110 protein-coding genes, 2 tRNA genes, 1 pseudogene and 1 riboswitch (2 of these 114 cut by a window edge) are annotated in these 112,691 nt (G+C 74.9%); of the genes and pseudogenes, 36 read left to right on the top strand and 77 right to left on the bottom strand.

Translation table 11 applies throughout. The features are described 5' to 3' along the window. Nucleotides 1–126, bottom strand: the start of a protein-coding gene (locus ACI799_RS05855; RefSeq protein WP_456588055.1) for a MarR family winged helix-turn-helix transcriptional regulator. 324 nt of this gene lie to the left of the window's left edge; 126 of the gene's 450 nt are visible here — the first part of the coding sequence; it begins with the start codon at nt 124–126; its stop codon lies off the left edge, out of view. A 28-nt stretch (nt 127–154) separates the two neighbouring features. Then, on the bottom strand, nt 155–1,714 hold the full coding sequence (locus tag ACI799_RS05850) for an NCS2 family permease (protein ID WP_456588056.1): 1,560 nt from the start codon (nt 1,712–1,714) through the stop codon (nt 155–157). 106 nt (nt 1,715–1,820) lie between these two features. Here ACI799_RS05850 and ACI799_RS05845 point away from each other — a divergent pair, with 106 nt between their 5' ends. Then, complete coding sequence (locus ACI799_RS05845; protein WP_456588057.1) at nt 1,821–2,048, top strand: DUF2530 domain-containing protein; 228 nt, start codon at nt 1,821–1,823, stop codon at nt 2,046–2,048. 7 nt (nt 2,049–2,055) lie between these two features. Here ACI799_RS05845 and ACI799_RS05840 read toward each other — a convergent pair whose 3' ends face one another. Continuing rightward, entirely contained in the window at nt 2,056–2,865 is an 810-nt protein-coding gene (locus ACI799_RS05840; RefSeq protein ID WP_456599099.1) for a DUF3027 domain-containing protein, read from the bottom strand. Nucleotides 2,866–2,930: 65 nt separating this feature from the next. Here ACI799_RS05840 and ACI799_RS05835 point away from each other — a divergent pair, with 65 nt between their 5' ends. After that, nucleotides 2,931–4,427: an MFS transporter gene (locus ACI799_RS05835; protein ID WP_456612608.1), complete on the top strand. Its 1,497-nt coding sequence runs from the start codon at nt 2,931–2,933 to the stop codon at nt 4,425–4,427. Beyond that, entirely contained in the window at nt 4,424–4,888 is a 465-nt protein-coding gene (locus tag ACI799_RS05830) for a DUF2771 family protein (RefSeq protein WP_456612607.1), read from the top strand. The genes ACI799_RS05835 and ACI799_RS05830 overlap by 4 nt, the downstream gene beginning before the upstream one ends. 10 nt (nt 4,889–4,898) lie before the next feature. Here the strand turns inward: ACI799_RS05830 and ACI799_RS05825 are convergent, their stop codons facing one another. Next, nucleotides 4,899–5,291, bottom strand: coding sequence for a cold-shock protein (locus ACI799_RS05825; protein WP_456588061.1), 393 nt, complete (start codon nt 5,289–5,291; stop codon nt 4,899–4,901). A gap of 140 nt (nt 5,292–5,431) precedes the next feature. Between ACI799_RS05825 and ACI799_RS05820 the strand changes: the two genes are divergently transcribed. After that, nucleotides 5,432–5,773, top strand: coding sequence for a YidH family protein (locus tag ACI799_RS05820; RefSeq protein ID WP_456612606.1), 342 nt, complete (start codon nt 5,432–5,434; stop codon nt 5,771–5,773). Further along, entirely contained in the window at nt 5,770–6,090 is a 321-nt protein-coding gene (locus ACI799_RS05815) for a DUF202 domain-containing protein (RefSeq protein ID WP_456612605.1), read from the top strand. The genes ACI799_RS05820 and ACI799_RS05815 overlap by 4 nt, the downstream gene beginning before the upstream one ends. On the opposite strand, the gene ACI799_RS05810 is transcribed toward ACI799_RS05815, so the two are convergent. Beyond that, a complete protein-coding gene (locus ACI799_RS05810; protein ID WP_456612604.1) occupies nt 6,077–6,643 on the bottom strand; it encodes a nucleotidyltransferase family protein in 567 nt (188 codons plus the stop codon). The two genes, ACI799_RS05815 and ACI799_RS05810, sit on opposite strands and share 14 nt — an antisense overlap. 74 nt (nt 6,644–6,717) lie before the next feature. Between ACI799_RS05810 and ACI799_RS05805 the strand changes: the two genes are divergently transcribed. Further along, a complete protein-coding gene (locus tag ACI799_RS05805; protein WP_456588065.1) occupies nt 6,718–7,485 on the top strand; it encodes an endonuclease/exonuclease/phosphatase family protein in 768 nt (255 codons plus the stop codon). A gap of 72 nt (nt 7,486–7,557) precedes the next feature. Here ACI799_RS05805 and ACI799_RS05800 read toward each other — a convergent pair whose 3' ends face one another. From ACI799_RS05800 to ACI799_RS05790, 3 genes are all read right to left on the bottom strand, one after another. Beyond that, complete coding sequence (locus ACI799_RS05800; protein WP_456588066.1) at nt 7,558–9,213, bottom strand: AMP-binding protein; 1,656 nt, start codon at nt 9,211–9,213, stop codon at nt 7,558–7,560. After that, entirely contained in the window at nt 9,210–9,437 is a 228-nt protein-coding gene (locus tag ACI799_RS05795; RefSeq protein WP_456588067.1) for a hypothetical protein, read from the bottom strand. The genes ACI799_RS05800 and ACI799_RS05795 overlap by 4 nt, the downstream gene beginning before the upstream one ends. Before the next feature lie 113 nt (nt 9,438–9,550). Next, a complete protein-coding gene (locus ACI799_RS05790; RefSeq protein WP_456595884.1) occupies nt 9,551–10,063 on the bottom strand; it encodes a hypothetical protein in 513 nt (170 codons plus the stop codon). Nucleotides 10,064–10,115: 52 nt separating this feature from the next. Between ACI799_RS05790 and ACI799_RS05785 the strand changes: the two genes are divergently transcribed. Then, the gene (locus ACI799_RS05785) at nt 10,116–12,362 is read left to right on the top strand and encodes a helicase-associated domain-containing protein (RefSeq protein ID WP_456612603.1); all 2,247 of its coding nucleotides are present in this window, start codon (nt 10,116–10,118) and stop codon (nt 12,360–12,362) included. Nucleotides 12,363–12,416: 54 nt separating this feature from the next. Further along, a complete protein-coding gene (locus ACI799_RS05780) occupies nt 12,417–12,734 on the top strand; it encodes a DUF1905 domain-containing protein (RefSeq protein WP_456599097.1) in 318 nt (105 codons plus the stop codon). On the opposite strand, the gene ACI799_RS05775 is transcribed toward ACI799_RS05780, so the two are convergent. Then, nucleotides 12,700–13,197: a DUF1648 domain-containing protein gene (locus ACI799_RS05775; protein ID WP_456612602.1), complete on the bottom strand. Its 498-nt coding sequence runs from the start codon at nt 13,195–13,197 to the stop codon at nt 12,700–12,702. The genes ACI799_RS05780 and ACI799_RS05775 overlap by 35 nt on opposite strands. Nucleotides 13,198–13,333: 136 nt before the next feature. Here ACI799_RS05775 and ACI799_RS05770 point away from each other — a divergent pair, with 136 nt between their 5' ends. Then, nucleotides 13,334–15,019, top strand: a complete 1,686-nt coding sequence (locus tag ACI799_RS05770) for a DNA repair helicase XPB (RefSeq protein WP_456612601.1) — start codon at nt 13,334–13,336, stop codon at nt 15,017–15,019. Nucleotides 15,020–15,028: 9 nt separating this feature from the next. Here the strand turns inward: ACI799_RS05770 and ACI799_RS05765 are convergent, their stop codons facing one another. Both ACI799_RS05765 and ACI799_RS05760 read right to left on the bottom strand, forming a co-directional pair. Further along, complete coding sequence (locus ACI799_RS05765; RefSeq protein WP_456612600.1) at nt 15,029–17,062, bottom strand: DUF222 domain-containing protein; 2,034 nt, start codon at nt 17,060–17,062, stop codon at nt 15,029–15,031. Between the two features lie 50 nt (nt 17,063–17,112). Beyond that, nucleotides 17,113–17,667 carry an N-acetyltransferase family protein gene (locus ACI799_RS05760; RefSeq protein ID WP_456612599.1) on the bottom strand — a complete coding sequence of 185 codons (555 nt, stop codon included), beginning with the start codon at nt 17,665–17,667 and terminating at the stop codon, nt 17,113–17,115. Between the two features lie 78 nt (nt 17,668–17,745). Between ACI799_RS05760 and ACI799_RS05755 the strand changes: the two genes are divergently transcribed. From ACI799_RS05755 to ACI799_RS05740, 4 genes are all read left to right on the top strand, one after another. Then, nucleotides 17,746–18,252, top strand: a complete 507-nt coding sequence (locus ACI799_RS05755) for a 2Fe-2S iron-sulfur cluster-binding protein (protein WP_456588076.1) — start codon at nt 17,746–17,748, stop codon at nt 18,250–18,252. Next, entirely contained in the window at nt 18,249–19,262 is a 1,014-nt protein-coding gene (locus ACI799_RS05750; protein WP_456612598.1) for an FAD binding domain-containing protein, read from the top strand. Before ACI799_RS05755 ends, ACI799_RS05750 begins: the two co-directional genes overlap by 4 nt. Further along, on the top strand, nt 19,259–21,346 hold the full coding sequence (locus ACI799_RS05745) for a xanthine dehydrogenase family protein molybdopterin-binding subunit (protein ID WP_456612597.1): 2,088 nt from the start codon (nt 19,259–19,261) through the stop codon (nt 21,344–21,346). Before ACI799_RS05750 ends, ACI799_RS05745 begins: the two co-directional genes overlap by 4 nt. A 199-nt stretch (nt 21,347–21,545) precedes the next feature. After that, the gene (locus ACI799_RS05740) at nt 21,546–23,321 is read left to right on the top strand and encodes a DEAD/DEAH box helicase (protein ID WP_456588079.1); all 1,776 of its coding nucleotides are present in this window, start codon (nt 21,546–21,548) and stop codon (nt 23,319–23,321) included. 10 nt (nt 23,322–23,331) lie between these two features. Here the strand turns inward: ACI799_RS05740 and ACI799_RS05735 are convergent, their stop codons facing one another. The 4 genes from ACI799_RS05735 to ACI799_RS05720 form a co-directional block, all read right to left on the bottom strand. Then, nucleotides 23,332–23,655 (bottom strand): hypothetical protein, encoded by a 324-nt coding sequence (locus ACI799_RS05735; RefSeq protein WP_456588080.1) that lies wholly within the window; start codon nt 23,653–23,655, stop codon nt 23,332–23,334. Then, on the bottom strand, nt 23,652–26,651 hold the full coding sequence (locus ACI799_RS05730; protein WP_456612596.1) for a helix-turn-helix transcriptional regulator: 3,000 nt from the start codon (nt 26,649–26,651) through the stop codon (nt 23,652–23,654). Before ACI799_RS05730 ends, ACI799_RS05735 begins: the two co-directional genes overlap by 4 nt. Before the next feature lie 53 nt (nt 26,652–26,704). Further along, the gene (locus tag ACI799_RS05725; protein ID WP_456588082.1) at nt 26,705–26,836 is read right to left on the bottom strand and encodes a hypothetical protein; all 132 of its coding nucleotides are present in this window, start codon (nt 26,834–26,836) and stop codon (nt 26,705–26,707) included. A 340-nt stretch (nt 26,837–27,176) separates the two neighbouring features. Continuing rightward, complete coding sequence (locus ACI799_RS05720; protein ID WP_456599088.1) at nt 27,177–27,917, bottom strand: phospholipid scramblase-related protein; 741 nt, start codon at nt 27,915–27,917, stop codon at nt 27,177–27,179. Between the two features lie 60 nt (nt 27,918–27,977). Between ACI799_RS05720 and ACI799_RS05715 the strand changes: the two genes are divergently transcribed. Both ACI799_RS05715 and ACI799_RS05710 read left to right on the top strand, forming a co-directional pair. Then, complete coding sequence (locus tag ACI799_RS05715; protein WP_456588084.1) at nt 27,978–29,243, top strand: ArgE/DapE family deacylase; 1,266 nt, start codon at nt 27,978–27,980, stop codon at nt 29,241–29,243. Then, nucleotides 29,240–29,896 (top strand): HD domain-containing protein, encoded by a 657-nt coding sequence (locus ACI799_RS05710; RefSeq protein ID WP_456588085.1) that lies wholly within the window; start codon nt 29,240–29,242, stop codon nt 29,894–29,896. The genes ACI799_RS05715 and ACI799_RS05710 overlap by 4 nt, the downstream gene beginning before the upstream one ends. Here the strand turns inward: ACI799_RS05710 and ACI799_RS05705 are convergent. Beyond that, nucleotides 29,838–30,113 carry a DUF4031 domain-containing protein gene (locus ACI799_RS05705; RefSeq protein WP_456588086.1) on the bottom strand — a complete coding sequence of 92 codons (276 nt, stop codon included), beginning with the start codon at nt 30,111–30,113 and terminating at the stop codon, nt 29,838–29,840. The genes ACI799_RS05710 and ACI799_RS05705 overlap by 59 nt on opposite strands. 38 nt (nt 30,114–30,151) lie before the next feature. On the opposite strand from ACI799_RS05705, the gene ACI799_RS05700 reads away from it, so the two are divergent. The 3 genes from ACI799_RS05700 to ACI799_RS05690 all read left to right on the top strand — a co-directional run bounded on the left by ACI799_RS05700 (nt 30,152) and on the right by ACI799_RS05690 (nt 32,762). Beyond that, nucleotides 30,152–31,147 (top strand): Gfo/Idh/MocA family protein, encoded by a 996-nt coding sequence (locus ACI799_RS05700; RefSeq protein WP_456595871.1) that lies wholly within the window; start codon nt 30,152–30,154, stop codon nt 31,145–31,147. Continuing rightward, the gene (locus tag ACI799_RS05695) at nt 31,144–31,974 is read left to right on the top strand and encodes an SDR family oxidoreductase (protein ID WP_456612595.1); all 831 of its coding nucleotides are present in this window, start codon (nt 31,144–31,146) and stop codon (nt 31,972–31,974) included. Before ACI799_RS05700 ends, ACI799_RS05695 begins: the two co-directional genes overlap by 4 nt. 107 nt (nt 31,975–32,081) lie before the next feature. Continuing rightward, nucleotides 32,082–32,762 carry a hypothetical protein gene (locus tag ACI799_RS05690; RefSeq protein ID WP_456599087.1) on the top strand — a complete coding sequence of 227 codons (681 nt, stop codon included), beginning with the start codon at nt 32,082–32,084 and terminating at the stop codon, nt 32,760–32,762. A gap of 9 nt (nt 32,763–32,771) precedes the next feature. Here the strand turns inward: ACI799_RS05690 and ACI799_RS05685 are convergent, their stop codons facing one another. Continuing rightward, on the bottom strand, nt 32,772–33,596 hold the full coding sequence (locus tag ACI799_RS05685) for a DUF72 domain-containing protein (RefSeq protein ID WP_456588090.1): 825 nt from the start codon (nt 33,594–33,596) through the stop codon (nt 32,772–32,774). Here ACI799_RS05685 and ACI799_RS05680 point away from each other — a divergent pair. Next, nucleotides 33,595–33,978 carry a VOC family protein gene (locus ACI799_RS05680; protein ID WP_456588091.1) on the top strand — a complete coding sequence of 128 codons (384 nt, stop codon included), beginning with the start codon at nt 33,595–33,597 and terminating at the stop codon, nt 33,976–33,978. The genes ACI799_RS05685 and ACI799_RS05680 overlap by 2 nt on opposite strands. A gap of 118 nt (nt 33,979–34,096) precedes the next feature. Here the strand turns inward: ACI799_RS05680 and groL are convergent, their stop codons facing one another. The 3 genes from groL to thrC all read right to left on the bottom strand — a co-directional run bounded on the left by groL (nt 34,097) and on the right by thrC (nt 37,757). After that, on the bottom strand, nt 34,097–35,728 hold the full coding sequence (groL, locus tag ACI799_RS05675; protein WP_456588092.1) for a chaperonin GroEL: 1,632 nt from the start codon (nt 35,726–35,728) through the stop codon (nt 34,097–34,099). Nucleotides 35,729–36,028: 300 nt separating this feature from the next. Then, nucleotides 36,029–36,229, bottom strand: coding sequence for a cold-shock protein (locus ACI799_RS05670; protein WP_456588093.1), 201 nt, complete (start codon nt 36,227–36,229; stop codon nt 36,029–36,031). Between the two features lie 226 nt (nt 36,230–36,455). Next, nucleotides 36,456–37,757, bottom strand: a complete 1,302-nt coding sequence (gene thrC / locus ACI799_RS05665) for a threonine synthase (protein WP_456595866.1) — start codon at nt 37,755–37,757, stop codon at nt 36,456–36,458. Nucleotides 37,758–37,769: 12 nt separating this feature from the next. Next, nucleotides 37,770–37,898, bottom strand: a riboswitch (SAM riboswitch). Nucleotides 37,899–37,956: 58 nt separating this feature from the next. Here thrC and ACI799_RS05660 point away from each other — a divergent pair. After that, on the top strand, nt 37,957–38,778 hold the full coding sequence (locus ACI799_RS05660; protein ID WP_456612594.1) for an HAD family hydrolase: 822 nt from the start codon (nt 37,957–37,959) through the stop codon (nt 38,776–38,778). 4 nt (nt 38,779–38,782) lie between these two features. Here the strand turns inward: ACI799_RS05660 and ACI799_RS05655 are convergent, their stop codons facing one another. From ACI799_RS05655 to rarD, 6 genes are all read right to left on the bottom strand, one after another. After that, a complete protein-coding gene (locus ACI799_RS05655; protein ID WP_456612593.1) occupies nt 38,783–38,959 on the bottom strand; it encodes a hypothetical protein in 177 nt (58 codons plus the stop codon). A 41-nt stretch (nt 38,960–39,000) separates the two neighbouring features. Continuing rightward, nucleotides 39,001–39,891, bottom strand: coding sequence for an ABC transporter permease (locus tag ACI799_RS05650; RefSeq protein WP_456612592.1), 891 nt, complete (start codon nt 39,889–39,891; stop codon nt 39,001–39,003). Then, nucleotides 39,888–42,830: an alpha/beta fold hydrolase gene (locus tag ACI799_RS05645; protein WP_456612591.1), complete on the bottom strand. Its 2,943-nt coding sequence runs from the start codon at nt 42,828–42,830 to the stop codon at nt 39,888–39,890. Before ACI799_RS05645 ends, ACI799_RS05650 begins: the two co-directional genes overlap by 4 nt. A gap of 56 nt (nt 42,831–42,886) precedes the next feature. Beyond that, on the bottom strand, nt 42,887–43,918 hold the full coding sequence (locus ACI799_RS05640; protein ID WP_456612590.1) for a LytR C-terminal domain-containing protein: 1,032 nt from the start codon (nt 43,916–43,918) through the stop codon (nt 42,887–42,889). A gap of 440 nt (nt 43,919–44,358) precedes the next feature. Further along, complete coding sequence (locus ACI799_RS05635) at nt 44,359–44,697, bottom strand: DUF3263 domain-containing protein (protein ID WP_456588100.1); 339 nt, start codon at nt 44,695–44,697, stop codon at nt 44,359–44,361. A gap of 117 nt (nt 44,698–44,814) precedes the next feature. Beyond that, a complete protein-coding gene (gene rarD / locus ACI799_RS05630; protein ID WP_456588101.1) occupies nt 44,815–45,732 on the bottom strand; it encodes an EamA family transporter RarD in 918 nt (305 codons plus the stop codon). A 65-nt stretch (nt 45,733–45,797) separates the two neighbouring features. On the opposite strand from rarD, the gene ACI799_RS05625 reads away from it, so the two are divergent. Further along, nucleotides 45,798–46,196, top strand: coding sequence for a DUF5313 family protein (locus ACI799_RS05625; RefSeq protein ID WP_456588102.1), 399 nt, complete (start codon nt 45,798–45,800; stop codon nt 46,194–46,196). A gap of 16 nt (nt 46,197–46,212) precedes the next feature. On the opposite strand, the gene ACI799_RS05620 is transcribed toward ACI799_RS05625, so the two are convergent. From ACI799_RS05620 to ACI799_RS05570, 11 genes are all read right to left on the bottom strand, one after another. Then, on the bottom strand, nt 46,213–47,313 hold the full coding sequence (locus ACI799_RS05620; protein WP_456612589.1) for a CaiB/BaiF CoA transferase family protein: 1,101 nt from the start codon (nt 47,311–47,313) through the stop codon (nt 46,213–46,215). Continuing rightward, complete coding sequence (locus tag ACI799_RS05615; RefSeq protein ID WP_456588103.1) at nt 47,310–47,993, bottom strand: TetR/AcrR family transcriptional regulator; 684 nt, start codon at nt 47,991–47,993, stop codon at nt 47,310–47,312. Before ACI799_RS05615 ends, ACI799_RS05620 begins: the two co-directional genes overlap by 4 nt. A gap of 123 nt (nt 47,994–48,116) precedes the next feature. Continuing rightward, entirely contained in the window at nt 48,117–49,136 is a 1,020-nt protein-coding gene (locus ACI799_RS05610) for a phosphotransferase family protein (RefSeq protein ID WP_456612588.1), read from the bottom strand. Nucleotides 49,137–49,170: 34 nt separating this feature from the next. Next, complete coding sequence (locus ACI799_RS05605) at nt 49,171–49,986, bottom strand: crotonase/enoyl-CoA hydratase family protein (protein WP_456588105.1); 816 nt, start codon at nt 49,984–49,986, stop codon at nt 49,171–49,173. Continuing rightward, nucleotides 49,983–50,105, bottom strand: coding sequence for a hypothetical protein (locus ACI799_RS05600; RefSeq protein WP_456588106.1), 123 nt, complete (start codon nt 50,103–50,105; stop codon nt 49,983–49,985). The genes ACI799_RS05605 and ACI799_RS05600 overlap by 4 nt, the downstream gene beginning before the upstream one ends. Before the next feature lie 23 nt (nt 50,106–50,128). Further along, nucleotides 50,129–51,322, bottom strand: coding sequence for a thiolase family protein (locus ACI799_RS05595; RefSeq protein WP_456612587.1), 1,194 nt, complete (start codon nt 51,320–51,322; stop codon nt 50,129–50,131). Next, nucleotides 51,319–51,570, bottom strand: coding sequence for a hypothetical protein (locus tag ACI799_RS05590; protein WP_456588108.1), 252 nt, complete (start codon nt 51,568–51,570; stop codon nt 51,319–51,321). Before ACI799_RS05590 ends, ACI799_RS05595 begins: the two co-directional genes overlap by 4 nt. Before the next feature lie 97 nt (nt 51,571–51,667). Further along, complete coding sequence (locus ACI799_RS05585; RefSeq protein WP_456612586.1) at nt 51,668–52,672, bottom strand: NAD(P)H-dependent flavin oxidoreductase; 1,005 nt, start codon at nt 52,670–52,672, stop codon at nt 51,668–51,670. Further along, nucleotides 52,669–53,427: an SDR family NAD(P)-dependent oxidoreductase gene (locus ACI799_RS05580; RefSeq protein WP_456588110.1), complete on the bottom strand. Its 759-nt coding sequence runs from the start codon at nt 53,425–53,427 to the stop codon at nt 52,669–52,671. Before ACI799_RS05580 ends, ACI799_RS05585 begins: the two co-directional genes overlap by 4 nt. Nucleotides 53,428–53,663: 236 nt before the next feature. Further along, nucleotides 53,664–53,739 (bottom strand) — tRNA-Thr (locus ACI799_RS05575). A 151-nt stretch (nt 53,740–53,890) separates the two neighbouring features. Beyond that, a complete protein-coding gene (locus ACI799_RS05570; RefSeq protein WP_456588111.1) occupies nt 53,891–54,535 on the bottom strand; it encodes a hypothetical protein in 645 nt (214 codons plus the stop codon). A 190-nt stretch (nt 54,536–54,725) separates the two neighbouring features. On the opposite strand from ACI799_RS05570, the gene ACI799_RS05565 reads away from it, so the two are divergent. The 3 genes from ACI799_RS05565 (at nt 54,726) to ACI799_RS05555 (ending at nt 58,195) form a co-directional block, all read left to right on the top strand. Beyond that, entirely contained in the window at nt 54,726–55,499 is a 774-nt protein-coding gene (locus tag ACI799_RS05565) for an ABC transporter permease (RefSeq protein WP_456588112.1), read from the top strand. Between the two features lie 109 nt (nt 55,500–55,608). Further along, nucleotides 55,609–56,871 carry a S1C family serine protease gene (locus ACI799_RS05560; RefSeq protein ID WP_456612585.1) on the top strand — a complete coding sequence of 421 codons (1,263 nt, stop codon included), beginning with the start codon at nt 55,609–55,611 and terminating at the stop codon, nt 56,869–56,871. A gap of 43 nt (nt 56,872–56,914) precedes the next feature. Next, entirely contained in the window at nt 56,915–58,195 is a 1,281-nt protein-coding gene (locus ACI799_RS05555; protein ID WP_456599074.1) for a DUF445 domain-containing protein, read from the top strand. A 110-nt stretch (nt 58,196–58,305) separates the two neighbouring features. Here the strand turns inward: ACI799_RS05555 and rlmB are convergent, their stop codons facing one another. From rlmB to ACI799_RS05530, 5 genes are read right to left on the bottom strand one after another with little or no spacing between them, the layout of a single operon-like run. Beyond that, entirely contained in the window at nt 58,306–59,286 is a 981-nt protein-coding gene (rlmB, locus tag ACI799_RS05550; protein ID WP_456588115.1) for a 23S rRNA (guanosine(2251)-2'-O)-methyltransferase RlmB, read from the bottom strand. Continuing rightward, entirely contained in the window at nt 59,268–60,671 is a 1,404-nt protein-coding gene (gene cysS, locus ACI799_RS05545) for a cysteine--tRNA ligase (protein WP_456612584.1), read from the bottom strand. The genes rlmB and cysS overlap by 19 nt, the downstream gene beginning before the upstream one ends. 10 nt (nt 60,672–60,681) lie before the next feature. Then, nucleotides 60,682–61,203, bottom strand: a complete 522-nt coding sequence (ispF, locus tag ACI799_RS05540) for a 2-C-methyl-D-erythritol 2,4-cyclodiphosphate synthase (protein WP_456588117.1) — start codon at nt 61,201–61,203, stop codon at nt 60,682–60,684. After that, nucleotides 61,200–61,883: a 2-C-methyl-D-erythritol 4-phosphate cytidylyltransferase gene (ispD, locus tag ACI799_RS05535; RefSeq protein WP_456599072.1), complete on the bottom strand. Its 684-nt coding sequence runs from the start codon at nt 61,881–61,883 to the stop codon at nt 61,200–61,202. Before ispD ends, ispF begins: the two co-directional genes overlap by 4 nt. Before the next feature lie 29 nt (nt 61,884–61,912). Then, complete coding sequence (locus ACI799_RS05530; RefSeq protein ID WP_091929357.1) at nt 61,913–62,395, bottom strand: CarD family transcriptional regulator; 483 nt, start codon at nt 62,393–62,395, stop codon at nt 61,913–61,915. Between the two features lie 121 nt (nt 62,396–62,516). On the opposite strand from ACI799_RS05530, the gene ACI799_RS05525 reads away from it, so the two are divergent. From ACI799_RS05525 to disA, 4 genes are all read left to right on the top strand, one after another. Next, nucleotides 62,517–63,374: a UbiA family prenyltransferase gene (locus ACI799_RS05525; protein WP_456612583.1), complete on the top strand. Its 858-nt coding sequence runs from the start codon at nt 62,517–62,519 to the stop codon at nt 63,372–63,374. Between the two features lie 135 nt (nt 63,375–63,509). After that, on the top strand, nt 63,510–64,181 hold the full coding sequence (locus ACI799_RS05520) for a hypothetical protein (protein ID WP_456588120.1): 672 nt from the start codon (nt 63,510–63,512) through the stop codon (nt 64,179–64,181). 58 nt (nt 64,182–64,239) lie between these two features. Beyond that, nucleotides 64,240–65,607: a DNA repair protein RadA gene (gene radA, locus ACI799_RS05515; RefSeq protein WP_456612582.1), complete on the top strand. Its 1,368-nt coding sequence runs from the start codon at nt 64,240–64,242 to the stop codon at nt 65,605–65,607. 116 nt (nt 65,608–65,723) lie between these two features. After that, on the top strand, nt 65,724–66,809 hold the full coding sequence (disA, locus tag ACI799_RS05510; protein ID WP_456588122.1) for a DNA integrity scanning diadenylate cyclase DisA: 1,086 nt from the start codon (nt 65,724–65,726) through the stop codon (nt 66,807–66,809). Nucleotides 66,810–66,843: 34 nt separating this feature from the next. Here the strand turns inward: disA and ACI799_RS05505 are convergent, their stop codons facing one another. Continuing rightward, entirely contained in the window at nt 66,844–67,512 is a 669-nt protein-coding gene (locus tag ACI799_RS05505) for a MucR family transcriptional regulator (RefSeq protein ID WP_456588123.1), read from the bottom strand. 77 nt (nt 67,513–67,589) lie between these two features. Between ACI799_RS05505 and ACI799_RS05500 the strand changes: the two genes are divergently transcribed. Beyond that, nucleotides 67,590–68,480 (top strand): A/G-specific adenine glycosylase, encoded by an 891-nt coding sequence (locus ACI799_RS05500; RefSeq protein ID WP_456612581.1) that lies wholly within the window; start codon nt 67,590–67,592, stop codon nt 68,478–68,480. A 185-nt stretch (nt 68,481–68,665) separates the two neighbouring features. On the opposite strand, the gene ACI799_RS05495 is transcribed toward ACI799_RS05500, so the two are convergent. From ACI799_RS05495 to ACI799_RS05465, 7 genes are all read right to left on the bottom strand, one after another. Next, on the bottom strand, nt 68,666–71,197 hold the full coding sequence (locus tag ACI799_RS05495; protein WP_456588125.1) for an ATP-dependent Clp protease ATP-binding subunit: 2,532 nt from the start codon (nt 71,195–71,197) through the stop codon (nt 68,666–68,668). A 364-nt stretch (nt 71,198–71,561) separates the two neighbouring features. Beyond that, the gene (locus ACI799_RS05490; RefSeq protein ID WP_456588126.1) at nt 71,562–71,912 is read right to left on the bottom strand and encodes a histone-like nucleoid-structuring protein Lsr2; all 351 of its coding nucleotides are present in this window, start codon (nt 71,910–71,912) and stop codon (nt 71,562–71,564) included. 149 nt (nt 71,913–72,061) lie between these two features. Continuing rightward, a complete protein-coding gene (gene lysS, locus ACI799_RS05485) occupies nt 72,062–73,582 on the bottom strand; it encodes a lysine--tRNA ligase (RefSeq protein ID WP_456588127.1) in 1,521 nt (506 codons plus the stop codon). Between the two features lie 11 nt (nt 73,583–73,593). Continuing rightward, on the bottom strand, nt 73,594–74,400 hold the full coding sequence (locus ACI799_RS05480; RefSeq protein ID WP_456588128.1) for a type III pantothenate kinase: 807 nt from the start codon (nt 74,398–74,400) through the stop codon (nt 73,594–73,596). A 4-nt stretch (nt 74,401–74,404) separates the two neighbouring features. Continuing rightward, entirely contained in the window at nt 74,405–74,830 is a 426-nt protein-coding gene (gene panD / locus ACI799_RS05475; protein ID WP_456588129.1) for an aspartate 1-decarboxylase, read from the bottom strand. After that, a complete protein-coding gene (gene panC, locus ACI799_RS05470; RefSeq protein ID WP_456612580.1) occupies nt 74,827–75,681 on the bottom strand; it encodes a pantoate--beta-alanine ligase in 855 nt (284 codons plus the stop codon). The genes panD and panC overlap by 4 nt, the downstream gene beginning before the upstream one ends. Next, nucleotides 75,678–76,643 (bottom strand): Rossmann-like and DUF2520 domain-containing protein, encoded by a 966-nt coding sequence (locus ACI799_RS05465; RefSeq protein WP_456588131.1) that lies wholly within the window; start codon nt 76,641–76,643, stop codon nt 75,678–75,680. The genes panC and ACI799_RS05465 overlap by 4 nt, the downstream gene beginning before the upstream one ends. 274 nt (nt 76,644–76,917) lie before the next feature. Here ACI799_RS05465 and ACI799_RS05460 point away from each other — a divergent pair, with 274 nt between their 5' ends. Beyond that, nucleotides 76,918–77,670, top strand: a complete 753-nt coding sequence (locus tag ACI799_RS05460) for an SDR family oxidoreductase (RefSeq protein WP_456612579.1) — start codon at nt 76,918–76,920, stop codon at nt 77,668–77,670. Nucleotides 77,671–77,673: 3 nt separating this feature from the next. On the opposite strand, the gene ACI799_RS05455 is transcribed toward ACI799_RS05460, so the two are convergent. Further along, complete coding sequence (locus ACI799_RS05455; protein ID WP_456612578.1) at nt 77,674–79,074, bottom strand: DUF6779 domain-containing protein; 1,401 nt, start codon at nt 79,072–79,074, stop codon at nt 77,674–77,676. Nucleotides 79,075–79,156: 82 nt separating this feature from the next. On the opposite strand from ACI799_RS05455, the gene ACI799_RS05450 reads away from it, so the two are divergent. Continuing rightward, the gene (locus ACI799_RS05450; RefSeq protein ID WP_456612577.1) at nt 79,157–79,762 is read left to right on the top strand and encodes a DUF1684 domain-containing protein; all 606 of its coding nucleotides are present in this window, start codon (nt 79,157–79,159) and stop codon (nt 79,760–79,762) included. Between the two features lie 211 nt (nt 79,763–79,973). On the opposite strand, the gene ACI799_RS05445 is transcribed toward ACI799_RS05450, so the two are convergent. The 3 genes from ACI799_RS05445 to ACI799_RS05435 form a co-directional block, all read right to left on the bottom strand. Beyond that, the gene (locus ACI799_RS05445) at nt 79,974–80,972 is read right to left on the bottom strand and encodes a glycine betaine ABC transporter substrate-binding protein (protein WP_456588135.1); all 999 of its coding nucleotides are present in this window, start codon (nt 80,970–80,972) and stop codon (nt 79,974–79,976) included. Between the two features lie 140 nt (nt 80,973–81,112). Further along, nucleotides 81,113–81,847, bottom strand: a complete 735-nt coding sequence (locus ACI799_RS05440) for an ABC transporter permease (RefSeq protein ID WP_456612576.1) — start codon at nt 81,845–81,847, stop codon at nt 81,113–81,115. Next, on the bottom strand, nt 81,844–82,563 hold the full coding sequence (locus ACI799_RS05435) for an ABC transporter permease (RefSeq protein ID WP_456595840.1): 720 nt from the start codon (nt 82,561–82,563) through the stop codon (nt 81,844–81,846). Before ACI799_RS05435 ends, ACI799_RS05440 begins: the two co-directional genes overlap by 4 nt. A 17-nt stretch (nt 82,564–82,580) precedes the next feature. Between ACI799_RS05435 and ACI799_RS05430 the strand changes: the two genes are divergently transcribed. Next, on the top strand, nt 82,581–83,771 hold the full coding sequence (locus tag ACI799_RS05430; protein ID WP_456612575.1) for an ABC transporter ATP-binding protein: 1,191 nt from the start codon (nt 82,581–82,583) through the stop codon (nt 83,769–83,771). Here the strand turns inward: ACI799_RS05430 and ACI799_RS05425 are convergent. From ACI799_RS05425 to dacB, 12 genes are all read right to left on the bottom strand, one after another. Then, on the bottom strand, nt 83,768–84,313 hold the full coding sequence (locus ACI799_RS05425) for a dihydrofolate reductase family protein (RefSeq protein ID WP_456588139.1): 546 nt from the start codon (nt 84,311–84,313) through the stop codon (nt 83,768–83,770). The genes ACI799_RS05430 and ACI799_RS05425 overlap by 4 nt on opposite strands. Further along, nucleotides 84,307–85,233: a helix-turn-helix domain-containing protein gene (locus tag ACI799_RS05420; RefSeq protein WP_456612574.1), complete on the bottom strand. Its 927-nt coding sequence runs from the start codon at nt 85,231–85,233 to the stop codon at nt 84,307–84,309. The genes ACI799_RS05425 and ACI799_RS05420 overlap by 7 nt, the downstream gene beginning before the upstream one ends. 70 nt (nt 85,234–85,303) lie before the next feature. Beyond that, nucleotides 85,304–85,819 (bottom strand): DUF3180 domain-containing protein, encoded by a 516-nt coding sequence (locus ACI799_RS05415; RefSeq protein ID WP_456588141.1) that lies wholly within the window; start codon nt 85,817–85,819, stop codon nt 85,304–85,306. Between the two features lie 7 nt (nt 85,820–85,826). After that, nucleotides 85,827–86,333, bottom strand: coding sequence for a 2-amino-4-hydroxy-6-hydroxymethyldihydropteridine diphosphokinase (gene folK / locus ACI799_RS05410; RefSeq protein ID WP_456588142.1), 507 nt, complete (start codon nt 86,331–86,333; stop codon nt 85,827–85,829). Then, entirely contained in the window at nt 86,330–86,701 is a 372-nt protein-coding gene (gene folB / locus ACI799_RS05405; RefSeq protein ID WP_456588143.1) for a dihydroneopterin aldolase, read from the bottom strand. Before folB ends, folK begins: the two co-directional genes overlap by 4 nt. Continuing rightward, complete coding sequence (gene folP / locus ACI799_RS05400; RefSeq protein ID WP_456588144.1) at nt 86,685–87,548, bottom strand: dihydropteroate synthase; 864 nt, start codon at nt 87,546–87,548, stop codon at nt 86,685–86,687. Before folP ends, folB begins: the two co-directional genes overlap by 17 nt. Nucleotides 87,549–87,561: 13 nt before the next feature. After that, a complete protein-coding gene (gene folE, locus ACI799_RS05395; protein ID WP_456588145.1) occupies nt 87,562–88,179 on the bottom strand; it encodes a GTP cyclohydrolase I FolE in 618 nt (205 codons plus the stop codon). Nucleotides 88,180–88,192: 13 nt separating this feature from the next. Further along, nucleotides 88,193–90,160 carry an ATP-dependent zinc metalloprotease FtsH gene (gene ftsH, locus ACI799_RS05390; protein ID WP_456588146.1) on the bottom strand — a complete coding sequence of 656 codons (1,968 nt, stop codon included), beginning with the start codon at nt 90,158–90,160 and terminating at the stop codon, nt 88,193–88,195. Between the two features lie 400 nt (nt 90,161–90,560). Continuing rightward, nucleotides 90,561–91,145 carry a hypoxanthine phosphoribosyltransferase gene (gene hpt / locus ACI799_RS05385; protein ID WP_456588147.1) on the bottom strand — a complete coding sequence of 195 codons (585 nt, stop codon included), beginning with the start codon at nt 91,143–91,145 and terminating at the stop codon, nt 90,561–90,563. Continuing rightward, the gene (gene tilS / locus ACI799_RS05380) at nt 91,142–92,170 is read right to left on the bottom strand and encodes a tRNA lysidine(34) synthetase TilS (RefSeq protein WP_456599058.1); all 1,029 of its coding nucleotides are present in this window, start codon (nt 92,168–92,170) and stop codon (nt 91,142–91,144) included. The genes hpt and tilS overlap by 4 nt, the downstream gene beginning before the upstream one ends. Nucleotides 92,171–92,175: 5 nt before the next feature. Then, nucleotides 92,176–93,258, bottom strand: a complete 1,083-nt coding sequence (locus tag ACI799_RS05375; RefSeq protein ID WP_456612573.1) for a zinc-dependent metalloprotease — start codon at nt 93,256–93,258, stop codon at nt 92,176–92,178. Nucleotides 93,259–93,306: 48 nt separating this feature from the next. Beyond that, nucleotides 93,307–94,731, bottom strand: a complete 1,425-nt coding sequence (dacB, locus tag ACI799_RS05370) for a D-alanyl-D-alanine carboxypeptidase/D-alanyl-D-alanine endopeptidase (RefSeq protein WP_456599056.1) — start codon at nt 94,729–94,731, stop codon at nt 93,307–93,309. 56 nt (nt 94,732–94,787) lie between these two features. Here dacB and ACI799_RS05365 point away from each other — a divergent pair, with 56 nt between their 5' ends. Together ACI799_RS05365 and ACI799_RS05360 are read left to right on the top strand one after the other, a co-directional pair. Beyond that, the gene (locus tag ACI799_RS05365) at nt 94,788–95,282 is read left to right on the top strand and encodes an inorganic diphosphatase (protein ID WP_456588151.1); all 495 of its coding nucleotides are present in this window, start codon (nt 94,788–94,790) and stop codon (nt 95,280–95,282) included. A 125-nt stretch (nt 95,283–95,407) separates the two neighbouring features. Further along, complete coding sequence (locus tag ACI799_RS05360) at nt 95,408–96,475, top strand: hypothetical protein (RefSeq protein WP_456599055.1); 1,068 nt, start codon at nt 95,408–95,410, stop codon at nt 96,473–96,475. Between the two features lie 171 nt (nt 96,476–96,646). On the opposite strand, the gene ACI799_RS05355 is transcribed toward ACI799_RS05360, so the two are convergent. The 3 genes from ACI799_RS05355 to tmk all read right to left on the bottom strand — a co-directional run bounded on the left by ACI799_RS05355 (nt 96,647) and on the right by tmk (nt 100,298). Continuing rightward, nucleotides 96,647–96,719, bottom strand: a tRNA-Thr gene (locus ACI799_RS05355). Nucleotides 96,720–96,825: 106 nt separating this feature from the next. Next, the gene (locus ACI799_RS05350) at nt 96,826–98,022 is read right to left on the bottom strand and encodes a DNA polymerase III subunit delta' (RefSeq protein ID WP_456588152.1); all 1,197 of its coding nucleotides are present in this window, start codon (nt 98,020–98,022) and stop codon (nt 96,826–96,828) included. Next, nucleotides 98,019–100,298 carry a dTMP kinase gene (tmk, locus tag ACI799_RS05345; RefSeq protein ID WP_456588153.1) on the bottom strand — a complete coding sequence of 760 codons (2,280 nt, stop codon included), beginning with the start codon at nt 100,296–100,298 and terminating at the stop codon, nt 98,019–98,021. The genes ACI799_RS05350 and tmk overlap by 4 nt, the downstream gene beginning before the upstream one ends. Before the next feature lie 196 nt (nt 100,299–100,494). Between tmk and ACI799_RS05340 the strand changes: the two genes are divergently transcribed. Then, the gene (locus ACI799_RS05340) at nt 100,495–101,319 is read left to right on the top strand and encodes a trans-aconitate 2-methyltransferase (RefSeq protein WP_456612572.1); all 825 of its coding nucleotides are present in this window, start codon (nt 100,495–100,497) and stop codon (nt 101,317–101,319) included. Nucleotides 101,320–101,336: 17 nt separating this feature from the next. Here ACI799_RS05340 and ACI799_RS05335 read toward each other — a convergent pair whose 3' ends face one another. The 3 genes from ACI799_RS05335 to ACI799_RS05325 all read right to left on the bottom strand — a co-directional run bounded on the left by ACI799_RS05335 (nt 101,337) and on the right by ACI799_RS05325 (nt 107,547). Next, a complete protein-coding gene (locus ACI799_RS05335; RefSeq protein ID WP_456588155.1) occupies nt 101,337–102,149 on the bottom strand; it encodes a class I SAM-dependent methyltransferase in 813 nt (270 codons plus the stop codon). Next, nucleotides 102,149–105,013, bottom strand: a complete 2,865-nt coding sequence (gene topA, locus ACI799_RS05330; protein ID WP_456588156.1) for a type I DNA topoisomerase — start codon at nt 105,011–105,013, stop codon at nt 102,149–102,151. The genes ACI799_RS05335 and topA overlap by 1 nt, the downstream gene beginning before the upstream one ends. Before the next feature lie 266 nt (nt 105,014–105,279). Continuing rightward, nucleotides 105,280–107,547 carry a sodium-translocating pyrophosphatase gene (locus ACI799_RS05325; protein WP_456588157.1) on the bottom strand — a complete coding sequence of 756 codons (2,268 nt, stop codon included), beginning with the start codon at nt 107,545–107,547 and terminating at the stop codon, nt 105,280–105,282. Between the two features lie 187 nt (nt 107,548–107,734). On the opposite strand from ACI799_RS05325, the gene ACI799_RS05320 reads away from it, so the two are divergent. Beyond that, nucleotides 107,735–110,218 carry a DEAD/DEAH box helicase gene (locus ACI799_RS05320; RefSeq protein WP_456612571.1) on the top strand — a complete coding sequence of 828 codons (2,484 nt, stop codon included), beginning with the start codon at nt 107,735–107,737 and terminating at the stop codon, nt 110,216–110,218. A gap of 36 nt (nt 110,219–110,254) precedes the next feature. On the opposite strand, the pseudogene ACI799_RS05315 reads toward ACI799_RS05320, so the two are convergent. The 5 genes and pseudogenes from ACI799_RS05315 to ACI799_RS05295 all read right to left on the bottom strand — a co-directional run. Further along, nucleotides 110,255–110,581 (bottom strand): annotated as a pseudogene (locus tag ACI799_RS05315) (Rv3654c family TadE-like protein); the annotation flags it as partial. Continuing rightward, nucleotides 110,578–110,952 carry a TadE family type IV pilus minor pilin gene (locus tag ACI799_RS05310; RefSeq protein ID WP_456588159.1) on the bottom strand — a complete coding sequence of 125 codons (375 nt, stop codon included), beginning with the start codon at nt 110,950–110,952 and terminating at the stop codon, nt 110,578–110,580. The gene ACI799_RS05310 and the pseudogene ACI799_RS05315, both read right to left, overlap by 4 nt. Before the next feature lie 3 nt (nt 110,953–110,955). After that, nucleotides 110,956–111,210 carry a DUF4244 domain-containing protein gene (locus ACI799_RS05305; protein WP_456588160.1) on the bottom strand — a complete coding sequence of 85 codons (255 nt, stop codon included), beginning with the start codon at nt 111,208–111,210 and terminating at the stop codon, nt 110,956–110,958. Between the two features lie 119 nt (nt 111,211–111,329). After that, nucleotides 111,330–112,058, bottom strand: a complete 729-nt coding sequence (locus tag ACI799_RS05300; protein WP_456612570.1) for a type II secretion system F family protein — start codon at nt 112,056–112,058, stop codon at nt 111,330–111,332. Next, nucleotides 112,055–112,691: the 3' portion of a type II secretion system F family protein gene (locus ACI799_RS05295; protein ID WP_456612569.1), read on the bottom strand. Its footprint extends 155 nt past the window's final position; only the last 637 of its 792 coding nucleotides appear in the window; the start codon falls outside the window, past its right edge; its stop codon occupies nt 112,055–112,057. Before ACI799_RS05295 ends, ACI799_RS05300 begins: the two co-directional genes overlap by 4 nt.

Here is a 112,691-nt window from a genome sequence, read left to right as displayed (position 1 = left end):
CGCCGCGAGGTGGGTGAGGGTGACCGAGGTGTCCACCCGCTGGTTGCGCAGTCGCCGGGAGAACCGCATGACCGCCAGCCGCAGCTCGTGGGCGAGCGCGGCGGTGTCCAGCGTCGTCCGGCCCACGATCGTTAGCCTAACTCAGCAGCCGGGGTCAGAAGAGCTGCTGCAGCGGCTCGAGCGCGAAGTAGACGCCGAACATGAGCGCCACCACCCACATGAGCGGGTGGATGTCCCGGCGCCGCCCGACCGCCAGCCGCAGCAGCACGAAGCTGATGACGCCGGCCCCGATGCCGTTGGTGATCGAGTAGGTGAACGGCATCAGCGCGATGGTGAGGAACGCCGGGATGACCAGGGACATGTCGTCCCAGGTGAGGTGCTTGATCTGGCTGATCATCAGCGCGCCGACGATGACGAGCGCGGGGGCGGCTGCCTCCGACGGCACCACCGCCACCAGCGGGGTGAAGAAGACCGCGACCAGGAACAGCAGGCCGGTGACGATGCTGGCCAGCCCCGTGCGGGCGCCGTCGGCCACACCGGCGGTGCTCTCGATGTACGTGGTGTTCGACGAGACGCTGCCCGCGCCACCCGCGGCGGCGGCCAGCGAGTCGACGAGCAGGACCGGCTGCGACTTGGGCAGGTTGCGCTTCTCGTCGAGCAGGTCGCCCTCGGCCCCCACGGCGGTCACCGTGCCGACGGTGTCGAAGAAGTCCGCGATCATGATCGAGAAGACGATGAGCAGGGCGGCGACGACGCCGATGCGCTCGAACCCGCCGAACAGGGAGAAGTTGCCGAGCAACGAGAAGTCGGGGCTGCCGACGACGTCGTCGGGCAGCGCCGGCACCTGCAGCGCCCACCCGCGGGGGTTCTCCCCGTCGTCGCCGAAGCGGGGGCCGACCCCGGCGATCGCCTCGACGACGATGGCGAGCACCGTCGTCGCCACGATGCCGATGAGCAGCGCGCCCTTGACCTTGCGGACGACCAGCAGGCTCATGAGCAGCAGACCGACGACGAAGACGAGCATCGGCCAGCCGGCGAGCTGCCCGCCGACACCGAAGCTGATCAGCGGGTTGCCCGGCCGGATGATGCCGGCGTCGGCCAGCCCGATGATCGCCAGGAAGAACCCGATGCCGACGGCGATCGCGGTCTTCAGCTGGGCCGGGATCGCCTCGAAGACGGCCCGGCGGAAGCCGGTCAGCACCAGGACGGTGATGAGCAGGCCCTCGAGCACGACCAGGCCCATGACCTCCGGCCAGGACAGCTGCGTGGCCGCGAAGACGGCGACGATCGCGTTGATGCCCAGGCCGGTGGCCAGCGCGAACGGGTAGCGCCCGACGATGCCCATGAGCAGCGTCAGCGCGCCGGCGAGCAGCGCGGTGACCGCGGCGATCGAGCCGAACGGGAGCACCGTGCCCTCGACGTCGGCGCCCGGCGTGCCGTCCGGCCCCGCGATGCTGGTCAGGATGATCGGGTTGAGCACCACGATGTAGGCCATCGTGAAGAACGTCGTGATCCCGCCGCGCACCTCGCGGCTCACCGTCGACCGGCGCGCGCTGATCTCGAAGTAGCGGTCCAGCCCGTTCTTCGGCCGCACCCGCGGCCCCTCGCTGCGGCGCGGGGTGGTGGGAGGCGTGCCGGCCGAGACGTCGGCGGGGGTGCTGCCGTCGGTGGCGGCGGCGCTGGCGCCACCGGACGGACGGGACTTCTGCGGCATGCGGGTTCTCCGGGGCGGTGCGAGCGGCCAACGAGCGGCGCCAGCGTGCCACACGCACGTGGCAAGCAGGTCGCCCCGTGACCGAGCCGGGATCTAAGGTGCCGTCGTGCCCGGTCCCGGAAAGCAGGCTCCCCCGCCGTTGCAGGTGGACACCGCGCGCGTGGTGCTCGCCGGGATCGCGCTGTGGGCGGTCGCCCTGGTCGTCCTGCTGCTGCTGGGCGACCGGGTGGACCGCATGTGGACCTGGACGTGCGTCGCCGCGATCGGGCTGGCGCTCCTGGGGCTCGGCGTCATGAAGCTGCAGGGGCAGCTGGGCCGGCGCGACCGCGGCTGACCCGCGATCAGTCGCTCAGGACGTCGTACTCCGAGGTGTCGTAGCGCGCAGAGGTGACCACCTCGGTCTCCTCGACGACGACGAGGGTCGCCTGGCTGTGCGCGCCACACCCGTAGTCGGCCGCCACGACCCGACCGTCGCCGGGGGCGTAGGCGTTCCCGCACGCACCGACGAACTGCCGCAGCGAGCCGGCCAGCGGGAGGTAGAACCCGCAGGTCGCGCAGGGGCCGGGTGCCTGCCGGGCCATCGGCGACGTCGGGCCGAACTCCCCCGACGTCCAGCGGGCCACCGCCTCCGACCGGCCCTCCCGCGACATGACGCGCTCCCGGCCGAGGCCGATCTCGGCGGCGACCACCCGTCCCTCCGGGTCGTCGGCGGAGTCGTCGTCGGTCGTGTACGCCGGCACCAGCCGCGGGTCGTCCTCGGTGGCCGGCAGGACGTCGCCCACCGAGAGGTCGCCCGGCCGCAGCCGCTCGTGCCACGGCACCCAGGCCGGGGCCAGCAGCGCCTGCTCACCGGGGAGGAGCACCACCTCGTCGACGGTGATCCGCTCCTCGCCGGAAACCCGGGCGATCGTGACCGCCCAGTGCCAGCCGACGTAGCCGGGCAGCCGGCTGGCGAAGGTGTGGGTGAGCACCTCCCCCAGCTCGGGGGGACCGACCGACTCCGCGGTGGCCCCCAGGTGCTCGCCGACCGCGTCGGCGGCGCCGGCCGTCTCGACGGCCGCCGCCCGGGCCTGCTCGATCGCGGCGGTCAACGGCTCGGCCGCTGGGGAGGCGGGCCGGACGGGCGCGGGGGACTCGGACACGACTCCCATTGTGGCGGACGACCGGTCCGGCGTCGCGGACCGGACTCCCAGGTGGGTGCGGCACCATGGGCGGCGTGTCCGCCTCCAGCCGCCCGCCCGGCGCACGCCGGTGGTCGCGGGCGGGCAGGCAGGAGGCGGCGCCGCTGGACACCACCCCGCTGGACACCACCCCGCTCGGGGTGCCGCGGCCGCAGACCCGGCCGATGCCCGCGGCCACCCCGAAGATCACCGTCACCCGGGTCGCCGCCGCCCGCAGCCGCGAGCTGACCACCGCCGCCGCCCGCCGGATCCGCGCCGCCAGCCGGGCCGACGGCGCGGGTGAGAGCGGGCTGACCCAGCTGCTGTGGGTCAACGCCCTGCACATGGCCGGGGACGCGATGATCGCCGTCTCCCTGGCCGGCACGCTGTTCTTCGCGGCCACCACCGACGCCCAGCGCGGCAACGTCGCGCTGTACCTGCTGGTGACGATGGCGCCGTTCGCCCTGCTCGCGCCGGTCATCGGTCCCGCGCTGGACCGGCTGCAGCGCGGCCGCCGGTGGGCGCTGGCGGCGTCCCTGGGCGGGCGGGCAGCGCTGGCCCTGGTGATGGCCGGGCACTTCGACGACCTGTGGCTGTACCCGGCGGCCCTGGGGGTGCTGGTGCTGTCCAAGGCGCACAACGTGCTGCGGGCGGCGGTGGTCCCCCGCGTGCTGCCGGGCGCGATGTCGCTGACCTCGGCGAACGCGCGACTGTCGGTCTTCGGCCTGGCGACGGCAGGGGTGGCCGGTGGCCTGGCCGCCGGGGTGGCCGCGCTGATCGGCTTCGACTGGGAGCTGTGGGCGACCGCCGCGGTGTTCCTGTGCGGGGCAGTGCTGGCCGTCCGGCTCCCCCGGCACGTCGACGTCCCGGCGGGCGAGGAGCCCGCCGACGTCCTGCGCACCGCCGAGATCCCGGTGCAGGGCCGGGGGCGCCGGCGGGTGAGCCGGCACGTGGTGCTGGCGCTGCGGGCCAACGCGGCGCTGCGCGGCCTGGGCGGCTTCCTCACCATCTTCGCCGCCTTCCTGGTGCAGGCGACGTTCGCCGACGGCTGGTCGGCCACCCTCGCGCTCGGCGCGCTCGCGGCCGCCGCAGGGCTCGGCAGCTTCACCGGGACCGCGGTGGGCTCACGGCTGCACACCGCCGCCCCCGACCGCCTCGTGCTCCACGCGGCGTCCGCCGCCGCGGCGGTGACCGTGCTGGCCGCGGTCTTCTACGGGTTCGCCATGGCGGTGCTCGTGGCCGGCGTCTCCGCCGTCGCCAACGCCCTCGGCAAGGTATCGCTGGACGCGATCATCCAGCGCGAGGTGCCCGAGCGCCTGCGCGCCTCGGCGTTCGCCCGCTCCGAGACGATGCTGCAGCTGGCCTGGGTGGTCGGCGGGGCGCTGGGCATCGCGCTGCCGCCGGTCGGCTGGATCGGGTTCACCGTCGCGGCGGCCCTGCTCGTGCTCGCCGTCGCCCTGATCCTGTGGAGCCTCTACCGCAGCCACCCCCCGGCAGCCGCGCCGGGGGGCCCGGAGGCGCCGACGACGCCGGTGGGACCGTCGTGGTCGTGAGAGCTCCCCTCCCCGCGCTGCTGCTCGCCGTCTGCGCGGCCGGTTCGCTGTCGGCCTGCGCGGGCGAGCCCGCGACCCCCGAGGAGATCCGGGTGCAGGCCGGCAGCCAGGACGTCACCGCCGGGCCGACCCAGTACTGCCTCGACGGCGAGGGGCAGCGCTACAGCACGAGGCCGCCGGTGGTCGAGGTCTCCCCGGGCACCACCATCTCCCTGACCGTCCCCGAGGCGATCGCCGAACGGGGCTGGCAGGTGCAGGTGTTCGACGAGTCGCTGGAGGAGCTCATCGGCGAGGTGGACGTCCCGGCGGGCACCGAGACGTTCGACGGGATCAGCTCCTCCGACGTCGTCCCGCCAGCCTTCTACCTCGTGGTGGTCGAGGACGCCGGCGGCGACTGCGGCGAGTTCACCGCGGCCTGGCCGGTCGGCTTCCTGCGCGCAGGCGGCGAGCTGGCGGGCTGAGCGGCGGCGCTCAGCCCTCCAGGTCGGTGGCGACGGCGCGCAGCACGGCGGCGACCTTCCGGGCGTGGCCGCGATCGGGGTAGCGGCCGTGGCGCAGCCCCTCGGAGACGTCGTCGAGCAGCTTGATCAGGTCCTCGACGATCGGGACCAGCTCGTCGGGCTTCTTGCGGTTGGCCGCGGCGACGGTGGCCGCCACCGACGGGAGCGGGTCGAGGATGCGGACCTGCAGCGCCTGGTCGCCGCGGCGGCCGGCGACGATGCCGAACTCCACGCGCTGACCGGGCTTGAGGTCGGTGCCGGCGGGCAGCGCGTCCTTGTGCACGAAGACGTCGGGACCGTCCTCGCGGGACAGGAAGCCGAAGCCCTTCTCCGCGTTGAACCACTTCACTCTGCCGGTGGGCACGGTGGATTCCCTCAGTTCCTCGCTCTGGCGCGGCACGCTGGCCGGTCGGACGACGGCGGCAGGACGCCGCTGGTCACCAGGTTAGCCGCCGCGCCGCCGCGCCGACCTGCCGATTCCCGGCGGGTCCCTACGCTGGGCCGGTGCCCGACCACCCCGACTACCGCTTCACCCTGGCCAACGAGCGCACGCTGCTGGCCTGGCTGCGGACCGGGCTGGCGCTGGTCGCGGGCGGGGTCGCCGTCGCCACCTACGCCCCCGACCTCGGGGTCCCGTGGGGCAGCTCCGCCGTCGCGCTGGCGCTGGTCGCCATCGGCCTGGGCGTCGCGCTGGCCGGGTACCGCCGGTGGCGGGCCAACGAGGCGGCGATCGAGGCCGGGCGGGCGCTGCCCTCGAGCGTGCTCGTCCCCGCCGTGGTCGCCGCCGTGAGCGCCGTGGTGGTCGTCGTCGGCGTCCTCGTGGGCCTGGAGGTCCTGCGCGGGTGACCGACCCGGTGGAGACCCAGCCCGAACGGACCGCGCTGGCCTGGCAGCGCACCGGCCTGGGGCTGCTCGCCGTGGGCGGGCTGGTGGCGCACCGGGCAGTGGGCGCGGAGCGGCCCGCGCTCCTCGTCGCGGGCGGGGTCACCGCGTTGCTCGGGCTGCTGCTGCTCGGAGCGCTCGCTCCCGCCCGCTACCGGCAGGTGCGCCGCAGGGTGGCCGACGGCGGGCGCGTCTCGAGCCCCGCGCTGGCCCGCGCGGCGACGTCCACCGTCGTCCTCACCGCCCTCGCCGCCGCCGTGGCCGTGCTCATCCCGGGCTGACGTCCGGGGTGATCCGGAGCCGATCCAGCAGCGCCAGGAAGACGACGGCGAAGTCGTTCTCCGCCACCTCGCGGGCCACCAACTCCCAGTCGACCTGCTCGCGCAGCGCGCGGGCGACCGGCAGCAGCCGCGAGAAGTCGCAGTAGTGCTCGTCCAGGGCCATCAGCTTGGACACCACGATGTCGGTCGGCGCCAGCACCGGCATCTGCACGGAGAGGACGGGCAGCGTCTCGGCGCGGTCGACCAGGTCGTTCCCCACGGGGCGTCCGCAGGCCCGCCAGATCACGTCGACGAAGACGTCGTCCCGCACGATCTTCAGCAGCCAGTCCTCGGCCGGCTCCACCACCTGCAGGCCGGCGTCGGCGAGCGCTTCGGCCGCCCGCCCGGCCTCGGCCGCCGGGACGAGGAAGTCGGCATCGTGATCGGGCTCGGGCGCACCGCGCGCCCAGGCGGCGTAGCCGCCGCAGAGCGCGAACGGCACGTTCCCCTGTTTCAGCGCGACCGCGGTCCGCTTCAGCAGGTCGCGCACCTGCTCCCGGGGAGACGTCTGCACCCAGCGCCTGCTACCCGCAGGTAACGCCCGCACACAGCGGGGTAGACCGGGCGCCCGGCGGGCACTGGGAGCGGGTGCGCATCGCGACCTTCAACCTCCTGCACGGACGCTCGCTCGACGACGGCCGGGTCGACGTCGACCGGCTGGCCGCCGCGGTCAAGACCCTGGACGCCGACGTCCTCGGTCTGCAGGAGGTCGACCGCGACCAGCCGCGGTCGCACGGCGCCGACCTGACCGCCGTCGCGGCCGAGGCGATGGGGGCCGTCGACTCCCAGTTCGTCGCGGCGCTGTCCGGGACGCCCGGCGGCACCTGGATGGCCGCCACCGGCGACGAGCAGCCGGGGTCGGCCAGCTACGGCATCTCCCTGCTCTCCCGGTACCCGGTGGTCTCCTGGCGGGTGGTCCGGCTGGACGCGCTGCGGGTGAGCGTGCCGCTGTGGTCGCAGCAGTCCCGCCGTCCGTTCCTGGCCCGGGACGAACCCCGCGTGGCCGTCGCCGCCGTCATCGACGGCCCCTCCGGGCAGGTCACCGTGTGCAACACCCACCTGTCGTTCATCCCCGGGTGGAACGCCCACCAGCTGCGCACGCTGGTGCGCTCGCTCGCGGGCACGCCGGAGCCCCTGGTGCTGATCGGTGACCTCAACATGCAGCAGCGCGCGGCCGCGCGGCACAGCGGGCTGCGCCCGGTCGCGACGGCGGCGACGTTCCCGGCGCCCCGGCCGACCCGGCAGCTGGACCACGTCCTGGTGCGCGGCGGCATCCGGGCCGGCGGCCCGGCCGAGGCGGTGCGGCTCCCCCTGTCCGACCACCGGGCGCTGGTGGTCCCGGTCGCCCAGGGGTGACGGACTGGAACGGCCACCCTTCAGGGGCCCGCGCCGAGCGTGCGAGGCGTGGGGGGGAAGGGTGGTCCTTCTTCAGGCGTTGCGCACGGCCGCCGCGGACTCCAGCCCCAGCTCCGCCACCGACACCTGGCGCATCTCCACCTTGCGGATCTTGCCGGTCACCGTCATCGGGAACTCGTCGACGACCTTCACGTACCGCGGCACCTTGTAGTGGGCCAGCTTGCCGGCGCAGAACTCGCGGAGGCTCTCGGCGGTGAGCGGCTCGGCGCCCTCGCGCAGCCGCACCCAGGCCATGAGCTCCTCCCCGTACCGCTCGTCGGGGACGCCGATGACCTGCGCGTCGACGATGTCGGGGTGGGTGTAGAGGAACTCCTCGATCTCCCGCGGGTACACGTTCTCCCCGCCGCGGATGACCATGTCCTTGATCCGGCCGACGATGTTGAGGTAGCCGGCGTCGTCCATGACGGCGAGGTCGCCGGTGTGCATCCAGCGGGCGCGGTCGATGACCTCGGCGGTCTTCTCCGGCTCGTCCCAGTAGCCGAGCATCACCGAGTAGCCGCGGGTGCAGAACTCGCCGGGGGTCCCACGGGGGACGGTCAGCCCGGTCGCCGGGTCGACGACCTTCACCTCCAGGTGCGGGTGCACCCGGCCGACGGTGGAGGTGCGCCGCTCCAGGTCGTCGTCGGCACCGGTCTGCGTGGAGACCGGCGAGGTCTCGGTCATGCCGTAGCAGATGGTCACCTCGGTCATGCCCATCTCGGCGACCACCCGCTTCATCACCTCCACCGGGCACGGCGAGCCGGCCATGATGCCGGTGCGCAGGCTGGAGAGGTCGAACTCGCCGAAGTTCGGCAGCCCGAGCTCGGCGATGAACATCGTCGGGACGCCGTACAGCGAGGTGCAGCGCTCGTCCTGCACGGCCTGCAGCGTCAGCGCGGGGTCGAACCCCGGCGCCGGGATGACCATCGTCGCGCCGTGGCTGGTGGCGCCGAGATTGCCCATCCCCATGCCGAAGCAGTGGTAGTACGGCACCGGGATGCAGACGCGGTCGGCCTCGGTGTAGCCGCACCCCTCGCCGACGAAGAACCCGTTGTTGAGCAGGTTGTGGTGGGTGAGCGTGGCGCCCTTCGGGAAGCCGGTCGTGCCCGACGTGTACTGGATGTTGATCGGGTCGTCGGCGGAGAGCTGCGTCTCGCGCTCGGCGAGCAGCCCCCGGTCCCCCTCCCGGCCCGCGCGCATCAGCGCATCCCACTCCGGGGAGCCCAGGAAGACGACCTCGCGCAGCTCGGGGCACTCACCGCGCACCTCGGCGACCATGGCGCGGTAGTCGCTGGTCTTGAACGCAGGGGCCGCGACCAGCACGGAGATCCCGGCCTGCTTCAGCACGTAGGCGAGCTCGTGGGTGCGGTAGGCCGGGTTGATGTTCACCAGGATCGCGCCGAGCTTCGCCGTCGCGTACTGGACGAACACCCACTCGGCGCAGTTGGGCGCCCAGATGCCGACCCGGTCACCCTTGGCCACGCCGAGGGCGTCGAGCCCCAGCGCGCAGGCATCGACGTCGTCGACCAGCTGGGGATAGGTCCAGCGGCGACCGGAGGCGCACTCGACGAGCGCCTCGTGGTCGCCCACCCGTGCCGCCGTCCGATCCAGGTTCGCCCCGATCGTGTCGCCCAGCAGGGGGACCGTGGAGGTCCCGCTGCTGTAGGACGGCAGCGCGGGCGCGCTCACCGCCGCCGGCCCTCTGCGGTCTGGACGCCGGCCCGGTTGGGCTTGTCCGTCGGGTGGGCGTAGCGCAGGCGCTCCGGCGGGATCGGGAAGCCGTGGTCCTCGCCGAACGGCGACAGCGGGCCGGCGACCGAGGCCACGAGCTCGGTGATCGGCGGACCGCCGCCGTCGGACTCGCCCCAGGTGGGTTCCACCAGGTGGGCGTGCTTCTCGTTGCGCTTGGCCATGACGCCTCCGTGTGCGGTCGCGGGTGCACCGCGCGGTGCACTGTCCCCCACATCATCTCCTGACCGGCCTGCCCGGCGCGCGCCACCGCCCCCGCGGCGGGGGGGTGTCGCGGTCAGCGCCCCCGGGCGACGGCCCGGGCGCCGTAGAGGGTGCCCGCTCCCTCGGTCGTGAACACCCACTGCCCCGCTCCGACCGGCGCGGCGAGCACGCTGCCGCCGTCGAGCGCCTGCACCGCGCGGGTCCGCCAGATCGCGGTGCTCAGCAGGCGGAGGTGGACGTCGTCGTCGAGGCCGTCGGGCTCGAAGGCGAGGACGGCCGGCCCGGCGACGCGCAGCGTGCCGCGGCGCCACGGGGTGCCGGCCAGCGCCCGCCGCCAGCGGTGGGTGCGCCACAGCGCCCCGGCGCCCACGCCGACGGCGGCCAGCCCGCCGAGCACGAGCACCAGGACGGCGAGGCCCGCACCGGGCACCCGGCGCCCGTCCTCGCCGGCGATGGTGATCGCGGCGACGCCGAGCAGGATCCCCAGGACGACGGCGATGGCCCCGCCGCCCAGCCAGCGCAGCGCCCCGACCTGGTGGGCGGCCAGGGCGGTCCGGGTGCCGGGGTCCTCACTCGCCGGGTGCATGCCTCCATGCTGGCAGCAGCGTCGGCGGGGGCGGCGACGTAGCGTGGACCGGATGTCCACGGAAGCTCCTGCGACGCTCGCCGCCTGGTTGCGCACCCGCAGCGACGAGCAGCTGCGCGCGTTGCTGGCGGCCCGGCCCGACGTGGCCCGCCCCGCGCCGTCCGACGTCGTCGCGCTCGCCAGCCGGCTGGCTGTCCCGGTGTCGGTGGACCGCGCGCTGGACGAGCTGGACGCCGCGACCCTGCAGGTGCTGGACGTGGTGCTGCTCGCGCCCACCGACGGTCTGGCGCCCGACGCGCTGTTCGGGGAGCTGCCCGAGGTCGGCGAAGACGTGATCGCCGGCGCGATCGAGGCGCTCACCGCGCGGGCGCTGCTCTGGGGCGACGACGTGCTGCACGCCCCCGACCCGGTGCGCCGTGCCGTCCGGCACCCCGCCGGCCTGGGTCGCCGCGCGGTGGACCTGCGCCTGCAGCTGCCCGCCGACCTCCCCGCCGCGCTCGCCGAGCTCGCCCCGGACGAACGCGCCGTCCTGGAGCGGCTGGCCGGCGACCGGCCGGTCGGCCACCTGCCCGATTCGCCGAACGGCGGCGCGTCACCGGCCCGGCGGCTGCTGCAGCGCGGACTGCTCGCCCGCATCGACGCGCTGAACGTCGAGCTGCCCCGCGAGATCGGCCTGCTGCTGCGCGGCGACCGGCCGTACGGCCCGCCGCGCCGTCGCCCGGAGCCCGCCGTCGTCACGCGGGACCCGCAGGTGGTGGACCGGCAGGCCGCCGGTGCCGCGCTGGAGTCGGTCGGGCGCGTCGGGGAGCTGCTCGCGCTCCTGGAGGAGGAGCCGGCCGGGCTGCTGCGCAGCGGCGGGGTCGGCGTGCGCGACCAGAAGCGGCTGGCGAAGACGCTGAAGGTCGCCGAACCCGACGCCGCCTGGCTGCTGGAGCTGGCGCACGCCGGTGGGCTGCTCGACGTGGGTGGGCCGCACCGGGACGAGTGGCTGCCCACGCGGGCCTACGACGTGTGGCGGGAGCAGGACCTCGCCGACCGCTGGGCGGTGCTCGCGGCCGGGTGGCTGGGCGGCGTCCGGCTGCCCTCGCTGGTGGGGGTGCGCGACCTGGCCGGCAAGGCCGCCAACCCGCTCTCCCCCGACCTGGTGCGGCACACCGCGCCGGCGATCCGCCGGTCGGCGCTGGCCGTGCTCGCCGAGCAGCCGCCGGGTTCGGGGCTGGCGCCCGACGACCTCACCGCGCTGCTGCGCTGGCGCACCCCGCGCCGGGCGGACCGGCTGGCGCCGGTGCCCGACATGCTCGCCGAGGCCGCGCGGCTCGGGGTGCTGGTGGGCGGGGTGCTCTCCACCGGTGGCCGCGGTCTGCTGGCGGCCGGCGAGGACGGCGCAGCCGACGGCATGCGGGGGCTGCTGCCCGAGCCGGTCGACCACGTCCTCGCCCAGCCGGACCTGTCGCTGATCGCACCGGGACCGCTGGTCGCCGAGCTGGCCGACACGCTGGCCGTCGTCGCCGACGTCGAGTCCTCCGGCGGCGCCACGGTGTTCCGGGTGTCGGAGGGCAGCGTGCGGCGGGCGCTGGACGCCGGCTGGTCGGCGTCGGACCTGCACGACTTCTTCGCCCGGGCGTCCCGCACCCCTGTGCCGCAGGCGCTGGATTACCTCGTCGACGACGTGGCCCGGCAGCACGGGCGGCTGCGGGTCGGGTCGATCGAGTCCTACGTGCGCTCGGACGACCACGGGCTGCTGTCCCAGGTGCTCAGCGACCGGCGCACCGCCGGGGCCGAGCTGCGCCGCCTGGCCCCGGGCGTGCTGGTGAGCGGGCTGGGCGCCGACGAGGTGCTCACCGTGCTGCGCGAGGCCGGGTACGCCCCGGCCGGCGAGCACCCGGGCGGGGCGGTGCTCACCCGGCCGCCGGCCCGGCCGCGCGCAGTGGGCCGCCGCGGCACCGAGCCACCGGCCGCGCCGCGCCCGCTCAGCGGCACCGACCTGGACGCCACGGTGCGGGAGATCCGGGCCGGCGACGCCGCGCTGGCCGCCCGCCGCGGGGAGGCGGTGCGGCAGGTGCCGGGCGTGACGACGGCGTCGACGCTGGAGCTGCTGTCGCGGGCCGTGCGGGAGGGCGTGCCGGTGTGGCTGGGCTACGTGGACGCCCAGGGCAGCGGCAGCCAGCGCGTGGTCCAGCCGGTGTCGCTGGCCGGGGGGTTCCTGCAGGGCTACGACGAACGCCGCGGGGAGAGCCGCACCTTCGCCGTCCACCGGATCACCTCGGTGGCGCTGGTGGAGGGCGACGCGGCCGGCTGAGGCGCGCGGTCTCCGGCACGGCGAACCGTCGGTGCCGCGGCCTACCGTGCCGCCGTGACCGAGACGTTCACCGCCGAGCTCTGGGTGCACGACGGGCCGGCGGGCTGGCACTTCCTCACCCTGCCGCCGGAGGTGGCCGACAAGGTGCGCGAGGCCGGTGCCACGGGCCGCAGCGCGTTCGGCTCCGTGCGCGTCACCGCCACGGTGGGCAGCACCTCGTGGCAGACGTCGCTGTTCCCCGACGCCGGCAGCGGCAGCTACCTTCTCCCGGTCAAGAGGTCGGTGCGGGCGGCGGAGCGGCTCGACGCCGGGGACCGCGTCCGGGTCGAGCTGGCCGTCACGGCTCCGCTGGCACGGCGTAGCGGCGGGTGAACATCCAGCCCAGGTGGGCCGCGAGCCCCGCCAGGTAGCCGCCGACCAGCACCAGCGGCCACGGACCGAGGCCGGGGTCGCCGGCCGTGGCGGCGCGGACGACGAGCCACTGCACCCCGGTGAGGAGCAGGAACGTCCAGGCGCCGATCAGCCACAGGTCCGTCGTGATCATCCCGCGCAGCCGGTCGAGGTTCTCCGCCCGCTTCCAGTACCCCGGGTTCGGCACGTTGACCAGCTCGGGGCGGCACCGGCGGACGAACCGGGCGCAGCCGGCGAAGACCGCCGCCATGCCCAGCCCGAGCACCGCCGCGCCGACCAGGGCCGCGGGCCGGCCGGCCCAGGTGTCCGGCTCGCCGCCGGGGCCGAAGTGGACGGGCACCCGGTCGGGCAGCCGCGTCCACGCCCACACCCAGACCGCGGCGTACAGCGCCGCTGCGGCGGCGAACCAGCTCCTCGCCCGCATCCCGGCAACCTAACCCCCGACGGCTGCGCCGGAGCCGGGCCGTCGTGCGGGGGAAGGCCGTGTCGTCCCCCGGCGTTACCGTGGTCAGTCCGGTGCGCCCGCCGCGCCGCCGCCCCCGATCGAAGGACTCCCCCGCGTGAACGACGGTCCGCTCATCGTCCAGTCGGACAAGACCCTGCTGCTCGAGGTCGACCACCCGCTGGCCCGCGACTGCCGGGCGGCGATCGCGCCGTTCGCCGAGCTGGAGCGCTCCCCCGAGCACGTGCACACCTACCGGGTGACGCCGCTGGCGCTGTGGAACGCGCGCGCCGCCGGCCACGACGCCGAGCAGGTCGTGGACGCGCTGGTGCGCTACTCGCGCTACCCGGTGCCGCACGCGCTGCTGGTCGACATCGCGGACACCATGGACCGGTTCGGCCGGCTGACGCTGCAGAACAACCCGGTGCACGGGCTGGTGCTGTCCAGCACGGACCGCGCGGTGCTGGAGGAGGTCATCCGGTCGAAGAAGGTCGCCCCGATGCTGGGCGCCCGCATCGACGCGGACTCCGTCGTCGTCCACCCCTCGGAGCGCGGGCGGCTGAAGCAGGCGCTGCTCAAGGTGGGCTGGCCGGCCGAGGACCTCGCCGGCTACGTGGACGGCCAGGCGCACCCGATCTTCCTGGACCAGGAGGACTGGCAGCTGCGCGACTACCAGCAGGAGGCGGTGGACGGCTTCTGGGCCGGCGGCTCGGGCGTCGTCGTCCTGCCCTGCGGGGCCGGCAAGACGCTGGTCGGCGCCGCGGCGATGGCCGAGGCCAAGGCGACCACGCTGATCCTGGTGACCAACACCGTCTCCGGGCGGCAGTGGAAGCGCGAGCTCATCGCCCGCACCACGCTGACCGAGGAGGAGATCGGCGAGTACTCCGGCGAGCGCAAGGAGATCCGCCCGGTCACGATCGCGACCTACCAGGTGATCACCACCCGCCGGAAGGGCGAGTACCGGCACCTGGACCTGTTCGACGCGCAGGACTGGGGCCTGATCGTCTACGACGAGGTGCACCTGCTGCCCGCGCCGATCTTCCGGCTGACCGCTGACCTGCAGTCCCGCCGCCGGCTGGGGCTGACCGCGACGCTGGTGCGCGAGGACGGGCGGGAGGACGACGTCTTCTCGCTCATCGGGCCGAAGCGCTACGACGCGCCGTGGAAGGACATCGAGCAGCAGGGCTACATCGCGCCGGCCGAGTGCGTCGAGGTGCGGGTGGCGCTCGACGACGAGGAGCGGATGACCTACGCCGTCGCCGAACCGGAGGAGCGCTACCGGATCGCCGCCACGGCGCAGTCGAAGCTGCCGGTGATCCGCCGGGTGCTGGAGCGGCACCCCGACGAGCAGAAGCTCGTCATCGGCGCTTACCTCGACCAGCTCGAGGCGCTGGGCGAGGCCCTCGACGCCCCGGTCATCCAGGGGTCGACGACGAACAAGGAGCGCGAGCGCCTCTTCCAGGCGTTCCGCATCGGCGAGATCAAGACTCTCGTCGTCTCCAAGGTCGCCAACTTCTCCATCGACCTGCCCGAGGCCGCCGTCGCCGTGCAGGTGTCGGGGACGTTCGGGTCGCGCCAGGAGGAGGCGCAGCGGCTCGGCCGGGTGCTGCGGCCCAAGGCCGACGGCCGGCAGGCGCACTTCTACACGGTGGTCAGCCGCGACACCCTCGACAGCGAGTACGCCGCGCACCGGCAGCGCTTCCTCGCCGAGCAGGGCTACGCGTACACGATCGTCGACGCCGGCGACCTGGCCGGCCCAGGCGAGGTCAACGGGCCCGACTGGGTGGACGAGCCGGCCGACTGAGCCACCGCCTCAGAACGGCGGTGGCGATGTCGCCGCCACCAGGCCGCTCGGTGTGGTGACCGTCAGGGTGCCGTCCGGTGCGAGCTCGTGCTGCCACCCGGGGGCCTGGTGCTTGCCGCGGTGGTGCGACGTGCAGTAGCCGACGAGGTTGGTCACCGCGGTGGGTCCGTCGGGGTACGGGCGGTCGTGGTCGAGCTCGCCGCCGCGTGGAACGGGCCGGCGGCAGCCGGGGAAGCGGCAGCGCCGGTCGCGGGCGCGAAGGTAGCGGTCGAGCGCGGTGCCCGGCCGGTAGCCGTCGGTGGGTGGCGGTGGGCCGAGCCCGGGCCGGCCGGTCAGGTCGTGATCGCACCCGGCCGGGTCGCGGCGGCAGGCGGCGTCCCCGCAGACGGCCAGCCGGGTGAGCATCGGCGCATCGGTGAGCGCCAGCAGGGCCCCGGTCAGCTCGTCGACCAGGGCGATGCGCGGCCGGTCGGCGAGGCCGCCGCCGCCGGTGCGGTGCAGCAGGTCGGCCAGGGCCACGCGCTGCTGCTGGGCCGCCGCGGTCAACGCGGTGATCGCATCGGGTGCCGCAGACGCCCGGCCCTCGGGGCCGGCTTGCCACGCCTCCTCGTCGTCCGCGTCGGCGAGCCGCGCGGCCGCGACCGCACGCTGCGCCCGCCCGACGGCGCGCTCCAGGTCGAGCAGCGCCGCGCCTGCGACATCGACGGCACGATCGGCCGCCGCCCACGTGCCGACGGCAGGCTGAGGATGTACCTCGGACCCGGGACCGTCGTCGGCCGGTGAGGTGGAGCGGGCGCGCGCACCGTCGCCGGGCGCGGGTCCGTCGGACCACCATGCGTCGAGGGGCGGTGCCGCACCGGCCCGCGGCGGGTCGAACACGCCCATGTCCACCGGTGAGGGCATGCGGTGGAAGCGGGCCTGCTCGGCCCAGTAGCGTTCCATCTCCGCCTCCGGCGGCTCCTCCGCACCGCCCCACTCAGCGAGGACGAGCGCCTCGGAGGCTGCCCACCAGTCGGCGAAGGCCTCCTCCTCCGTGGGCCAGGCGGCGCGTGCCGGGGTGGGTGGCGCGACGGACGGAGCAACGACCGGTGCGGCTTCCTCCCCAGCGGCGTCGGGGAGCAGCCCCAGGGCACGGGCGAGCGCCCGCACCATCTCCGCCGGGACCACCTGCCCGGAGATCTCGCCCGGCTCGTCGCCGCCCAGCAGGGTGCGCACCCCGGCGACCACGGTCAGCTGCGCGGTCACCGGCGGCATCTCGTGCTCCCCGGGCCGCAGGACGAGGTCGAGCAGGCAGTCGGCCATCTTCTGCCCACGGGTGCGCTGGTCATCGGGGCCGGTGTCGAGGGCGTCGGCGTACCGACCCAGGGCGTCCAGCAGCGCCTGGGCCTCGGGCACCGTGAGCAGCGCGCTCAGCACCGCCGTCCCGTCCGCAGTGCCCGGCCGCACGGAGACGCCGCGGTCGCGCAGCGCTCGGGCCAGCCGTCCGGCCGCGTCGCGCGCATCGCGCCGGAGGACCACACGCCGCGCCTTGTCACCCAGCTGCGCCGGGGTGGTGGTGGTCCGCCGGGCGACCCAGGCGAGCAGTTCGGCCTCCACCTCGGCGCTGACCTTCGGGTCCGCGATCGGCGCGACGGTGCCGAGCATCGGCCACAGGTGCCCGTCGTGCAGCGTGCCCGACTCGAGAGCCTGCAGCGTCCCGGGCAGCCGGTGCACGAGCGTCAAGGACCGGGTGAGCAGCGCTTCGGCCGACTGCGAAGTGCGGGACAGGGCGACGGCGAGTTCCTGGGTGGCCCACTCGCTGACGTCGGCGAGCACCTCCGGCCTGGAGGCCCGGCGATCGGCGCTCATGGCGCCCGGCTCGCCCGGCTGCCGGTCCACGGACGCCGGACGGGCCGCCGCGAACTCGGCCACCGCCCGGGCGCGCAGCGCGGTCTGCCGGCCGATCTCCCGGTCGGCGGCCTGCACCGCGCCGAGCGGCCCGGTCGCCCAGCCGACCGCAGGCGCACCCGGTGGGGCACTGGTCGTCGTCCCGGCGTCTGACATGCTCCGAACATACGTTCGACCACCGACAATTCCGCGCGACCGCTCCTGCGTCAGGACCGGGTCGCGACCAGGTCCAGACCCATGAGCACCTCGTCCCGCCGGTCGTCGGGGGTGATCTGCAGAGCGCCGGGCCAGCGACCGGTCACCGTCCAGCCATACCGGCCGTAGAAGGCCTTGAGCCCCATGCCGCCGCGCACCTCCAGCCGGAGCGCGTCCAGGCCCAGGTCACCCCGCGCCGCGCGGGCCACCTCGGCCATCAGCGCGCCACCGACCCCCATCCCGCGCGCGGGCAGCGCCGTCTGCACGTGGGTCACGCGGGCCCAGTGCGCCGTCACGGGATCGGCGTTGCCGGTCAGCACGAGCCACCCAGCCACGTCTTCCCCCCGCGTGGCGACGAGGAGCCGCTGGAGCTGGGGATCGAGGCCGGCGACGAGCCGGTCGACGACGGGACGCACCACGTCGTCACCGACGGGCAGCCGCTGGGCGAAGCCGACCGCTCCCCCGGCGTTCGCGACATCGCGCCAGCACGACGTGAGCTGGGAGCACAGGCCTTCCCCCACCTCGCCCGGCGTCGTGCACCACCGCAGAACCGGCTCGTCGATCACGCCCGGCAGCCTGGCAGGACACCCGCTTGTCATCTGCACCGGGTTTGCCACGCCGACCGGCGGGGGCACCGGCGGGCCATGGACGCGGACATCACGCTGCGGGTCGACGGCGAGACCCGCCGGCTGACCGTCGACACCCGCACCTCCCTGCTCGACGCGCTGCGCGAGCGGCTGGGCAACACCAGCCCGAAGAAGGGCTGCGACCACGGACAGTGCGGGGCCTGCACGATCCTGCTCGACGGGCAGCGGGCGCTCTCCTGCCTCGCGCTCGCGGTCGCGCACGACGGCGCGGAGATCACCACCGCCGACGGGCTGGCCCGCGACGGCGAGCTGCACCCGGTGCAACGGGCCTTCCTGGAGCGGGACGCCTTCCAGTGCGGCTACTGCACCCCGGGCCAGGTCTGCTCGGCGGTCGGCGTCATCGAGGAATTCGAGAAGGGCTGGCCCAGCCACGTCACCGAGGACCTCACCAGCGAGCCGGAGATGACGCACGACGAGGTCGCCGAGCGGATGAGCGGCAACCTGTGCCGCTGCGCCGCCTACGTGAACATCACGCCCGCCGTCCAGGAAGCGGCTGGCCGGTGAAGCCGTTCACCTTCGCGAAGCCCGGCGACGTCGCCGAGGCGGTCCGCGACGTCGCCGCCGAGCCGAACGCCGTCTTCCTCGCCGGCGGCACCAACCTGGTCGACCACCTGCGCCTCGGCGTCGCCCGGCCCGACCTGGTCGTCGACGTCCGCACCCTGACCTCCCGCGAGATCACCGACCTCGACGACGGCGGGCTGCGCCTCGGCGCCGCCAGCACCAACAGCGAGGTCGCCGCCGACCGCCGGGTCCGGGAGCGCTACCCGGTGCTCGCCCAGGCCCTGCTGGCCGGTGCCACCGGGCAGCTGCGGAACATGGCGACCACCGGGGGCAACCCGCTGCAGCGCACCCGCTGCCCGTACTTCCAGGACGTCACGACGCCCTGCAACAAGCGCGAGCCAGGTACCGGCTGCTCCGCGGTCGGCGGCTACGTGCGCTACCACGCGATCCTCGGGACGCCGGGTGCGCTGCCGGATCCGACCGCCCCCGAGACCTGCATCGCCACCCACCCCTCCGACATGGCCGTCGCGCTCGCCGCGCTCGACGCGCGGGTGCACACCCTCGGCCCGGCCGGCGTCCGCACCATCCCGTTCACGGACCTGCACCGGCTCCCCGGCGACGACCCGTCGCGGGACACGGTGCTGGAGCACGGCGAGCTGATCACCGCGATCGACCTGCCGCCGCTGTCGGCGGGGACGCGGAGCGCCTACCGGAAGGTGCGCGACCGGGCCTCGTACGCCTTCGCGCTCGTGAGCGTCGCGGCCGTGGTGCACGACGGCGACGTCCGCATCGCGCTCGGCGGGGTGGCGCACAAGCCGTGGCGGGCGTCCCGCGCCGAGGAGATCCTGCGCGGGCAGCCGCTCACCGACGACGCCGTCCGGGCCGCGATGGACGCCGAACTCGCGGCCGCCCAGCCGCAGCCCGGCGTCGAGGGCGGCAACGGCTTCAAGATCCCGCTCGTCACCCGCACCGTCGCCGCCACCCTGCGCACGCTGACCGAGGAGCAGTCATGACCGACCTGCTGGAGCCGCGCGCGATCGGGCAGGGGCTGGTCCGGCGCGACGGCGAGGCCAAGGTGCGGGGCACCGCGACCTACGCCGTCGAGACGCCGGTGGAGAATCCCGCCTACTGCCACCCGGTGCAGGCGACCGTCGCCCGCGGCCGCGTGACCGCCATGGACACCACGGCGGCCGCGGCCCTCGACGGGGTGCTGCGGATCCTCACCCCGTTCGACGCCGAGCGGCTGGCGAGCACCGAGGACGCCGAGTACGCCGTCCTGCAGAGCGACGAGGTGGCCTTCCGCGGGCAGCCGATCGGGGTGGTGGTCGCGGAGACCTCCGAGGTCGCCCGGCAGGCCGCCGACGCGATCCGCGTGACCTACGACGAGCAGCCGCACGACGCCGAGCTCGCCGTCGACCGGGACGACCTCTACAAGCCGGAGAAGGTCAACGCCGGCCACGAGACCGACACCGCGGAGGGCGACGTCGCCGCGGCGATGGCCACCGCGGAGGTGACGCTGGAGCGCACCTACTCGACGGCGATGTACCACAACAACCCCCTGGAGCCGCATGCGACGACGGCGCTGTGGGACGCCGAGGCGCAGTTCCTGACCCTGTGGGACTCCACCCAGGGCGTGCACCCCGACCGCGCCGCGGTCTGCGAGGTGTTCGGCCTGGAGCAGGAGCAGGTGCGGGTGGTCTGCCCGTACGTGGGCGGCGGGTTCGGCTCCAAGGGGCAGCCGCACGCCAACGTCATGCTCGCGACGATGGCCGCCCGCGCGCTGCCCGGCCGGCCGGTGAAGCTCGCGCTCACCCGGCAGCAGATGTTCTTCCTGGCCGGTTACCGCACGCCGACGATCCAGCAGATGCAGCTGGCCGCCGACCGCCGCGGCCGGCTCCAGGCGATCGCGATCGACGTCGTCGAGCAGACCTCGCGGATCAAGGAGTTCGCGGAGCAGACCGGCGTCCCCGCCCGGATGATGTACGCCTCACCCAGCCGGCGGAGCACCCACCGGCTGGCCGCCCTCGACGTCCCGGTGCCCTCCTGGATGCGCGCGCCCGGAGAGTGCCCGGGCATGTTCGGCCCCGAGGTCGCCATGGACGAGCTGGCCGAGGAGCTGGGCATCGACCCGATCGAGCTGCGGATCCGCAACGAGCCCGAGGTCGACCCGGAGACGGGCAAGCCCTGGTCGAGCCGCAACCTGGTGCGCTGCCTGCGCGAGGGGGCCGAGCGCTTCGGCTGGGCCGACCGCCCGCGCGGACGGCGGGAGGGGAACTGGCTCGTCGGGTACGGGGTCGCGTCCTCGGTCTACCCGACGATGCGCCAGGCCACCTCGACGGCGAACCTGCGCTTCGAGGGCGGCCGCTACATCGCCGAGATCGGCGCCGCCGATCTCGGGACCGGGGCCTGGACGATCCTGCCGCAGATCACCGCCGACGCCCTCGGGGTGGACGTCGCCGACGTCGAGGTGCGGATCGGCGACACCCGCTACCCGGTCGCGTCGGTGGCCGGGGGTTCCTCGGGGACGAACACCTGGGGCTCGGCGCTCGTGGTGGCCGCGCGCGCGTTCCGCGACAAGTTCGGCGGGGCGCCGGCGGACGGCGACGAGATCTCCGGCGACGTCGACCAGGCCGCCAAGGACGACGCGCACGCCCCCTACGCGTTCGGCGCCCAGTTCGTGGAGGCGCGGGTGGACGTCGACACCGGCGAGATCCGGGTGCCGCGCATGCTCGGCGTCTTCGGCGTCGGCCGGGTGATCAACCCGACCACCGCCCGCTCGCAGCTCATCGGCGGGATGACGATGGGGCTGTCGATGGCGCTGCACGAGAACAGCGTCTGGGACTCCCGGATCGGGCAGGTGGCCAACCACGACCTGGCCGAGTACCACATCACCGTCAACGCCGACGTCGGCGAGATCGAGGCGGTGTGGCTCGACGAGCACGACCCCTACGTCAACGTGATGGGCGCCAAGGGGATCGGTGAGATTGGTATCACCGGAGCGGCGGCGGCGGTCGTCAACGCCGTGCACGCGGCGACCGGCGTGCGGGTGCGGGACCTCCCGGTGACGCTCGACAAGGTCCTCGCGGGGCTGCCCTGACCCCTGCGTCGGGCGGGACCGGCGTGACGTGACGAGTCGGTCCGGCACGCCGGTGATCCGCGCCATACCGTCGTGACGCCGGACGTGAACGCGCTGGTCAGCGACTCGTCCGGGCTTTCCCATACGTCGTGGCGGCGGTGGCGCGCGGGAGGACCCCGTTGGGCGTGTTGCCCCGCCGCCGATCAGAATGGGCCCCGACATGGCGACTGCAGCAGCAGCGGCGGCCCGGGCCCCGCAGACGACCAGCCGACCGCTCCGGGCATGGCAGCAGGCCGCCCTCAGCCAGTACGAGGAGGCCTCCCCCAAGGACTTCCTCGTCACCGCTACGCCGGGCGCCGGCAAGACGACCTTCGCCCTGACCCTGGCGGCGCGGCTGCTGTCCCGGCGCGAGGTCGCCCGCGTCGTCGTCGTCGCCCCCACCGACCACCTGCGCCTGCAGTGGGCCGAGGCCGCCGACGCGATGGGCATCGTCCTCGACCCGAACCTGACCAACGCCGTCGGCCCGGTGCGCGCCGGCACCCAGGGCTACGTCACCACCTACGCGCAGGTCGCGGGCAAGCCGATGCTGCACGCCGCCCGCGCCACCGCGGTCAAGTCGCTGGTCATCCTCGACGAGGTGCACCACGCCGGTGACGGCCTCTCCTGGGGCGAGGCGGTCGAGGAGGCCTACGGCATGGCCGCCCGCCGGCTGTGCCTGACCGGGACGCCGTTCCGCACCAAGCCCGACGAGCGCATCCCCTTCGTCCGCTACGAGGAGGACACCTTCGAGGGCGAGGCCGGCGGGCTGGTCAGCCGCGCCGACTACACCTACGGGTACAAGGAGGCGCTGGCCGACAACGTCGTCCGCCCCGTCGTCTTCGCCGCCTACACCGGCACCTCGCGCTGGCGGAACTCCGCGGGCGAGGTCGTGGCCGCTTCCCTCTCCGAGGCCGGCACCAAGTCGGTGGAGATGCAGGCCTGGCGCACCGCGCTGGACCCCAAGGGCCAGTGGGTGCCGCACGTCATCGCCGCGATGGACGACCGGATCACCCACCTGCGCGAGGAGGGCGGCATGCCCGACGCCGCCGGGCTGATCCTCGCCAGCGACCAGGACGACGCCCGCGACTACGCCAAGATCGTGCGCCGCGTGACCGGCAAGGCGCCGGAGCTGATCCTGTCGGACGACCCGAAGGCGTCGAAGAAGATCGAGAAGTTCGCCACCGGGACGGCGCGGATCGCCGTCTGCGTGCGGATGATCTCCGAGGGCGTCGACGTCCCGCGCGCCGCCGTCCTGGCCTGGATGACCTCCTACCGGACGCCGCTGTTCTTCGCCCAGGCCGTCGGCCGCGTCGTCCGCTCCCGCTCGCCGCACGAGTCGGCGACCGTCTTCCTCCCCGCCGTCCGCCCGCTGCTGTCGCTGGCCGCCTCCATGGAGGAGCAGCGCAACCACGTCATGCCGCCGCCCCGGAGCCAGCCGGACGAGGAGCTCGAGGCGCTCGACCTGCCGCCGCGGGAGCCGCGCGAGGGCGAGATGAAGCAGTGGGAGGCGCTCGAGGCCGACGCCCGCTTCGCCCACGTCCTGCACGGTGGGACGGCGCACACCGGTGCGGGGGGCCCGGCGACCGTCGTCGCCCCCGAGGAGGAGGACTTCCTCGGCATCCCCGGGCTGCTCACCCCCGAGCAGACGGCGTCGCTGCTGGCCAAGCGGGACGACGAGCTGCGGCTGCGCATCGCGGCGAGCCACCGGAACGACGCCGACGACTTCATGGTCGTCGAGGACCACCCCGACGAGGACGACGCCGGCCGCTCGTGGCGCGACGCCGCCGAGCTGCGCCGGGAGATCAACAAGCTGGTCAACCGTGTCGCCGCACGGACCTCGCAGCCGCAGGCCGTGGTGCACACCCAGCTGCGCCAGCAGGTGCCCGGGCCGCCGTCGGCGTCGGCGTCGGTCGACGTGCTCCGCGCACGCCGCGAGCGCCTGCGCACGATGCTCTGACGCGGACCGCTCAGCTCTCGACCGGGGGCACGTCCGTCCGGACGAGCCGGAGGCGCTCCGGCGGGATCACGCCTGGGAAGTACTCGTATCCCTCCCCCGAGGTCAGCAGGTCCGCGGGGTCGACGTCCTCCACGGCCCAGACGTCGACCGGACCGCCGGTGTTGTTCATGGCGACGAAGTAGTCCGCCGTCCACTCGTCGGGGGCGAGGAAGCAGCCTTCCTGCTCCGGCACCGGGCTGCCCGCGATCCCCGGGGTATCGCCCATCCGCCGCCAGTCCAGGCCGTGGGCCTGGATCGACGCCCGGTTCCGCGACGAGGTGACGTGGAACATCACCCGTCGACCAGGAGACCGCGGGCCGCGGCGATCGCGACCGCCTCGGTGCGGCCGCCCGCGCCGAGCTTGGCCAGGATGTTGCTGACGTGCACGCTCGCGGTCTTCTCGCTGATGTAGAGCTCCGCACCGATCTGCCGGTTGGTGCGCCCCTTCGCCAGCAGCGCGAGCACCGACTGCTCACGCGGGGTGAGCACCGTGGAGACGTCCACCAGCCGGACGCCGGGGACGTCGAGCCGGCCCCGCCGGACCAGCGCCTCGACCGCCGTGCGCAGCGGCGCGGCACCCAGCCGGACGGCGACCTCGTGCGCGGCGCGCGCCTCGACGGCGGCCCCGCCCCGGTCGTCGGTGGCCAGCAGCGCCTCGGCCAGCCGCCACCGCGACCTCGCCTCCTCGTACACGTGCCCGTAGCCGAACGCCTCGACCGCCGCCTGCCACAGCTCCGGCGCGGCCTTCCCCGCCAGCCGCGCCTGCTCCGCGTGCGCCCGCGCCTGCCAGGCCAGGCCCTCGACGCCCATCCCGCCCACCGAGCGCTCGAACACCTCGACCGCCGAGCGGGCGATCCCCACCAGCTCCTCACCGCGGCGCACCCAGCCGTCGGCGGTGGCGTGATCCCCCGCCAGGCCGGCCGCGCAGGCCGCGTCGGCGGCCGCACCCAGCGCGGTGGCGACCAGCCGCAGCACCCCGAGGTGGTCGAACGGCCACACCTGCCGCAGCCGGGCGCTGGTGGCCACGGCGACGGCGACGGCGGTCTCCGGGTCGCCCGCCCAGCCGGCCAGGTCGATCTCGGCCGCCCCCGTGACCAGCGAGAGCAGGAAGTGGGTGTTCGACCGCTCGACCAGCGACCGTGCCCACGCCAGCCGGTCCCGTGCCGCCGGGTCGCCCCGGCCGACCAGCACGAGCAGCGCGGCGGCACGCACGTGCGCCGCCATCTCCGGCACCCGGGCGAGCAGGTCGGCCTCGGCCAGGCTGGCGTCCCACTCCCCCGCCGTGTAGAGCGCCGTCACCCGCAGGTGCCGCAGCCCGGCCGGGTAGGTGGCCCACTCGACGCCCAGCCCCCGGGCCCGCTCGGTCGCCTGCTCGGTCAGCGCCAGCGAGCCCGCCACGTCGCCGGCCTCGAACCGGTCGATGGCGAGGTTGAACCAGGCCCGCATCTCCACGTCCACGTCACCGGAGCGCCGGGCACGCTCCAGCGCCTCGCTCAGGCGACGCCGCACCGCCTCGACGTCCGCGGCCGGGCGAGAGCGCACCTGCGAGACGGCGGTGTCCGACCACGCACCGTCCAGCCCCAGGACGTCGGCCGCCGCGAGCGCCTCCTCCGCGGCCGCGTCGCCCTCGGCGAGCAGGTTCAGGGCGAAGCACATACGCGCATGCGTGGCCGCCGCCCAGGTGCGCACCTCCGACGGCGGGTCGGCCGGCACCAGGGCCATGGCGGCGCTGCTCTCGCGGTGCCCGCCGGTGTGGTCGTCGAGCCGGACCAGCGCCTGCGCGAGCGTGTAGTGCAGGCGGGCCCGCGTCACCGGGTCGCCGTCGGGCCCCACCAGTTCCAGCGCCGCGCGGAGCAGTGCCACCGCGCGGTGCAGCTCGCCCGCGGTGCGGGCGGCGGCGGCCGTCTCCACCAGCAGCGCCACCTGGTCGCGGCCGGCCCGCGCCGCCGCGTCGGCGACCGCCGGCCACAGGGCGAGCGCCGCCTCCAGGTGCTGCAGCTGCTCGGCCGGGGCGCCCACGCAGCAGGCGGCGACGGCGGCCTCCAGCGAGGCGCTGAACGCACCCGGCAGGTCGTTGCTCTCCCGCGCGTGGTGGGCGCGCTCGGCGGCGGTGCCGGCGTCGGGGTGGGCGCCCAGGTAGCCGGCGATCGCCGCGTGCAGCCGCACCCGCTCCCCCGGCAGGAGGTCGGCCAGCACGGCCTCGCGCAGCAGCGCGTGCCGGAAGCGGTAGCGGCCGTCGTCGGAGACGACGAGGAGGTGGTGGTGCACGACCTCGGCGAGCGCCCGGTCGAGCTCGTCGGGCGCCAGCTCGCCGATCGCGGCGACCAGTTCGTGGCGCACCTGGCGCCCGGCGACCGCGGCCACCCGCAGCACCCGCTGCGCCGCCGGGGAGCGCTGCTCGACCCGGGCCAGCAGCACGTCGGCCAGCGCCAGCGGCAGCGCCTCGCCCTGCAGGCCCGCGGCGAGCAGCTCCTCGGCGTAGAAGGCGTTGCCCTCGGCCCGGGCGACGACGTCGTCCACGGTGCTCTCCGCGATACCGCCGGTCGCCCCCGCGAGCGTGCGCACCAGCTCCCCCACCGCGCCGTCCGGGAGCGGCGCCAGGTCGATGCGCTCCACACCGGGCAGCCGCACCAGCTCGGCGAGCAGGGGGCGCAGCGGGTGGCGGCGGTGCAGGTCGTCGGCGCGGTAGGAGACGACGACGGCGATCGGCTCCTCGACCAGCCGGGCCAGCAGGTAGCGCAGCAGGTCGCGGCTGGAGCGGTCGGCCCAGTGCACGTCCTCGAGCACGAGGAGCAGCGGGCCGGTGGCGGCGACCTCGCACAGCAGCCCGGCGACCGACTCGAACAGCTGCAGCCGCCCGTCGTCGACCGGCTGGGGCGCGGCCCGGTGCGGCAGCGGGCGGCCGAGGTCCTGCCCCTCGCCGGGCGGCGGCACCGGCACCGGGGCGCCCGGCCGACCCGAGACCAGGCCGGTGAGGACCGGGTTGTGCCGGGTCGCGGGGGCGAGCTCCGGGTCGGCCGCGAGCGGGCGCAGCAGGTCGACGAACGGCAGGTAGGGCAGGCCGACGTCGCCGAGGTCGACGCAGTGCCCGGTGAGCACCCGCAGCCCGCGCTCGGCCGCCCGCCGGCCCAGCTCGTCGAGCAGCCGGGTCTTGCCCACGCCGGCGTCGCCGGCGAGCAGCGCTGCGCACGCCCGGCCGGCGACGGCCCGTTCGACGTGCGCGAGCAGGCGGGCGAGCTCCTCGGCCCGGCCCACCAGCGGGGCGTCGTCCCAACGTGACACGGCTGGCATCGTGGCACGCGGGGACGACAGGACTCCCCCGGATCCGCTCCGACCGGCTGCGCTCAGCGAGAACGCCGCCGGCGGCGCATCCACGGACCGCGCCCGGTGCGGGCGCCACGGCTGAGCGCCTGGAGCACCTCCCGGCGGTAGGCGAGCTCCGCGTCCAGGCCTGGGTTCGGGTAGTGCATGGTCATGGCCGTCCCTTCCTCGTCCGTGCTGACGGGAGGAACGGTCGTGCTGAGGGGTGCTGCGCGGCATCGGTCGGCCGGGCAGTCCCACGGCGCCGGGCGGGGCTGAGGCCCCCTCACGACGATCGGCCCCACCCTGAGGTGGGGCCGATCGGGGATGAGGTCCGGACCGGATGACGGCCGCCTCGCGGCGAAAAGCACAACACGGCTCCAGGCCCCCGACCGAGGTCGGGGCGGTAGTCCGTGAAGGCGTAACCAAATGGCACCCGGGGGCACGATGCACCCGGCCCGGACGTCTTCGAGGCTACCCGCGCTCCCCGGCGCGACACCCGCCCGGCGGCAATTTTCAGTTGAAGCCGCGCTCGTCCTGCTTCAGCGCCGTGTCGACGGTGAGCGCCGAGGCGATGACCATGCTGGCCAGCGGCTCGGGCAACCGGTAGTGCACCAGGACGACGTAGCGGTCGGCCGTGGTGAACATGGTCCGGGCCAGCCCCTCCCACTTCTTCGTGATCCGCGTGACCTCGACGCCGGCGGCGTCGGTGACGGCGAAGTCCCAGGCGCGCCAGTTCTCCGCCTGGATCGCGCCCACGAGCTGCCCGCCGGCCACCAGGTCGAAGCGGATCCGGCCGAAGACGTTGGCCTGCACGATCTCGCCGACGGGCGTCCCGTCGGGCCGCTCCACGACCACCCGCGAGCGCATGAGCTTCGCCGGTCGGGTGAGCACCAGCACCGGCCCGCGCGCGTCGCGCACCTCCAGCCGGTGGGTGAGGAACTGGTCGAGGCTGGAGACCAGCCGCACCGCCTTCTTCAGCGAGCTCTGCCCCACCTGCACGACGGCGCCGATCTGCTGACCGTTGCCGTCGAGGACGGCGTACTCGTTGGTGAGCTCGATCAGCTTGGTCTTCTGGTTCACCAGCAGGACCGGCTGGTCGTACAGCGAGGGGCCTGCTCCCGGTGGCTGCTGCGGCGGAGGCGACGGCGTGGCCTGCTGGACGTGCTCGGACCAGCCCTGGCCGTCCCACCAGCGGGTGCCCTGGCCGCCGGCGGGATCGGGGTACCAGCCGGGCGGCGGCGGGGGTTGGCTCACGGCGGTCACGCTATCGCCGCTGCCCCGCACCGCCCGGCACCCGCGTGCCAGACTCCGACCGTGGCCGACCTGACCGACGTCGAGGCCCGTGTCCTCGCCGCCGTCGACGAGCGGTGGGCGGTGGAGCGGCTCTGCGCGCTGATCGCCGTCCCGTCCGTCGGCGGCACGGCCGCCGAGAGCGAGGTCCAGCACCTGCTCGCCGGCTGGCTCGACGAGCTCGGCTGCGACGTCGACCGCTGGCCGATCGACCTCGCCGAGGCCGCGACCGCCCCCGGCGCCCCCGGGCAGGAGGTGGTGCGCACCGAGGCCTGGGGCGTCGTCGGCACGCTCGGCGGCGACGGCACCCCGGCGCTGGTGCTCTCCGGCCACACCGACGTCGTCCCGCCCGGCGACCTCGGGCTGTGGGGCGGCGACCCGTTCGTCCCCCGGTTCGCCGACGGCGCGGTGCACGGGCGCGGGGCCTGCGACATGAAGGCCGGCGTCGCCGCCTGCCTGGCCGCCGTGCACGCCCTGCGGACGGCGGGGGTGCGCCTGGCCCGGCCGCTCGCCCTGCACGGTGTGGTGGGCGAGGAGGACGGCGGTCTCGGCGCGTGGGCCACCCTGCGGCGCGGCCACACCGGCGAGCTGTGCGTCATCCCCGAACCCACGGCGCAGGCCGTGGTGACGGCGCACGCCGGGGCGCTCACCTTCCGGCTGGAGATCACCGGGCACGCCGCGCACGCCGCCATGCGCGACCGCGGGGTGAGTGCGGTGGAGCTGTTCGCGCACGTGCACGCCGCGCTGCTCGCATTCGAGGCCGAGCGGCAGCGGGACGCCGATCCGCGCTTCGGCGACGCCCGGTTCCCCTACGGCATCTCCCTCGGCCGGGTGCAGGCCGGCGACTGGGCGAGCTCGGTGCCCGACCGGCTGGTCGCCGAGGGCCGCTACGGCGTGCGGATCGGCGAGCCGGTGGAGTCCGCGCGGGCGGCCCTGGAGACCCGCCTCGCCGAGGTCTGCGCCGCCCACCCCTGGCTGGCCACGCACCCGGTGCGGCTGACGTGGACCGGAGGGGCGTTCGCCAGCGGTCAGCTGCCGGCCGGGCACCCGCTGCTGCCGGCGGTGCGTGCGGCCGTGGTGGACGCCGGTGGGCCGCCCCCGCCCGAGCGGGCGCTCCCCGCGGGCACCGACCTGCGGCTCTACGCGGCCGAGGGCATCCCGACCCTGCACTACGGGCCCGGCGACCTGCACCTGGCCCATGGGCCGCAGGAGCGGGTACCCGTCGCCGAACTCGTCACCGCCGCCCGCGCCTTCGCCCTGCTGGCGCTGCGCAGCTGCGGGGTCCGGTGAGCGGCCCGGTCGGGTTCGAGGCCTGGGCGGCGCTCGCCGGGGACTCCCCCACCTCCCGCACCGAGTGGGCGGCGCTCGTCGCCGCCTGGAGCGAGCCGCACCGCCGCTACCACGACCTCGCCCACCTGGCCGCCGTCCTCGGGTTGGCCGAGCGGCTCTCCGCCGACGTCCCCGACCCCGACGCCGTCGCCCTGGCCGCCTGGTACCACGACGTCGTCTACGACCCGCTGCGCCCGGACAACGAGCAGGTCAGCGCCGAGCGCGCCCGCGCCGGGCTGCGGGGGCTGGTGCCCGAGGAACGGGTCGAGGAGGTGGCCCGGCTTGTCCTGCTCACGGCCGGGCACGACCCGGAACCCGGGGACGCCAACGGCGCGGCCCTGTGCGACGCCGACCTCGCCGTGCTCGCCGCTCCCCCGGCCGCGTACGCGGGGTACGCCTCGGCGGTGCGGGCCGAGTACGGGCACCTCTCCGACGAGGAGTTCACCGCCGGGCGGATCGCCGTCCTGGAGCGGCTGCTCGGCCTGCCCCGCCTCTACCGGCTCCCCGCCGCCGCGGAGTGGGAACCCCTCGCCCGCGCCAACCTGACCGCCGAGCTCACGCTCCTGCGGTCCCGCGCTTCCGCTGCCGCAGACCCGCCGCCAGGAGACGGCTGAGCAGCTCGCGGCAACCCACCGGCAGCGCGCCCGCGGCGACGGCGGCGTCGTAGAGGTCCGCAGGCACGTCGTAGTGGTCACCCTGGAACGCGCGCCGCGGGATGCCCAGCTCGGCGGCGACGAACGCGTGCAGCTCGTCGTAGGAGACGTCGCTGACCAGGTGCGACCACATCCGGCCCCGCCAGGGCCACACGGGGCTGTCGATGAGCACGGCCACGAGGAAGCAGTGTGCCCGGCCCGGCTAGCGTCTGTCGGGTGAGCAACGAGATCCGCTGGGGAATCGTCGGGCCGGGCCGCATCGCCGAGAAGGTGGTGGAGGACTTCGCGGTGGTGGAGGGCGCCCGCGCGGTCGCCGTCGCATCCCGGTCGCAGGAGCGGGCCGACGGGTTCGCCGCGCGGCACGGCCTGGAGCGCGCCTACGGCTCCTACGCCGAGATCCTCGCCGACCCCGACGTCGACGTCCTCTACCTCGCCACCCCGCACCCGCAGCACCACGCGATCGCGCTGGGCGCCCTGCGCGCGGGGAAGGCGCTGCTCGTGGAGAAGGCGTTCACCGCCACCACCGCCGGGGCCACCGAGGTCGTCGACCTGGCCCGCGGGACGGGCACCTTCGTCATGGAGGCGATGTGGACCCGCTTCCAGCCGGCCGTCGTCGCGCTCAACGAGCTGGTGGCCGACGGGGCGATCGGCGAGGTGCGCTCGGTGCAGGCCGACCTGGGCGTCGCGCGCGAGTACGACCCGGTCGACCGGCTGTTCGCCCTGGAGCTCGGCGGCGGCGCGCTGCTCGACCTCGGCGTCTACGTCGTCTCCTTCGCCCAGATGCTGCTGGGCACGCCCGACCGCGTCGTCGCCACCGGCTCGCTGTTCCCCTCCGGCGCCGACGCGGAGGCGGCGATCATGCTCGGCTGGGACGACGGCCGCAACGCCGCGCTCACCACGTCGCTGAAGTACGCCCTGCCGGGGACTGCGCGCGTGGTGGGGACGACGGGCTGGATCGACGTCGTGCCCCGCTTCCACCACCCGCAGACCATCGTGCTGCACCGCGCGGGTGCCGAGCCGGAGGAGATCACCCGGCCGCAGACCGGTGCCGGGTACGCGCACGAGCTGCTCGAGGTGACCGAGTGCCTGCGCGCCGGGCGGACCGAGAGCGCCGTGATGCCGCTGGCCGACACGCTCGTCGTCCAGGACGTGCTGGGCCAGGCCGCCGACCAGCTGGGCGTTCGGCACGCCGAGGCGGTCGACGTCCTGTGATCGTCGTGACCGCCGCGGGCGGGGCCACCGGCACCGCCGTCGTCCGGGCACTGCTGGCGCGCGGGGAGCAGGTTCGCGCGGTGGTGGCGTCCCGTCGACCGCGGCCGGAGCTCGACGGCGCTGAAGTGGTCGTCGGCGACCTCACCGGCGATCTCTCCGCCGCGCTCGCCGGCGCTGACGCCCTGTACCTGATCTGGCCGAACTTCGACCCGGACGAGGCGACCGGTGCCCCCGCCGTGCTGACCGCCGCCGCCCGCGCGGGCGTCCGCCGGCTCGTCTACCACTCGGTGCTGCGGCCCCAGATCCGCGCGATGCCGCACCACGCCGCGAAGGACCGCGTGGAGGAGGCGCTGGACGGCGCCGTCGCCGGCACGGCCGCGCGGTGGCGGGTGCTGCAGCCCTGCGCGTACGCCGCCAACCTCGACGGCGCGATCGGAACGGCGACCGCGACCGGTGAGCTGCCCAGCCCGTGGGGGTTGCAGCAGGCGCAGTCCTTCGTCGACCTCCGCGACGTCGCCGACGCCGCTGCGGTCCTGCTCACCGAGGACGGCCTGGACAGCGGCACCTTCGAGGCCGTCGGCCCCGAGGAGCTCACCGCCCCCGACGTCGCGGCGCTGCTCACCGGGCGCTCCGGGCGGCCGGTCACCGCGGTCGACGTGCACGCCGAGGACGACGGGAGCTACGCCGGGCGCTGCCGCACCACGATGTTCGACTGGTACCGGGAGCACGGCTTCACCGGCAGCCCGCGGGTGCTGACGACGCTGCTCGGCCGGCCGCCGCGGACGTTCGCCGAGCACCTCGCCGACGGGGTGCCGGCGGGCAGCTGACCGTCCCCCGACCGGGTGGCTCGGCTGCAGCAGTCGCCGGAGCCTGCCGATGTGGAACGGGAACGGCCGTACCGACGGCCGTCCGTCCCGAGGGGATACGAACGTCCATGGCTCTGCTCGAAGGTCTGGCCGCACTGGCCGCGAAGTTCGCCGGTGCCAGCACCGTCGCCCAGGTGGCGACCGGTGTCGGCATCGCCACCGCCGGCGTGACCGGCGCGGGCGCCGTCGGTGTCCTCCCGGCGCCGGTGCAGGACGCCGTGGCGAGCACGGTCGAGACGGTGACGCCGTTCGACCTGCCGGAGTCCGAGCTCTCGACCGAGACCGAGACCGAGACCGATGCGCCCGTCGGCGACACCGAGGTCGACCCCGTGACGACCGAGGACGAGGCCACCGACGACGAGGTCGTCGAGGAAGAGGCCACCGAGGACGAGGCCACCGAGGACGAGGCCGCCGAGAACGAGGTCGTCGAGGAAGAGGCCGCCGAGGACGAGGCCACCGAGGAGCAGACGGGCGCCCGCGGCCTGGACAACGCCATCGCCCACGCGAACGAGCACGCGCAGGGGGCGCTGCAGGCGGCCCAGGCCCGTCAGGCGGCCCACGACGCCGAGAAGGCCGCCCGCGACGCGGCCCGGGACGCGGAGAAGGCCGCCCGCGACGCCGCGAAGGCCGCTCGCGCCGCCACCGCCCCGGTCGAGGAGACCGTCGCCGAGCCCGAGGAGACCGCCGGTGCGGCCACCGGGAAGCCCGCCGACCAGGGCCCGAAGAACCAGGGGCGCGGCGGCAACTGACCCACGCGGTCAGACCGGGGGGACCTCCACCGGCGCCCAGGCCAGGCCGGTCGCCTGGTCGGCCGTGGGAACGCGGGTCGGAGTCCCCCCGGCGCGGCGGACGCACTCGGCGAAACGGACGGCGTCGATGACCGCGGCGCAGCCCGGGTCGTTGTTGAAGTAGACGAGGACGTCCGCGTCGCCGTAGGTGGTCGCGATCCGCTCGGCCCACAGCTGCAGGGTCTCGGCGCGGTAGCCCCAGCCCTCGAAGCCGTGGTGGAAGCGCAGATAGCCCCAGTCCGTGGTGCGCCAGAGCGGCGCGATCGGCTGCTCGTCCCGGTCGGCCCAGCACAGCGCGGCGCCGTAGCGCTCTAGCAGGGCCCGCACCTCGTCGGTCCACCACGACTCGTGCCGCGGCTCCACGGCCACCCGGGTACCGGCCGGGAACTGCGCCAGGCACTCGCGCAGCAGCTCGGGGTCGGCCTTCAGCGTCGGCGGCAGCTGCAGCAGCACCGTGTCCAGCTTGCCGGCGAGCCCCGCGGCGCGGCCCATCAGGCGGGCGACCGGCTCCTCCGGCTCGCGCAGCCGCTTGATGTGGGTGAGGAACCGGCTGGCCTTGACCGCCCACCGGAAGTCCGGCGGGGTGCGCTCCCGCCACTTCACGAACGTCTCGTGCTCCGGCAGCCGGTAGAAGGCGTTGTTGCTCTCCACGGTGGCGAAGTGCTGCACGTAGTGCTCCAGCCACAGCCGCTGCGGGAGCTTCGGCGGGTAGAAGGCGCCCCGCCAGTCGCGGTACTGCCACCCCGACGTCCCGATGATCACGGCCACGGACAGCCGCCTACCCTCCGCGGTCATGGCTGACGCACCCGCGCGCTTCAAGGACCTCTGCCTCGACGCCAACGACCACCACGCGCTCGCCGACTGGTGGTGCGCCGCCATCGGCTACGTGCGGCGCGACTCCCTCGAGGACGCCGAGAACCCGGAGGACGACGAGCCGCGCCCGCACGACTGGCCAATCCCGATCGTCGACCCGGCCGGCGAGGGACCGCTGGTGTGGATCGTCCCGGTGCCCGAGCGGAAGACCATCAAGAACCGCATGCACTTCGACGTCGTCGGTGAGACGTGGCCGCTCATCGCGGCGGGTGCGCGGATGGTGCGGGAGCAGGATGACGAGATCGAGTGGAGCGTCCTCGCCGACCCCGAGGGCAACGAGTTCTGCGTCTTCGCCCCCGAGTGAGCTGAGCTTCCGCGGCGAGGGCGCCCCGGACGCCGACAGGGGCGGCCCGCTCGGAAGCGGACCGCCCCTGCCGGGCAGTGCTGGTGGTGCAGTGCTCCTCAGCGAGGAGCGGGCGGACTCAGAAGTCCATGCCGCCCATGCCGCCCATGTCGCCACCCGGAGCGGCCGCAGCGGCCTTCTCCGGCTTGTCGGCGATGACGGCCTCGGTGGTGAGGAAGAGCGCCGCGATGGAGGCGGCGTTCTGCAGCGCCGAGCGGGTGACCTTGGCCGGGTCGATGATGCCGGCCGCGACCAGGTCCACGTACTCGCCGGTGGCGGCGTTGAGGCCCCAGCCGGTCTCCGAGTTGCGCACCTTCTCCGCCACGACGCCGCCCTCGAGGCCGGCGTTGATGGCGATCTGCTTCAGCGGCGCCTCGAGCGCGACGCGCACGATGTTGGCACCGGTCGCCTCGTCACCCTCGAGCTCGAGCTTGTCGAACGCGACGGCCGTGGCCTGCGCGAGAGCGACGCCACCACCGGCGACGATGCCCTCCTCGACGGCGGCCTTGGCGTTGCGCACCGCGTCCTCGATGCGGTGCTTGCGCTCCTTGAGCTCGACCTCGGTCGCGGCGCCGGCCTTGATGACGGCGACGCCACCGGCCAGCTTGGCCAGGCGCTCCTGCAGCTTCTCCCGGTCGTAGTCGGAGTCCGACCGCTCGATCTCGCTGCGGATCTGGTTGACCCGGCCCTGGATCTGGTCGGTGTCACCCGCACCCTCGACGATCGTCGTCTCGTCCTTGGTGACGACGACCTTGCGGGCCCGGCCGAGCAGCTCGAGGTCGGCGGTGTCGAGCTTGAGGCCGACCTCCTCGCTGATGACCTGGCCACCGGTGAGGATGGCGATGTCGCCCAGCATGGCCTTGCGGCGGTCACCGAAGCCCGGGGCCTTGACGGCGACGGACTTGAAGGTGCCGCGGATCTTGTTCACGACCAGGGTCGCGAGGGCCTCGCCCTCGACGTCCTCGCTGATGATGGCCAGCGGCTTGCCCGACTGCATGACCTTCTCCAGCAGCGGGAGCAGGTCCTTGACCGAGCTGATCTTCGAGTTGACGACGAGCACGTACGGGTCGTCGAGGACGGCCTCCATGCGCTCGGTGTCGGTGACGAAGTAGGGCGAGATGTAGCCCTTGTCGAAGCGCATGCCCTCGGTGAGCTCGAGCTCGAGGCCGAAGGTGTTGCTCTCCTCGACGGTGATGACGCCTTCCTTGCCCACCTTGTCCATCGCCTCGGCGATGAGCTCACCGATGGCGGGGTCGGCGGCGGAGATCGACGCGGTGGCGGCGATCTGCTCCTTGGTCTCGACGTCCTTGGCCGTGGAGAGCAGGTACTCGCTGACCGAGGCGACGGCCTTCTCGATGCCCTTCTTCAGGGCCATCGGGTTCGCGCCGGCGGCGACGTTGCGCAGACCCTCGCGGACGAGCGCCTGGGCGAGCACGGTGGCGGTGGTGGTGCCGTCACCCGCGACGTCGTCGGTCTTCTTCGCGACCTCCTTGACGAGCTCGGCCCCGATCTTCTCCCACGGGTCCTCGAGCTCGATCTCCTTGGCGATGCTCACACCATCGTTGGTGATGGTGGGCGCGCCCCACTTCTTCTCAAGAACGACGTTCCGGCCACGGGGGCCGAGGGTCACCTTGACGGCGTCGGCGAGGGTGTTCATCCCTCGCTCGAGGCCGCGGCGCGCCTCTTCGTTGAACGCGATCATCTTGGCCATGTGGTGATGTCCTCCGAGCATGGATCGCTGCACGGCCGGGTTCGGCGCCCGCGACGGACGACACCAGCGACGTGGACGCTCCGTCGGCCCACGGACCGGTGCCTCACCGTTCCGACCTGATTGGCACTCAGGAGCCCTGAGTGCCAGAACCGAGTTTGGCACTCGACCCCTGCGAGTGCAAGAACGGGGGTCGCTTCCCCCCTTCCAGGGGGTTCTCACCGTGGCCGGCGCGGCCCCGGGAACGACCGAGGCCCGGTCCCCCGTGGGGAACCGGGCCTCGGCCGGTGTTGCCGAGTGGTCTCAGGCGCTGCGGACGGCGTCGGCCTGGGGGCCCTTGGCGCCCTGGACGACCTCGAACTCGACCCGCTGCCCCTCGTCGAGGCTCTTGTACCCGTCCATCTGGATGGACGAGTAGTGGACGAAGACGTCCTCGCCGCCGTCGACGGCGATGAAGCCGAAACCCTTCTCGGCGTTGAACCACTTCACGGTGCCCTGTGCCACGTGTGCTCCCACGTTTCGTGCGTGCGGCGCCCCATCGCTCTCGATGTGGCGGGGTCTCGCTCTTCCGCCCGCCGAACACGAACGTGGAACTCGAACCGCGCGAGACGGTACAGCAGAGAAGCGCAGGTGACAGCCCCACGCGCGCACGACGCACCCGGATCCGGCGACGACGTCGCCCGGACCGGGGAACCGACGGGGACTCTACGCCCCCCGCCGGACGGACCGCTCAGCCGATGAGACCGGCCGCCCGCACCGACTTCAGCGACGGCTCGACCCGGTGCGTGGGACCGACGACCGGCTCCAGCGGGTCGAGGGTCTTCAGGCCCTCCCCGGTGTTGAGGACGACGGTCTCCTTGGCCGGGTCCAGCTGGCCGCCCTCCACCAGCTTGCGCAGGACGGCGACGGTCACCCCGCCCGCGGTCTCGGCGAAGACGCCGGTCGTACGGGCGAGGTCGCGGATGCCCTGGACGATCTCGTCGTCCCCGACCCGGGCCACCGAGCCGCCGGTGCGGCGGATCGCGTCGAGCGCGTAGGGGCCGTCGGCCGGGTTGCCGATGTTCAGCGACTTGGCGATGCCGGTGGGCTTCACCGGCTTGACGACGTCCCACCCGTTGTCGAAGGCGGTGGCGATCGGGTCGCAGCCGGCCGACTGCGCACCGAAGATCGTCCACTCGGTCGCCTCGACGATGCCCGCGGCGGTGAGCTCGCGGAAGGCCTTGTCCACCTTGGTGAGCAGCGACCCCGACGCCATGGGGATGACGACCTGGGCCGGGATCCGCCAGCCGAGCTGCTCGGCGATCTCGTAGCCCATCGTCTTGGAGCCCTCGGCGTAGTAGGGCCGCACGTTCTGGTTGACGAAGGCGGTGTCCTCGAACTCGTCGGTCTCGGCGAGCTCGCTGGTCAGCCGGTTGACGTCGTCGTAGGAGCCGTCGACGGCGACCAGGGTCTGGCCGTAGACGGCGGACTGGACGACCTTGCCGGGCTCCAGGTCGCTCGGGATGAAGACGAACGACGGCAGGCCGACGCGGGCGGCGTGCGCGGCGACCGAGTTGGCCAGGTTGCCGGTGGAGGCGGCGGCGATCTTCGTGTACCCGAGCCCCTTGGCGGCGGTCGCGGCGAGGCTGACCACGCGGTCCTTGAAGGAGTGGGTGGGGTTGGCCGAGTCGTCCTTCACCCACAGCCCGCCGGTGAGGCCGAGCTCGGCGGCGAGCCGGTCGGCGCGGACCAGCGGGGTCATGCCCGGGTCCAGCGAGACGCGGTCGGCCGGGTGCTGACCCACCGGCAGGAGGGCCACGTAGCGCCAGATGTTCTGCGGCCCGGCCTCGATCTGCTCGCGGGTGACCGCCTTCATCAGCTCGGGGTCGTAGTCGACCTCCAGGGGGCCGAAGCACTCGGCGCAGGCGTGCTCGGCGATGAGCCCGAACGTGGCGCCGCAATTGCGGCAGACGAGCCCGCGGGCGGGACACGGGGGCACGGGGCCACCGGCGCTGGAGTCGGCCTGGACGGATCCGGGAGCGGTGAGGGTCATGCGACGACTACCTCCTCATCTTCCCCGCAGCGGGCCGTCGAGCCGCGCGGGACGGAATTGGCACCTCCCGCTGCACGTGCGCGCAGGCGGCGGTTGCCGGGGCTTCGTCGGGCCGTGTCCCTCTGCCCCTCTGGATGAGTGAACGGCGTGAACTGTACCCAGTCGCGAGCCGGGGCCAGCGGCCGGACAGGATGGCCTGGTGAGCACGCGCGTCGTCTACACCGATCTCGACGGCACGATGGTGGGTCCGCGGGGCTCCTTCTGGCACACGGCCGGGCGGGAGCTGACCGACGGGCCGGCCGCCGCGCTGCTCGACCTGCACCGCGCCGAGGTGGCGTTGGTGCTGGTCAGCGGCCGGACGTACGAGCAGGTGGTGGAGGCAGCGCGCATCTTCGCCGCCGACGGCGCCATCGCCGAACTCGGCGCCACCATCGGCTGGGGATCCGGGCGGACCACCCACCGGCTGCGGGGCGCGCTGCCGGAGGAGTACGGCGACCGCACGCCGATGGACGTGATGGGCGAGCTCGGCGTCGTCGAGGAGCTGATCGCCGCGCACCCGCGGCGGCTGGAGTGGCACTCCCCCTGGCACGCGACGCACGCCACCGATGCGCTGCTGCGCGGACGGGTCGACGCCCTCGCCGTCGACGCCTGGCTGGCCGAGCGGGGCGTGGGCTGGCTGACGCTCAAGGACAACGGCGCGATCCCTGCGGCGTCCTGGATGGGCCTGGACGACGACGCCGCGCCGCCGCGGGTCTACCACCTGATGCCGCGCGGCATCTCCAAGGGCGCGGCGATCGCCTGGGACCTGGAGCGGCGCGGCCTCTCCCCCGACGATGCCGTCGCGATCGGGGACAGCGTCAGCGACCTGGACATGGCGCCCGCGGTGGGCCGGCTGTGGATCACCGCGAACGGGGGCGCCGTCGACGGGATGGCCGAGCTGCTCTCCGCCCTCCCCAACGTGACGGTCACCGATGCCCCCATGGGCGAGGGCTGGGCCCAGGCGGTACGCGCGTCCCTGTGAGCGCTCAGCTGCTCCCGCCGCTCCCCGCACGGGACCGTCTGGCGACCAGCACACCGACGAGGACGGCCACCAGCACGATGACCACCAGCTCGACGGAGCCGATCGCGCCGAGCAGTGGCAACAGCAGGAGCAGGACGACGAAGCAGACGACCCCGGCCACGAGACCCCACAGTCCGCTCATGCAGGACAAGCTACGTCGGCGACGGCCTCGCGGGCAGGGGGTCAGCTGGTGACGTCGCGGCGGGCGAAGTGGCGGAAGCCGAGTGCGGTGAAGACGGCGATGTAGACCAGTGACTGGATCACGCCGCGGAACAGGTCGCCGTCGTCGACCGGCGTCTGCAGCAGGTCGGTCCAGGCGAACTCCTCCGCCGTCGGGAACCAGTCGCGGATCGACCCGAGCTGCTCCACCTGGTCGAGGATGGCGAAGACGAACATCGTGAACACCGCGCCCCCGACCGCCGCCAACGGTGCGTCGGTGATCGTGGAGAACCAGAACGCCAGCGCGCCGACGACGAGCAGGTGGACGGCGAGGTAGCCGAGCATCCCGGCCAGCCGCAGCATGCCCTCGCCCTGGTCGATCCCCACCCCGACCGGCGTCCGGATGTCGTCGAAGCCGAACGCGATCCCACCGGCGACTACAGCGACCGCGGCGAGCGTGACCAGCGCCGCCACCGACTGCACGAGGGCGGCCAGCCACTTCTGCCGCAGCAGCCGCATCCGCGGGACCGGCGTGGCCAGGGCGTACCGCAGCGAGCCCCACTGCGCCTCGACGGCCACGGTGTCGCCGAAGAAGAGCGCGTAGACCACCACGAGGAAGAAGCTGGTCGTCGCGAACAGCACGAACAGGGTGAAGTTCAGCCCGCTCGCCGTCGCGACGTCGACCAGGTTGATCCGGTTGTTCTCCGCCGCCTCCTCGCTGGCGCCCAGCTGGAGGGCGGCGATGAGCACCAGCGGGAGCGCCACCATGAGCGCGAACACGCCGATCGTGCGGCGGCGCTTGAACTGCCGGCGCAGCTCCACCGACAGCCGGAGCGTCCGCTCCGGCCGGTAGCCGGCGACCGCGCCGGTCGACTGCACGTGCTCGGAGTCCACGGATCGACTGGTCGTGCTCATGACTCCCCCACCAGGGCCAGGAAGGCGTCCTCCAGGCGTCGTCGCGGCGTGAACTGCTCGACGGCGATACCGGCGGACACCAGCGCCTGCAGCACGTCGGCGCGGCGGGCGCCGTCCAGCTCGGCGACCAGGCCGTCGTCGCCGCGCGCGCCGGTGACCCCGGGCAGCGACGAGAGGACGGCGATCGCCCGGTCGGTGTCGGCGTCGTCGGCCAGGCCCACGAGCACCGAGCCACCGGTGCCGACGATCTCCTCCACCGTGCCCTGCACGATCTTCTGGCCCTTGGCCATGACCACCACGTGGCTGCAGGTCTGCTCGATCTCGCTGAGCAGGTGGCTGGAGACGATCACGGTGCGCCCGGTGGCCGCGTAGGAGCGCAGCACGTCGCGCATCGCGTGGATCTGCGGCGGGTCGAGCCCGTTGGTCGGTTCGTCGAGGACCAGCAGGTCGGGCAGGCCCAGCATCGCCTGGGCGATGGCGACCCGCTGGCGCATGCCCTGGCTGTACCGGCGCACCGGCCGGTCGATGGCGGCGCCGAGCCCGGCGACCTCGATGGCCTCGTCCATGTGCGCGTCCTCGGCCGGCCGGCCGGTGGCGGCCCAGTACAGGGTGAGGTTGTCGCGGCCGGACAGGTGCGGCTGCAGCCCGGTGCCCTCCACGAAGGAACCCAGCCGCGACAGCACCGGGGCACCGGGGCCGGCAGCGTGCCCGAAGACGCTGATCCGCCCGTCCGTGGGCCGGATGAGGCCCATCAACATCCGCAGCGACGTGGTCTTGCCGGCGCCGTTCGGCCCGAGCAGGCCGAGCACCTGCCCGCGGCGCACCTCGAACGACAGGTCGCGCACCGCGACGAAGCCGTCCTTGTAGGCCTTCGTCACGCCCTCGAAGCGCAGGGGGACGTCCTCGCCGTCGGGCTCGACGCTGGACAGCTGCCGCTGACGACGCCGGCCCCACCACAGGCCGGCCAGCCAGCCGAGCAGGCCGAGCCCCGCGAGGAGGCCCAGCAGCACCCACCAGCGCGAGGCACCGGTCGCTGCCCCGCCCTCGCCGGAGACCGTCGGTGCGGCGAGCTGCGCCTCGCCCGCGGCCACGCCGTCGGCGGCGCCGGGCGAGGCGAGGCCCACCGAGTAGACGGCCGACTCGGCGGGCAGCGCGTACGCCTGGTCGGTGGAGGACACCAGCACGCGCATGGTGTGGCCCGCCTCGAACCGGTGCACGATCGCGGGCAGGGTCACGCTCACGCGCGTCGGGGCGGTGGGGTCGGTGGAGACGTCGGGAAGCGCCAGGGGCGCGACCAGGCCGCCCGGCAGCGTCGTCGCGCCGTCGGGCCCGACGTCGTAGAGCTTGGCGAACAGGGTGGCGCTGCCGCTGGGCGAGGCGACCGCGAGGTCGACCGTCGAGGCGCCCACGACCTCGACCGGGGCGTCGAGCGGGGCACTGTCGAAGACGGCGTACTGGCCGGGGATCTCCGCGGTGGTCCCGCCGAGCGCCGACGTCAGGGCGCCCAGACCCGGGACGGTGGTGAGGGACGCGGGGGTGCCGCCGGCCGGGGTGACCACCGGCTGCACGGGTCCCTCGACGGTCACGGCGCGACGCTCGGCCGGCTCGGCGCCGTCGAGCCCCGGATAGGCGTCGGCGACGACGGTCTGGCCGCCGCCCTGGACGCGGCCGACGGTGGCACCCAGGCCGGTGGGCGCGGGGAACTCGAAGCCCGTGCCCGGGTCGTCGCCCTGCCCCCGCAGGTGCCGGTCGAACCAGCCGGCCACGGCCGCGCGCAGCGACTCCCGTTGCCGGTCCGACCCCGAGGCGTCGTGCCCACCGGAGTACCAGACCACCTTGACCGGGGTGCCGTCGGCGGCGATGCCGCGGGCGTTGGCGTCGGCCTGGCCGAGGCCGAAGAGCGAGTCCTGCGTGCCCTGCACCAGCAGGGTGGGGACGTCGATGCGGTCCAGCACACCCGCCGGGCTGCTGCGGTCGAGCACCGCGGCGACCTCCGGGGTGAGGGTTCCGGAGGCCGCGGCCGCCTGGTAGGCCTGGCACACCTCGACGCTGAACCGGCCGCAGGTGAGCAGCTGCTCGGCGGCCTCGGGGTTCTCGGCGGCCTGCTCGAGCAGCTCGGGCGGGAGCGCGGGCCGGCCGGCGGGGGCCGGCGCCGCGACGGTGCCGCCGCCCACCGCCTCGCCGTCGAGGCCCTCGTCGCCGCCGGCCTGGCCGGCACCCCCGAGGGAGTCGAGCAGCCCCCCGGAGGCGGAACCGATGCCGAAGAAGAGCCCGGCCCACAGGCGCTTGTAGACGCCGGCCGCCTCCGGCTGCGGTGTCGCGGCCACGGTGCCGGCGTCGAGGTCGCCGGTCTGGGAGGGGAACAGCGCGGCGGTGAGGGAGTTCCAAGTGATCTGCGGGGCGATCGCGTCGACCCGCTCGTCGTAGGCGGCGCCCAGCAGCGCCAGCGCCCCGCCGTAGGAGGCGCCGGCGACCCCGACCCGCGGGTCGCCCTCGGCGTCCAGCTCGACCTCGTCGCGGGCGGCCAGCAGGTCGAGCAGCGTGGAGAGGTCGGCGATCTCGTAGCGCGGGTCGTTGAGCCCGATCCGCCCGGTGCTCGCACCGAAGCCCCGGGCCGAGTAGGTGAGGACGACGTAGCCGCGCTCGGCCAGGTCGGCCGCATCCTCGGCCACGGAGCGCTTGCTGCCACCGAAGCCGTGCGCGAGCACGACCGCCGGCGCCGGGTCGTCGCCGCCCGGCAGGTACAGCGTGGTGTCGAGCTCGACGGCGTCCTCCCCCGAGCCAGAGGGGACCCGGAGCTCCTCGGTGCGCACCTCGGCGGCGCCCGCCGGGGACGCGAGGACGAGGCCGGCGGGCAGGGCGAGGGCGAGCAGGGCGGCGGCCGCGGCCCGCGCACGAGGGCACGAGCGGGGACGCGCGGGCCCTCGGAGGGGACGCACGCTGCCCCCAACGGCCGGACGGCCGCTCCTGTTCCGGGTACCCGGCAAGACCGGCGTCAGGGCTGCCAGTTGCCGGTGGCGACGATGACGAGTCCGGGTGCGGGGACGTCGGCTACCTCGAAGAAGCGCGGGGCGGGGCCGGCGAGGTCGGGGAACTGGTCGACCAGCTGGAGCGCGGCCTGGCGCTGCTGCTCGTCCCCCTCGGTGAAGAAGACCGTGGTGGCCGAGACGTCGGTGCCCGGGTAGGCGCCCACGCCGGGCGACTCCCAGCCGCCGGAGACCACGGCGCCGGAGATCGTGGCGGCGAGGCCGGCGATGTTCGTGGCGTTGAGAACGGTGACGGGGACGCGCACGGGGGTGGTGATCGGCGGCTCGACGACGATGGGCTCCTCGGGCAGCGGCGGCAGGGCGGCGGTGGGGACCGCGACGGTGGGCACACTGGCCGGTGCGGGAGCGGCGGCCGCGGCCTCCTCCTTCTCCGGGGCGGTCACCGTGTAGACGCCGAGGACGGCACCGGCGACGACGGCCATGGCGACCAGGCCCTTGAGCACGCGGCGCGGCTTGCGCTCGGGCTCGTCGTCGAAGATCACCTCGGGCGTGCCGCTGCGCTTGGCCGCCTTGCGGCGGGCGGCGTCGGCGGCCTGCCGCTCGGCGCGGTAGGCGGCGCGGCCACCCTTGACCGCCGCGGCGCCCGCGGCGGCGGCATCCACCTCGCGCTCGAGGTCGTAGCCGGCCTCGTCATTGCCGGCCTCGGCGTAGCGGGCCTCGTCGTAGCGGGCCTCGGCGTAGCCGGCCTCGTCGTCGAGGTCGCGGCGGGCCTTCGCATCCCGCTCGGGGATCGCGGTGGTGGCAGGCGCGTGCGGCACCTCCGGCGCAGCACCCAGGCCGAGGCGCGACCGCCCCGTCTCGTCGCTGCGCGAGGGCTTGGTCCAGTCGCCGTAGGAGGAGGCGGGCGCACCGGACGGCGTGGTCTGCCGCGGCACGCGAGGAACCAGCGGCGCGGGCCCGCGCCGCCCGAGGCCACGGGCCGGTCCGGTGGTGACCAGGGGCTCGTCCTCGACGAGGAGCCCGGCGGGCGCCGGGCTCACGACCCTGCCGGAGGGTTGGGCAGCCTGCTGCGGCGGCTCGCCGGCGGACACGGGTGCCAGGACGTCGGCGCCGCGAGCCGGCACCGGGACCTCCCCGAGGGCGGCGGGAGCGGGGGCGGGGGCGGGGACCGCGGCGAACGGTGCGGCGCTGGTGCGCGGCGAGGGGGCAGCAGCAGCGCGGGGTCCAGCAGGCACGGGTGGCAGCGGCAGGCGGGAACGGGAGATCTGCCGGGCACCGTCGGCGGCGGGCACGTCCGCCCGGACGTCGCGCCGGAGGGCCGCCCGGTCGCGCCCGGGCGCGGTGGGGTGGTCGCTCAGGCCGGCACCGGACCACGCACCCTCAGGGGTATCGGTCCTGCGCCGCCCAGCGGCTGCAGACGCGTTCCCCTGATCCAGTCCGTCACTGCCTGACGCGGCGTGCCTGCCCACGGTGACCGAATCTAATCGATGTCATTCCCGATGCCCAGGACCTTCACCGAACGCGTTCGCTGCCGTGCCGTGCGCAACCGGCGGAGACGCCGGACCAGGAGCGGATCGGCGGCCAGCGCCTCGGGGCGTTCGACCAGCGCGTTGAGCGCCTGGTAGTACCGCGTCGGCGTCGTGCCGAACAGGTCGCGGATCGCCGTCTCCTTCGCGCCGGCCCGCCGCCACCACTGGCGCTCGAAACCGAGCATCTCGTGCTCGCGCCGCGTCAGGCCCACGCCTCCGGCCTGCACGGACTCCTCCCCTGACCCGTCGGCCCGGGGCGGGGAGACCACGGGGGCTGGGTCGCTGCTCATGGGTTCGACCATCTCCTGACCTGCTCTGCCGACCGGGAACCCCGGCGGCTCGAGGACGACGGTAGCGCCGCCCACCGACGTTTCCGGCCGGCCCGCCGAGGCGGGTCCGACTGCCCGTCAGGGGGTGGCGACCACCGCGTCGCGGGCGGCTCTGCGGGCCCCGGCCCGGGCGTGTCGCCACGTGTCGGCGGTGAAGACCGCCAGGGCGACCCAGACGATCACGAAACCGGCCAGCCGGGCCGGCGGCATGGGCTCGTCGTAGACGAAGACGCCGATCGCCAGCTGCATCAGCGGCGTCAGGTATTGCAGCAGACCCACCGTCGACAGGGGGATGCGCCGGGCCGCCGCGGCGAACAGCAGCAACGGCACCGCCGTCGCCACCCCGGCGCTGGCCAGCAGCAGGGCGTGCCCGGTGCCCGCGTTGGCGAACGTGCCGGTCCCGTCGGAGTGCAGGACCGCGAGGACCACTCCCGCGGGGACCGCGACCAGCGCCGTCTCCAGGAAGAGCCCGGGCGCCGCCTCGATCGACACGAGCTTCTTCATCAGGCCGTAGAGGCCGAAGGACAGGGCCAGGCCGAGCGCGATCCACGGCGGGCGTCCGTAGTCGATGGTCAGCACCGCGACGGCGACCGCGGCGGTGCCGACGGCCACCCACTGCAGCGGGCGGAGCCGCTCGCTGAAGACGACGACGCCGAGGAGGACGCTGACCAGCGGGTTGATGAAGTAGCCGAGCGAGGCCTCCACGACCTGCCCGGAGTTCACGCCGTAGACGTAGATCAGCCAGTTCACGGCGATCAGCACGGCGGCGCCGGCGAGGATCAGCAGCGTGCGCGGGCTGCTCACCGCCGCCCGGACGTGCCCCCAGCGCCGGACGACGCACAGCAGCAACCCGACGAACAGCAGCGACCAGAGCACCCGGTGCGCCACGATCTCCAGGCCGCTCGCGGGCTCCAGGAGCGGGAAGTACAGCGGGAAGATGCCCCAGAGCGCGTAGGCGCCGAGCCCGGAGACCACCCCCAGGCGACGCTCGTCCACGGCGGCACCGTACGCCCGGCGGGAACGCCGGCCGTACGCGACCGGATCGGCCTACCGTCGGGGGCGTGAGCAGGCAGCGACCCGGACCCCTGCAGTGGGTCTGGTACGCCTACGGCGGAGGGCTGCCCCGCGAGCTATCGCCCTGGGTGCTGGCCGACACCACCCGCAGCACCTGGGTGTGGCGCCACCTCGCCCGGGCGGTCGTGCAGCTGCTGCCGCTCGTCGTGCTGTGCCTGCTCGTGGTGCCCGTCCCGCTGGTCTACCGGGTCTCCGCCGCCGGCGGCGGCCTGCTGCTCGGGCTGCTCTTCTCGCTGGCCTACATGGTGGAGACGATCGAGCACCGCGTGGCCAAGGCCGGGTACGAACCGGGGACGGCGGCCCGGCTGCGGGCCGAACGCGCCGAGCGGGCGCGAGTGGAACGGCTCTCGCCCTACCGGCGCGACGGCGCGGGGAGCTTCGACTGAGCCGCCCGCCCGGCGCTCAGGACCAGCGCCGGAGCACCTCCACGGCGGTGGTGCCGCCCGGCGCGGGCGGGGCTACCGGTGGCGGCGGCGCCGTCCGCGAGAACCGGGGCGCCGGGGACGCCTGCTGGACGCCCCCGAGCTTCGCGTACGTCCCCCGGGCGACCAGGTGCGGGTGCACGGCGGCCTCCTCGTAGGAGAGCACTGGCGTCACGCAGGCGTCGGTGCCGGCGAACAGCTCAGCCCACTCGTCGCGCGTCCGGCTCGCGAACGTTCCGGTGAACACCTCCCGCATCCGGGGCCAGCCGGACCGGTCGTCCTGGTCACCCAGCGCCGCGGCGTCCAGGCCGAGCCCGGCGAGCAGGGCGGCGTAGAACTGCGGCTCGAGGGCGCCCACCGCCACGAACCGCCCGTCGGCGCAGGCGTACGTGTCGTAGAACGGCGCCCCGCCGTCGAGGAGGTTGGCCTGCCGCTCGTCGCGCCAGCCTCCGAGGCCGCGCATGCTGAGCACCAGCTGGTTGAGCAGGACCGTGCCGTCGACCATCGCCGCGTCGACCACCTGCCCCCGCCCCGAGCCGGACCGCTCGAAGAGGGCGGCGAGCAGCCCGACCAGCAGCAGCATCGAGCCGCCGCCGTAGTCGCCGACGAGGTTCAGCGGCGGGGCCGGCGGCTGGCCGGCCCGGCCCATGGCGTGCAGCGCGCCGGTGAGGCCGATGTAGTTGATGTCGTGTCCGGCGGTCCGCGCCAGAGGGCCGTCCTGCCCCCACCCGGTCATCCGCCCGTAGACCAGGCGGGGGTTGCGCGCCAGGCATTCGTCCGGGCCCACGCCGAGCCGTTCGACGACCCCCGGCCGCAGCCCCTCGATCAGCACGTCCGCGGCCTCGGCCAGCGCGAGCACCGTGGCCCGCCCCTCGTCGGACTTGAGGTCGGCCGCCAGCGAGCTGCGCCCGCGCAACCCCCAGTCGACCCCGCCCCCCGGCGGGCCGGGTCGCTCCACCCGGACGACGTCGGCGCCCAGATCGGCCAGCACCATCGCGGCGTGCGGCGCGGGGCCGATGCCGGCGAGCTCGACCACCCGCAGCCCGGCCAGCGGACCGCGCGACACCCCGTCCCGGCTCACGCCGCGCCACCGCGGCGCACAGTGGCCTGCTCGCGCACCCGCCGGATCAGGACCGCGGGCGCTCCGACCGTGTGCGCGGCGATGTCGACGTAGTTGTGCGCCAGGTCCTGCGCGGACAGCGGCCCTCCGGGGCGGTACCACGTGGCGATCGCCTGGAACATGCCCAGCAGCGCCCGGGCGGTGTCCTTGGGGGACGTGACGTCGAAGAGCCCCGCGGCCTCCCCCGCCTGCAGCGTGTCGACGAGCATCTCCTCGATCCGCCGGCGCTTCTCGCTGTAGGCCGACCGGTTCTCCGGGCCCAGCGAACGCAGCTCGGCGTCGACGCCGGCGATCTTCGTGCTGTGCGCCATGTAGAGCACGATCGCCTCGACCAGGTTGAGGAAGCGGTCGGCCGGGTTGTCCCCCGCATCGGCCAGCGCCGCCTCGCACATCCGGGTCAGCCGGAGGATGCCGGCGTCCAGGAGCGCGAAGAGGATCGCCTCCTTGTTCTCGTGGTGGTAGTAGAGCGCCGGCACGGTCACCCCCACCCGTCCGGCGATGTCCCGCACGGAGGTGCCGTGGTACCCGTGCTCGTTGAAGGCGTCGAGCGCCGCGGACAGGATGGGGCTCATCTCGAGGGCGGGCACGCTGCGCCAGCGCCCCCGGGTCATCAGCTCGTCGTCCTCCCGGACCGCGGTCATGGCACCCCTCTGTCCCGCCGGCGGGCGCCTCGCCCACCGCTCACCTGAGATTAACGAACGCTCGGTATCGGCGATCCCGCGCGCGTGCCGTCTACCCACCTGGGGGGGAGAGGCATCCCGGCCTCACCGGGTCCCCAGCGCGGCCAGGCCGGCGGCGACCAGCTCGGGCACCACCTCGGCTGCCCGCCCGGCGTCGCGCCCGGAGTCCGCGCCGGCGCGGGCCCGGTGCGCGATGCCCTCGGCGATCACGGCCAGCTTGAGGTGTGCCAGGCCGAGGTAGAACGGCCAGTGGCCCAGGTCGCGCCCGGCCAGCCGGGAGTACGTCTGCGCGAGGTCGTCCGCCGAGGGCAGCCGGGGGCTGGTCCAGGCCGCCGGCAGGCCCAGGATCACGTCCAGGGCCGGGTGGCGGTAGACGCACATCAGGGCCACGTCGGTGAGCGGGTCGCCCAGCGTCGACAGCTCCCAGTCCACCACCGCCCGCACCGTCGCGGGCCGGGTGCGGTCGAGGATGACGTTGTCGATCCGGTAGTCCCCGTGCACGATCGCGGTCCCCGCGGACGGCGGGACGCCGTCGGCGAGCCGGGCGTGCAGCCGCTCGAGATCCGGCAGCTCGCGCCCCCGGGTGCGGTCCCACTGGCGACGCCACAGCGCGACCTGCCGGGCCAGGAAGCCCTCCGGCCGACCGAAGCCGGCCAGCCCGACGGCCCGGGCGTCGACGGCGTGCAGCGCTACCAGCACGGCCATCAGCGAGGTGCTCACCTCGCCGACCACCTCGTCGGGGAGGGCCGCCAGCTCGTCCCGGTCCCGGACGACCAGGCCCTCGACCCACTCGACGACGGTGAACGGTGCGCCGAGCACGCCGTCGTCCTCGCACAGCGAGACCGGGCGCGCCACCGGCACCGGCGTCCCGTGCAGGGCGCTGGTCACCCGCCACTCCCGCACCATGTCGTGCGCCGAGGCGGTCAGCCCGGCCAGCGGTGGCCGGCGGACCACCCACCGCGTGGCGCCGTCGGTCACCGCGTACGTCAGGTTGGACCGGCCCCCGGAGATCAGCTCCGCCCGCAGCGGGCCCGCCGGTCCGGTCCCCGTGGAGACCAGGTGCGCCCTCAGCCTCTCCAGGTCCAGCCCCGGCGTGGCCGTCACCGTCGCAGCCCCGGCCGGGCGGGGACGCCCCCGGTCACCGCCCCACCCAGCGCGGGTCCCGCTTCTCCGCGAACGCCCGCGGACCCTCGGCGGCGTCGGCGCTGGCGAACACGGTCGCCGTGGCCTCCTCGTTGGCCCGCCACGGATCGGTGCCGGTCCAGGACTCGTCCCAGTCGGAGCCGCCGCCGCTGGTGCGGTGGAGCATGCGCTTGGTGTGCCGCACCGACAGCGGCGCGTTGACGGCGATCCGGCCGGCCAGCTCCAGCGCCGCGTCGAGCACCTGCTCCGGCTCGACCACCGCGTTCACCAGACCCCACTCGAGGGCGGTGGCCGCGTCCACGCCGTCGCCGGTCAGCGCCAGCTCCAGCGCCCGCTTCAGGGGCACCTGGCGCTGCAGCCGCACGACGCCACCGGCGGCCGCGAGCAGCCCCCGCTTGACCTCCGGCAGGCCGAAGACCGCTCCGGACGACGCCACGACCAGGTCGCAGGCCAGGGCGATCTCGGTACCACCGCCCATGGCGAAGCCGTTGACCGCGGCGATCACCGGCTTGTCGATCCAGTGCCGCACCAGCCCGGCGAACCCCCACTCGGGGTGCCCGTCCGCGGCCACGGAGCGCTGCGCGGCCAGCTCCTTGAGGTCAGCGCCGGCGCAGAAGGCGCGCCCGGTGCCGGTCACGACCACCACGCGGACCTGGTCGTCCGCCGCCGCCTGCTCCAACGCCTCACCGACGGCCGTGGCGAGTGCCGCGTTCACCGCGTTGAGCGCGGCGGGCCGGTCGAGCGTGATCAGCCCGACGTGGCCGCGGACCTCGTACCGCGCCGCCGGCTCGGCGGCAGCAGCCGCGCTCACCGGGTGCCCAGCGCGTCGTGGGGGCCGTAGCCCCCGAGCAGCGGGATGCCGCGGTCGGCGATCAGCTCGCGGTCGGCCTCGAACAGCGGGTGGCCGGCGGCCCCCAGGTCGGTGCTCATGTCCGGTCTCCCCGAGGTGGGCGTCAGAGCCGCTCGATGATGGTGGCGTTGGCCAGGCCGCCGCCCTCGCACATCGTCTGCAGGCCGTAGCGGCCGCCGGTGGCCTCCAGGTGGGCGAGCATCGTCGCCATCAGCCGGGTGCCGGAGCCACCCAGCGGGTGGCCCAGCGCGATCGCGCCGCCGTTGGGGTTCAGCCGCTCGGGGTCCGCCCCCAGCTCCCGCTGCCAGACCAGGGGCACCGGCGCGAAGGCCTCGTTGACCTCGTAGGCGTCGATGTCGTCGATGGACAGCCCCGAGCGCTCGAGCACCTTGCGGCTGGCCGGGATCGGGGCGGTGAGCATGAGCAGCGGGTCGTCGCCGGCGAGGGCGAAGGTGTGGAAGCGGGCCCGGGGGGTCAGCCCCAGCTGCTCCGCGGTGTCCTCGCCCATGATGAGGGCAGCGGAGGCGCCGTCGGTCAACGGCGAGGAGTTGCCCGGGGTGATCTTCCAGTCCAGGTGGGGGTAGCGCTCGCGCATGGCCGGGCTGTCGAAGGACGTCTTCAGCCCGGCCAGCCCCTCGGCGGTGGTGGAGGCGCGCACCGTCTCGTCCTGGTCGTGCACCGTCTCCGCACCGTCGGCACCGATGACCGCGACCGGCACGATCTGGTCCTTGAACTGGCCGGCCGCGGCCGCTGCGGCGGCGCGCTGGTGGGACCGGGCGGAGAACGCGTCGAGCTCCTCGCGGGTGAGTGCCCAGCGGTCGGCGATCAGCTCGGCGGAGACACCCTGGTTCACCAGACCCTCGGGGTAGCGGGCGTGCATCGAGGGGCCGAGCGGGTCCTCCCCCACGGTGGCGACGCCCATCTTGACGCGGCTCATCGACTCCACGCCGCCGGCGACCACGATGTCGTAGGCGCCGGCCATGACACCCTGCCCGGCGAAGTGCAGGGCCTGCTGGCTCGAACCGCACTGCCGGTCGACGGTGGTGGCCGGCACGCTCTCGGGCCAGCCGGCCGCCAGCACGCCCTGCCGGCCGATGTTGAGCGACTGCTGCCCGACCTGGCTCACGCAGCCGGCGATCACGTCGTCGACGCGGGCCGGGTCGAGGTCGGACCGCTCGGCGAGGGCCCGCAGCACCGTCGCGAGCAGCTCCACGGGATGCGTGCCGGAGAGAGCCCCGCCGGGCTTCCCCTTGCCGGAGGCGGTGCGGACGATGTCGACGATCACGGCGCTTCTCATGACGGTTCTCCCTGGTTGGATCGATCACGGTCCCCGGTGGGCGCGAGCAGCGCGTCGTGCTCGCCCGGCGCCGGGGTGTGGGGGTCGGCGGTGGTGTCGAGGCTCGAGTGCCGGGCCGGCGTCCGGACGACGTCGACGGCCTGGCCCGCCTGTCGGATGGTCAGTTGCAGGCCGCGGCGGGCGTCCGGCTGCGAACCGACGACATACGGCCGGTCGGCGAGGTGGCTCGGCGACGTCGTCGCGCTCATGGGCTCCTCCGTCGAGCGGCTGTGTTGACATAGCGATAGCTAAGTACCGAGCATGAGCCCCCGGTCCCGGGCCGTCAAGACACCGACCCGCGGCCGGTCACCCCACACCACCGGCGAAGGTGGCCAGCCGCCCGTGGATCAGCTCGTGTGCCTCGCGGATCATGCGGTCGAGCACCTCGGCGACGGCGGGGACGTCGTGGACCAGCCCCTGGCTGATGCCCGACGTCCAGATGCCGCGCTCCAGATCGCCCTCCTCGAACACCAGCCGGCCGCGTGCGCCGGCGACGAGGTCGCGGACGTCGTCGAAGGCGCCGCCGTCGGCCAGGATGCCGACGACCTCGCGGCTGACCGTGTTGCTCGCCACCCGGGCGGTGTTGCGCAGCGAGCGGAAGATCAGCTCGGTGTCGCGCTCGCTGGCCTCGACGATCCGCTGCTTCACCGCGTCGTGCACCGGGGACTCCTGGGTGCACAGGAACCGGGTGCCCATGGTGACGCCCTCGGCGCCCAGCGCCAGGGCGGCCACGAGGCCGCGGGCGTCGGCGATGCCGCCGCACGCCACCACCGGGATGCTCACGGCCGAGGCCGCGGCCGGGACGAGGACCAGGCCGGGCACGTCGTCCTCACCCGGGTGCCCGGCGCACTCGAAGCCGTCGATGCTGATCACGTCGACGCCCTCGGCCTCGGCGCGCCGGGCGTGCCGGACGCTGGTGCACTTGTGCACCACGGTGATCCCGGCGTCCTTGAAGAACGGCATGTGCTCGGCCGGGTTGGCGCCGGCGGTCTCCACGATGCGGACCCCCGAGGAGGCGATGACGTCGCGGTACTCGGCGTAGGGCGGCGGGTTGATCGACGGCAGGATCGTGAGGTTGACGCCGAACGGGCGGTCGGTCAGGTCGCGGCACCGGGCGATCTCCTCGCCCAGCACCTGCGGGGTCGGCTGCGTGAGGGCGGTGATCATCCCCAACCCACCGGCGTTCGACACGGCGGCGGCCAGCCCCGCCCGCCCCACCCACTGCATGCCGCCCTGGATCACCGGGCGCTCGATGCCGAGGAGCCGGGTGAGGCGGGTGGCCAGCCGCGGCGCCGGTGCCGTGCGGGTCACCGCGGCGCCATCCGGATGGCGCCGTCGAGGCGGATCGTCTCGCCGTTGAGCATCGGGTTGCCGACGACGGCCGCCACGAGGTCGGCGTACTCCTCCGGCTGACCGAGCCGGCTGGGGTGCGGCACCTGGGCGCCGAGGCTGGCCCGCAGATCCTCGGGCAGGGCGCCCAGCAGCGGGGTCTCGAAGAGCCCGGGCGCGATGGTGACGACCCGGATGCCGTAGGAGGCGAGGTCCCGGGCGATCGGCAGCGTCATGCCGACGACGCCGCCCTTGGAGGCGGAGTAGGCGGCCTGCCCGATCTGACCGTCGAACGCGGCGACGGAGGCGGTGTTGACGACCACCCCGCGCTCCTCGCCGTCGACCTCGTTGCCGGCCATGGCGGTGGCGCCCAGGCGGATCACGTTGAAGGTGCCGATCAGGTTGACGCCGACGACGCGGTCGAAGTCGGCGAGCGGGAAGGGCCCCTTCTTGCCGACGGTCTTGTTGGCGGCGCCGATCCCGGCGCAGTTCACGACGACGGCGAGCGTGCCCTCGTCGTTGGCGGCGTCCACGGCCGCCTGGACGGCCGCCTCGTCGCGGACGTCGGCACCGGCGAACCGGACAGGGTCGCCCAGCGCACCGAGGGCCGTCTGGTCCGCGGTGGGCAGATCGAGGGCCACGACGCGGGCACCGCCGGCCACGAGCCGTCGGACGGTGGCCAGGCCGAGACCGGACGCACCCCCGGTCACGAGCGCGGTCTTTCCCTGCAGTTGCACGATCAGCCTCCCGACGCGAATACCTATACCTAGCGCTCGCTAACCTAGGCGCGCGTCGGCCGTAGGGCAACGGTCTGCAGCGTGGCGCCCACCGCCCGCGCACCGACCGGGGCGACGACGGGCCAGGGGCTCGGGTCCGGCCCGGGCCGGACTCCGGCGCCGCCGTCGGTGGCCGCGGGCAGGGGTTCTCCGCGGTGCCCGTGCGGAGAGGCCGGACGCCGGGCACGGCACCACCGTGGAGCCGACGAGGGGACTCGAACCCCTAACCGCCCGATTACAAGTCGGGTGCGCTACCAATTGCGCCACGCCGGCGGGACGTGGGGACAGGTCCCGGGCACGAGTCTAGGGACAGGGCCGACGAGAACTCCGCCGCGTCGGCGACGCGGCCGGGGCCGATGGACAGCACGCCGAGCCAGGGCATCGTCTCGGCGGCCTCCGGATGGACGGCGGCAGGGGCCGCAGGTCAGGCGGCCTCGGTCTCCGCGGTGGGGTCGGCGGGCGGCGGTGAGCTGCGGACGAAACCGGCCGGGTCGGCGCTGCCGAGCGGGGCGGCGGCGAGCCAGCGGGCGAACCCGGCCGGGTCGCGGCGCTCCAGCTCGTCGAGGACCTGCGCCCGCCGGGCGACCAGCCGCTGCCGCACCGCGGGCGCCAGCGGTCGCTGCAGCTCGGCGCTCGTGCGCCGCCACTCCTCGCCGAGCGTGGCGGTCGACGCGCCCGCCACGGCGGTGGACGGCGTCCAGCCGGTGGGCACCGGACCGGCGCCCACCGACGTCACCGGGCGGGCCGGTGCGTCGCGGCGGTCACGCAGCCAGCGGAGGGCAGCCCAGCCCGCGGCACCGAACCCGATCAGCAGCAGCGCCGCCGCTCCTCCGGCGAGCACCGCCGTTCCGCTCACCACCAGCAGCACGCCGACCGTCACGGCCGCGGCCTGCCCCGCCACCTCGAGCGTCGACCGGCGCGTCGGCCCCGGGGTCTCGCGGGCGACGCCGGCGGCGACGCACCCGGCCAGCGCCCCGGAGACGCAGACGGCCACCAGCCCGGGGCCGCGCAGCGCGATGCCGCCGACGACCGCGATGACAGCGGCACAGGCCAGGCCCAAGCCGATCACGAACCTGACGAGAGGACCACGGAGGGGCACGGAGAGCTCCACGGGGGCGACGGGGGCGGGCACCGGGCCGCGGGAGTGCACCCGCGCCCCAGGCACCGCCACTACCCGCCTCCGGGCACCGATGCACACGGGATCCGGCCCGATCCCCCACCTGGCCTGGGCCCGGGGAGCACCGGGCAGGATCGGCGTCGTGGGGTCCTCCGTGGTCGACGTCGATCTCCGGCTCGGCGTCGTCCTGGTGGCCCTGACCGCGCTGGCCGCCACGGGCGGTCGCCTGTCCGGGCTCGGCGAGGACCGGTCGGTGCTCGTGGCGGCAGTGCGCGCCACCGTGCAGCTCGCCGTCGTCTCCACCGTCCTGCTGGTCGTCGTCGAGTCGCTGTGGCTCTCCGCCGTCTTCGTGCTGCTCATGGTCTCGGTCGCGAGCGTCACCGCCGCCGGCCGGGCCACCGGCCTGCCGCTGCGCTCCCCCGGAACGGCGCCACGGCTGGCCGCCGTCGCCGCTCCGGTGGTCGGCGGCGCCGGCCCCGTGGTCGCGCTCGTGCTGGCCAGCGGGACCGTGCCGCTGCGCGGGGAGGCGGTCATCCCCATCGCCGGCATCCTCATCGGCGGCGCGATGACCGCCACCTCCCTGGCGGGTCGGCGGCTGCGCGAAGAGCTGGCGCAGCGGCGCGGCGAGGTGGAGGCGGCGCTCGCGCTCGGGCTGCTCCCCCGGGACGCGGTCCTGCTCATCGGCCGCCCGGTCGCCGGCACCGCGCTCGTGCCGCCCCTCGACCAGACCCGCACCGTCGGGCTGGTCACCCTGCCCGGCGCCTTCGTCGGCGTGCTGCTGGGCGGCGGCAGCCCGCTCGAGGCCGGCGCGGCACAGCTGCTGGTGCTCGTCGGGCTGCTGGCCACGGAGGTGCTCGCCGTCTGGGCCGTCACCGAGCTGGTCGCCCGGGGCCGGGTGCTGCCGGTCCCCCGGTGATCCGGGCATCCAGGAAGCTCACAGCCAGCCTCCAGCGTTGCGCCAGTGGCGGGGCCGACAGTGGGTTCCGATGCAGCGGCCGCACGGCCGCGAGGAGAGGAACGGACGCGTGAGCGAGCACCAGCACCAGTACCCCGGCGCAGGCCAGCAGTACGGCTGGCAGCCACCGCTGTCGACGCCCCACCAGCCGACGACGCCGCAGCCGGTCACGTCCCCGGGCTACCCCGGCTACGGGGGGCTGCCGTCACCGGCGGCCGAGCAGCCGCCGTCCCGGCGCGGGAGCCGGCTGCGCATCGGCCTGGCCGGCCTCGTCGCCGGCGCGCTCATCGGCGGGGGCGCCGGAGCCGGCGTCACCGCGCTGCTCGACGAGCCGGTCGCCGGCACCAGCAGCTCCGCCGCCGCGCAGAGCGTGACCACCGAGAACCCGGAGCGGGCGACCACGGCCACGGCCGCCGCGGCGAAGGCCGCCCCCAGCGTCGTGACCGTCTACGTGACCACGGGCACCAGCGCGGGCAGCGGGTCCGGCGTCGTCCTGACCGCCGACGGCTACGTGCTCACCAACAACCACGTCGTCGCCGCCGACGGCGCCGGCTCCGGCACGGTGCAGGTGCGCACCGCCGACGGCACCCTCTACGACGCCGAGGTCGTCGGCACCGACCCCGCCTTCGACCTCGCCGTGCTGCGGCTGGAGGGCGCCGACGACCTGGTCCCGGCGACCTTCGCCGACTCCGACGAGGTGCAGGTCGGTGACATCGCCGTTGCCATCGGCGCCCCGCTCGGCCTGTCCAACACGGTCACCGACGGCATCATCAGCGCCACCGGCCGCGCGGTGGCCACCGGGTCCACGCAGGACGACGCGACCGTGCTCGACGCCATCCAGACCGATGCCGCGATCAACCCCGGCAACTCCGGCGGCGCGCTCGTCGACGGCGCCGGCGAGGTGATCGGCATCAACACCGCGATCGCCACCGTGGCCTCCGGCATCCCGGGTGCGCAGGGGCAGAGCGGCAACATCGGCGTCGGCTTCGCCATCCCCGGCAACACCGCGCAGCGGGTGGCCCAGGAGATCATCGAGACCGGCACCGCCACCCGCGCCTTCCTCGGAGTGACTCCCCGGACCGCCGCCGACGACCAGAACCGCGAGGTCGGCACCGGCGCGGAGGTGGTCACCGTGCACCCCGGTAGCGCCGCCGACGAGGCCGGGCTGGAGCCGGGCGACGTCGTCACCGCCGTCGGCAAGCGCCCCGTCACCACGTCCACCGAGCTGACCGCCGCGATCCGCAGCCGGACCCCCGGCGAGACGGTCCAGCTGACCGTGCGCCGCGGCTCCGACACCCGCACCGTCGAGGTCACCCTGGGCTCGACCAGCTGACGCCCGCGGCGACCACCCGGACCCGATCCCTAGGCTGGGCCGGGTGGCCGCTCCCCCGCTGACCGTCCCGCTGGCCGGGTCGCTCGACGACCCGGCCCGCGCCCGCGACCTGACCCGGATGAAGCGGCTGGCGACCGGGCTGTTCCTGCTGGCCGCCGCCGTCTTCCTCGCCTGCGTGCTCCTCGGCGAGGACGCCGGCGCGTGGGTGGGCTACGTGCGGGCGACGGCGGAGGCCTCGATGGTCGGCGCGCTGGCCGACTGGTTCGCCGTCACCGCGCTGTTCCGGCACCCGCTGCGGCTGCCGATCCCGCACACCGCGATCATCCCGCGCAAGAAGGACCAGATCGGCGAGAGCCTGGGCGCCTTCGTGCAGGAGAACTTCCTGACCCGCGCCGTCGTGGCGGAGAAGCTGGCCACCATCGACGTCCCCGGCCGGCTGGGCGCGTTCCTGGCCGCCCCCGGCCGGGCCGAGCGCCTGGGGGGCGACGCCGCGACCGCGCTCACCGGCCTCACCCACCTGCTCAAGGACGACGACGTGCAGCCCGCCGTCGCCGCGCTGGTGGACCGCAAGCTGCACGAGACGCCCGCCGCCCCGGCGCTGGCCCGGGTGCTCGAGCTGGTGGTCGACGGTGACCGCCACCAGGAGGTCCTCTCCGCGGCGCTGCGGCTCATGGCCCGCTTCCTCGACGAGAACCGGCTGGTCTTCCGGGCCCAGCTGGGGGACGCCTCCCCGGCGTGGGTGCCGGACTGGGTGGACGACCGGGTCTTCGACCGGGCGTTCGCCGGGATGCACCAGTTCATCGCCGAGGTGGCCGCCGATCCGCGGCACGAGCTGCGCCGCTCCTACGACGCCCGGCTGCGCGCCTACGTGGACGCGCTGCGCACCGACCCGGCCACCGCCGCCCGGGTGGAGGAGTTCAAGCACGAGGTGCTGGCCCACCCCGCGGTGCGCGAGTGGTCCGGGTCGCTGTGGACGACGGCGAAGGACACGGTGCTGGCCGCCGCGGCCGACCCGGAGTCACCGCTGCGCGCCCGCGTGACCGCGCTGATCCGCGACGGTGCGCGGCTGCTGCAGACCGACCCGACCGTGCGGGAGCTGGTCCAGCGGCACAGCGGCCGGGTGGCCGGCTACGTCGCCGAGCGGTTCTCCGGCGACCTCGCCGACCTGGTCAGCAGCACCGTGGCCCGCTGGGACACCGACGAGACGAGCCGGCGGATCGAGCTGCAGGTGGGCCGGGACCTGCAGTGGATCCGGGTCAACGGCACCGTCGTCGGCGGCCTCGCCGGCCTGGTGATCTACACGGTCGCCCAGCTGCTCGGCTGACCGCACTGATGATCAGGTGACCTGATCAACAGGGGTCCTGGCTCAGCGTCGACAGTGAGCCAGGACCACCAGAGGTGAGCCAGGACGACGGAGGAGCGGCGAGCCGGCCGTCAGCGGCGCGCGGCCCCCACCTGGTAGAGCGCGATGCCGGCGGCGACGCTCACGTTGAGCGACTCGGTGTCCCGGGCGATGGGGATGCGGACGACGACGTCGCACTTCTCCCGCACCAGCCGCGAGAGCCCGGTGCCCTCGGCGCCGACGACCAGGGCGACCGGGTCGGCGAAACCGTCGTACTCGTGCAGGTCGACGTCGCCATCGCCGGCCAGCCCGACGGTCTGCAGCCCGGCGTCCTGGTACGCGGCGAGCGCGCGCGGCAGGTTCACCGCACGGGCGACCCGCAACCGGGCCGCGGCCCCGGCGCTGGTGCGCCAGGCCGACGCGGTCATCCCGACCGCGCGACGCTGCGGCACGACGACGCCGTGGGCGTCGAACGCGGCCGCCGAGCGGACGACCGCCCCGAGGTTGCGCGGGTCGGTCACGCCGTCCATCGCCACGATCAACGGGGCCCGGCCGGAGTTCCGCGCCAGGTCCAGGAGGTCGTCGGGGTGCGCGTAGTCGTACGGCGGCACCTGCAGGCCGATGCCCTGGTGCAGGGCGCCCTGCGACATGCGGTCGAACTCGGGCTTGGTCACCTCCAGCAGCGGCAGCCCCCGGTCGCTGGCCAGGTGCAGCGCCTCGGTGATGCGCTCGTCGGCGCCTGGGCGGGTGGTGTCACCGGTGACGACGTACAGCGCCATCGCCGGGATCTGCGCGCGCAGCGCCTCGACGACGGGGTTCCGCCCGAGCAGCAGCTCGGGTGACTCCTCGGCCCGCTGACGGGCGCGCGCCCGGTCGGCGCGCTGGCGCTCCTGCGCCTGGGCCTTGCGCTGGGCGGGGTGCCCGTACCGCTGCTCGGCGGGCGGGGTGGCACCACGACCGGCGAGGGAGCGCCGGTTCTTGCCACCGGTCCCCGCGGTCGCCGTCTTCTTGCCCGCACCCGTCGTGCGGCCGCGGCGCTGGCTGTTGCCGGCCATCAGTGGGTCAGCTCCCATCGGGGTCCCTGGGGGGTGTCCTCGACGGTGACGCCGAGGGCGGCGAGCTGGTCGCGGATCGCGTCCGCCGCCGCGAAGTCCTTGCGCGCCCGCGCCGCCTGGCGCTGCTCGAGCGCCAGGGCCACGAGGCCGTCCGTCGCGCGGGCGAGCCGGTCGTCGGCACCGGTGGCCGCCCACTGGGGGTCGAGCGGGTCCAGGCCGAGCACGCCGAGCATCGCGCGCACCGAGCCGAGCGTGCCCGCGACCGCGGTGTCGTTCCCGTCGGCGAGGGCCGTGTTGCCCTCGCGGACCATGTCGTGGATCGCGGCGATCGCCGCGGGCGTGCGGAGGTCGTCGTCGAGCGCGGCGCTGAAGTCGGCGCAGAGCACCGGCGCGCCGGCGTCGGCGCCCACCCGCTCGGCCGCGCGCTTCACGAACGACTCGATCCGCCGGTAGGCCGCGCCGGCCTCCTCGAGTGCGGCGTCGGTGAACTCGACCGTCGAACGGTAGTGCGGTGCCACCAGGTAGTAGCGCAGCTCGACCGGGCGCACCCGCCGCACGACCTCGTCGACCAGCGCGGTGTTGCCCAGCGACTTGCTCATCTTCTCGCCGCCGAGGGTGACCCAGCCGTTGTGCAGCCAGTACCGGGCGAACCCGTCGCCGGCGGCCCGCGACTGCGCCTGCTCGTTCTCGTGGTGCGGGAACCGCAGGTCCAGCCCGCCGCCGTGGATGTCGAACTCCGCGCCGAGGTAGCGCTCGGCCATCGCCGAGCACTCGAGGTGCCAGCCGGGGCGGCCGCGGCCCCACGGCGTGGGCCAGGAGGCGGTCGCCGGCTCGCCGGGCTTGGCAGCCTTCCACAGCGCGAAGTCCCGCGGGTCGCGCTTGCGCTCGTCGGTGTCGGTGTCCGCGGCGGGCTCGAGGGCGTCGAGCCGCTGACCGGTGAGCGCCCCGTACTCGGGGAAGGACCGGACGTCGAAGTAGACGTCGCCGTCGACGGCGTAGGCGTGCCCGCGGTCGATCAGCCGCTGCATGAGCTCGACCATCTCCGGGATGTGCCCGGTCGCGCGCGGTTCGTAGGTCGGCGGCAGGACGCCGAGCACGTCGTAGGCGCGCGTGCTGGCCCGCTCGAACTCGTACGCCCAGGCCCACCACGGGACGTCGCGCTCGGCGGCCTTGGTGAGGATCTTGTCGTCGATGTCGGTGACGTTGCGGACGTAGGTGACCTCCAGGCCGCGCGCGGTCAGCCAGCGGCGGAGGACGTCGAAGGAGACCGCCGCCCGGACGTGCCCGACGTGCGGCGGGCCCTGCACGGTGAGACCGCAGACGTAGACGGACGCCTGCCCGGCACGCAGGGGCGTGAAGTCGCGGACCGCGCGGGCGGCCGTGTCGTACAGGCGGAGGCTCACTGCGTGGAGTCTACGGAGCGACGTGACCGGCCCGTGCGGCGTCGGTGACGTCCTCCCCCGTCCGGACGACCAGGGCGGTCGCCACCGCGGCCCGGCCCTCACCGCGACCGGTGAGCCCGAGGCCGTCGGTGGTGGTCGCCGTGACGCTGACCGGGGCGCCGAGCGCGGCGGAGAGCACCGCCTCGGCCTCCCCCCGGCGCGGACCCACCTTGGGCGCCGTCGACACCAGCTGCACCGCGGCGTTGCCCACCCGCCAACCCGCGGTGGCGAGCACCTCTCGCACGTGGGTGAGCACGTCGGCGCCGCGTGCGCCGGCCCAGCGGGGGTCGTCGGTGCCCAGCAGCCCGCCGATGTCACCGAGCCCGGCGGCGGAGAGGACGGCGTCGGTGAGCGCGTGGGCGACGACGTCGCCGTCGGAATGCCCCGCGCAGCCGTCGGCGCCGGGCCACTCGAGGCCGGCGAGCCAGCAGGCCCGGCCGGGCTCGATCGGGTGGACGTCGGTGCCGATGCCGACCCGCGGCAGGTCGCTCACCGGGGCACCTGGCTCGCCGTCAGGCCCACACCCAGCTCCGCCAGCGCCAGGTCGTGCGGCACGGTGATCTTCGCCGACCGCTCGTCACCGGGGACGGTGTGCACCGGAACACCTGCGGCACGGACGACGGCGGCGTCGTCGGTGAGCTCGGCGGCGTCGTCCAGCGCGGCGTAGGCGGCGACCAGGGTGGCCCGGTGGAAGCCCTGCGGTGTCTGCACCCGGCGGAGCGGGGCGCGGGGCACCGCATCGGTGATCGCGCCGTCGTCGTCCACCAGCACGGTGGTGTCGACGACGGGCAGCACCGGGACGACGGCACGGGCACCGGCGGCCACGGCGTCCAGCACCCGCGCGACCGCCGCGGGCGGGGTCAGCGGGCGGGCGGCGTCGTGCACGAGGACGACGTCGGCCCGTGGACCGGCGGCGGCCAGGCCGGCGCGGACCGATGCGGTCCGGGTGGCACCGCCGTCGACGAGCCGGACCTCCGGCGGCAGGACCGCCGCGAAGGCGGCGCGCTCGGCGGCGGGGACGGTGACCACGATCTCGGCGACCCCGCCCGCGCGCAGGCCGTCGACGGCCCAGCAGACCAGCGGGCGCCCCGCGAGCGGGACGAGCGCCTTCGGCCGGTCGGCCCCCAGACGCGAACCGCTCCCGGCCGCTGCGACGATCGCGACAGCGTGCACGGGAGCGGTTCGGGGGTAACGCGGAGCGCTCAGCTGGCGAGGACCTCGTCGAGCAGGACCTCGGCCTTGTCCTCGTTGGTGCCCTCGGCGAGCGCGAGCTCGCTGACCAGGATCTGGCGGGCCTTCGAGAGCATGCGCTTCTCGCCGGCGGAGAGGCCGCGGTCCTTGTCGCGACGCCACAGGTCGCGGACCACCTCGGCCACCTTGTTGACGTCGCCGGAGGCCAGCTTCTCGAGGTTGGCCTTGTAGCGGCGTGACCAGTTCGTCGGCTCCTCGGTGTGCGGGGCGCGGAGCACCTCGAACACCCGGTTGAGCCCCTCCTGACCGACGACGTCACGGACGCCGACGATCTCTGCGTTGTCGGCCGGCACGCGCACGGTCAGGTCGCCCTGGGCGACCTTCAGCACGAGGTAGGCCTTCTCTTCACCCTTGATCGTGCGCTTCTCGATCGCCTCGATGAGCGCGGCACCGTGGTGCGGGTAGACGACGGTCTCGCCGACAGTGAAGCCCATGTGGATGTGACCCCTTTCGCTCCCCCCAGGTTAGCACGGCAGACTGACCAACGGATCGGCACCGGGCAGTAAATCTGCAGGTCAGCGGCCTGGGCCAGAGCCGCGGAGGGGTTGACAGAGCGTGGTTGATGTGCCTGCGGCGGCCGCCCCTCGGGGTGCGACGGCCCGCGCGCTGTTCCGCGCGACGCACCCGGGCCCGGCCCTCGCGGTCACCACCACGGCCACCCTGCTGGCCGTGGCGGCCGACGTGCCGCCGGCCCGGACCGCGCTGCTCTGCGCTGCCGTCCTCGCAGGTCAGGCGTCCATCGGCTGGAGCAACGACTGGCTCGACGCCGACCGCGACCGCGCCGTCGCGCGGGCCGACAAGCCGGTCGTGCAGGGCACCGTCGGCCCCGCCGTCCTGCGCCGTGCCGCCCTGTCCGCCGCCGCCGCGGCCGTCGTCCTCTCGCTCCTGCTGGGGCTCCTCCCCGGCGCGCTGCTACTGCTCCTGGTCGCCAGCGGGTGGGCCTACAACGCCGGGCTCAAGCGCACCGCGTGGTCCGGCGCCGGCTACGTCGTCGGGTTCGGGGCCCTGCCGGCCGGAGTGGTCACCGCCGCCCCGGGGAACCCCGCACCCCCCTGGTGGCTGATCGCCGCCGGCGCCGCACTGGGCGGCGCCGCCCACCTCGCGAACGTCGCTCCCGACCTCGAGGACGACCTGGCCACCGGAGTCCGCGGGCTCCCGCACCGGCTGGGACCGCGGGTCTCCGCCGCCTGCGGCGCGCTGCTCCTGGCCGGGGCGACGCTGGTGCTGGTGCTCGGCCCCCCGGGCGCGCCCGGGCCGACGGGGTGGGCCGCCCTCGCCCTGGCCGTGCCGGCCGCCACCGTGGCCGCGCTCTCGGGGACGGCGCGCTTCCGGGGGCTCGCCTTCCCCGCCGTGATGCTGCTGACGGTGCTGGACGTCGCGCTCCTGGTGGGCAGCGGTGCCGCCCTCGGCTGACGCCCCCGGGCCGAGGGGAACCCGCGACGCCCGCCGCTCCCTGCGGGCGGGGCGCGCAGGCGCCCGATAGGCTCCGGAGGTTCCCGCGCCACCGATCCCCGGTGGCCGGTACGGTCCTGCTGGAGGTCGACAGCTGTGAACCGCGCTCTGCGCGCCGCCACGATGGGCGTTCTGCTCTTCTCCCCGCTCGCCCTCTCGGCGTGCAGCGCCGGCCAGGTCACGCAGACCGCCACGCAGGAGCGCGACAAGGTGGGCGCGATGGCCCAGGTCGGCGACATCGTCCTGCGGCAGGTCGCGGTCACGCACCCCGAGGGCGGCCGCTACGAGGCCGGGGACGACGCCACCCTGCGGCTGGCGATCGTGAACACCGGTGTCGAGGACGAGACCCTGACGGGGGTCACCGGCGAGGGCTTCGGCGAGGCGACGATCAGCGCGGGCGAGGCAGCGGCGACCAGCACCGTCCCGCCGAACACCGGTGGCGGCGTCACCGGCTCCACGGACGCGCCCACCGGTGACGACGGCGAGCTGGAGATCCCCGCGGGGACGACCGTCTTCCTCGGGGAGGACGAGGGCCCCGCGATCACGCTCACCGACCTCGACGAGGAGCTCACGACCGGGGGGCTGGTCGAGCTGACCTTCACCTTCGAGAACGCCGGCGAGATCCCCCTGACGGTCCCGGTGGCCACCCCGGACGAGGTCCTGGAGCGCGGCGAGTCGTTCGACTTCCACCACTCGGAGGAAGAGGGCGGCCACGGCGCCGAGGAGATCGCCCGCGAGCGGGAGTCCGACGTCGGCGACGCCGAGTGACCCTCCCGCTCCACCGCTCTTCCGCCGTCTTGTCGTAGGTCGGGGTTAGCGTCGCCGCGTGCCGCCCGCCGGAGTGAAGACCGCCCGCCCTGCCCACCGCTGCACCGAGTGCGGCTACGCCTCGGCCAAGTGGGTCGGGCGCTGCCCCGAGTGCCAGGCGTGGGGCAGCCTGCAGGAGGTCGGCGCCCCCGCCACCGGGCTGCGGGCCGTCTCGGCCGGCCCGGTGAGCGCCCCCGCCCGCCCGATCGCCCAGGTCGAGCTCGCGGGCGCCCGCGCCGTCCCGACCGGCATCGCGGAGTTCGACCGCGTCCTGGGCGGCGGGCTGGTGCCGGGCGCGGTGCTCCTCGTCGCCGGGGAACCCGGGGTCGGCAAGTCCACGCTCCTGCTCGAGGTGGCCCACCGGGTGGCCGCCGCGGGCGGGCCGGCCCTCGTCGTCTCCGGGGAGGAGTCGGCCGGCCAGGTCCGGCTGCGCGCGGAGCGGATCGGCGCCCTGCACGACCGGCTGTACCTGGCCGCCGAGACAGAGCTCTCGGCGGTGCTGGCCCACGTCGAGGCCGTCAACCCCTCGCTGCTGATCCTCGACAGCGTGCAGACCGTCCGCTCCCCCGCCGTGGAGGGCACCGACGGCGGCTCGACGCAGGTGCGCGCCGTCGCCTCGGCCCTGACGGGCGTGGCGAAGACCCGGGGCATGACCACGATCCTCGTCGGCCACGTCACCAAGGACGGCGCCATCGCCGGCCCGCGCACCCTCGAGCACCTGGTCGACGTCGTCGTCTCCTTCGACGGCGAGCGGCACTCGGCGCTGCGGATGGTACGGGCGACGAAGAGCCGGTTCGGCCCGGCCGACGAGATCGGCTGCTTCGAGATCGGCGACAGCGGGGTCGTCGGCGTCCCCGATCCCTCGGCGCTGTTCGTGTCGCGTCGCACCGACCCGGTACCGGGCAGCTGCGTCACCGTCACCCTCGAGGGCAGCCGGCCCCTGCTGGCCGAGGTGCAGGCCCTCGTGGCGAGCACGAGCGGCGGCGGCTCCCCCCGGCGGGCCGTCAGCGGGCTGGACTCGCAGCGGGTCGCCATGGTGAACGCGGTGGTGGAACGGCGTGGGCGCGTCAAGCTCGCCGAGGCCGACGTGTTCGCCGCCTCCGTCGGTGGGGTGCGGATCGCCGAGCCGGCGGTGGACCTGGCCCTGGCGCTGGCGATCGCGTCGGCCGCCAAGGACGCCCCACTGCCGGCCGGCCTGGTGGCACTCGGCGAGGTCGGCCTCTCCGGGGAGATCCGCCGGGTGGGGGGCACCGGCCGCCGGCTGGCCGAGGCCGCCCGCCAGGGCTACCGCGTCGCGCTGGTGCCCCCCGATGCCGGGCAGGCCCCGGCCGGCATGCGGCTGATCGAGGTCCCCGACCTGGGGGCCGCCTTCCACCGCATGTTCTGAGCCCGTAGGGTTTCGTATGGGGGTCGCGGGCGGACGCCGGCACCCCCGAGCCTGCCCGGCCCCCGACGGGGCCACGTAGACTCGGCCACCGAACCACTCGACCGTCAGGAGCGCTCGTGCCCGCCGACGTGGACCCCGAGGTCGCCCTGCGCGAGCTCCTCGGCCGCATCGCCCCCGGCACGGCGCTGCGCGACGGCCTCGAGCGCATCCTGGCCGGCCGCACCGGCGCGCTCATCGTGCTCGGCTACGACCGGGTGGTGGAGTCGATCTGCACCGGCGGCTTCGCCCTCGACGTCGCCCTCTCGGCCACCCGGCTGCGGGAGCTGGCGAAGATGGACGGCGCGGTGATCGTCTCCTACGACGGCAGCCGCATCGTCCGGGCGGGCGTGCACCTCATGCCCGACCCCACCGTTCCGACCGAGGAGTCGGGCACCCGGCACCGCACCGCCGAGCGGGTCGCCGTCCAGACCGGCTACCCGGTGATCTCGGTGAGCCAGTCGATGCACATCATCAGCGTGTACGTCGCCGGCCGCCGGTACACCCTCGAGCACCCCACGACGATCCTCGCCCGAGCGAACCAGGCGCTCGCCGCGCTGGAGCGCTACAAGCTCCGCCTGGACGAGGTGGCGAGCACGCTGTCCGCACTCGAGATCGAGGACCTCGTGACCGTGCGGGACGCGATGAGCGTCAGCCAGCGGCTGGAGATGGTCCGCCGCATCGCCGACGAGATCGAGGGCTTCGTCGTCGAACTGGGCACCGACGGGCGGCTGCTGGCCCTGCAGCTGGACGAGATGCTGGCCGGGGTCGAGGAGGACCGGGGGCTGCTCGTGCGCGACTACCTCCCCGCGGCAGGGCGGCGCCACCGCACGATCGACCAGGTGCTCACCGACCTGCGGGCGCTGACCGCCACGGAGCTGCTCGACCTCTCGGCGGTCGCCCGGTGCTACGGGCTGCCGACGTCGCCGGACGCGCTCGACTCCCCCGTGAGCCCGCGGGGTTACCGGCTGCTCGCCCGGGTGCCCCGGCTGCCCGCCGGCATCATCGACCGGCTGGTCGAGCACTTCGGCGGACTGCAGAAGCTGCTCGCCGCCACGATCGAGGACCTGCTGGCCGTGGAGGGCGTCGGGGAGGCCCGCGCCCGGGGTATCCGGGAGGGCTTGTCCCGGCTGGCCGAGACCTCGATCCTCGACCGCTACAGCTGAGGCTCCGGGACGAGCCTCGTCCCGGACGGGGGCCTCACTGGAGGGTGATCGGGGCATCCCCGGACACCTTGGTGTCCAGCCGGCCACGCAGCACGTAGTCACCCGCCGGCGGGGTCACCCGGGGAGCGGTGCAGGTCGGCTCGCTGGTCAGCCCGCCCCACACCACGGGGAAGACGACCGGCTCCCCCGGCGCCAGCGTGCGCTCGTCGTCGCTGCTCTCCGGGAAGCAGTCGTTGCTGCCCCAGACCCGCGCGCCGTCGGCGTCGACCATCACGAGCTCCTGCAGCTGCTTGTCCAGCCTGCGCACGCACGGCACCGGCGAGGAGTTGACCACCACCAGCTCGAAGGTCGGCTTGCTGCCCACGGGCGCCGTCCCGGGGGTGCGCACCTCGAGGTCCAGCATGTCGTCGGTGCAGGGCCCACCCGGGGTCGGGCCCGCCGGTACCGGTGGCTCGCTGGGTGGCGGCGTCGTCCCCGGCGTTCGGACCCCGGAGGCCGAGGGCACCACCCGCTCCAGGGCGGGCGGCTCGGACGGCGCGGCGCCGCCGGCCGGCGCGGCCGCGGGACCGCTCCCCCCGCTGCTGGTCAGGAGGCTCACCGCGAGCCACGCCAGGCCGCCGAGAACGGCCAGCAGGAGGACCAGCACGGTCAGCCGACGCCGCCAGTAGACGGCAGCGGGCAGCGGACCGACCGGGTGCAACACGCGGGGAACGCTAGTGCGCCCGGTGCGGACTGGTCCGCTCGGCACGCCGCGCCGTGCGCACGGCAGACTGGACGCCCGTGACCGGTCCGACCTCCCCCGCGGCCGCACCTGTCGGCGAGGTGATCGTCGACTGGTACGCCACCGCCGCCCGCGACCTCCCCTGGCGGACGCCAGACGTCGAACCCTGGGCCGTCCTGGTCAGCGAGGTGATGCTGCAGCAGACCCCCGTGGCACGCGTGGAGCCCGTCTGGCGCGACTGGATGACCCGGTGGCCCACCCCGGCAGAGCTCGCCGCAACGCCGCCCGCCGAGGTGATCCGAGCCTGGGGGAAGCTCGGTTACCCCAGACGAGCCCTGCGGCTGCGGGAGGCCGCGATCGCGATCACCGAGCGGCACGGCGGCGTCGTCCCCGCCGAGGTCCCCGCCCTGGAGGCGCTACCGGGCGTCGGCACGTACACCGCCCGGGCCGTCGCCTGCTTCGGGTACGGCCGGCGCCAGCCCGTCGTCGACACCAACGTCCGCCGCGTGGTGGCGCGGCTGGTGCACGGTCGCGCGGAGGCGGGCAACGCCCGGGCCGCCGACCTCGTCGACATCGCCGCGCTGGCGCCGGAGGACGACGGCCGCGCCGTCCGCTTCTCGGTCGCGGTGATGGAGCTGGGCGCGCTGGTGTGCGTCGCCGGCACCCCGCGGTGCGGCGCGTGCCCGGTGCGTGACCGCTGCGCCTGGCGGCTGGCCGGCTCCCCGGCTCACGAGGGCCCGCCCCGGCGGGTGCAGAAGTTCACCGGCACCGACCGCCAGGTGCGTGGCCGGCTGCTGGACGTCCTGCGGGCCGCCCACGAGCCCGTGGACACCGCGGCGCTGGAACCGGCCTGGGCCGACGCGGTCCAGCGGTCCCGCTGCCTGTACTCGCTGCTCACCGACGGGCTGGTCGAGCAGACCGCCGACGGGAGATTCGCCCTTCCGACGTGAGGCGCCCTGCGAGGGTCGGCCTGCTGGGCGGGGCCGGAGGCTCCCCACGCGGGTCGACGAAATGGCTCGACGCAGCCGGGGTACGGCACCTGGCCGCGGTGCGATCCGGAGGATCGCCATGTCACGACGACAGGGGCCGCCCCCACCTCGCGGTGGGAGCGGCCCCTGTCGTGGTCCTGCCGGCCTTACTCCGCCGAGGCGGAGCCGTTCTCGTCACCCTCGGCGCCCGAGAGGGCCACCGGCGGGGTGTCGGGCAGGTCGACCGGCTTGGCCTCGCCGCGGAAGGTGAACTTCGCGTCGGTGCCCTCGCCCTCGACGTCCACCACGATGATCTGCCCGCCGGACAGCTCGCCGTAGAGGATCTTCTCGCTCAGCGCGTCCTCGATCTCGCGCTGGATGGTCCGGCGCAGCGGCCGGGCGCCCAGCACGGGGTCGAAGCCCCGGGCGGCCAACAGCTTCTTCGCCGGCGGCGTGATCTCCAGCGCCATGTCCTTGTTCGCCAGCTGGCTCTCCACCCGGCTGACCATCAGGTCGACGATCTGGACGATCTCCTGCTCGGTCAGCTGGTGGAACACGACGATGTCGTCGATGCGGTTGAGGAACTCCGGCCGGAAGTGCTGCTTGAGCTCCTCGTTGACCTTGAGCTTCATCCGCTCGTAGTTCGACTGGTCGTCGTTGCCGGCCTGGAAGCCGAGGCCCACGGCCTTGGAGATGTCCCGCGTACCGAGGTTGGTGGTGAGGATCAGGATCGTGTTCTTGAAGTCCACGATCCGGCCCTGACCGTCGGTGAGCCGACCGTCCTCGAGAACCTGCAGCAGCGTGTTGAACACGTCCGCGTGCGCCTTCTCGATCTCGTCGAAGAGGACCACCGAGAACGGCTTGCGCCGCACCTTCTCGGTCAGCTGGCCACCCTCGTCGTAACCGACGTACCCCGGAGGGGCACCGACGAGGCGGGACACGGTGAAGCGGTCGTGGAACTCACCCATGTCGATCTGGATGAGCGCGTCGTCCTCACCGAACAGGAACTGCGCCAGCGCCTTCGCCAGCTCCGTCTTACCGACACCCGAGGGGCCGGCGAAGATGAAGGAGCCACCGGGACGGCGCGGGTCCTTGAGGCCCGCCCGCGTGCGCCGGATCGCCTGGCTGACGCTCTTGATGGCCTCTTCCTGGCCGATGATCCGCTTGTGGAGCTCGTCCTCCATGCGGAGCAGACGGGTGGTCTCCTCCTCGGTGAGCTTGAAGACGGGGATGCCGGTCCAGTTGGCCAGCACCTCGGCGATCTGCTCGTCGTCGACCTCGGCGACGACGTCCATGTCGCCGGCCTTCCACTGCTTCTCGCGCTCGGCCTTCTCGCCCAGCAGCTGCTTCTCGGTGTCGCGCAGCGATGCGGCCTTCTCGAAGTCCTGCGCGTCGATCGCCGACTCCTTCTCGCGGCGGACGGCCGCGATCTTGTCGTCGAACTCGCGCAGGTCCGGCGGCGCGGTCATCCGCTTGATCCGCATCCGCGCGCCCGCCTCGTCGATCAGGTCGATCGCCTTGTCGGGCAGGAAGCGGTCGGAGATGTACCGGTCGGCCAGCGTCGCGGCGGCCACGAGCGCGCCGTCGGTGATGCTGATCCGGTGGTGCGCCTCGTACCGGTCGCGCAGCCCCTTGAGGATCTCGATCGTGTGGGCCAGCGTCGGCTCGCCCACCTGGATCGGCTGGAAGCGGCGCTCGAGCGCGGCGTCCTTCTCCAGGTGCTTGCGGTACTCGTCGAGCGTGGTGGCGCCGATGGTCTGCAGCTCGCCGCGGGCCAGCATCGGCTTGAGGATGCTGGCGGCGTCGATCGCGCCCTCGGCGGCACCCGCCCCGACGAGGGTGTGGATCTCGTCGATGAACAGGATGATGTCGCCGCGGGTGCGGATCTCCTTGAGCACCTTCTTGAGCCGCTCCTCGAAGTCACCGCGGTAGCGGGAACCGGCGACGAGCGCACCCAGGTCGAGGGTGTAGAGCTGCTTGTCCTTCAGCGTCTCGGGCACCTCGCCCTTGACGATCGCCTGGGCCAGGCCCTCCACGACGGCGGTCTTGCCGACGCCGGGCTCGCCGATGAGGACCGGGTTGTTCTTGGTGCGCCGCGAGAGCACCTGCATGACCCGCTCGATCTCCTTGGCCCGCCCGATGACCGGGTCGAGCTTGGAGTCGCGCGCGGCCTGGGTCAGGTTGCGGCCGAACTGGTCGAGGACCAGCGAGGTCGACGGCGTGCCCTCGGCGGGGCCGCCGGCCGCGGCCGGCTCCTTGCCCTGGTAGCCGCTCAGCAGCTGGATGACCTGCTGGCGGACGCGGTTGAGGTCGGCGCCGAGCTTCACGAGGACCTGGGCGGCGACGCCCTCGCCCTCGCGGATCAGGCCGAGCAGGATGTGCTCGGTGCCGATGTAGTTGTGGCCGAGCTGCAGCGCCTCGCGCAGCGACAGCTCCAGGACCTTCTTCGCCCGCGGGGTGAAGGGGATGTGCCCGGACGGCGCCTGCTGGCCCTGCCCGATGATCTCCTCGACCTGCTGGCGGACACCCTCGAGCGAGATGCCGAGGGACTCCAGGGCCTTGGCAGCGACGCCCTCACCCTCGTGGATCAAACCCAGGAGGATGTGCTCGGTGCCGATGTAGTTGTGGTTGAGCATCCGGGCCTCTTCCTGGGCCAGGACGACGACACGGCGGGCTCGGTCGGTGAACCGTTCGAACATCTGCTGCTTCTCCTCTGACCGGCTGGTCCGGCGCTGCCCTCCCCGTGCTGGGAAGGAGCACCCGACGTCCGTCGGCGCGCGGGGGCACCGGTCTTTCCACTGTAGTCGCGGACCACGCCGTCCCGTCGTCGTCCGACGGTTCCGGTGGGTGGCTGTCCGTTCCAACCACCCCCTGGCAGGTGGTGTTCCGCCCCTGTTACGCCGTGAGCGGACGGTGCACACCGTCGGCCTGTCGGCCTCCACCGGCGGCCAGGTGCCGGGAGCGCTGCACGGAGCCGGAACCAATCGACCCGCGGGTGGGGACGCTGCGCGCCCCCGCCACGCGGGTCGAAGTCCGACCAGGTCGGAGTGCTGCTGTCCTGCGTCAGTGGGCGGCTTCGTAGGCCTCGACGACGCTGGCCGGGATGCGGCCGCGGTCGCTCACCGCGTGACCGTTCTTGCGCGCCCAGTCACGGATGGCGCCGGCCTGCTCGCGGTCCATCCGGCCACCGCCACCGGTGGCGCGGGACCGGCCGCCGCCCGAGGCGCGGGTGCCGCGGCCGACCTTGCGCGCCGCCGAGATGTACCGGGCGAACGCGTCGCGCATCTCCTGGGCGTTCTTCTCCGCCAGGTCGATCTCGTACGAGGTGCCGTCGAGCGCAAAACTGACGGTCTCGTCGGCCGGAAGATTCTCGTCGAGGTCGTCGCTCAGGATGACCTGGACCTTGCGCGCCATTCGTTCCTCGCTAATCGCAGCGACCCGGAGGTCGGACGGAAATAGCACCCGGCGGGTGCGAGGTCCATTACAGCACGATCTCCGGATAATCGGAAATGGGCGCACGATTCCACTCCCCTATGGGAGGGGGAAATCGAGATACGGCCCGATCAGGAACTGATTGGCCGGACCAACGGGAACAGGATCGTCTCCCGGATCCCGAGACCGGTGAGCGTCATCATCAACCGGTCCATGCCCATTCCTACGCCCCCCGTGGGCGGCATGCCGTATTCCAGCGCCTCGAGGAAGTCCTCGTCGAGCACCATCGCCTCGGGATCGCCGGCCGCGGCCAGCAGCGCCTGCTGGGTGAACCGCTCCCGCTGGACGACGGGGTCGACGAGCTCGGAGTACCCGGTGCCCCGCTCGATCCCGCCGATGTAGAGGTCCCACTTCTCCGCGACGCCCGGCTCCGAGCGGTGCGCCCGGGTCAGGGGCGAGGTGTCCACCGGGTAGTCCATGACGAACGTGGGCTCCTGCAGCGACGGCTGCACCAGCGCCTCGAAGATCTCCTCGACCAGCTTGCCGTGGATCCAGGCCGGGTCGACGCCGACCCCGTGCCGCTCGGCCAGGGCGCGCAGCTGCTCGATCGGCGTCTGCGGGGTCACCGTCTCCCCCACCGCCTCGCTGACCAGGTCGAACAGCCGCACCTGCCGCCACACGCCGGAGAGGTCCAGCTCGGTGCCGTCGTGGTGCCGAGCCACGTGGTCGCCGAACAGCGCCGCACAGCTCTCCTGGATCAGTTCCCGGGTGATGACCGCGATGTCGTTGTAGTCGAGGTAGGCCGCGTAGAACTCCAGCATCGCGAACTCCGGGGAGTGCGAGCTGTCCGCACCCTCGTTGCGGAAGTTCCGGTTGATCTCGAACACGCGGTCCAGGCCGCCGACGATGCACCGCTTGAGGAACAGCTCCGGTGCGATACGCAGGTAGAGGTCCAGGTCGAATGCGTTCATGTGGGTGCGGAACGGCCGGGCCGCCGCACCGCCGTGCACGGTCTGCAGCATCGGCGTCTCGACCTCGATGAAATCCCGCCGGCCGAGCCCCGCGCGCAGGGTGGACATGACGGTGGCGCGCTGGCGGACGGTGCGGCGGGCCTCGTCGCGCACGATCAGGTCGACGTAGCGACGGCGGACCCGCAGCTCCTCGCTCATCGGCTTGTGCGCCACCGGCAGCGGGCGCAACGCCTTGGCGGTCAGCTGCCAGGAGTCGGCGAAGACCGACAGCTCGCCGCGGCGCGACGTCCCGACCTCGCCCGCCACGAAGACGTGGTCACCGAGGTCGACGTCGGACTTCCACGCGGCGAGCGCCTCCTCGCCGACGCGGTCGCGGGAGAGCATCACCTGCAGCTCGGCATCGCCCTCGCGCAGCGTGGCGAAGCAGAGCTTGCCGGTGTTGCGGAAGAAGATCACCCGGCCGGTGACCCCGACCCGCTCGCCGGTCATCGTGTCCGGCTCCAGCTCGGGGTGCGCGGCGCGGACCGCGGTGAGCGTCGTCGTGCGGGGCACCGTCACCGGGTAGGGGTCGACCCCCGACTCGCGCAGCCGGTCGAGCTTGGCCCGGCGGACCCGCATCTGCTCCGGCAGCTCCTCGCCGCTGTCGTCGGCGCCCGTACCGTTCGGTCCCACGTCCGTCACGGGAACCCAGCCTACGGGGCGGCCACCCGCCGCTCGGCGGCCTGCTGCCGCTGGAAGGCCAGCCGCAGCCCGTGCACCGTCAGGTCGGGCTCGCGTTCGCCGATGGTGCGGCAGCTGTCGACGAGCAGCGGGGCCAGCCCGCCGGTCGCGACGACGACCGGTGGGGTGCCGAACTGCGACACCAGCTCCGCCGAGATCCGGCCGACCAGCCCGTCGACCAGGCCGGCGAACCCGAGCACCAGCCCCGCCTGCAGCGCGGCGACGGTGTTCTTCCCGATCGCCTGCGGCGGGCAGGAGAGCTCGACCGAGCGCAGCTGGGCGGCCCGGCTGGCCAGCGCGTCGCGGCTGACCTCGACCCCCGGCGCGAGGGCGCCCCCGAGGAACTGCCCGTCCGGGCCGACGGCGTCGACGTTGGTGGAGGTGCCGAAGTCGACGACGACCACCGGCCGGGTCCCGCCGCCGGGTGCCCGGCCGAACAGCTCGTGCGCGGCCAGCGCCGTGACCACGCGGTCCGCCCCCACCTCGCGGGGATTGTCCACGTGCAGCGGGACTCCGGTGCGCACGCCGGGGCCGATGAGCACCACCGGCACCTCGAGGGAGTCCAGCAGCTGGCGCAGCGCCGGCAGCAGCGCGGGCACGGTGGAGCAGGCGGCCACCCCGGTGACCTCCGTGTCGCGCAGCAGGCCCCGCCAGAGCATGCCCAGCTCGTCGGCGGTGGCCCGGGGCGCGGTCGTCACCCGCCAGGAGCCGACCCGGCGGGCGCCGTCGAAGGTGGCGAGGACGGTCTGGCTGTTGCCGACGTCGACGGTCAGCAGCACCGGGTCACCGGATCGGGACGCCGAGGTCGCTGCGCTGCTGGTCGGCGGCACCGGGCACCGGGGCCGACGGGTCGCCGCCGAGTTCGACGACGCGGTTGGCGCCGTCGACGTGGACGACCCTCGGGATGTAGCTCTTGGCCTCGGTCTCGTCCATGACGCCGTAGCTGATCAGGATGACCATGTCGCCGGGGTGCACGAGATGCGCGGCGGCACCGTTGATGCCGATGACGCCGCTGCCCCGCTCACCGGGGATGACGTAGGTCTCCAGGCGGGCGCCGTTGGTGATGTCGACGATGGCGACCTGCTCGCCGGGCAGCAGGTCGGCGGCGTCGAGGAGGTCCTCGTCGACGGTCACCGAGCCCACGTAGTGCAGGTCGGCCTGGGTGACAGTGGCGCGGTGGATCTTGGACTTGAGCATCGTGCGCATCATCGGGGGCCTCCCAGTCGGACTGCCGTGTTGTCGAGGAGCCGGGTGCTGCCCGCGCGGACCGCGACGAGCAGGCGGGCGGGGCCGGCGGCCGGCGCCGGTCCCAGATCGGTATCGGTCAGTTCCAGGTAGTCCTGGACCAGGTCGGGGGCTTCGGCCAGGACGGCGCGGGCGGCGGCGAGGACGGCCTCGGCGCCGTGCGGGCCGGCGTCCGCACCGGCGCGCAGTGCCTGGTGCAACGTCGCGGCCCGGGCCCGCTGTTCCGGCGAGAGGTAGCGGTTGCGGCTGGACAGCGCCAGCCCGTCGTCCTCCCGCACGGTCGGGACGCCGACCACCTCCACGCCGAGCGCGAGCTCGCGGGCCATGGCGCGGATCAGGGTCAGCTGCTGGTAGTCCTTCTCGCCGAAGAGGGCGAGGTCGGGCCGCACCAGGCCGAAGAGCTTGGCGACGACGGTGAGCACCCCGGCGAAGTGCCCGGGGCGCACCGCCCCCTCCAGGACCGACCCCAGCGGGCCGGGATCGACGGTCACCCCCACCGCGCCGGCGGGGTAGACCTCCTCGACCGGCGGGTGGAAGACGACGTCGGCGCCCTCCTCGGCCAGCGCGGCGAGGTCGGCGTCCCAGGTGCGCGGGTAGCGGTCGAAGTCCTCGCCCGGCCCGAACTGCGTCGGGTTCACGAACACCGAGACGACGACGCTGCCGGCGCGCTCGCGGGCGGCGCGGACGAGGGTGCGGTGCCCCTCGTGCAGGGCGCCCATGGTGGGCACCAGGGCGACCGGGCCGGGCAGCGCGTCGACCAGCCGGCGCAGCTCGGCGGCGGAGGCGGCGACGGCGGGCCGGGTGCCGACGGTCATCGGGACCCGGCCGGATCGTCGTGCCGGGCGGCGGCGAGCAGCTCGAGCAGCGGCGCAGCCTCGTGGTCCTTGAGCCGGCCGGCGGCGAGGGTCCGCTCCGCGGTGCGCTGTGCCATGGCGACGTAGGCGGCCACCGACCCCGGGGCTCGCTCGGTGAGGGTCCCCAGGTGGCGCGCGACGGTGCCGGCGTCGCCGCGGCTGACCGGTCCGGTGAGCCCTCGGTCACCCCGGCGCAGGCCGTTGTCGAGCGCGGCGGTGAGCAGCGGCGCCAGCACGCGGCCGGGTTCGGCCACTCCGGCGGTGCGCAGCAGGTCGGCGGCCTCGGCCACCAGGGTGACCAGGTGGTTCGCGCCGGTGACCAGCGCCGCGTGGTAGAGCGGGCGGTCGGCCTCGGCGACGAAGAACGGCTCGCCGCCCATCTCCAGCACGAGGGTCTCGGCCACGGGGCGGTGCTCCGGGCGGCTGGTCACGCCGAACGGGGCGCCGTCGAGCCGGTCGGCGTCCTCCGCGACGCCGGAGAAGGTCATGGCCGGGTGCAGCGCCAGGGCGAGCACCCCGGCCTGCTCGGCGGGGGCGAGCACGGCCAGCCCGTGCGCCCCGGACGTGTGGAACACCAGCTGACCGGCGCGCCAGGCGCCGGTCTCGGCCAGCCCGGAGACGAGGCCCGCCAGGGTGTCGTCGGGAAGGGCGAGGACGACCAGGTCGGCGGCGGCCACCACCGCGTCGGCCGGGATGAGGGGGACGCCGGGCAGCAGCCGCTCGGCGCGCTCGGCGGAGGCTGCGGACAGCCCGGACGCGGCGACGACGTCGTGGCCGGCGGCGGCGAGCGCGGCGCCCAGGACGGCGCCGACGCGGCCGGCGCCGATGACGCCCACGCGGAGGCGGGCGGGCGCGTCGGCCGGGCGGGCGTGCGTGCGGGCCGGGCCCAGCAACGCACGGACGGTCCTGCGGGGAGCAGGCATCGGTGCACCTCTCGTTCCAGTCCCTGACGGGTACCGGACGTCGGGCGCGATCCACACGGATCGCGGTGGTCGTTCGGGTCCTGCTCCGGTCCGGCGCCCGCTGCAACCGGATGTGTCACGCGGGCGACGTACCGATGGCGAGTCTGTGACCCCTACGCGTCCGACGCAACGCCTCGTTGCTGTGTCCTGGCTCACGTCGGTCCGGGGCCCCGGTCGGGACCTGGCGGGGGCCCCGCCCTACCGTGACGGCCGGCACATCGGCGAAGGAGGCAGCGTGCACACGTTCGAGGGACGGACCGCACTGGTCACCGGCGGCAGCCGGGGCATCGGCCTGGGCATCGCCCGGAGCCTGGTCGAGCGCGGGGCGAGAGTGGTGCTCACCGCCCGCAAGCCCGGCGCGCTGGCCGAGGCGGTCGAGGCGCTGGGCGGGCCGGAGGTGGCCGTGGCGGTCGCCGGCAACGCCGGGGACCCGGAGCACCGGGCCACCGCGGTGCGCACGGCGATCGAGACGTTCGGGAGCCTGGACGTGCTGGTCGGCAACGTCGGCATCAACCCGGCGTACGGGCCGCTGATGGACCTGGACCTCGACGCCTGCCGGAAGATCCTGGACACGAACGTCGTCGCCTCGCTGGGCCTGGTGCAGGAGGTCTGGCGGGCCTGGATGGCCGAGCACGGCGGCTCCGTGCTGTTCGTCGCCTCCGTGGCGGGGCTGCGCTCCTCGCCGGAGATCGGCGCCTACGGCGTGAGCAAGGCGGCGCTGATCAACCTCACCACCCAGCTGGCCGTGGAGCTCGCACCCAAGGTGCGGGTGAACGCGGTCGCCCCCGCGGTGGTGAAGACCCGCTTCGCCGGAGCCCTGTTCGAGGGCCGGGAGGCGGAGGCCGCGGCGGTCTACCCGATGGCGCGCCTGGGGACGCCCGAGGATGTCGGCGAGGCCGCCGCCTACCTGCTGGGCGACGGCGCCGGCTGGGTCACCGGCCAGACGCTGGTGCTCGACGGGGGTGGGCTGTCCCGCGGTCCGCGGTGAGGCTCAGCGGCCGAGGACCCGGGCCAGGACGTCGTCGCTCTCGCCGTCCTCCCGGTACCGCCGCCGGCGGCGCCCGCCGGAGACCGGGCTGACGCCGTTCTCGGCCAGGATCCGCGCCAGCCGGTCGGAGGTGTCCGCCCGGTCCTCGTCCGGCTGCCACGCCCATTCGGGCGTCACCGCGGGGTGCGCGGTGGTGGGCGTGAACTCGGCGGGCAGCGGCTCCGCCGGCTCGTCGGTGCGCCGGCGGCGGGGGGCGTCGTCGACCCGGGACGGGGCGGGCGCGTCCAGCAGGGACCGGGCGGCCAGCCACTCCAGCGGGGACTGCGGTGGGTCGGCCGGCGGCCGCGGGGCCGAGGGCGTGACCACGGGCGACGCGACGGGAACCGGCGGCGGGGGCTCGGCCGGGGCGTGCCGCGACCCGAGGTAGGGGTCGTCCTCGTGCGCCGCGGCGCGCTCGTGTCGGCCGAGCCCCGAAGGCACCGGTGCGGCCGGGCGGCCCGGCACCGGCGGGACCGGAGGACGCAGCGGCGGCGGGACCGGCGGCGCGGACGCGGCGGGGCGGACCGGCGGCGTCACGGGGACGGCCGGAGCCGGTGGCGGGGCGGAGGACCACGTGCTGGTGCTCGTGCGCACCTGCTCGAACTGCTGGGTGGGGCGTGGCTCGTCCAGCCGGATGGCCGGCCACCCCCCGGTCAGCTCGCGCGGCGGCGCGTCGTCGCTCCACGCCGCGCCGCCGTCGAGGGTGCGGGCCGGCCCGTCCACCCGGCTGGCCTGGGTGCGCATGACGATCCGCTCGACCAGCATCTCGCTGGACAGCTGCTCGGCGAGCTCGGCGCGCAAGCGGCCCATGTCCTCCCGCAGCGCCCCCAGCTGCCCGAGCTCGGTGCGCAGGCCGGTCAGCGCGGCGACGTCGTCACGGAGCGCGGCCACGCGGGCGACCTCGTCGCGCAGCTCGCCGAGCGCGGCGATCTCCCCCCGCATCCCGGCCACCCGGGCGATCTCGTCGCGGAGGCCGGTCAGGGAGGCGATCTCGCCGCGCAGCGCATCCAGCTCGTCGCGCATCGCGTCCTCGGTCTCGCGACGCAGCTCGTTCTCGAGCTCCAGCTCGTACTCGCGGCGGGCGGCGACCTCCCGCTCCAGCTCCCGCTCGTAGGCGCGCCGCAGGCCGGCCTCGCGGGCCTCGGCGCGCACCCGGTCGGTGCCGCGCCGGCCGGCGGCGAAGGTGGCGAGCACGAACGCCCAGGCCACGGCGACGACCGCCACCCGCAGCAGCTGGGCGTTGTCGGTCAGGAAGACGGCGAGCGTGGCGCCGGCGGCGAGCAGGAAACCGCCGGCCTGCAGCAGCGTCCGAGGACCCGGAGCGGCCGGGCCGCGGTCGACGTCGTCGTCCTCGCGGCGGGGCATGGCTCCAGCGTAACGACGTGCGGCGTTCACGGGGAGCATTCGCCCCCGTGCCCACAGTGGCCACAGGTGCAACAGTGCGGAGGTGACCCTCTCCCTGCTCGACTGGCGCCGCCGGGTGGCCGCGCTGCACGCCGCCGTCCGGGACGACCCCGATCCCGAACGGGGCTGGCAGCGGTGGCGGGACGGCCGCGACGAGCTCTTCGCCGGCCACCCGCAGTCGCCGCTGGACCCGGCCGCCCGGGCGGCCTTCCGCGGTCTGCCGGTCGCCCCGTACGACCCGGGGCTGCGGTTCGAGCCGGTGCTCGAGCCCGCGGGACCCCGGCGCCTGGAGGTACCGACGGCCGCCGACGGCGTGGTGCTGCTGGAGCGGATCGGGGCGGTGGCGCTGCCCGGCGTCGGCCGGCTGGACGTCTGGTGGATCGCCCTCTACGGGGGTGGGGTCTTCCTGCCGCTGCGCGATGGGACCGCCGGCGACACCACCTACGGCGGTGGCCGCTACCTGCTGGACACGGTGAAGGGCGCGGACCTCGGCAGCGACGGCGACCGGCTGGTGGTCGACCTCAACTTCGCCTACCACCCGTCGTGCGCCTACGACCCGCGCTGGTCGTGCCCGCTGGCACCGGAGGGCAACCGGGTGCCGACTGCGGTCGCCGCCGGGGAACAGCTGCCCCCCGGCGGCTGGACGTGACGTGCTGGAACGGCCCCCGTGCAGGGACCCGCCGCGAGCCCGTGACGTGCTGGAACGGCCGCCCTTCAGGGTCCCGCGCCGAGCGTCCGAGGCGTGGGGGGAAGGGCGGTCCTTCGACTGATCGTCAGGGGTCCTGGCTCAGCGTCGACGGTGAGCCAGGACCCCGAGTGGTGAGCCAGGAGCGAGCCCGAGGGGTGGGCCGGGACGGCGGTCAGCCCTGCGCGAGGGCGCCGTCGGAGCTGAACACCAGGCCGAGGGAGATCTCGCCCCGCTGCAGCGCCGCCTTGGTCAGCGGGCCGCCGGTGTCCAGCGCCCGGAACTCGGCGAACTCCAGGCCGTAGGTCTCCTCCAGCCCCGGCTGGCAGAACGGCCGGGTCGGGCACTCGGTGGGCCCGCCGAGGACGAGCGAGCCGTCCCCGCAGGCCTCCGCGAGCTCGGAGAGGGTGCTGACCCCCAGCTCGTCGGCGAAGGCCTGGGTGACGGCGAAGGCGTTCTGGTCGGCGGCCTCCGCCGGCTCCCCGACGACCAGGCCAGCCTCCTCGGCCAGCGGCTGGAGGGCCGCCAGCGTCTCCTGGACGTCGCCACTGGCGACCTGGTTCTGCTCGTCACCCTCGAGCGTCTCGGTGACGGTGGCCAGGTACTCGGGGAAGACCTGGATCTCCCCGTTGCGCAGCGCCTGCAGGTACAGCTCCCGGTTGCCGGCCTCCCGGACGGAGGCGTCGAACCCGGCGGCGGTGAGGACGTCGGCGTAGATGGTGGCGAGGATCGTCGACTCGGTGAAGTTGGCTGCGCCCACGACGATCGGGCCGCTGCCCTGGGCGAGGCCGGCGGTGTCGACGTTCTCCTCGACCCAGGCGGCGGCGACGTCCTCGGCGTTCTGCCGCTCGACGTCGACCGCGGCGTTCATCTCGATGAGCTCGTCGGTCGTGAGCTCCGCCGAGACGGCGTCCAGCGCCGGCAGCAGCGCCGGGTTCGCCTCGGCCGCGGCCGCGTTGACCGCCGGGATGATGTTGTCGGCGTTCTGCAGGTCCTGGTCGTCGTCGAGGACGACGAGCTGGTCGCCGGCGACCGGGGCGCAGGCGTCGCCGGAGGCCTGGCCGCCGCCGGTGTCCCCCGCGCCCCCGGTGCCGGAGGACCCCGACTCCCCGCAGGCCGCGGTCAGCGCGACGGCGAGGGCGAGTGGAGCGAGGGAACGGATTCGTGCGCGCATGGTCGGAGGCCCGCCTTCTGTGTCCCGTGCCGGTCGGCACGCGTGTCTGGCGGGAGGACTCCCGCGCCACCATCGAACCGTCCCGTTGTGCACCACGCAATCGGGTATCCGGCGCCCGGGGATCCGTTACCGACGTGTGATCACTGGGGGACGCCGGTCGCGGTCAGCTCGGGCTCTCCCCGCACGGCCCGCGGGCGACCGGTCACGAGGGGCACCCGCTTCGGCCCGGGCCGCGCCGCCCAGGAGAGCACCACCAGCACCAGCTCGGTGAGCAGCGCCAGCGCCGCGATGACGATCGCGCCGGCGATGATCAGCCCGTAGTCCTGCTGGCCGAACCCGAGGTTGACCACCCGGCCCAGGCCACCCCCGCCGACGAGTGCCGCGAGCCCGGCCGTCGCCACCACCTGCACGGCGGCGGTGCGCACCCCGGTCATGACCAGGGGCAGCGCCAGCGGCAGGTCGACCCGGTGCAGCACCTGCCCTCGGGTCATGCCCATGGCGCGGGCGGCCTCGCGGACGTCGCCGTCCACCCCCCGGAAGCCGACGTAGGTGTTGGTGAGGATGGGCGGGAAGGCGAACACGGCCAGGGCGATCGCCGTGGCCCGGTTGCCGAAGCCGATCGGGCTGACCGCGAACAGGGTGAGCAGCGCGAGCGTGGGCACCGCGCGGCTGACGTTCGACAGGACGACCACCGCTCCCCCGCCGCGCCCGCTGGTGCCCAGGGCGATGCCCAGGGGCAGCGCGAGAACCAGGGCGGCGAGGACGGCGATCGCCGAGACCGCGAGGTGCTCGACGAGCAGGTCCAGCAGCCCGCCGGGCCGGGTCCAGTTGTACGGGTCGTTGAGGTAGACGAGGGCGTCGCCGAAGCCGGTCACGACCGCGCCCTCGCCCACGGGGTGAGCAGCCGTTCCGCGCCGGCGAGCAGCAGGTCGGCCAGCAGCGCGAGCAGCACGCAGCCGACCGCGCCGGTGACGATCTCGGCCCGGTAGAAGTTGGCGTTGAAGCCGCCGAAGATCAGCTGGCCGAGCCCGCCGTGCCCCACCAGGACACCCACGGTGGTGAGCGCGACGGTGGAGACGGTGGCGATCCGCAGCCCGGCCATGAACGCCGGCAGCGCCAGCGGCAGGTCGATCTGCCAGAACAGCCGGATCCGGCCGTAGCCCATGCCCTGCGCGGCCTCGCGCACCTCCGCCGGCACGCCCTGCAGGCCGGTCAGGAAGTTGCGGACCAGGATCACCAGCGAGTAGACGACCAGCCCGATCAGCACCGTCGTCGCCGTCAGCCCGGTGAACGGGAAGATCAGGGCGAACATCGCCAGCGACGGGATCGTGTAGACGATCGAGGAGAAGCCGAGCACCGGGCCGGCCAGCCACCGGACGCGACGGGCGAGCAGGGCCAGCGGCAGGGCGACGAGCGCCCCGATGACGACGGCGGCGACGGTGAGCCTGACGTGCTCCCCGAGGTACCGCAGAATGGTGTCCCAGTTCGCCACCACGTAGGTTGCGTCGAACCACGGGTTCGGCGCCCCGTCCACGGCCAGCACCGCGCCGGAGGCGGACGTACCGGCACCCGCGCTCAGCACCGGGCGCATCCCAGGAGGGCCACCCCGTGGACGCTACTGCGCACACTCCACCGACCGCGAGCGCGTCCGGTGACGCGGCGGAGATCCGGCTGGAGGGCGTGGGCAAGGTCTACGACGACGGCACAGTGGGCGTGGCCGAGCTCGACCTCACCTTCGCCGCGGGCGAGCTGACCGTGCTGGTCGGCCCGTCCGGCTGCGGGAAGACGACCACGATGAAGATGATCAACCGGATCATCGAGCCCACCACCGGCCGCATCGTGATCGGCGGCGACGACGTCACCCGGGCCGATCCGGTGGAGCTGCGCCGCCGCATCGGCTACGTCATCCAGAACGTCGGCCTCTTCCCGCACCAGACGATCCGCGCCAACGTCGGAACGGTCCCCCGGCTGCTGGGCTGGGACAAGAGGGAGATCCGGGCGCGGGTCGACGAGCTGCTGGCCACCGTGGGCCTCGATCCGGCGGTGCACGGCGACCGCTACCCCGCCCAGCTCTCCGGCGGGCAGCGCCAGCGGGCCGGGGTGGCCCGGGCGCTGGCCGCCGATCCGCCGGTGCTGCTCATGGACGAGCCGTTCTCCGCCGTCGACCCCGTGGTGCGCGAGCGGCTGCAGGCGGAGTTCCTGCGGCTGCAGGCCACGGTGCGCAAGACCATCGTCTTCGTCACCCACGACATCGAGGAGGCCGTGCGGATCGGCGACCGCATCGCGGTCATGAGCGAGGGCGGCCGGGTCGAGCAGTTCGCCACCCCCGCCGACCTGCTGGGCCGGCCGGCGAACGAGTTCGTGGCCGACTTCGTCGGCGCGGACCGGGGCCTCAAGCGGCTCGCCGTCACCGGCATCGACCCCGAGGACCTGGAGCAGCCGCCGGTGCTGCACGTCGACGACGGGCTGGCCGACGCCCGGTCGGCGCTGCAGCGGTCCGGCGCGCGCTGGGCCGTGGTGCTCGACGACGCCGAGCACCTGCACGGCTGGCTGTCGCCGGACCGCGCCACGGGCGGCGGGACCGTCGGATCCGCGGCCCGGCGGATGGAGGCCTGGGTGCCGCGCGAGGCGTCGCTGAAGACGGCGTTCGCCACGATGCTGCAGCACGAGGCGGGGTGGGTGGCGGTGCTCGACGGCGACCAGTTCCTCGGCGTCCTCACGCCGGAGTCGCTGCACTCGGCGCTGCGCCGCTCGGTGGAGGGGCGGATGCCGGAGACGGCCGGAGCCGCGTCGGCCTAGGGACGCCGGTCCTCCAGCAGCGGGCCGGCCACCCGGTACCGCGCGCTGACGAACGCCCCGTTGACCGCTGACTCGACCAGCTCGAGGTCCAGCCGGCGCGGGAGCAGCGGCCGGCCCGCGCCGAGGGTCACCGGCGCGATCGAGACCACGACCTCGTCCAGCAGCCCGGCCTCGGCGAACTGACCGGCCAGGTCGCCCCCGCCGACCAGCCAGAGGTCCTTCCCGCCCGCCGCCGCGGTCATCGCCTCGTGGACGGCACGGACGTCCCCGGAGGCGAACCGGACCGCGGGCCCTGCCGCTACCAGGTGGCGCGAGGTCATCACCCACGTCGGCAGCGTGTAGGGCCACGGCTTGCCGGCCTCGTGCTCCAGGACCCACTCGTAGGTCGTCGACCCCATGACCAGGGCGCCGATCCCGGCCATGAAGGCGTCCATGCCGAAGGCACCCGCCTCGTCGTGCGGCTGGCGCAGCAGCCAGTCGAGGGAGTCCTGCGGGTCGGCGATCCAGCCGTCGAGGGTGGTGGCGGTGTAGTAGGTCAGCACGGGTCTCCTCCAGGGGTCTCGCCGCGGCGGGCGCGGAGCCAGTCGATGGGGTCGCCGGTGTCGATCCGGCGGCCCGCCGTCCGCAGCAGGTGCCGGACCAGCTGACGCCGGTGGGCCGAGAAGGTGAGCACGTGGGCGACGACGCCGCTCAGGACGAAGCTCTCCGGCGGCTCGCAGAGCGCGTCGATCAGCCGGTCGTCCCAGCCGCCCCGGCGGTCGACGTCGCGGATCACCGCGAGCCACCGGGGAGCCACGGCGTCGTGCCGCTCCAGCAACGTGGCGGGGTCCGCGTCGGCGTGACGGTCGGGCACGTCGCGCCCCTCGATCGACGCCAGCCAGACCTCGACCGTGTGGACCAGGTGCGTCAGCACCGCCTGCACCGACTCCTCCGGGCCGTCCCACGGCAGCACGACCAGGCCGGGCAGCCGCGTCGCGCGGAACTCCTCGTCGGTCAGCCCCTTCGCCGCCTCGAGCAGGTGCCGGGTGTCGTCGAGGTCGTGCGCCACCAGTTGCTCGGTGAGCGGGTTCATCGCGTGCTCCGTGCTCTGCACCCACAGGGACGTGGGCGGGTGGAAGTGGATGCCGTTGGGCGCCGGCAGCCAGTGGCCGGACCCGGCGTCCACCGCGCTGGGCGGCCGGCCGTAGGCGCGGGTGAAGGCCCGGCTGAACCCCTCGACCGACTCGTACCCGGCCGCCCACGCGGCCTCGGTGACGCTGCTGCCCTGCCGCAGCTGCCAGGCGGCGCGCTCGAGCATCACCCGGCGCCGCATCGCCACGGGCGCCTCCCCGGCCTCCCGGGACAGGACCCGGCTGAAGTGGAACGGGGAGGCGTAGGCGTCGCCGGCCATCTCGGCGAGGGTGTGGTTCTCCTCGTCCAGCACGGCGTCGAGGAGTTCGCGGAGGCGGTCGCGTCCCGTCATGCCTGCAGCGTGCCGTCCCGGGAGCCGCCGGCGCTTGACCGTTCTTGCCCGGCGCGGGGCCGGGCGAGCGCTAGGCCGAGACCCCGGGGGCCGGATCGTCGTCGGACGAGCCCGGCGGGACGCGGCACACCGACTCCAGCCACAGCGCCGCGGCGACCAGCGCGAGGGACGTGACGAGGCCGAGCAGCGCGGTCACCGTGTCGCTGCCGGCGTACTGCAACCGGCCCACCGCGGGGCCGGTGTAGGCGAGGACGCCGAGCCAGACGCCGGTGAAGACGGCGCCCACGTAGGCGCTGGCCTGGGCGAGCACCGCCAGCCGGGCGACGAGCATCGGCTCGACCGGGCGGACGCTCGCGGCGTCGCGCTCCCGGGGGCCGCGGCCGGCCCGTGCCTCGCGCAGCGCGTGCAGGCGGGAGCGCAGCACCCGGGCCCCCAGCGCCTCGGCCAGGGCCAGCACTGCCAGCGGCGCCGGCAGCCACCAGCGCAACGGCGGCAGGTCGCCGTACCAGGCGCGCACCAGCAGCCACGCGGCCACGGTGAGCCCGAGGGCGAGGACGACGAGGTCGCGGCGGCGGACGGGGGTCACGGCGTCCTCAGTGCAGGTGGTCCCAGCGCACGACCGCCGCCACGTCGGCGGGGTCGAGCGCGGCCACCAGGTCGGCGACCCGGCCGCGGCCCGGGAGGACTGCGGTCGGGTCGAGGGTCAGCCAAGGCACCAGCACGAACGCCCGTTCGTGCGCCCGCGGGTGCGGCAGGGTCAGCGCGGGGTCGTCGGAGAGCACGGGGGCGCCGTCGTCACCGGTCACGGTGACCACGTCGACGTCGAGCGTGCGGGCGCCCCAGCGCACCTCGCGGGTGCGGCCGGCCGCCTGCTCCAGCTCCTGCGCCCGCGCGAGCCAGCCCCGGGCATCCCGTTCGCCGCGGACGACGGCGATCGCGTTGAGGTACGGCGGCTGCTCGACCGGCCCCCACGGCGGGGTCTCGTACAGCGTGGAGCGGGCGACCAGCACGCCGTCGTCCTTCAGCGCGGTGAGCGCGGTGCGCAGCGCGCCGGCGCGGTCGCCCAGGTTGGCGCCCAGCGAGAGGACGGCGCGGCTCACCGGCGCTCCCTGCGGATGGTGACCTCGACGTCGTCGAACGGCACCCCCAGCTCGGCCTGCGGCTTGTGCACGGTGATCTCGACGGCGTCGACGAGCTCGTCGGCCAGGCAGACGTCGGCCAGCCGCTGGGCGAGGGTCTCGAGCAGGTTGACCGGCTCCCCCGCGACCACGTGGTGCAACCGCTGGGCCAGGTCGGCGTAGTTCACCGTCCGCGCGAGGTCGTCGGCCGCGGCCGCGGCGGTGGTGTCCAGCTCCAGGACGGCGTCCACCCGGAACATCTGCCCGCGCTCGCGCTCGAAGGCGTAGACGCCGTGGTGGGCGTGGGCGCGGATGCCCCGGACGACGATCCGGTCAGGGGTGCTGGCCACGGCCGGCTCCTCTCGCCGCGCGGACGGCGGCCACGGTGCGGATGGCGTCGACCGAGCCGGCGGCGTCGTGCACCCGTACGCCCCAGGCCCCGGCCTGCGCGGCGAGCACCGTGGTGGCCAGGGTCGCGGCGTCGCGCTCTTCGGCCGGGCGGGGGACGCCGTCGGCGTCGGCGAGCAGCCGGCCCAGGAAGGTCTTGCGCGAGGCGCCGACGAGCACCGGCAGCCCCACGGCCACGAGCCGGTCGAGCCCGGCCAGCAGCGCCCAGTTGTGCTCGGCGCGCTTGGCGAAGCCCAGGCCGGGGTCGAGCACCAGCTGGTCGGGGCGCACCCCGGCGGCGACGACGTCCTCCACCCGGGCGGTGAGCTCGGCGCAGACCTCGGTGACGACGTCGCCGTACTGCGCCGCCGCGTACATCTCCCGGCTGTGCCCGCGCCAGTGCATGAGCACCCAGGGCACGCCCGCCTCGGCCACCAGGTCGGCCATGTTCTTGTCCGCCAGCCCACCGCTGACGTCGTTGACCAGCACCGCGCCGGCGTGCAGCGCCGCCTCGGCCACCTCGGCGCGGGTGGTGTCGACGCTGGTGCGCACGCCCGCGGCGGAGAGCTCCCGGATGACCGGGAGCACGCGGCGGCACTCCTCCTCGGCGTCCACCCGGTCGGCTCCCGGGCGGGTGGACTCCCCGCCGACGTCGACGTAGTCGGCGCCCGCGCCGTGCATGGCCAGTCCGTGCGCGATCGCGGTGGCGGGGTCGGCGAAGCAGCCGCCGTCGGAGAAGGAGTCGGGCGTGACGTTGAGGACGCCCATCACCAGGCAGCGACCCGGACGGGGCAGCGCGGCGGGGCTCATCGACGCGCCCCGCTCACCGGCCGAGCACGAGGGCCATGGCCTCGCTGCGGGTGGCCGCGTTCTCGCGGAAGATGCCGCGGACCGCGGAGGTGACCGTGGAGGAACCGGGCTTGCGGACGCCGCGCATCGCCATGCACAGGTGCTCGGCCTGGACGACGACCAGCACGCCGCGCGGCTTGAGGGCGTCGTCGAGGGCGTCGGCGATCTGCCGGGTCATCCGCTCCTGCACCTGCGGCCGGCGGGCGTAGACCTCGACCAGCCGGGCCAGCTTGGACAGCCCGGTCACCCGGCCGTCCTGCCCCGGGATGTAGGCGACGTGCGCGACCCCGTGGAAGGGCACCAGGTGGTGCTCGCAGGTCGAGTACATCGGGATGTCCTTGACCAGCACCAGCTCGTCGTGGTCCTCGTCGAACGTGGTCGCGAGGATGTCGTACGGGTCCTGCGCCAGCCCGGCGAAGGTCTCCGCGTAGGCCCGCGCGACACGCGCCGGGGTGTCCTGCAGGCCCGGCCGATCGGGGTCCTCGCCGATGGCGAGCAGCAGCTCCCGGACCGCCGCCGCGGCCCGCTCCTGGTCCACCCCCGGCGCCGGGGTCAGCAGCTGGTCGGCGGGTTCGGCCGGGATCTCGCTCATCGGTGGTCCCGGCTCATCCCTGGACCGGGGCCCCGACGTCACCGACGGGGCTGGTGGCCCCCGACCCGTTCTGCCCGGCCCGCTCCGCCGGCGTCAGCACCGGCGGCTGGTCGGACGGGGTGCGCTTGCCGAAGCCGTTGTACGGGGCGAGGGCCGGCCGCTTGGCGACCGGAGCGCAGATGCGCGCCATGTCGTCCTTGGAGAGCGTCTCCTTCTCGATCAGCTCGAGCACGAGCTGGTCGAGGACGTGGCGGTACTCGACCAGGATCTCCCACGCCTCGTCGTGCGCGGCCTCGATCAGGGCGCGGATCTCCGCGTCGATGTCGGCGGCGACGGCCTCGGAGTAGTCGGGGCGGGACCCCATGTCCCGCCCGAGGAACGGCTCGGAGTCGCTGCTGCCGTACTTCACCGCGCCCAGCTTGGCGCTCATGCCGTACTGGGTCACCATCGCGCGGGCCATCGAGGTGGCCTTCTCGATGTCGTTACCGGCCCCGGTGGTCGGCTCGTGGAAGACGAGTTCCTCGGCGGCCCGCCCACCGAGGGCGTAGGCGAGGGTGTCGATCATCTCCGACCGGGTCTGGGTGTACTTGTCCTCGGTCGGCAGCACGAGGGTGTGCCCCAGCGAGCGGCCGCGGGGCAGGATCGTCACCTTGTGCACCGGGTCCAGGTTGGGCAGCGCGTGCGCCACCAGGGCGTGCCCGCCCTCGTGGTAGGCGGTGACCTTCTTCTCCTTCTCGCTCATCGCCCGCGTCTTGCGCTCGGGGCCGGCGATGACGCGGTCGATCGCCTCCTCGAGGGTCGCGTCGGTGATCATCGAGCCGTTGTTGCGGGCGGTGAGCAACGCGCCCTCGTTGAGCACGTTGGCGAGGTCGGCGCCGGTGAAGCCCGGCGTGCGGCGGGCCACGGTCTCCAGGTCGACGTCGGGCGCGAGCGGCTTGCCCTTGGCGTGCACCTCGAGGATCTTCTTGCGGCCCTCGAGATCGGGGCGGTCGACGGCGATCTGCCGGTCGAAGCGACCCGGGCGCAGCAGCGCGGGGTCCAGGACGTCGGGCCGGTTGGTCGCGGCGATCAGGATGACCCCGCCCTTGACGTCGAAGCCGTCCATCTCGACGAGCATCTGGTTGAGCGTCTGCTCGCGCTCGTCGTGCCCGCCGCCCATGCCGGCGCCGCGCTGCCGCCCGACGGCGTCGATCTCGTCGACGAAGATGATCGCCGGGGAGTTCTCCTTGGCCTGGGTGAACAGGTCGCGGACCCGGCTGGCACCGACACCGACGAACATCTCGACGAAGTCCGACCCGGAGATCGAGAAGAACGGCACGCCCGCCTCGCCGGCGACCGCGCGGGCCAGCAGGGTCTTGCCGGTGCCGGGCGGGCCGAAGAGCAGCACGCCCTTGGGGATCTTCGCGCCGACGGCCTGGAACTTCACCGGGTTGGCGAGGAAGTCCTTGATCTCGTGCAGCTCTTCGATCGCCTCGTCGGCGCCGGCGACGTCGGCGAACGTCGTCTTCGGCATGTCCTTGGTGATCTGCTTGGCCTTGGACTTGCCGAAGGCCATGACGCCCCGGCCGCCGCCCTGCATGGAGTTGAACAGCCAGAAGAGCAGCAGGAGCAGGATCAGGAACGGCAGGAAGCTGACCAGCAGGCTGACCAGCAGGCTGTCCTGGGTGACGTTGGTGTCGAACTGCTCGTCCTCCTGGGCGCGCAGGAGGTCGACGATGTCGCCCTCGACCGCCACCGGGTAGGAGGTGGTGACCTCGGTGCTGCCCTCGACCTCGTCGGTCAGCTCCAGGTCGAGCGTCTGCTCCTTGGTGTTGAGCGTCGCCGACTCGACGTTGCCGCTCTCGATCTGCTCGAGGGCCGTCGAGGTGGTGATCTCCTGGCGGTTGCCCTCGCCGCTGAACAGCGACGAGACGGTCAGGGCCAGCAGGATGACCAGGACCACCCAGAACCACACGGAGCGGAAGATCTTCTTACGTTCCATACACCGATGCCGGGCGCCGGCGTGCCGGCTCGCCCGTCGACCCTCCTGACCGTCCCGGGGACGCCGCCACGGCCCGGGCACGGACCCCGGCGCTCGGTGCAGCGTCGTCGGGATCGACGGTACACCGGTGCACCTGGGCGATCCCTGCGTGCGAGCTGGGAACGTCCCCCGCCCGGGCGACGTGACCGGCGACGGGCCCGGAGGGTCCTCGCCGGTCACGGCAGACGCGCGGGACACGGGGCGGGGACGGCAGGCGGTCGCGGCACCGGAGGTGATCCGCCCCGCGAGGGTCGCAGCCGGCGACGGGCCCGGAGGCTCCTCACCGGCCGCGACGGGAGGGCTCAAGCGCAGCCGGGGCACGGCACCCGGCCGCGGTCGTCGTCCGGAGGACGACGACGTGTCAGGCGTAGACCTCGGGCTTGAGCGTGCCGATGTAGGGCAGGTCGCGGTACCGCTCGGCGTAGTCCAGGCCGTAGCCGACGACGAACTCGTTCGGGATGTCGAAGCCGACGTACTTCACCGGCACCTCCACCTTGACCGCGTCGGGCTTGCGGAGCAGCGTGCAGACCTCCAGCGACGCGGGGTTCCGGCCGCCGAGGTTCTTGAGCAGCCAGGAGAGCGTCAGCCCGGAGTCGATGATGTCCTCGAGCACCAGCACGTGCTTGCCGGTGATGTCCCGGTCGAGGTCCTTGAGGATGCGCACGACACCCGAGGAGCTGGTGGCGGACCCGTAGGAGGAGACCGCCATGAACTCCATCTGGGTGGGCAGCTGGAGCGCGCGGGCGAAGTCGCTCATGAACAGCACCGCGCCCTTGAGCACGCCGACGAGCAGGACCTCCCTGCCCGCGTAGTCGGCGGCGACCGCCGCGGCGAGCTCGGCGATCTTGTCGCGGATCTGCGCCTCGCTGAGCAGGACGTGGTCGATGTCCGGGCCGTAGCCGTGGTCGGGACCGAGTGCGCCGGGCGTGCTGGCAGGCTCCGTCACGGAGTGTGCTCCTCGTGGGGTGCGGTTCCGGGGGTGCTGCGCCGAGCCTCCGGCGGCAGCAGCACCAGACTGCCAGACGCCCGGACGACGCCCGCGCCGCCGGGTAGGTCGACCACGCCCTGCCCCCGCCAGCCGGTGACCAGGCTCTCGACCGCGCGCAGGTGGACCGCCTGCAGGTCGGGGACCCCGGCACCGCGCAGCCACCCGCGGAGCACGCGCCGGCGGAGCGCGGCCGGCAGCGCTTCCAGCGGCCGGGCGGGCAGGCCGCCGTCGCCGGACTCCGCGGCCAGCCGGGCGAGCTCGGCGGCCGCCAGGTCGTCGAGCGCGTCGAGGTCCTCCCGGAGCATCCCCGCGGTGCGCGCCAACGCCGGCGCCACACCGCCGCCGAGGACCTCCTCCAGCAGCGGCAGGACCTCGGTGCGCAGCCGCACCCGGGTGTAGGCGGGGTCGGTGTTCCACGGGTCGTCCCACACGGGCAGCCCCTGGTCCGCGCAAGCCCGCCGGGTGGTCTCGCGGCGGACGCCGAGCAGCGGCCGCCACCAGGAGACGCCGTCGGAGACCCGCAAGGGCACCATGCCCGCGACCGACCGGGGCCCGGAGCCGCGGCCCAGGCCGAGCAGGACCGTCTCCGCCTGGTCGTCCAGCGTGTGCCCGAGGGCGACCCGGGCGCCGCGCTCCCGCGCCGCGGCGGCCAGCGCGGCGTAGCGGGCGGTGCGGGCCGCCGCCTCGGGGCCACCGGGGCCGGCCACCCGCACGGGCAGCACCAGCACCGGGTCCAGGCCCAGCTGCCGCAGCAGCGCGGCCGTGCTCTCCGCACGCGCGGCCGAACCGGGCTGCAGGCCGTGGTCGACGGTGACCGCGCCGACGCGCACGCCGGCGGACCGCGCCTCGAAGGCGAGTGCGGCGGCCAGGGCCAGCGAGTCCGCTCCCCCGCTGCAGGCGGCGAGCACCGGGCCCGCGCCGGACCGCAGCCCGGCGCGGACCGCGAGCCGCACCGCGGCGACCGCGCGAGGTGGCCCGGCCACCGGCCTCAGGCGGGGAGCGCCGGGCGGCCGAGCACCCGCTCCACCCACCGCTCGGGCGCGGTGAGCTCGTCGACCAGCGGCAGGTTCGCCGGCCCCTCCCAGACCCGGTTGAAGCCCTCCATGCCGGCGAGCTCGACCACCCCGCCGACGAAGTGCCGGCCGTCGGCGTACTGCTTCATCTTCTGCTCCAGCCCCAGCAGCCGGCGCATCACGCGGTCGAGCGGTCCGCGACCCTTGCGGCGCTGCGCGAACCGCTTGCGCAGGGTGCGCACCGACGGGACCACGTCGGGCCCGACACCGTCCATGACGTACTCGGCGTGGCCCTCGACGAGGCTCATCACCGCGGTCACCCGGTCCAGCACGGCCCGCTGCCGCGGGTCGCGCACCAGCGCCAGCAGCCCCTCGGAGCCGCCGTCCCCGCCCCGCACCGCGTCGGCGAGGCCGCGCAGCAGGTCCTGCAGGCGCTCGCGCAGCACGTCGGGGGCGAGGTCGGTGGCGGCGACGAACTCCGCGATCTGCGACTCGAGGTAGCCGGTCAGCCAGGGGACGCCGGTGAACTGCAGCTGGTGGGTGACCTCGTGCAGGCAGACCCAGAGCCGGAAGTCCGACGGGTCGACGCCCAGCTTCCGCTCGGTCGCCACGATGTTCGGCGCCACCAGCAGCAGCCGGCCACCGGTGCCGAAGACCTCGTACTGGCCGAGCACCCGCGAGGACAGGAAGGCCAGCAGCCCACCGGCCTGCAGCCCGGTGGCGCGGGAGCCGATGGCCGTGGCGAGGGCGCCGGGACGGCTCTCCTGGCGCTCGGTCAGCTTCTGCACCAGCGGGTCGAGCAGGGCGGCCATGCCGCGGGCGTTGGCGTCCGCCCAGCCCGGTCGGTCGACGACGACGACCTCCGGGACCGCGCCCCCGGGGGCGGGCCGCAACCCGGTGAGGGCCTCGACGTGCGCGACGGCGGTGGCCGCGGCCCGGTGCAGCTCGGCGACGACGGCGGCGGCCTCCTCCCGGGTCGTGCTCGGGCCGCTGCTCACCAGCCGGCGGGCCGTGCGTCCGGCGAGATCCCAGTCGACCATCGAGGAGGCGCTGCTCATCGCCTCACCGTACGCGTGGAGCGCCCCCCGGCCCGGCGGGCCGCGGCGTCACCGGCAGCCGCAGGCGGCCAGCGTGGCGGCGACCTCGTCGAGCGCGGCCTCCGCGGCCACCTCGCTGCCCGTCGCCTCGTCCGCCACCACGGCGAAGGCCAGCAGCCGTCCGTCCGCGGTCACGATGGTGCCGGCGAGGGCGTTGACACCCAGCAGCGTGCCGGTCTTCGCGCGCACGGTCCCCGGCGCGGTCGCCGGGTCGTCGTCCCCGCGGTCGGCGAGGGTGCCGTCGTACCCGGCCACCGGGAGCCCGGCGAGCAGGCCCGCGGCGTTCCCGAGGCTGCCGTCGGCAGCCCCGCGCACCAGGGCGGTGAGCAGCTCGGCGGTCACCACGTCCTCCCGGGAGAGGCCGCTGGCGTCGGCGAGGGCGACGCCGGTGACGTCCAGGCCGGCCTCGTCCAGCGTGTCGACGATGGCCCGGGCCGCGCCCTCGAACGTCGCCGGCTCCCCCCGTGACAGCGCCACGTGCCGGGCCAGGGACTCGGCGAGCACGTTGTCGGACATGGACAGCGCCTGCTCGACCAGCCGGGCGACCGGTGCGGACTCCACGGTGCCGAGCGTCCGTGCCCCGGCGGGGGCCTGCCCGAGGACCACGGCGGCGCCGGGCGCGCCGAGCGCGTCGGCGAGGGCGGAGCCGGCATCCAGGCCGGGCTGCCCGCTCCGGGCGGTCGCGCCGGGGCTGACCCGGGCGCCGTCGACGGCGGTGGCGGTGATCGGCGCGGCGTAGCTGGAGGGGGCGTCCCCCGCGCCCCAGCCGCTGGCCGTGAGCGGGCCGCTGAACAGCGAGCTGTCGACCACGACGCGGGTCACGGCGGTGCCGGCGGGGAGCGCGGCGACCACCTGGGTGGCGAGGTCGGCCATGGTCGGGGCGCCGGGATAGGTCAGCGACGGCTCGGTGCGCGACAGCGTCGGGTCCCCGCCGCCCACGAGCACCACCTCGCCGGGGGTGGCGCCGCTGACGACCCGGGTCTCGAACGTGTCGGCCGGGTCGAGGGTGGTGAGCACGGCGGCGGCGGTGAGCAGCTTGGCGGTGGAGGCCGGGGTCAGGGGGGCGCCGGCGTCCTGGTCGTAGAGCACCTGACCGGTGGCGACGTCGATGACCTGCGCCGTCGTCCCGGGCCCCAGCGGCGGGCCGGTGACCAGCGGGGTCAGCGTGGCCGCGAGGACGTCGGGGTCCGGGAGGGGCGCGTCGGCCGCCAGCCCGGCCAGGACGGGCTCGGCCTCGCCCAGGCTGGGCAGCTCCGCGTCGGGGACGGCGACAGCGCCGTCCCGGCCCGTGTCGCCGCCGAGCGCGACGCCGAGCCCGACACCCCCGGCGGCGAGCAGCAGCACGAGGACCACGACGCCGATCGTCATGCGCCGTCGGAAGCGGCCGTAGTTGGCCGTGACGATCGTCGAGCCGCTCGACGAGATGGTGCCCACCCCCCACAGGGGGGCCTGCGCCGACCGGATCGTCCCCCGTGGGCCACACTACGTCCGTGCAGTTCGACGTGACGGTAGAAATCCCGAAGGGCCAGCGGAACAAGTACGAGCTGGACCATGAGACCGGACGCATCCGCTTGGACCGGATGCTGTTCACCTCCACCCGCTACCCGGCGGACTACGGCTACATCGAGAACACCCTGGGGCAGGACGGCGACCCGCTGGACGCCCTGGTGATCCTCGAGGAGCCGACGTTCCCCGGGTGCCTGGTCACCTGCCGGGCAATCGGCATGTTCCGCATGACCGACGAGGCCGGAGGGGACGACAAGGTCCTCTGCGTCCCGGCGACGGACCCGCGGGTGGCGCACCTCAAGGAGATCGAGGACGTGTCGGAGTTCGACCGCCTCGAGATCCAGCACTTCTTCGAGACCTACAAGGACCTCGAGCCGGGCAAGTCGGTCGAGGGCGCCGAGTGGGTCGGCCGCGACGCGGCCGAGGCCGAGATCCTGGCCTCGATCGAGCGCGCCAAGAACAACTCCACGCACCACTGACCTCCCGCCCGGCCTTCCGGACCGGGCGTCGGGTGCACCCGACGGCGGCACACCTCACGGAGGCGTGCCGCCGTCAGCCATGCCTGCGGCATCCCCAGACCGTGCCCTGAGGAAGGAAGCGCACCTTGCCGAACCTCGGTCTGGACAACCTGATCCACCGCATCCGCGACCGTTTCGGACACGCGTTCCATGCGACCGTGACCGCGTCCGTGCAGGCGACGATCGGTGCCGTGCACGGGGCTCACCGGCTTTCCACGCCCTCTCGCTGCCGCATTGCCGGATGCAACGAACCGGCGATCGACTCGCACGTCATCCCCAGGTCCTTCCTCACTGCGAACGGCAGCGGAGGCGGGCTCCGCACCCCTGTGGTCATCGGTGGTACCGCGGTCGAGATGCGACCGATGACCGGCTCGTCGGCACCGACCTTCCCCGGGTACTGCCACGATCACGACGACCGGCTGTTCGCCTGGGAGAAGACCGGACGGTTCAGCGGCCCGGACGCCCCTGCGAGCCAGCTGATGCGGGTGACCGATGCCTCCATCCATGAAGTCGGGCTACGGGCAGCGGTGCTCTCCACGCTCGGACGGGAACTGGCTCCTACAGCGACCGGACTCCAGCACGTGAGCCACCTCCTCGGTCCGGCGGATGCCGCCTTCCTGACGACGGAGGCGGCGTCGCTGGCGCAGTCAGCGACGGAGGCGGCGCCCCTGCTGGCGGATCTACGGCGGCTCCGCGATGCTCTTGACCGCTCGCGGTCGGCGTCAGGCCCTGGGGCCTTCATCCGCTCCGTGCACGTGCCGGACGTGGACTGGCCGCAGTTCGCCGACGCCCTCCGGGTGCCACGGCGAGGCGATGTGGACTTCCGGGACCCGACGCCGCTGGCGATGTGCGGCCTGTCCGACCCCGCGGGCTTCCACCTGGTGCTCGGGGCGCTGGACGAAGGCAAGGAAGCGGTCCTCCGCCTCGAATCGGAACTGCGAGCCGCGCCGAGCAAGGTCCTCGCCTTCGCGCTCCACTGCCTCACCTGGGGAACGCACTACTCATTCGTGAGCGAAGCGCTGTGGTCGTCCCTGGACCGGCCAACGCAGGCCGACTGGGAGAAGAGGCTGTCCTTCATCCCGCACACCCGGGGAGCCTTCTCCAGCGACCCGGTCCGTATCCCGTTCATCCGAGCGGGGAATGGGTGGCTCTGACCCGCCGCGGCGGCCGAACGTGCCCGCCAACGGCGAGCACGGCGCCGCGTGAGCAGTCGGTTGCACCAGTGCTTCTCCCGGGGCTCATCGGTGCCCGGCGCGCACGGGCGCCGTTGCGCTCACCGGGGAACGACGACGGGCCCGTCCTCGCGGACGGGCCCGTGCTGCGCGAGCCGCCTGTCGGAATCGAACCGACGACCTTCTCATTACGAGTGAGATGCTCTACCGACTGAGCTAAGGCGGCGAACTGCCCGCACAGCCTACGACACCGCACGCCCCGCTCCGCGCAGCGGCCCTCCCGCACGGTCCCCGGCGAGCCCAGGAGCGAAGGAGGGCAGCAAGGGCCTTCCTCAGGCGGGCAGGCGCAGCGCGACGGTCAGCGCCTCCAGGGCGACCTGGGGTTTCACGTTCTGCTCCAGCGCTCGCCGGCAGGCCAGGATCGCGTCGATGCGGCGCAGCGCCCCCTCTGCGCCGATCCGCCGGGCCAGTTCCTCGGCGTCGGCGCGGCGGTCGGGGTGGTTGAGCTGCGGCGCGGGGTGGGTCGGGGAGGACACAGCGGCGTCGAGGACCAGTGCGTCGCGGTAGAGCCCGGCCAGGTCGACCAGCGCGCGGTCCAGGGAGTCGCGACCGAGCCGGGTGGCCCGCGACTTCTGCCGCTTCTCCAGCTCCTTGAGCTGGCCCGCACCCCGGCTGGCGGCGGCCACGCCCGGCCCGCGCGCACCGACCCCCAGGCTGGCCTTGACCGCCTCGGTCTCGGCCCCGTCCAGAGCGGCGGAGGCCTCGTCGGCCTCCTCCTTCGCCGCGCCGACCAGGTCGTCGGCGGCGTCCAGGCACGCGGCGAGGGAGACCAGCCGCAGGGGGACGTCGAGCACCGCCTTGCGGGCCAGCCGTGCCGTCTCATCCCGGGCCAGCCGCCGGGCCCGGCCCACGTGCCCGCCCGACGCCGCGGCCGACCAGGCGGCCAGCGCGGGGTCGACGCCGTCCCGGCGGACCAGCACCTCGGCGATCGCCTCCGCCGGCGGGGTGCGCAGCCCGACGACGCGGCAGCGCGAGCGGATGGTGACAGGCACGTCGTCCGGGTGGAGGCTGGGCGCGCACAGCAGGAACACGGTGCGCGGCGGCGGCTCCTCGAGCATCTTGAGCACGGTGTTGGACGCCTGCTCGGTCATCCGGTCGGCGTCCTCGACCACCACCACCTGCCAGCGACCCTGCGAGGGGGCCCGGCCGGCGATGCGCACGAGCTCGCGCACCTCGGCGACGCCGATGGACAGGCCCTCGGGGACGATCATCTGCACGTCGGCGTGCGTCCCGGCCAGCACGGTGCGGCACGCGTGGCAGGTGCCGTCCCCGCCCGCGGGGCACTGCAGCGCGGCGGCGAAGGCGCGCGCGGCCACCGACCGCCCGGACCCCGGCGGGCCGGTGAACAGCCAGGCGTGGGTCATCGCGGTCGGGTCGGCGATCGCCGCCCGCAGTTCGGCCACCACGGCCGGCTGGCCGACCACCTGCGTCCAGACGCCCTCCTCGGGCGCCACCACCGGGGCGGTCACGGGTGCAGCTGCGGCGTGGCGCCGGTCTGCGCGTGCGGATGGTGCGCGTGGGCACCGCCCCGGCCGTCGTGCCGCAGCTCGGGAGCGACCTGGGTCTGCGCGGCCGGCGGTGCGGGGGTCTGCAGCGGCAGCCCGGAGAGCAGCTCGGCGACCCGCACCCGGATCGCGGCCGCGAGCTCGTCGGGTGAACGCCGCGCGTCGAGCACCAGGTAGCGGTCGGGCTCGGCCTCGGCGAGCTCCTGGAAGGTGCGCCGCACCCGCTGGTGGAACTCCAGCGACTCCGACTCCAGCCGGTCGGCGGCGGCCCGGCCGCGGGCTCGCGCGAGGCCCACCTCGGGCGGCAGGTCGAGCAGGACCGTCAGGTCGGGCTGCAGGCCCTGGCTGGCCCAGCGGGAGATCGTGCGGACGTCGTCGAGCGGGATCGTGCGCCCGGCGCCCTGGTAGGCCAGCGAGCTGTCGATGAACCGGTCGGTGATCACGACCTCGCCGGCGTCGAGCGCGGGGCGCAGCACCTCGTGCACGTGCTGGGCGCGGTCGGCGGCGTAGAGCAGCGCCTCGGCCCGCGGGGCGATGCCCACCTGGGCGCGGTCGAGCACGATCGAGCGGATCCCGGCCCCCGGCGGGGTGGCGCCGGGCTCGAAGGACGCACGGGCGGTCAGCCCCTCGTCGGCGAGCCACTCCTGCAGCCGGCGCACCTGGGTGGACTTGCCGGCCCCCTCGCCGCCCTCGAAGGCGATGAGCACCCCGCCCCCGGCCAGCCTGCGGCGCGCGGTGGTGTCGCGGCGCAGCGCGGTGACGACGTCGGCCCACAGCGGGATGGGGCGCCGGTCGTCCATCTGCCGGTAGGCGAGCAACCCGACGCCGATGGCCAGCAGCCCGGCCGCGAGCAGCATGATCCGCTCGCCGGAGAGCGGCAGCACGACGGCGCCGAGGTCGAGCTCCTCCCGGCCGATCAGCCCCACCCCGATCGGCACGAGGGCCAGGGAGATGATCAGCGCCGCGCGGACCAGGGACTGCACGATCGCGAAGGTGCGGCCCCGGATCGAGTCCTCCACCTCGGTGCCGATCAGGGTGATCCCGGCCAGGAAGGCCATGCCGGCGAAGAAGCCCATGACGACCACGAGCAGCAGCGAGATCCACAGCGCGAAGGACAGCGACAGCAGCACCACGACCACCCCGGCGCCGACGATCGCCAGCCCGAAGATGCGCTCGCGGGCGAGGTCGCGGGCCACGCTGGGGCCGATGCCGATACCCAGGCCCAGGCCGACGAAGACGGCCCCGAACAGCAGGCCGTACGCCGCCTCGCCGCCCCCGAGCACGTTGACGTAGGCCTGCCCGGTGGCGATGATCGCGCCCGCCGCGACGAAGGCCCCGGTGATGCCCACGACCAGGCCCCGGATCAGGCGGGTGTGCCCGGCGAAGGAGAAGCCCTTGACCAGCGAGCCGAGGAAGCTCTCCTGCTGGCCGACCACCGCCCCCTCCGCCCGGCGGCCGCTGATCGACGGCAGGTTCCAGATGACGAAGGCCGCGACCAGGAAGGTGAGCGCGTTCAGGTAGAGGGCGAGGTCCACCTCGTCCACGCCCGGCAGGACGGCGCTGAGCTCGCCGCCCACGCTGGTGAGCAGGGCGAACACGATCGCCGCGGCCACCGGGGTGAGCCCGTAGGTGGTGACCAGGGAGAGCTGGTTGGCCGGCTCCAGCTGGTCCTTGCGCAGCATGTTGGGGACGGCGGCGTCCTTGGCCGGGATCCAGAACAGGCTGAAGGCCTCGATGACGAACTGGGCGATGAAGAGCCAGATGAGGTTGTCGACGATCGGGATCGAGGCGAACAGCCCGAACCGGAAGATGTCGGTGACCACCATCGTCTTCCGCCGGTCGAACCGGTCGGCGAAGGCCCCGGCCACCGGGCCGAGCACGATGGCCGGGAGCAGCCGGAAGAGCAGGACGCCGGCCAGCGCGAAGTTCTGCGCGGCGTAGTCGTCGAAGGTCATCGTCGCCGTGACGGTGATGGCGAGCAGGCCGAGCCAGTCACCGAAGCTGGACAGCAGCGTGGACAGCCAGAGCTTGCGGAAGTCGCGCACCCGCAGCACCGCGCGGATCTTGGCCACCGTGCCCACCGCACCGGAGCCGTCCGCGCCCGAGGCGGACGAGCCGGGGGGTGCGCCGTCCGGGCCGACGTCGGTCAGGGGCGGGCCCGCGGACGGCGGCACCGGCGTGCCGGCGGGCGGCAGCCCGTCGCCCGGGGCGGCCGGCTCCCCGACCGGAGCAGCCGGCACCGCCTTCTCGGGCGGTGCCGGTGAGTTCGGGTCGGCCGGAATGGCGAGCTCCCCAGGTCGGTGGGCGGCAGGGCGGAGCGGGCCCAGCGGGGTTACGGTACCGGCCGGGGACCACGTTCCGGCACCGCATTACCCGGCGGGTGGGCGGTTCTCGACGGCTCCGCGGACGGGCGGAGCCCTGTCAGGGTCGGGGATGATGAGTGCGACCGGGGATCCGACGCGCCAGGCCGGCAAGACTTCACCCGGCCGTTGGCACCCGGACACCTACCTGCGGTTCGCCGGGGAACGCGCCCGCCCGTTCGCCGACCTGCTCGCCCGGGTGGGGGCCCCCGACCCGCGGGTCGTCGTCGACCTGGGCTGCGGAGAGGGCTCCCTGACCGCTTCGCTGGCGCAGCGCTGGCCGGGTGCCCGCGTCATCGGCGTCGACTCCTCCCCCGAGATGCTGGCCGCGGCCACCGCCACCGCTCCCGGGCACGTGGAGTTCCGGCTCGGCGACGTGCGGGACTGGACCCCGGCCGGCGCGGTGGACGTCGTCGTCAGCAACGCCGTCCTGCACTGGGTGCCCGGGCACCCGGACCTCATGGCGCGCTGGGCCGCGGCCCTGCCGGCCGGCGGGTGGCTCGCCGTCCAGGTGCCGGGCAACTTCCGGGCACCCACCCACGCGCTGCTGGCCGACCTGTGCCGCCGCCCGGAGTGGGCCGACCGGCTGGCCGGCGTCGCGCCGCGGGCCGACGCCGTGCTCGAGCCCGCCGGCTACGCCGAGGTGCTCACCGGGGCGGGGTTGGTGCCCGACGTCTGGGAGACGACGTACCTGCATGAGCTGAGCGGGCCCGACCCGGTGCTGGCCTGGGTGCGCTCGACGGTGCTGCGCCCGGTCCTCGCCCGGCTGGACGACGACGCCGCGACCGCGTTCTCCGCCGCCTACGCCGAGGCCCTGCGGACGGCCTACCCGCCCCGACCCGACGGCACGACGCTGCTGCCCTTCCGGCGGGTCTTCGCCGTCGGCACCCGCCTGTCCTGACCGTCGGCCGGCGGCGGTCAGCGCGGGGTGAGCCGGTAGGCGTGCGTCCGGTAGGGCAGCTCGAGCTCCGGCCGCCCCCGGGTGCCGGGGTGGTCGGCCAGCAGCCGGCGGATCGCGGAGAGGAACTCCTCGCGCCGGGCGCCGTCCATGACCGCCACGTAGCTGCGGGTGGCGATGCCGCCGACGACGTCCTCGGGGCCCGCACGCTGCACGATCCCCGACTCGACGACCTCGACGTCGGCCCCGAGCTCCTCGGCGAAGCGGTCGACGACGCGCTGGTCGGCCTCGTGCCCGCGCGCCTCGTCGGCGATCAGCTCCTCCAGTGCGGCGATCCAGGGCACCCGGTCGTCGCGGGTGTTCCAGACCAGGCCGAGGACTCCACCGGGACGGAGCACCCGGCGGATCTCGCGGGCGGCCGGGACCGGGTCGAACCAGTGCGCGGCCTGCCCGGCCACGACGGCGTCGACCGAGGCGTTCCCAGCCGGGAGCCGCTCCGCGGTCCCCACGGCGGTGGCGACCGCCGGGAACCGGGCGCCGAGCTCGGCCAGCATCTCCGGGGACGGGTCGACCGCGCGGACGCGGTGCCCCAGGCCCAGCACGACCTGGGTGAGCAGTCCCGTGCCGGCACCGACGTCGAGCACGTCGAGCGACCGGTCCCGGCCGAGGAGGAACTCGACCGCGTCGACCGGGTACGTCGGCCGCAGCGCGGCGTACCCGGCCGCGACCGCCCCGAACGAGCGCGCCCGTGCCCCCAGCGCGTCCTCGTCCGGCGGCCCCGCCCCGAGGCCTCCCCCGAGCATGCGAGGGGTGCGGGGGACGGGGTCCTTCATCAGCCCGCGGTGACCGGGTCCGACGCCGTCGTGGCGGCCTTCTTCGCGGTCGTCTTCTTCGCGGTGGCCTTCTTCGCGGTCGTCTTCTTCGCCGCCGTCTTCTTCGCCGTCGTCTTCTTGGCGGCCTTCTTCTTCGACGGTCCAGCGGCTCGGCGGTCGGCCAGGAGCTCGGCGGCGCGCTCGATCGTGATCGACTCGACGTCGTCGCCCTTGCGCAGGCTGGCGTTGGTCTCGCCGTCGGTGACGTAGGGCCCGAAGCGACCCTCGCGCACGGTCACCACGCCCTGGGTGACCGGGTCGGGGCCGAGCTCCTTGAGCGGGGCCTTGGCCGCCGCCCGGCCGCGCTGCTTGGGCTGGGCGAAGATCGCCAGAGCCTCGTCCAGCGTGGTGGTGAACAACTTCTCCTCGCTGTCGAGCGAGCGGGAGTCGGTGCCCTTCTTCAGGTACGGACCGTACCGGCCGTTGAGCGCCTGGATCTCCTCGCCGTCGGGCGCGGTGCCGACGGTGCGCGGCAGCGTCAGGAGCTTCAGCGCGTCGTCGATGGTCACCGTCTCCGGGGACATCGACGAGAACAGGCTCGCCGTGCGCGGCGACTCCTTGCTCCCCTCGGGGACGACGGTGGTGACGTAGGGGCCGTAGCGGCCTGCCTTCACCACGACCGGGTGCCCGGACTCCGGGTCGGTGCCCAGCTCCCGGTCGCCCGAGGGCGCCTCCAGCAGCTCGCGGACCTTCTCCTCGGTCAGCTCGTCGGGCGCGAGGTCCTCGGGGATGCTGACGCGCGCGCCGTCCTCGCCGTCGGCCTGCAGGTAGGGGCCGTAGCGGCCGACGCGGACGACGACCGGGCGGCCCTCGCGGTCGGTGGCGCGCAGCGGGATCGAGTTGATGCCGCGGGCGTCGATCTCCTCCAGCCGCTGGCCGATGACCTGCTTGAGCCCGCCGGACTGCGCGATCGCGCCGGCGTGCCGGCCCTCGCCACCGAAGTAGAACTCGGTCAGCCAGTCCACCCGGCCCAGGTTCCCGCCGGCGATCTCGTCGAGCTCCTCCTCCAGCGAGGCGGTGAACTGGTAGTCGACCAGCTGGGCGAAGTACTGCTCGAGCAGGTTGACCACGGCGAACGCCACGAACGACGGGACCAGGGCGTTGCCCTTCTTCCAGACGTACCCGCGGTCCTGGATGGTCTGCATGATCGACGCGAACGTCGACGGCCGGCCGATCCCCAGCTCCTCCAGCCGGGCCACAAGGCTCGGCTCGGTGTAGCGGGACGGCGGCTGGGTGGTGTGGCCCTTGGCGTCGAGCGACCGGGTGTCGAGGGTCTGGCCGCGCTCCAGGCGCGGCAGCCGGCGCTCGGCGTCGTCGCTGCCGTGGTCGTCGTCGCCGTCCTTCTGCGCGCCCTCGTCCCGGGACTCCACGTAGGCCCGCAGGAAGCCGGGGAAGGTGATCGTGCGGCCGCTGGCGGTGAACTCGACCGCCTCGTCGGTGCTGCTGCGACCGGCCAGCCGGACGCTGACGGTCTGGCCGACGGCGTCGGCCATCTGCGAGGCGACGGTGCGCTGCCAGATCAGCTCGTAGAGCCGGAACTCGTCGCGCGCCAGCTCCGACGCCAGCTGGCCGGGGGTCCGGAAGCTGTCCCCGGCGGGCCGGATGGCCTCGTGCGCCTCCTGCGCCCCCTTGGACTTCTTGCTGTAGACCCGCGCCTCCGGCGGCACGTACGCGTCGCCGTACAGCTCCCGCGCCTGGGTGCGAGCGGCGTTGACCGCCTCGGCCGACAGGTTCGTCGAGTCGGTCCGCATGTAGGTGATGTGGCCGTTCTCGTACAGCCGCTGCGCCACCCGCATGACCTGCGCCGACGACCAGCCGAGCTTGCGACCGGCCTCCATCTGCAGCGTGGAGGTGGTGAACGGGGCGTACGGACGACGGCGGTAGGGCTTCTCGTCGACCCGGCTGACGCTCACCTGGCGGCCCTCGAGCCGGGCGGCCAGGCCACGGGCGCCGGCCTCGTCGAGGTGCACGACGTCACCGGTGACGCGGCCGGTGGCCGCGTCGAAGTCCTTGCCGGTGGCGACGCGACTGTCGTCGACGCTGACCAGCTTGGCCCGCACGGTGGTGGGCTCGCCCGCGTCGGCGCCGGCGGCGCGGCCGGGGACGGCGAAGGTGCCCTCCAGCGACCAGTAGTCGGCGGCGTGGAAGGCCATCCGCTCACGCTCGCGCTCCACGACGATGCGGGTGGCCACCGACTGGACGCGGCCGGCCGAGAGCTTCGGCAGCACCTTCTTCCAGAGGACCGGGGAGACCTCGTAGCCGTAGAGCCGGTCGAGGATGCGCCGGGTCTCCTGCGCGTCGACCAGGTGGGTGTCGAGCTCCCGCGGGTTGGCCACGGCACGGGCGATCGCCTCGGGGGTGATCTCGTGGAAGACCATCCGGCGCACCGGCACCCGCGGCTTGAGGGTGTCGATCAGGTGCCAGGCGATGGCCTCGCCCTCGCGGTCCTCGTCTGTCGCGAGGTAGATCTCGCTGGCGTCCTTCACCAGCTGCTTGAGCCGGGTGACCTGCTGCTTGCGGTCGGGGCTGACCACGTAGAGCGGCTCGAAGGAGTTGTCGACGTCGACACCGAGCCGCGCCCACGCCGCGCCCTTGTGCTCGGCCGGGACGTCGGCGGCGTTGCGCGGCAGGTCGCGGATGTGCCCGACGCTGGCCTCGACGACGTAGCCGCTGCCCAGGTAGCCGGCGATCTTGTTCGCCTTCGTCGGCGACTCGACGATGACCAGCGGCCGGCCGCCGGACGCGGCCGAGCCCCGGCGGGCCGGCGTCTTCTTCGCGCCGTCCGTCGTGGGGTCGCTCTCGGTCTGCGTGGTCTTGGTGGGCACGGGACTCCTGTCGGTGCTGCGGGGGCGGTGCGGGTGCGGCGGGACCGGCCGGTCGGCCGGTCTCCTGCGTCGCCCCGGCGGGTGCCGGGGCGGCGGGCGCCACCGCGGAACGCCCCTCGGCGGGCCACGGTAAGCCACCCCGGCGCCGTGGCGCCGGGGGCGACCTCTCCATGGGCGTGCCGCCACCCCGACCAACGTGGATGGTGCGGCCGTGTTCCCGCAGGTGGAAGGCGGTGTACCGCCAAGGGGTCAGCCGCCGGCGGTGTTCAGGGCGCGCTGGTGGTGAGCTCGGACCCGGTGGAGGACGCCGTCGTCGCCTCGCCGACGACGACCGAGCGCCGCTTGGACACCACGACCGCGACCACGATGACGACGACGGCGGCCAGCGCGATCGCCACCCGGACCGGGGTGTTGGCGCCCTCCCCGACCGACAGGGCGACCACCGCGGGTGCGATGAGCAGTGCCACCAGGTTCATCACCTTGATCAGCGGGTTGATCGCCGGGCCGGCGGTGTCCTTGAAGGGGTCGCCCACCGTGTCGCCGATGACGGTGGCCGCGTGGGCCTCGCTGCCCTTCCCCCCGTAGCTGCCGTCCTCCACCATCTTCTTGGCGTTGTCCCAGGCGCCGCCGGAGTTGGAGAGGAACACCGCCATGAGCGTGCCCGCCGCGATGGCGCCGACGAGGTAGGCGGCCAGCGGGCCGATGCCGAGACCGAAGCCCACGGCCACCGGCGCCAGCACGGCCAGCAGGCCCGGGGTGGCGAGCTCGCGCAGCGAGTCCTTGGTGCAGATGTCGACGACCCGGCTGTAGTCCGGCCGCTCCTCGAACGTCATGATCCCGGGGTGCGTGCGGAACTGCTCGCGCACCTCGAAGACCACGCGTCCGGCGGCCCGGGACACGGCGCTGATGGCCAGCCCGGAGAAGAAGAAGACCACTGCGGCGCCGAGGACCGCACCGACGATGTTGTTCGGGTTGACCAGGCTGAAGGCGGTGCCGAGCGTGGCGCCGGCCTCGTCGAGCGCGACGGCGACCTGGGCGTTGTAGGAGCCGAAGAGCGCGGTGGCGGCGAGGACGGCGGTGGCGATGGCGATGCCCTTGGTGATCGCCTTGGTGGTGTTGCCGACGGCGTCGAGGTCGGTGAGCACCCGGGCGCCGTCGTCGTCGATGTCGCCGGACATCTCGGCGATGCCCTGGGCGTTGTCGCTGACCGGGCCGAAGGTGTCCATGGAGACGATCACGCCGGCGGTGGTGAGCAGCCCGCACCCGGCCAGGGCGACGGCGTAGAGCGCGGCCCCGCCCCCGATGAGGAAGGCGCCGTAGACCGCTCCCCCGATGAGCAGCGCGGCGTAGACCGCCGACTCCAGGCCCAGCGAGATGCCGGAGAGGATGACGGTGGCCGGTCCGGTGAGGGAGCTGCGCCCGACGTCCTGGACCGGCTTGCGGCTGGTCTCGGTGAAGTAGCCGGTGAGCTGCTGGATGGCCGCGGCCAGCACGACGCCGACGAGCACCGCCACGAGGCCGAGCACCTGCGGGCTGACAGCCAGGCCCGCACCCCCACCGGTGCCGGGCAGCACGGTGAACGCGGCGACCGCCACGAGCACCAGCGACACCACGGCGGAGACGAAGAAGCCGCGGTTGATCGGGGCCAGGCCGTTGCGGTCGTTCTTGCCCGGGTTGGTGGCCAGGATGCCCACGACCGAGGCGATGACCCCGATCGCGGCCACCACGAGGGGGAAGACCATGCCCACCGAGCCGAAGAAGACCTGGCCCAGGATGAGGGCGGCGACCAGGGTGACGGCGTAGGACTCGAAGAGGTCGGCGGCCATCCCGGCGCAGTCGCCGACGTTGTCGCCCACGTTGTCGGCGATGGTCGCGGCGTTGCGGGGATCGTCCTCCGGAATGCCGGCCTCGACCTTGCCGACCAGGTCGGCGCCGACGTCGGCGGCCTTGGTGAAGATGCCGCCGCCGACGCGCATGAACATCGCCAGCAGCGCACCGCCGAACCCGAAGCCCTCGAGGACGACCGGCGCGGTCTCGTCGAACAGCAGCAGGACCAGCGCCGCGCCGAACAGGCCGAGGCCGATGGTGATCATCCCGCAGACGCCGCCGGTCCGGTACGCGATGCGGAAGGCCGGCCGGTAGCCGCCCTCGCGGGCGGCGGCCGCCACCCGCACGTTGCCGCGCGTGGCCAGGGTCATGCCGATGAAGCCGACCAGCGCCGAGAACAGTGCCCCGACGAGGAAGAACACCGCCCGTCCCACCCGGGTGCCGAAGCCGCCGTCGGCCACGGGGAGGACCAGCAGCAGGGCGAAGACGATCACCGCGAAGACGCTGAGCGTGCGGAACTGCCGACGCAGGTAGGCCGCCGCGCCCTCCTGGACGGCCCGGGCGATCTCCTTCATCTTCTCCGTGCCCTGATCGGCGGCGATGACGGCGCGGACCAGGTAGGCGGCGAAGGCCAGCGCGGCGAGGGAGATCGCGAGGATGACGGCGACCAGCGCCGTCTCCCCGCCGGACAGCGATCCGTCAGGCATGGCTCCTCCAGGCGTCTGCGGCCGCCCGGGAGGCGCCGTGCTCCCCGGTGCGGCGGAGGTCGGCGTCCCGGGGGCGGGCCCCGGGACGGCGCGAAGTGTAAGGGAGATCACACTGCATGTGGCCGGTCCGCGCGCTCCTTCTCCCGGCGGGCGACGGCCGGTTGCGCCCGGGTGTGACAGTGGGGAGGTGACCACGCTCCACCCGGTCCGGTCGGCTCCCCCTCCCGGCACGGACGACCGGTCCGGGGGCGCTGCGGCCTGGCCCGGCGGCGGCGAGCTGCTGGCCGCGCTGCTGGCGGACACGGCCGAGGACGAGCAGCCGGTGACCCACGTGCACCACCTGCCGGTGCGTGAGAGCCGCACGGCCGCGTGGCCGGAGTGGGTGGAGCCGGGCCTGCGCGACCGGTTGGTGGCACGGGGCGTGCGCGCTCCGTGGCAGCACCAGGTCGCGGCGGCGCAGGCGGCGCGGGAAGGCCGGCACGTCGTCGTCGCCACCGGCACCGCGTCGGGGAAGTCGCTGGCCTACCAGCTCCCGGCCCTGACCACGCTCGCCGAGGACCCGCGCGCCTGCGTCCTCTACCTCGCGCCCACCAAGGCGCTGGCCCGCGACCAGCTGGCCTCGGTGGCCGAGCTCGCGGACCCCTCGGTGCGGCCGGCCCCCTACGACGGCGACACCCCGGCCGAAGAGCGGGACTGGGTCCGGCGGCACTCCCGCTGGATCGTCACCAACCCCGACATGCTGCACCGCGGGATCCTGCCCGCGCACCAGCGCTGGTCGAGCACGCTGCGCCGGGTGGCCTACGTGGTGATCGACGAGTGCCACGCCTACCGCGGGGTGTTCGGCTCGCACGTCGGGCACGTGCTGCGCCGGCTCCGCCGGATCTGCCGCCGCTACGGCGCGGACCCGGTCTTCGTGCTCGCGTCGGCCACCGTGGCCGACCCGGCCGCCGCGGCGACCCGGCTGATCGGGGCGGACGTCGTCGCCGTCACCGACGACGGCTCCCCGCGCCCGGGCGCCACCTTCGCGCTCTGGGAACCACCGCTCACCGAGCGGACCGGCGAGCACGGGGCGCCGCTGCGCCGCTCGGCCGCCGCCGACGCCGCCGGCCTGCTCGCCGACCTCGTCGAGCGGGGCGCGCGGACGCTGGCGTTCGTGCGCTCGCGCCGCAGCGCGGAGTCGGTGGCCGAGCAGGCCCGCCGGCTGCTGCACGACCGCGGCCGCGCCGACCTCGTCCCCCGGGTGGACTCCTACCGCGGCGGCTACCTGCCCGAGGAGCGCCGGGAGCTGGAGCGGGCGCTCTCGGCCGGGGACCTGCTGGGCGTGGCGACCACCAACGCGCTCGAGCTCGGCATCGACATCGCGGGACTGGACGCGGTCCTGCTGGCCGGCTACCCCGGGACGCTCGCCTCGCTCTGGCAGCAGGCGGGGCGGGCCGGGCGGGCGCAGCGGGAGTCACTGGTGGTGTTCGTCGCGCGCGACGACCCGCTGGACCACTACCTGGCCCACCACCCGCGGGCGGTGTTCGGGCGGCCGGTCGAGGCCACCGTCACCGACCCGGCCAACCCCTACGTGCTGGGCCCGCAGCTGTGCTGCGCCGCGGCCGAGCTCCCGCTGGTGCCCGCGGACCTCGCCGACTTCGGCGGCCCGGTGGCCGAGGCGCAGCTGGACGAGCTGGTGGCCGCCGGGCAGCTGCGCCGGCGGCCGGCCGGCTGGTACTGGGCCGGGCGCGGCCGCCCCGACGTCGACATCCGCGGCAGCGGGGACGAGCCGGTGGCGATCATCGAAGCCGGCACCGGCCGGCTGCTCGGCACCGTCGACGGCGGCGCCGCGCACTCCACCGTGCACGAGGGCGCCCTCTACGTGCACCGGGGCGACACCTTCGTCGTCGACGAGTTCGACCTCGACGACGCCTGCGCTGTCGTGCACCCGGAGAGCCCCGACTGGACCACGGTGGCCCGCGACGTCACCGACCTGGCGATCGTCTCGATCGAGCAGACCCGGTCGCTGGGCACGGTCACCGCGCACACCGGCGTCGTCGACGTGACCAACCAGGTGGTCGTGTACCAGCGGCGGCGGCTGGGCACCGGCGAGGTGCTCGCCGAGTTCCCGCTCGACCTGCCGCCGCGCCAGCTGCGGACCAAGGCGGTGTGGCTGACCCTCGACTCCCGCGCCGTCCAGCGGGCGGAGGTCGACGACGCGGCGCTGCCCGGCTCGCTGCACGCCGCCGAGCACGCGGCGATCGGCATCCTGCCGCTGCTGGCCACCTGCGACCGCTGGGACCTCGGCGGGCTCTCCACCGCGGTGCACCCCGACACCGGGACGGCGGCGATCTTCGTCTACGACGGCCACCCCGGCGGGGCGGGCTTCGCCGAGCGCGGCTACGCGGCACTGCGCAGCTGGCTGCAGGCCACCCGCGCGACCGTGGCCAGCTGCGAGTGCGAGAGCGGCTGCCCCTCGTGCGTGCAGTCGCCCAAGTGCGGCAACGGCAACGACCCCCTCGACAAGGCCGGCGCGGTGCGGGTGCTCGACGTCGTCCTGGACGAGCTGGCCACCGTCGACGAGCGGGGCGCGGACGACCTCGCCGACGAGGACGACGACGCCCCGGTTCCCGGCGCGGTCACTGCTGCCGAAGAGGTGCCCGCGCCGACCGAGGAGGACCTCGTCTTCTGACCCGGTCGGCGCGGCGGCTGCGACCGGGCCGGCGCGGGCCCGGCCCTCCGCGCCGTGCACGCCGAGCCGGCCCAGCCGCAACGGCACGCGCACGGTCACCTCGACGACCGCACCCTCGGTGACCCGGCACCCGGTCAGCTCCGCGCCGTTGGCGGCCGCGACCTCGGCGGCCGCGGTGCAGGCCGCCGGATCACCCAGCACCGCGCGCCCGGCGGCGGCCAGGGCGGCGAGATCCGCCGCCGTCGCCGCCCGGTGGCGGGCCACCGTGGCCAGGCCGACCAGCACCGCCCCGGCTGCGACGGTCACCAGGACGGCGCAGAGCACCAGCACCCACACCGTGGCCGAGCCGCGCTCCCTGCTCATCCGGGGGGCTCCGTCCCGGGCTCGCGCTGCGTCACCGCCGCGGCGGTGACGGTGACCCGCCAGGGCAGCGGGCCCAGGGGCCGGACCTCCGCCGTCACGGTCACGCGGACCTCGCTCCCGCTGCCGGTGACCGCCGTGCGGGCACCCGCCGGCGCCGCCCGGCCGGCCCACTCCGCGACGACCGCGACCTCCTCCCCGCGCGACGCGGCCCGGGCCCCCTCCCGGGCCGCGTCGACGCACCGCAGCTGCGCACCCACGACGGTGACCGCGGCGACGGCCCCGGCGAGCACGAGCAGCAGGACCGGCAGGACCACCGCGGTCTCGGCGGTGACCATCCCGGCCTCCCGGCGCGGGGCCGCTCGACGTGCCACCGCTCAGGAGAGGGTGGCCAGCGCGGCGTCGACCAGCTCGGTGAGCCCGGTGACGATGGAGTCGCCCGAGACCACCCGGTAGAGCACCGCGGCGAAGGCGCAGGCGGCCACGGTGCCGACGGCGTACTCGGCGGTGCTCATGCCGGCCTCCGCACGTGTCTGCAGCCGCGCCCACCGGCGGCGGAGGAGCAGGCCGCGAGGCGGCTCCTCGGCCCCCTCCGGTGACGGGTTGCGGGGAGCGGGCGTGGTTCCGGGCATCGGGCGTCCTCCTCGGTCGGGGCCCCCGGCGGGGCCGTGCCATCGAGCCTCGGGGTTGCGGGCGGCCCGGCCGAGGGGCACGCGACATCTGTGGAGAGCGCCGGAGGATGTGGACGGCGTCAGCCGAAGACGTCGCCGGCGATGCCGAGCACGAGCGGCACCACGCCGAGGCAGACGAACGCCGGCAGGAAGCACAGCCCGAGCGGGGCGAGCACCCACACCCCCGCCCGCTGGACCGCCGCCTGGGCCTGCGCCCGCGCCGCCGTGCGGGTCTCCTCGGCCAGGGCCACCAGCGCCGGCACCGCGGCGGCGCCGGACTTCCCCGCCCGCACCAGCACGCGCGCCAGACCGGCGAGCTCGGCCGGCTGGTCGGCCCAGGCCCGGCGGGGCTCGGCACCCATCCGGTACAGCCCGGCCGCGCCGCGCAGCCGCCGGCCGAGCGGGTCGGGCACCGCACCGGCCACGGCGGCGAGCGCCCCGGCGACCGGCAGCCCCGCGGTCAGGCAGGCGGCGAGCAGCTCGCAGGCCGCCGGCAGCTCGCGCAGCAGGGCCGTGCGCTCGGCGGCGTCCTCGTCCGGGGAGGCGCCGCGCAGCAGCCGCTCCCCCGCGGCGGCGACCACGACGGCGGCGCACGCCCCGGGCACACCGCCCAGCAGCAGGCCCACCGCGACGCCGGCCGCGCCCGCGAGCAGCCAGCGGCGCCGAGCACCCGCCGCCGCGTCGCCGGCGACGGCCGGCGGAGGGCCGGGCCCGGTCACCCGGCGGACCCGCTCGCCGACCACGGCCGAGCCCGGCACCCACACGGCCGCCGCCACGGCGAGCAGCAGCACCGGCAGCGCACCGGTCATCGCGCGCTCCGCCGCAGCAGGCGGCCGGTCCACGCGATGCCGGCCACCTCCAGGAGCACCCCGGCCACCAGCAACCCCTGCCCGGTGCCGGTGCGGGTGAGCACGTGCCACGGGTCGGCGCCGATCCCGGCGCCCATCGCGAGCCCGAGCACCGGCAGCCCGGCCAGCAGCCGGGCGCTGGCCCGGGGCCCGGCGGTGGCCACGAGCAGCTCGCGGCGCCGGCGCAGCCGGGCCCGGAGATCGCTCTCGACCGCGGCGACCACGGCGGCCAGGGAGCAGCCGGTGCGGGTGCTCAGCGCGACGGCGGCCGAGAGCCGGGCGAGCGCGGCGGCGACCCCGTCGGCGCCAGGTGCCTCCGCAGCTCCCGCAGGCACCGGCGCGCGGACGGCCCGCACCAGCGCCGCGGCGCACTGCGGGTCGGGGCAGTCGGCGGCGGCGGCGCGTACCGCCTCGTCCAGCGTGCGGCCCGCCCGCAGCTCCGCCGCGAACGCGGCCAGCGCGTCGGCGAGCACCCCCTGGCGCGCGGCGTCGGCCGCGTCCCTCCGGCGGGCCAGCCGGTCGCGGGCCGCGAGCGCGGCGCAGCCGGCGGCGAGCACCGCGACCAGTGGTGTGCCGAGCAGCGCGCCGGCCCCG

This window comes from Blastococcus sp. SYSU DS0753 (assembly GCF_054051175.1).
This window is presented reverse-complemented; position numbering and strand designations above follow the sequence as displayed.

What these genes read in the sequence shown, in the direction of transcription:
- ACI799_RS05495 (WP_456588125.1), bottom strand. Translation starts at nt 71,197, where the DNA reads ATGTTCGAACGGTTCACCGACCGAGCCCGCCGTGTCGTCGTCCTGGCC.
- ACI799_RS05745 (WP_456612597.1), top strand. Translation starts at nt 19,259, where the DNA reads ATGACCGACCTGCTGGAGCCGCGCGCGATCGGGCAGGGGCTGGTCCGG.
- ACI799_RS05490 (WP_456588126.1), bottom strand. Translation starts at nt 71,912, where the DNA reads ATGGCGCGCAAGGTCCAGGTCATCCTGAGCGACGACCTCGACGAGAAT.
- folE (WP_456588145.1), bottom strand. Translation starts at nt 88,179, where the DNA reads ATGAGCGAGATCCCGGCCGAACCCGCCGACCAGCTGCTGACCCCGGCG.
- ACI799_RS05465 (WP_456588131.1), bottom strand. Translation starts at nt 76,643, where the DNA reads ATGCCTGCTCCCCGCAGGACCGTCCGTGCGTTGCTGGGCCCGGCCCGC.
- ACI799_RS05740 (WP_456588079.1), top strand. Translation starts at nt 21,546, where the DNA reads ATGGCGACTGCAGCAGCAGCGGCGGCCCGGGCCCCGCAGACGACCAGC.
- ACI799_RS05850 (WP_456588056.1), bottom strand. Translation starts at nt 1,714, where the DNA reads ATGCCGCAGAAGTCCCGTCCGTCCGGTGGCGCCAGCGCCGCCGCCACC.
- ACI799_RS05655 (WP_456612593.1), bottom strand. Translation starts at nt 38,959, where the DNA reads ATGAGCGGACTGTGGGGTCTCGTGGCCGGGGTCGTCTGCTTCGTCGTC.
- ACI799_RS05730 (WP_456612596.1), bottom strand. Translation starts at nt 26,651, where the DNA reads ATGCCAGCCGTGTCACGTTGGGACGACGCCCCGCTGGTGGGCCGGGCC.
- ACI799_RS05435 (WP_456595840.1), bottom strand. Translation starts at nt 82,563, where the DNA reads ATGCGCCCGGTGCTGAGCGCGGGTGCCGGTACGTCCGCCTCCGGCGCG.
- ACI799_RS05795 (WP_456588067.1), bottom strand. Translation starts at nt 9,437, where the DNA reads ATGGCCAAGCGCAACGAGAAGCACGCCCACCTGGTGGAACCCACCTGG.
- ACI799_RS05775 (WP_456612602.1), bottom strand. Translation starts at nt 13,197, where the DNA reads ATGCGGGCGAGGAGCTGGTTCGCCGCCGCAGCGGCGCTGTACGCCGCG.
- ACI799_RS05725 (WP_456588082.1), bottom strand. Translation starts at nt 26,836, where the DNA reads ATGACCATGCACTACCCGAACCCAGGCCTGGACGCGGAGCTCGCCTAC.
- ACI799_RS05305 (WP_456588160.1), bottom strand. Translation starts at nt 111,210, where the DNA reads ATGCCCGGAACCACGCCCGCTCCCCGCAACCCGTCACCGGAGGGGGCC.
- ACI799_RS05615 (WP_456588103.1), bottom strand. Translation starts at nt 47,993, where the DNA reads ATGACCGCGGTCCGGGAGGACGACGAGCTGATGACCCGGGGGCGCTGG.
- ACI799_RS05635 (WP_456588100.1), bottom strand. Translation starts at nt 44,697, where the DNA reads ATGAGCAGCGACCCAGCCCCCGTGGTCTCCCCGCCCCGGGCCGACGGG.
- ACI799_RS05685 (WP_456588090.1), bottom strand. Translation starts at nt 33,596, where the DNA reads ATGACCGCGGAGGGTAGGCGGCTGTCCGTGGCCGTGATCATCGGGACG.
- ACI799_RS05755 (WP_456588076.1), top strand. Translation starts at nt 17,746, where the DNA reads ATGGACGCGGACATCACGCTGCGGGTCGACGGCGAGACCCGCCGGCTG.
- ACI799_RS05650 (WP_456612592.1), bottom strand. Translation starts at nt 39,891, where the DNA reads ATGAGCACGACCAGTCGATCCGTGGACTCCGAGCACGTGCAGTCGACC.
- ACI799_RS05455 (WP_456612578.1), bottom strand. Translation starts at nt 79,074, where the DNA reads ATGCCCCGCCGCGAGGACGACGACGTCGACCGCGGCCCGGCCGCTCCG.
- ACI799_RS05530 (WP_091929357.1), bottom strand. Translation starts at nt 62,395, where the DNA reads ATGGGCTTCACTGTCGGCGAGACCGTCGTCTACCCGCACCACGGTGCC.
- thrC (WP_456595866.1), bottom strand. Translation starts at nt 37,757, where the DNA reads ATGACCCTCACCGCTCCCGGATCCGTCCAGGCCGACTCCAGCGCCGGT.
- ACI799_RS05600 (WP_456588106.1), bottom strand. Translation starts at nt 50,105, where the DNA reads ATGAGCACCGACCTGGGGGCCGCCGGCCACCCGCTGTTCGAGGCCGAC.
- ACI799_RS05595 (WP_456612587.1), bottom strand. Translation starts at nt 51,322, where the DNA reads ATGAGAAGCGCCGTGATCGTCGACATCGTCCGCACCGCCTCCGGCAAG.
- ACI799_RS05300 (WP_456612570.1), bottom strand. Translation starts at nt 112,058, where the DNA reads ATGACCGGTGCGCTGCCGGTGCTGCTGCTCGCCGTGGCGGCGGCCGTG.
- ACI799_RS05690 (WP_456599087.1), top strand. Translation starts at nt 32,082, where the DNA reads ATGGCTCTGCTCGAAGGTCTGGCCGCACTGGCCGCGAAGTTCGCCGGT.
- groL (WP_456588092.1), bottom strand. Translation starts at nt 35,728, where the DNA reads ATGGCCAAGATGATCGCGTTCAACGAAGAGGCGCGCCGCGGCCTCGAG.
- ACI799_RS05335 (WP_456588155.1), bottom strand. Translation starts at nt 102,149, where the DNA reads ATGAAGGACCCCGTCCCCCGCACCCCTCGCATGCTCGGGGGAGGCCTC.
- ACI799_RS05680 (WP_456588091.1), top strand. Translation starts at nt 33,595, where the DNA reads ATGGCTGACGCACCCGCGCGCTTCAAGGACCTCTGCCTCGACGCCAAC.
- ACI799_RS05790 (WP_456595884.1), bottom strand. Translation starts at nt 10,063, where the DNA reads ATGCACCCGGCGAGTGAGGACCCCGGCACCCGGACCGCCCTGGCCGCC.
- ACI799_RS05325 (WP_456588157.1), bottom strand. Translation starts at nt 107,547, where the DNA reads ATGCCTGACGGATCGCTGTCCGGCGGGGAGACGGCGCTGGTCGCCGTC.
- ACI799_RS05340 (WP_456612572.1), top strand. Translation starts at nt 100,495, where the DNA reads ATGAGTGCGACCGGGGATCCGACGCGCCAGGCCGGCAAGACTTCACCC.
- panC (WP_456612580.1), bottom strand. Translation starts at nt 75,681, where the DNA reads ATGACCGTCGGCACCCGGCCCGCCGTCGCCGCCTCCGCCGCCGAGCTG.
- folP (WP_456588144.1), bottom strand. Translation starts at nt 87,548, where the DNA reads ATGAGCCCCGCCGCGCTGCCCCGTCCGGGTCGCTGCCTGGTGATGGGC.
- ACI799_RS05420 (WP_456612574.1), bottom strand. Translation starts at nt 85,233, where the DNA reads ATGACGGGACGCGACCGCCTCCGCGAACTCCTCGACGCCGTGCTGGAC.
- ACI799_RS05840 (WP_456599099.1), bottom strand. Translation starts at nt 2,865, where the DNA reads ATGGGAGTCGTGTCCGAGTCCCCCGCGCCCGTCCGGCCCGCCTCCCCA.
- rlmB (WP_456588115.1), bottom strand. Translation starts at nt 59,286, where the DNA reads ATGGGAGCTGACCCACTGATGGCCGGCAACAGCCAGCGCCGCGGCCGC.
- ACI799_RS05785 (WP_456612603.1), top strand. Translation starts at nt 10,116, where the DNA reads ATGTCCACGGAAGCTCCTGCGACGCTCGCCGCCTGGTTGCGCACCCGC.
- panD (WP_456588129.1), bottom strand. Translation starts at nt 74,830, where the DNA reads ATGATGCGCACGATGCTCAAGTCCAAGATCCACCGCGCCACTGTCACC.
- ACI799_RS05445 (WP_456588135.1), bottom strand. Translation starts at nt 80,972, where the DNA reads ATGCGCGCACGAATCCGTTCCCTCGCTCCACTCGCCCTCGCCGTCGCG.
- ACI799_RS05590 (WP_456588108.1), bottom strand. Translation starts at nt 51,570, where the DNA reads ATGAGCGCGACGACGTCGCCGAGCCACCTCGCCGACCGGCCGTATGTC.
- ACI799_RS05375 (WP_456612573.1), bottom strand. Translation starts at nt 93,258, where the DNA reads ATGAGCAGCGCCTCCTCGATGGTCGACTGGGATCTCGCCGGACGCACG.
- ACI799_RS05765 (WP_456612600.1), bottom strand. Translation starts at nt 17,062, where the DNA reads ATGTCAGACGCCGGGACGACGACCAGTGCCCCACCGGGTGCGCCTGCG.
- ftsH (WP_456588146.1), bottom strand. Translation starts at nt 90,160, where the DNA reads ATGGAACGTAAGAAGATCTTCCGCTCCGTGTGGTTCTGGGTGGTCCTG.